At 55.1% G+C, this 114294-nt stretch carries 103 protein-coding genes and 11 pseudogenes (1 of these 114 only partly in view); 73 read left to right on the forward strand and 41 right to left on the reverse strand.

What is annotated here, in order from left to right:
- Positions 1-69 (forward strand): annotated as a pseudogene (locus ACT4ML_RS19405) (IS6 family transposase); the annotation flags it as partial.
- A gap of 273 nt (positions 70-342) precedes the next feature.
- Here the strand turns inward: ACT4ML_RS19405 and ACT4ML_RS19410 are convergent.
- From ACT4ML_RS19410 to ACT4ML_RS19425, 4 genes are all read right to left on the reverse strand, one after another.
- The gene (locus ACT4ML_RS19410; RefSeq protein ID WP_138246983.1) at positions 343-879 is read right to left on the reverse strand and encodes a hypothetical protein; all 537 of its coding nucleotides are present in this window, start codon (positions 877-879) and stop codon (positions 343-345) included.
- Between the two features lie 125 nt (positions 880-1004).
- Complete coding sequence (locus ACT4ML_RS19415) at positions 1005-1835, reverse strand: IS5 family transposase (protein WP_444722347.1); 831 nt, start codon at positions 1833-1835, stop codon at positions 1005-1007.
- Positions 1836-2223: 388 nt separating this feature from the next.
- Positions 2224-2583, reverse strand: a complete 360-nt coding sequence (locus ACT4ML_RS19420; RefSeq protein WP_444722348.1) for a Zn-ribbon domain-containing OB-fold protein — start codon at positions 2581-2583, stop codon at positions 2224-2226.
- Positions 2580-3734 carry a thiolase family protein gene (locus ACT4ML_RS19425; RefSeq protein ID WP_138246980.1) on the reverse strand — a complete coding sequence of 385 codons (1155 nt, stop codon included), beginning with the start codon at positions 3732-3734 and terminating at the stop codon, positions 2580-2582. Before ACT4ML_RS19425 ends, ACT4ML_RS19420 begins: the two co-directional genes overlap by 4 nt.
- 213 nt (positions 3735-3947) lie before the next feature.
- Here ACT4ML_RS19425 and ACT4ML_RS19430 point away from each other — a divergent pair, with 213 nt between their 5' ends.
- Entirely contained in the window at positions 3948-5090 is a 1143-nt protein-coding gene (locus tag ACT4ML_RS19430; RefSeq protein WP_138246979.1) for an XdhC family protein, read from the forward strand.
- Between the two features lie 25 nt (positions 5091-5115).
- On the opposite strand, the gene ACT4ML_RS19435 is transcribed toward ACT4ML_RS19430, so the two are convergent.
- The 8 genes from ACT4ML_RS19435 to ACT4ML_RS19470 form a co-directional block, all read right to left on the reverse strand.
- Entirely contained in the window at positions 5116-6705 is a 1590-nt protein-coding gene (locus tag ACT4ML_RS19435) for an AMP-binding protein (RefSeq protein WP_138246978.1), read from the reverse strand.
- Positions 6706-6830: 125 nt separating this feature from the next.
- Complete coding sequence (locus tag ACT4ML_RS19440; protein WP_444722349.1) at positions 6831-9281, reverse strand: xanthine dehydrogenase family protein molybdopterin-binding subunit; 2451 nt, start codon at positions 9279-9281, stop codon at positions 6831-6833.
- The gene (locus ACT4ML_RS19445) at positions 9278-9907 is read right to left on the reverse strand and encodes a (2Fe-2S)-binding protein (RefSeq protein ID WP_138246976.1); all 630 of its coding nucleotides are present in this window, start codon (positions 9905-9907) and stop codon (positions 9278-9280) included. The genes ACT4ML_RS19440 and ACT4ML_RS19445 overlap by 4 nt, the downstream gene beginning before the upstream one ends.
- Positions 9904-10788 carry an FAD binding domain-containing protein gene (locus ACT4ML_RS19450; RefSeq protein ID WP_138246975.1) on the reverse strand — a complete coding sequence of 295 codons (885 nt, stop codon included), beginning with the start codon at positions 10786-10788 and terminating at the stop codon, positions 9904-9906. Before ACT4ML_RS19450 ends, ACT4ML_RS19445 begins: the two co-directional genes overlap by 4 nt.
- 24 nt (positions 10789-10812) lie before the next feature.
- Entirely contained in the window at positions 10813-12393 is a 1581-nt protein-coding gene (locus ACT4ML_RS19455) for a class I adenylate-forming enzyme family protein (RefSeq protein ID WP_444722350.1), read from the reverse strand.
- A 64-nt stretch (positions 12394-12457) separates the two neighbouring features.
- Positions 12458-12847: a PaaI family thioesterase gene (locus tag ACT4ML_RS19460; protein ID WP_444722351.1), complete on the reverse strand. Its 390-nt coding sequence runs from the start codon at positions 12845-12847 to the stop codon at positions 12458-12460.
- Positions 12848-12941: 94 nt separating this feature from the next.
- On the reverse strand, positions 12942-13817 hold the full coding sequence (locus ACT4ML_RS19465) for a DUF6282 family protein (protein WP_175416498.1): 876 nt from the start codon (positions 13815-13817) through the stop codon (positions 12942-12944).
- A 47-nt stretch (positions 13818-13864) separates the two neighbouring features.
- Positions 13865-15154, reverse strand: a complete 1290-nt coding sequence (locus ACT4ML_RS19470) for a benzoate/H(+) symporter BenE family transporter (protein ID WP_138246971.1) — start codon at positions 15152-15154, stop codon at positions 13865-13867.
- Positions 15155-15446: 292 nt separating this feature from the next.
- Here ACT4ML_RS19470 and rdfA point away from each other — a divergent pair, with 292 nt between their 5' ends.
- From rdfA to ACT4ML_RS19485, 3 genes are all read left to right on the forward strand, one after another.
- Positions 15447-16061, forward strand: a complete 615-nt coding sequence (rdfA, locus tag ACT4ML_RS19475) for a rod-determining factor RdfA (protein ID WP_138246970.1) — start codon at positions 15447-15449, stop codon at positions 16059-16061.
- Positions 16062-16125: 64 nt separating this feature from the next.
- Complete coding sequence (locus tag ACT4ML_RS19480) at positions 16126-18072, forward strand: archaea-specific SMC-related protein (RefSeq protein ID WP_138247170.1); 1947 nt, start codon at positions 16126-16128, stop codon at positions 18070-18072.
- Between the two features lie 3 nt (positions 18073-18075).
- On the forward strand, positions 18076-18957 hold the full coding sequence (locus ACT4ML_RS19485; protein WP_444722352.1) for an amidohydrolase family protein: 882 nt from the start codon (positions 18076-18078) through the stop codon (positions 18955-18957).
- Between the two features lie 126 nt (positions 18958-19083).
- On the opposite strand, the gene ACT4ML_RS19490 is transcribed toward ACT4ML_RS19485, so the two are convergent.
- Complete coding sequence (locus tag ACT4ML_RS19490) at positions 19084-20985, reverse strand: TRAP transporter permease (RefSeq protein ID WP_138246968.1); 1902 nt, start codon at positions 20983-20985, stop codon at positions 19084-19086.
- 343 nt (positions 20986-21328) lie between these two features.
- Here ACT4ML_RS19490 and ACT4ML_RS19495 point away from each other — a divergent pair, with 343 nt between their 5' ends.
- From ACT4ML_RS19495 to ACT4ML_RS19505, 3 genes are all read left to right on the forward strand, one after another.
- Positions 21329-21886, forward strand: coding sequence for a UbiX family flavin prenyltransferase (locus ACT4ML_RS19495; protein WP_138246967.1), 558 nt, complete (start codon positions 21329-21331; stop codon positions 21884-21886).
- A 116-nt stretch (positions 21887-22002) separates the two neighbouring features.
- Positions 22003-23001, forward strand: coding sequence for a TAXI family TRAP transporter solute-binding subunit (locus ACT4ML_RS19500; protein ID WP_138246966.1), 999 nt, complete (start codon positions 22003-22005; stop codon positions 22999-23001).
- 167 nt (positions 23002-23168) lie between these two features.
- A complete protein-coding gene (locus ACT4ML_RS19505) occupies positions 23169-24590 on the forward strand; it encodes a UbiD family decarboxylase (RefSeq protein ID WP_175416497.1) in 1422 nt (473 codons plus the stop codon).
- A 111-nt stretch (positions 24591-24701) separates the two neighbouring features.
- Here ACT4ML_RS19505 and ACT4ML_RS19510 read toward each other — a convergent pair whose 3' ends face one another.
- Positions 24702-25160, reverse strand: coding sequence for a CoxG family protein (locus ACT4ML_RS19510; protein ID WP_138246964.1), 459 nt, complete (start codon positions 25158-25160; stop codon positions 24702-24704).
- Positions 25161-25527: 367 nt separating this feature from the next.
- Here ACT4ML_RS19510 and ACT4ML_RS19515 point away from each other — a divergent pair, with 367 nt between their 5' ends.
- The gene (locus tag ACT4ML_RS19515; RefSeq protein WP_138246963.1) at positions 25528-25761 is read left to right on the forward strand and encodes a DUF2061 domain-containing protein; all 234 of its coding nucleotides are present in this window, start codon (positions 25528-25530) and stop codon (positions 25759-25761) included.
- 69 nt (positions 25762-25830) lie between these two features.
- On the opposite strand, the gene ACT4ML_RS19520 is transcribed toward ACT4ML_RS19515, so the two are convergent.
- Positions 25831-26499, reverse strand: a complete 669-nt coding sequence (locus ACT4ML_RS19520; protein WP_229504802.1) for a nucleotidyltransferase family protein — start codon at positions 26497-26499, stop codon at positions 25831-25833.
- Between the two features lie 901 nt (positions 26500-27400).
- On the opposite strand from ACT4ML_RS19520, the pseudogene ACT4ML_RS19525 reads away from it, so the two are divergent.
- From ACT4ML_RS19525 to ACT4ML_RS19535, 3 genes and pseudogenes are all read left to right on the forward strand, one after another.
- Positions 27401-27734, forward strand: a pseudogene (locus ACT4ML_RS19525) (site-specific integrase); the annotation flags it as partial.
- A 192-nt stretch (positions 27735-27926) separates the two neighbouring features.
- Positions 27927-28214, forward strand: coding sequence for a hypothetical protein (locus ACT4ML_RS19530; protein ID WP_444722353.1), 288 nt, complete (start codon positions 27927-27929; stop codon positions 28212-28214).
- Between the two features lie 270 nt (positions 28215-28484).
- Positions 28485-30158 (forward strand): annotated as a pseudogene (locus ACT4ML_RS19535) (transposase).
- Between the two features lie 386 nt (positions 30159-30544).
- On the opposite strand, the gene ACT4ML_RS19540 reads toward ACT4ML_RS19535, so the two are convergent.
- From ACT4ML_RS19540 to ACT4ML_RS19550, 3 genes are read right to left on the reverse strand one after another with little or no spacing between them, the layout of a single operon-like run.
- Positions 30545-30790, reverse strand: coding sequence for a HalOD1 output domain-containing protein (locus ACT4ML_RS19540; protein WP_138246960.1), 246 nt, complete (start codon positions 30788-30790; stop codon positions 30545-30547).
- 3 nt (positions 30791-30793) lie between these two features.
- Positions 30794-31402 (reverse strand): DsrE/DsrF/DrsH-like family protein, encoded by a 609-nt coding sequence (locus tag ACT4ML_RS19545; protein WP_444722354.1) that lies wholly within the window; start codon positions 31400-31402, stop codon positions 30794-30796.
- Positions 31402-31647 carry a sulfurtransferase TusA family protein gene (locus tag ACT4ML_RS19550; protein WP_444722355.1) on the reverse strand — a complete coding sequence of 82 codons (246 nt, stop codon included), beginning with the start codon at positions 31645-31647 and terminating at the stop codon, positions 31402-31404. Before ACT4ML_RS19550 ends, ACT4ML_RS19545 begins: the two co-directional genes overlap by 1 nt.
- 243 nt (positions 31648-31890) lie before the next feature.
- On the opposite strand from ACT4ML_RS19550, the gene ACT4ML_RS19555 reads away from it, so the two are divergent.
- The 4 genes from ACT4ML_RS19555 to ACT4ML_RS19570 are packed head-to-tail and all read left to right on the forward strand — an operon-like array spanning position 31891 to position 35329.
- Positions 31891-33084, forward strand: a complete 1194-nt coding sequence (locus tag ACT4ML_RS19555; protein WP_444722356.1) for an MBL fold metallo-hydrolase — start codon at positions 31891-31893, stop codon at positions 33082-33084.
- Between the two features lie 6 nt (positions 33085-33090).
- Positions 33091-33648, forward strand: a complete 558-nt coding sequence (locus ACT4ML_RS19560; protein WP_444722357.1) for a YeeE/YedE family protein — start codon at positions 33091-33093, stop codon at positions 33646-33648.
- Positions 33645-34106, forward strand: coding sequence for a DUF6691 family protein (locus ACT4ML_RS19565; RefSeq protein WP_444722358.1), 462 nt, complete (start codon positions 33645-33647; stop codon positions 34104-34106). The genes ACT4ML_RS19560 and ACT4ML_RS19565 overlap by 4 nt, the downstream gene beginning before the upstream one ends.
- Positions 34107-34156: 50 nt before the next feature.
- On the forward strand, positions 34157-35329 hold the full coding sequence (locus ACT4ML_RS19570) for an anion permease (protein ID WP_444722359.1): 1173 nt from the start codon (positions 34157-34159) through the stop codon (positions 35327-35329).
- 52 nt (positions 35330-35381) lie between these two features.
- On the opposite strand, the gene ACT4ML_RS19575 is transcribed toward ACT4ML_RS19570, so the two are convergent.
- Complete coding sequence (locus ACT4ML_RS19575) at positions 35382-36227, reverse strand: universal stress protein (protein WP_444722360.1); 846 nt, start codon at positions 36225-36227, stop codon at positions 35382-35384.
- A gap of 364 nt (positions 36228-36591) precedes the next feature.
- Here ACT4ML_RS19575 and ACT4ML_RS19580 point away from each other — a divergent pair, with 364 nt between their 5' ends.
- The 3 genes from ACT4ML_RS19580 to ACT4ML_RS19590 all read left to right on the forward strand — a co-directional run bounded on the left by ACT4ML_RS19580 (position 36592) and on the right by ACT4ML_RS19590 (position 38285).
- Complete coding sequence (locus ACT4ML_RS19580; RefSeq protein ID WP_444722361.1) at positions 36592-36738, forward strand: DUF7512 family protein; 147 nt, start codon at positions 36592-36594, stop codon at positions 36736-36738.
- Positions 36739-37776 carry a sulfite exporter TauE/SafE family protein gene (locus ACT4ML_RS19585; protein WP_444722362.1) on the forward strand — a complete coding sequence of 346 codons (1038 nt, stop codon included), beginning with the start codon at positions 36739-36741 and terminating at the stop codon, positions 37774-37776. It begins immediately after the preceding gene.
- Between the two features lie 101 nt (positions 37777-37877).
- A complete protein-coding gene (locus ACT4ML_RS19590; RefSeq protein ID WP_444722363.1) occupies positions 37878-38285 on the forward strand; it encodes a helix-turn-helix domain-containing protein in 408 nt (135 codons plus the stop codon).
- Between the two features lie 87 nt (positions 38286-38372).
- Here ACT4ML_RS19590 and ACT4ML_RS19595 read toward each other — a convergent pair whose 3' ends face one another.
- A complete protein-coding gene (locus ACT4ML_RS19595; protein WP_444722364.1) occupies positions 38373-40208 on the reverse strand; it encodes a multicopper oxidase family protein in 1836 nt (611 codons plus the stop codon).
- A 473-nt stretch (positions 40209-40681) separates the two neighbouring features.
- On the opposite strand from ACT4ML_RS19595, the gene ACT4ML_RS19600 reads away from it, so the two are divergent.
- Complete coding sequence (locus ACT4ML_RS19600) at positions 40682-40858, forward strand: hypothetical protein (protein WP_444722365.1); 177 nt, start codon at positions 40682-40684, stop codon at positions 40856-40858.
- A gap of 136 nt (positions 40859-40994) precedes the next feature.
- Here ACT4ML_RS19600 and ACT4ML_RS19605 read toward each other — a convergent pair whose 3' ends face one another.
- Together ACT4ML_RS19605 and ACT4ML_RS19610 are read right to left on the reverse strand one after the other, a co-directional pair.
- Positions 40995-41534 carry a DUF2243 domain-containing protein gene (locus ACT4ML_RS19605; RefSeq protein WP_444722366.1) on the reverse strand — a complete coding sequence of 180 codons (540 nt, stop codon included), beginning with the start codon at positions 41532-41534 and terminating at the stop codon, positions 40995-40997.
- A gap of 111 nt (positions 41535-41645) precedes the next feature.
- A complete protein-coding gene (locus tag ACT4ML_RS19610; RefSeq protein ID WP_444722367.1) occupies positions 41646-42017 on the reverse strand; it encodes a thioredoxin family protein in 372 nt (123 codons plus the stop codon).
- 165 nt (positions 42018-42182) lie between these two features.
- Between ACT4ML_RS19610 and ACT4ML_RS19615 the strand changes: the two are divergent.
- Positions 42183-42296, forward strand: a pseudogene (locus tag ACT4ML_RS19615) (disulfide bond formation protein DsbA); the annotation flags it as partial.
- A gap of 71 nt (positions 42297-42367) precedes the next feature.
- Here the strand turns inward: ACT4ML_RS19615 and ACT4ML_RS19620 are convergent.
- Positions 42368-42928, reverse strand: coding sequence for a class I SAM-dependent methyltransferase (locus ACT4ML_RS19620; protein WP_444722368.1), 561 nt, complete (start codon positions 42926-42928; stop codon positions 42368-42370).
- Positions 42929-42930: 2 nt separating this feature from the next.
- The gene (locus ACT4ML_RS19625) at positions 42931-43371 is read right to left on the reverse strand and encodes a DUF302 domain-containing protein (RefSeq protein WP_444722369.1); all 441 of its coding nucleotides are present in this window, start codon (positions 43369-43371) and stop codon (positions 42931-42933) included.
- A 217-nt stretch (positions 43372-43588) separates the two neighbouring features.
- Here ACT4ML_RS19625 and ACT4ML_RS19630 point away from each other — a divergent pair, with 217 nt between their 5' ends.
- The 4 genes and pseudogenes from ACT4ML_RS19630 (at position 43589) to ACT4ML_RS19645 (ending at position 46211) form a co-directional block, all read left to right on the forward strand.
- Positions 43589-43822, forward strand: coding sequence for a hypothetical protein (locus tag ACT4ML_RS19630; RefSeq protein ID WP_444722370.1), 234 nt, complete (start codon positions 43589-43591; stop codon positions 43820-43822).
- Positions 43823-43876: 54 nt separating this feature from the next.
- Positions 43877-44008 (forward strand): hypothetical protein, encoded by a 132-nt coding sequence (locus ACT4ML_RS19635; RefSeq protein ID WP_444722371.1) that lies wholly within the window; start codon positions 43877-43879, stop codon positions 44006-44008.
- Between the two features lie 16 nt (positions 44009-44024).
- Positions 44025-44953 (forward strand): annotated as a pseudogene (locus tag ACT4ML_RS19640) (aminotransferase class V-fold PLP-dependent enzyme).
- Between the two features lie 109 nt (positions 44954-45062).
- The gene (locus ACT4ML_RS19645; protein ID WP_444722372.1) at positions 45063-46211 is read left to right on the forward strand and encodes an MBL fold metallo-hydrolase; all 1149 of its coding nucleotides are present in this window, start codon (positions 45063-45065) and stop codon (positions 46209-46211) included.
- Between the two features lie 37 nt (positions 46212-46248).
- Here ACT4ML_RS19645 and ACT4ML_RS19650 read toward each other — a convergent pair whose 3' ends face one another.
- Together ACT4ML_RS19650 and ACT4ML_RS19655 are read right to left on the reverse strand one after the other, a co-directional pair.
- On the reverse strand, positions 46249-46995 hold the full coding sequence (locus tag ACT4ML_RS19650; RefSeq protein ID WP_444722453.1) for a DUF2270 domain-containing protein: 747 nt from the start codon (positions 46993-46995) through the stop codon (positions 46249-46251).
- A gap of 30 nt (positions 46996-47025) precedes the next feature.
- Positions 47026-47376: pseudogene (locus tag ACT4ML_RS19655) on the reverse strand (DUF302 domain-containing protein); the annotation flags it as partial.
- A gap of 110 nt (positions 47377-47486) precedes the next feature.
- Here ACT4ML_RS19655 and ACT4ML_RS19660 point away from each other — a divergent pair.
- The 11 genes and pseudogenes from ACT4ML_RS19660 (at position 47487) to ACT4ML_RS19710 (ending at position 56699) form a co-directional block, all read left to right on the forward strand.
- Positions 47487-48149, forward strand: a complete 663-nt coding sequence (locus ACT4ML_RS19660; RefSeq protein WP_444722373.1) for a class I SAM-dependent methyltransferase — start codon at positions 47487-47489, stop codon at positions 48147-48149.
- Positions 48150-48371: 222 nt separating this feature from the next.
- Positions 48372-48728: a thioredoxin gene (gene trxA, locus ACT4ML_RS19665; protein ID WP_444722374.1), complete on the forward strand. Its 357-nt coding sequence runs from the start codon at positions 48372-48374 to the stop codon at positions 48726-48728.
- Complete coding sequence (locus tag ACT4ML_RS19670) at positions 48725-49768, forward strand: NAD(P)/FAD-dependent oxidoreductase (protein ID WP_444722375.1); 1044 nt, start codon at positions 48725-48727, stop codon at positions 49766-49768. Before trxA ends, ACT4ML_RS19670 begins: the two co-directional genes overlap by 4 nt.
- 160 nt (positions 49769-49928) lie before the next feature.
- Complete coding sequence (locus ACT4ML_RS19675) at positions 49929-50948, forward strand: NAD(P)/FAD-dependent oxidoreductase (RefSeq protein WP_444722376.1); 1020 nt, start codon at positions 49929-49931, stop codon at positions 50946-50948.
- A 71-nt stretch (positions 50949-51019) separates the two neighbouring features.
- A pseudogene (locus ACT4ML_RS19680) lies at positions 51020-51424 on the forward strand (transposase); the annotation flags it as partial.
- Positions 51425-51931: 507 nt separating this feature from the next.
- Positions 51932-53041, forward strand: a complete 1110-nt coding sequence (locus ACT4ML_RS19685; protein ID WP_444722377.1) for a tyrosine-type recombinase/integrase — start codon at positions 51932-51934, stop codon at positions 53039-53041.
- Positions 53038-53220 carry a hypothetical protein gene (locus ACT4ML_RS19690; RefSeq protein ID WP_444722378.1) on the forward strand — a complete coding sequence of 61 codons (183 nt, stop codon included), beginning with the start codon at positions 53038-53040 and terminating at the stop codon, positions 53218-53220. Before ACT4ML_RS19685 ends, ACT4ML_RS19690 begins: the two co-directional genes overlap by 4 nt.
- Before the next feature lie 46 nt (positions 53221-53266).
- Positions 53267-53600 (forward strand): annotated as a pseudogene (locus tag ACT4ML_RS19695) (phage integrase SAM-like domain-containing protein); the annotation flags it as partial.
- Positions 53592-54036 (forward strand): annotated as a pseudogene (locus ACT4ML_RS19700) (hypothetical protein); the annotation flags it as partial. The pseudogenes ACT4ML_RS19695 and ACT4ML_RS19700, both read left to right, overlap by 9 nt.
- Before the next feature lie 806 nt (positions 54037-54842).
- On the forward strand, positions 54843-56081 hold the full coding sequence (locus ACT4ML_RS19705; RefSeq protein ID WP_444722379.1) for an orc1/cdc6 family replication initiation protein: 1239 nt from the start codon (positions 54843-54845) through the stop codon (positions 56079-56081).
- A 225-nt stretch (positions 56082-56306) separates the two neighbouring features.
- Positions 56307-56699, forward strand: a complete 393-nt coding sequence (locus ACT4ML_RS19710) for an HVO_A0114 family putative DNA-binding protein (protein WP_444722380.1) — start codon at positions 56307-56309, stop codon at positions 56697-56699.
- A 685-nt stretch (positions 56700-57384) separates the two neighbouring features.
- On the opposite strand, the gene ACT4ML_RS19715 is transcribed toward ACT4ML_RS19710, so the two are convergent.
- Positions 57385-60588, reverse strand: a complete 3204-nt coding sequence (locus tag ACT4ML_RS19715) for a PAS domain-containing sensor histidine kinase (RefSeq protein WP_444722381.1) — start codon at positions 60586-60588, stop codon at positions 57385-57387.
- Positions 60589-61059: 471 nt separating this feature from the next.
- Positions 61060-61395 (reverse strand): annotated as a pseudogene (locus tag ACT4ML_RS19720) (transposase); the annotation flags it as partial.
- Positions 61396-62017: 622 nt separating this feature from the next.
- On the opposite strand from ACT4ML_RS19720, the gene ACT4ML_RS19725 reads away from it, so the two are divergent.
- The 15 genes from ACT4ML_RS19725 to ACT4ML_RS19795 all read left to right on the forward strand — a co-directional run bounded on the left by ACT4ML_RS19725 (position 62018) and on the right by ACT4ML_RS19795 (position 79628).
- Positions 62018-62485, forward strand: a complete 468-nt coding sequence (locus ACT4ML_RS19725; RefSeq protein ID WP_444722382.1) for a pilin — start codon at positions 62018-62020, stop codon at positions 62483-62485.
- 29 nt (positions 62486-62514) lie between these two features.
- On the forward strand, positions 62515-64263 hold the full coding sequence (locus tag ACT4ML_RS19730) for a hypothetical protein (protein WP_444722383.1): 1749 nt from the start codon (positions 62515-62517) through the stop codon (positions 64261-64263).
- Complete coding sequence (locus ACT4ML_RS19735) at positions 64253-65128, forward strand: hypothetical protein (protein WP_444722384.1); 876 nt, start codon at positions 64253-64255, stop codon at positions 65126-65128. Before ACT4ML_RS19730 ends, ACT4ML_RS19735 begins: the two co-directional genes overlap by 11 nt.
- Positions 65129-66340, forward strand: a complete 1212-nt coding sequence (locus ACT4ML_RS19740) for a hypothetical protein (protein WP_444722385.1) — start codon at positions 65129-65131, stop codon at positions 66338-66340. It begins immediately after the preceding gene.
- A gap of 5 nt (positions 66341-66345) precedes the next feature.
- On the forward strand, positions 66346-69648 hold the full coding sequence (locus ACT4ML_RS19745) for a VirB4 family type IV secretion system protein (protein WP_444722386.1): 3303 nt from the start codon (positions 66346-66348) through the stop codon (positions 69646-69648).
- A 4-nt stretch (positions 69649-69652) separates the two neighbouring features.
- A complete protein-coding gene (locus ACT4ML_RS19750) occupies positions 69653-70840 on the forward strand; it encodes a hypothetical protein (protein WP_444722387.1) in 1188 nt (395 codons plus the stop codon).
- Positions 70800-73877, forward strand: a complete 3078-nt coding sequence (locus ACT4ML_RS19755) for a TraM recognition domain-containing protein (protein ID WP_444722388.1) — start codon at positions 70800-70802, stop codon at positions 73875-73877. The genes ACT4ML_RS19750 and ACT4ML_RS19755 overlap by 41 nt, the downstream gene beginning before the upstream one ends.
- A 354-nt stretch (positions 73878-74231) precedes the next feature.
- On the forward strand, positions 74232-75488 hold the full coding sequence (locus ACT4ML_RS19760) for a phage NrS-1 polymerase family protein (RefSeq protein ID WP_444722389.1): 1257 nt from the start codon (positions 74232-74234) through the stop codon (positions 75486-75488).
- A 193-nt stretch (positions 75489-75681) separates the two neighbouring features.
- Positions 75682-75957, forward strand: coding sequence for a ribbon-helix-helix domain-containing protein (locus tag ACT4ML_RS19765; RefSeq protein WP_006182422.1), 276 nt, complete (start codon positions 75682-75684; stop codon positions 75955-75957).
- Positions 75938-76231: a type II toxin-antitoxin system RelE family toxin gene (locus ACT4ML_RS19770; protein WP_006182421.1), complete on the forward strand. Its 294-nt coding sequence runs from the start codon at positions 75938-75940 to the stop codon at positions 76229-76231. The genes ACT4ML_RS19765 and ACT4ML_RS19770 overlap by 20 nt, the downstream gene beginning before the upstream one ends.
- 242 nt (positions 76232-76473) lie before the next feature.
- On the forward strand, positions 76474-76704 hold the full coding sequence (locus tag ACT4ML_RS19775) for a UPF0175 family protein (protein ID WP_444722390.1): 231 nt from the start codon (positions 76474-76476) through the stop codon (positions 76702-76704).
- 125 nt (positions 76705-76829) lie between these two features.
- Positions 76830-77123: a PadR family transcriptional regulator gene (locus tag ACT4ML_RS19780; RefSeq protein ID WP_444722391.1), complete on the forward strand. Its 294-nt coding sequence runs from the start codon at positions 76830-76832 to the stop codon at positions 77121-77123.
- A 200-nt stretch (positions 77124-77323) separates the two neighbouring features.
- The gene (locus ACT4ML_RS19785) at positions 77324-77683 is read left to right on the forward strand and encodes a MarR family transcriptional regulator (protein WP_444722392.1); all 360 of its coding nucleotides are present in this window, start codon (positions 77324-77326) and stop codon (positions 77681-77683) included.
- Positions 77680-78021, forward strand: a complete 342-nt coding sequence (locus tag ACT4ML_RS19790) for a PemK-like protein (protein ID WP_444722393.1) — start codon at positions 77680-77682, stop codon at positions 78019-78021. Before ACT4ML_RS19785 ends, ACT4ML_RS19790 begins: the two co-directional genes overlap by 4 nt.
- Before the next feature lie 710 nt (positions 78022-78731).
- Positions 78732-79628 carry an SOSS complex subunit B family protein gene (locus tag ACT4ML_RS19795; protein WP_444722394.1) on the forward strand — a complete coding sequence of 299 codons (897 nt, stop codon included), beginning with the start codon at positions 78732-78734 and terminating at the stop codon, positions 79626-79628.
- 457 nt (positions 79629-80085) lie between these two features.
- On the opposite strand, the gene ACT4ML_RS19800 is transcribed toward ACT4ML_RS19795, so the two are convergent.
- The 3 genes from ACT4ML_RS19800 to ACT4ML_RS19810 are packed head-to-tail and all read right to left on the reverse strand — an operon-like array spanning position 80086 to position 82670.
- Positions 80086-80910 (reverse strand): nucleoside phosphorylase, encoded by an 825-nt coding sequence (locus ACT4ML_RS19800; RefSeq protein WP_444722395.1) that lies wholly within the window; start codon positions 80908-80910, stop codon positions 80086-80088.
- A gap of 39 nt (positions 80911-80949) precedes the next feature.
- Positions 80950-81555 carry a class I SAM-dependent methyltransferase gene (locus ACT4ML_RS19805; protein ID WP_444722396.1) on the reverse strand — a complete coding sequence of 202 codons (606 nt, stop codon included), beginning with the start codon at positions 81553-81555 and terminating at the stop codon, positions 80950-80952.
- Positions 81552-82670 (reverse strand): cysteine desulfurase family protein, encoded by a 1119-nt coding sequence (locus tag ACT4ML_RS19810; RefSeq protein WP_444722397.1) that lies wholly within the window; start codon positions 82668-82670, stop codon positions 81552-81554. Before ACT4ML_RS19810 ends, ACT4ML_RS19805 begins: the two co-directional genes overlap by 4 nt.
- Before the next feature lie 274 nt (positions 82671-82944).
- Between ACT4ML_RS19810 and ACT4ML_RS19815 the strand changes: the two genes are divergently transcribed.
- Positions 82945-83268, forward strand: coding sequence for a rhodanese-like domain-containing protein (locus ACT4ML_RS19815; protein WP_444722398.1), 324 nt, complete (start codon positions 82945-82947; stop codon positions 83266-83268).
- Positions 83269-83517: 249 nt separating this feature from the next.
- Here the strand turns inward: ACT4ML_RS19815 and ACT4ML_RS19820 are convergent, their stop codons facing one another.
- Positions 83518-84252, reverse strand: a complete 735-nt coding sequence (locus ACT4ML_RS19820) for a helix-turn-helix domain-containing protein (protein ID WP_444722399.1) — start codon at positions 84250-84252, stop codon at positions 83518-83520.
- A gap of 89 nt (positions 84253-84341) precedes the next feature.
- Between ACT4ML_RS19820 and ACT4ML_RS19825 the strand changes: the two genes are divergently transcribed.
- Entirely contained in the window at positions 84342-85454 is a 1113-nt protein-coding gene (locus tag ACT4ML_RS19825; protein WP_444722400.1) for an MBL fold metallo-hydrolase, read from the forward strand.
- Positions 85455-85458: 4 nt separating this feature from the next.
- Positions 85459-86748: an MFS transporter gene (locus ACT4ML_RS19830; protein WP_444722401.1), complete on the forward strand. Its 1290-nt coding sequence runs from the start codon at positions 85459-85461 to the stop codon at positions 86746-86748.
- A gap of 286 nt (positions 86749-87034) precedes the next feature.
- Here the strand turns inward: ACT4ML_RS19830 and ACT4ML_RS19835 are convergent, their stop codons facing one another.
- From ACT4ML_RS19835 to ACT4ML_RS19850, 4 genes and pseudogenes are all read right to left on the reverse strand, one after another.
- Positions 87035-87754 (reverse strand): tyrosine-type recombinase/integrase, encoded by a 720-nt coding sequence (locus ACT4ML_RS19835; RefSeq protein ID WP_444722402.1) that lies wholly within the window; start codon positions 87752-87754, stop codon positions 87035-87037.
- Between the two features lie 277 nt (positions 87755-88031).
- Positions 88032-88587 (reverse strand): annotated as a pseudogene (locus ACT4ML_RS19840) (tyrosine-type recombinase/integrase).
- A gap of 429 nt (positions 88588-89016) precedes the next feature.
- Positions 89017-89361, reverse strand: coding sequence for a hypothetical protein (locus ACT4ML_RS19845; protein ID WP_444722403.1), 345 nt, complete (start codon positions 89359-89361; stop codon positions 89017-89019).
- Positions 89362-89434: 73 nt separating this feature from the next.
- A complete protein-coding gene (locus tag ACT4ML_RS19850; protein ID WP_444722404.1) occupies positions 89435-89626 on the reverse strand; it encodes a hypothetical protein in 192 nt (63 codons plus the stop codon).
- A 229-nt stretch (positions 89627-89855) separates the two neighbouring features.
- Between ACT4ML_RS19850 and ACT4ML_RS19855 the strand changes: the two genes are divergently transcribed.
- The 7 genes from ACT4ML_RS19855 to ACT4ML_RS19885 all read left to right on the forward strand — a co-directional run bounded on the left by ACT4ML_RS19855 (position 89856) and on the right by ACT4ML_RS19885 (position 98300).
- Positions 89856-90221 (forward strand): GIY-YIG nuclease family protein, encoded by a 366-nt coding sequence (locus ACT4ML_RS19855; protein WP_444722405.1) that lies wholly within the window; start codon positions 89856-89858, stop codon positions 90219-90221.
- Positions 90222-90355: 134 nt separating this feature from the next.
- Entirely contained in the window at positions 90356-91081 is a 726-nt protein-coding gene (locus ACT4ML_RS19860; protein WP_444722406.1) for a hypothetical protein, read from the forward strand.
- Positions 91082-91187: 106 nt separating this feature from the next.
- The gene (locus tag ACT4ML_RS19865; protein ID WP_444722407.1) at positions 91188-91760 is read left to right on the forward strand and encodes a hypothetical protein; all 573 of its coding nucleotides are present in this window, start codon (positions 91188-91190) and stop codon (positions 91758-91760) included.
- 560 nt (positions 91761-92320) lie between these two features.
- Entirely contained in the window at positions 92321-94300 is a 1980-nt protein-coding gene (locus ACT4ML_RS19870; RefSeq protein ID WP_444722408.1) for a hypothetical protein, read from the forward strand.
- 376 nt (positions 94301-94676) lie between these two features.
- A complete protein-coding gene (locus tag ACT4ML_RS19875; protein WP_444722409.1) occupies positions 94677-95657 on the forward strand; it encodes a hypothetical protein in 981 nt (326 codons plus the stop codon).
- 125 nt (positions 95658-95782) lie between these two features.
- Positions 95783-96358 (forward strand): hypothetical protein, encoded by a 576-nt coding sequence (locus ACT4ML_RS19880; protein ID WP_444722410.1) that lies wholly within the window; start codon positions 95783-95785, stop codon positions 96356-96358.
- Positions 96359-97376: 1018 nt separating this feature from the next.
- Entirely contained in the window at positions 97377-98300 is a 924-nt protein-coding gene (locus ACT4ML_RS19885) for a transcription initiation factor IIB (RefSeq protein ID WP_444722454.1), read from the forward strand.
- A gap of 587 nt (positions 98301-98887) precedes the next feature.
- Here the strand turns inward: ACT4ML_RS19885 and ACT4ML_RS19890 are convergent.
- Complete coding sequence (locus ACT4ML_RS19890; RefSeq protein ID WP_444722411.1) at positions 98888-99643, reverse strand: IclR family transcriptional regulator; 756 nt, start codon at positions 99641-99643, stop codon at positions 98888-98890.
- 620 nt (positions 99644-100263) lie between these two features.
- On the opposite strand from ACT4ML_RS19890, the gene ACT4ML_RS19895 reads away from it, so the two are divergent.
- From ACT4ML_RS19895 to ACT4ML_RS19925, 7 genes are all read left to right on the forward strand, one after another.
- Positions 100264-101319: an ABC transporter substrate-binding protein gene (locus ACT4ML_RS19895; RefSeq protein WP_444722412.1), complete on the forward strand. Its 1056-nt coding sequence runs from the start codon at positions 100264-100266 to the stop codon at positions 101317-101319.
- A 6-nt stretch (positions 101320-101325) separates the two neighbouring features.
- Entirely contained in the window at positions 101326-102159 is an 834-nt protein-coding gene (locus ACT4ML_RS19900) for an ABC transporter permease (protein ID WP_444722413.1), read from the forward strand.
- Positions 102156-102950: an ABC transporter ATP-binding protein gene (locus ACT4ML_RS19905; protein ID WP_444722414.1), complete on the forward strand. Its 795-nt coding sequence runs from the start codon at positions 102156-102158 to the stop codon at positions 102948-102950. The genes ACT4ML_RS19900 and ACT4ML_RS19905 overlap by 4 nt, the downstream gene beginning before the upstream one ends.
- Positions 102947-103732: an ABC transporter permease gene (locus ACT4ML_RS19910; RefSeq protein ID WP_444722415.1), complete on the forward strand. Its 786-nt coding sequence runs from the start codon at positions 102947-102949 to the stop codon at positions 103730-103732. Before ACT4ML_RS19905 ends, ACT4ML_RS19910 begins: the two co-directional genes overlap by 4 nt.
- Positions 103733-103833: 101 nt before the next feature.
- On the forward strand, positions 103834-104799 hold the full coding sequence (locus tag ACT4ML_RS19915) for a dihydrodipicolinate synthase family protein (RefSeq protein ID WP_444722416.1): 966 nt from the start codon (positions 103834-103836) through the stop codon (positions 104797-104799).
- Positions 104796-105758: an LLM class flavin-dependent oxidoreductase gene (locus ACT4ML_RS19920; RefSeq protein WP_444722417.1), complete on the forward strand. Its 963-nt coding sequence runs from the start codon at positions 104796-104798 to the stop codon at positions 105756-105758. The genes ACT4ML_RS19915 and ACT4ML_RS19920 overlap by 4 nt, the downstream gene beginning before the upstream one ends.
- A gap of 3 nt (positions 105759-105761) precedes the next feature.
- Entirely contained in the window at positions 105762-106664 is a 903-nt protein-coding gene (locus ACT4ML_RS19925) for an EamA family transporter (RefSeq protein WP_444722418.1), read from the forward strand.
- A 167-nt stretch (positions 106665-106831) separates the two neighbouring features.
- On the opposite strand, the gene ACT4ML_RS19930 is transcribed toward ACT4ML_RS19925, so the two are convergent.
- On the reverse strand, positions 106832-107071 hold the full coding sequence (locus tag ACT4ML_RS19930; RefSeq protein ID WP_444722419.1) for a hypothetical protein: 240 nt from the start codon (positions 107069-107071) through the stop codon (positions 106832-106834).
- Between the two features lie 240 nt (positions 107072-107311).
- Between ACT4ML_RS19930 and ACT4ML_RS19935 the strand changes: the two genes are divergently transcribed.
- Positions 107312-108250, forward strand: coding sequence for a DUF955 domain-containing protein (locus ACT4ML_RS19935; RefSeq protein ID WP_444722420.1), 939 nt, complete (start codon positions 107312-107314; stop codon positions 108248-108250).
- Complete coding sequence (locus ACT4ML_RS19940) at positions 108243-108473, forward strand: HalOD1 output domain-containing protein (protein ID WP_444722421.1); 231 nt, start codon at positions 108243-108245, stop codon at positions 108471-108473. Before ACT4ML_RS19935 ends, ACT4ML_RS19940 begins: the two co-directional genes overlap by 8 nt.
- Positions 108474-109013: 540 nt before the next feature.
- On the opposite strand, the gene ACT4ML_RS19945 is transcribed toward ACT4ML_RS19940, so the two are convergent.
- A complete protein-coding gene (locus tag ACT4ML_RS19945; RefSeq protein WP_444722422.1) occupies positions 109014-109283 on the reverse strand; it encodes a hypothetical protein in 270 nt (89 codons plus the stop codon).
- A 195-nt stretch (positions 109284-109478) separates the two neighbouring features.
- Positions 109479-110237 carry a TrkA C-terminal domain-containing protein gene (locus ACT4ML_RS19950; RefSeq protein ID WP_444722423.1) on the reverse strand — a complete coding sequence of 253 codons (759 nt, stop codon included), beginning with the start codon at positions 110235-110237 and terminating at the stop codon, positions 109479-109481.
- Between the two features lie 232 nt (positions 110238-110469).
- Here ACT4ML_RS19950 and ACT4ML_RS19955 point away from each other — a divergent pair, with 232 nt between their 5' ends.
- On the forward strand, positions 110470-111030 hold the full coding sequence (locus tag ACT4ML_RS19955) for a hypothetical protein (RefSeq protein WP_006185500.1): 561 nt from the start codon (positions 110470-110472) through the stop codon (positions 111028-111030).
- 468 nt (positions 111031-111498) lie between these two features.
- Positions 111499-111678, forward strand: a complete 180-nt coding sequence (locus ACT4ML_RS19960) for a hypothetical protein (RefSeq protein ID WP_006185501.1) — start codon at positions 111499-111501, stop codon at positions 111676-111678.
- Between the two features lie 154 nt (positions 111679-111832).
- Here the strand turns inward: ACT4ML_RS19960 and ACT4ML_RS19965 are convergent, their stop codons facing one another.
- Positions 111833-113479 (reverse strand): MBL fold metallo-hydrolase, encoded by a 1647-nt coding sequence (locus ACT4ML_RS19965; protein WP_444722424.1) that lies wholly within the window; start codon positions 113477-113479, stop codon positions 111833-111835.
- A gap of 779 nt (positions 113480-114258) precedes the next feature.
- Here ACT4ML_RS19965 and ACT4ML_RS19970 point away from each other — a divergent pair.
- A protein-coding gene (locus ACT4ML_RS19970) for a hypothetical protein (protein ID WP_444722425.1) crosses the window boundary here: on the forward strand, positions 114259-114294 show its start. 1266 nt of this gene lie beyond the right edge of the window; only the first 36 of its 1302 coding nucleotides appear in the window; it begins with the start codon at positions 114259-114261; its stop codon lies off the right edge, out of view.

The raw sequence follows: 114294 nt of genomic DNA on the forward strand, positions 1-114294 counted from the left end.
CATGCTAAACCATCAACCGCAGAATCGTGGCTCCAAGCCTTCGCTGTCTGGCAGAATGCTACAAACTAAACACGACCCCAAGAAGTATGGAAGGAGATAACTATTCAGAGAGAAGGCGGACTGTTTTCGGAGTCAGAGACGGTTTACGAGACGCGAACGCGGACACCACCAACAGAGGGTTATCGTTCGACGCTCACTGATGTCGCTCCTCCGGGGACATACGAAGGGCTCTGTTGAAATCCTCTTCTCTAGAGACTTGTTCATGTGAATCCATTGTACACTACACGTGCTTATTGAATGTCTGCTAGAGATAACGATAGATACCGAATCCCTGGTCGGTACTTATTGCCCGTGCTCTGCGTTGCGCTCGCTCCACTCAAATTCGCTAATATCTGTGTTCCAGTCTTCGACGTCGCCGCTCTCAACGTCTTTAACGTCAATCAGATTATTGTCTATCTTGACGTCTGCCCGGTCACCGAACTGAACACTGTTGAAATCTTCTCTGGGTGTTGGTGCGTTTCGGCAACCGTATTCGCCGTCGCCGATATCGTCGCCACACACGCCAATTACATAACGAACGTCGTTAAACTCGCTTTCCAACATTTCTTGCATCTCCTTAGAAACGGTAACATCTGTAGGGGAAGAGACCATCTGATCGTATTCCGTTGCCACTTGTCCGGTTACCTCGCCTTCGTCGTCGGAGTGAAGTTGGAGTATTTGATCCGAATAGGTGCGGTTCTCGTGTTTCCATCTGACAGAGATTCCCTTGACTTGCAGGAGTTCGGCTAAGAGGGTGTCCGAATCCGAAAGACAGCCAGATAGCACGCTACCAAACAGCATACTCCCGGAGGCTCCGATTACCGTTCGTCTGGAGGCCATTATTCGATATGTCTAATAGGACTATTTACAACTTCGGGAAGATGAAAAGGATCTGGAACTGCTAGTAGGCAGTTGATCGGGTTGCTTTCTCTCCTGAAAGATAGATGCCTCTTCTGTACTGATCGTTAGAGCGCACGGTCGAGGTTGTGGACGATACACGCGAGGATCTGTTCACGAAACTGTTTCCACCAGCATCGTGACCGGACGAACGAATCGTATTTTCGCTTGAGCCGAGAATTCACCGTTTCGCTCTGGCTCCGCTGGCCGTAAAGTTCAGTATCCAGCCGAGCGTTCCACGCTTTCTGCAGTGACGAGAACTCACGATGTTTGATTAGCGGACGAATCCCGTTCTGGCGGGCCATCGCCCGAATCTGCTGATCGTCATATCCCTTATCGCCAAGAAGAACATCAATTTTAGCTGTGTTGCGGTTGATAAGTGACGGTGCGATCTGTGTATCGTGCTTACGGGTCGTTGTAATGTGGAGATCGACTATAGCATTCGTTCTCGTATCGACTAAGAGCGTGACTTTCAGCTGCTGAATCGTCAGCTTTGCCCGTTTCGTATAATGTTTTGAGGCATGAGTTCGGTCGAATCCCGACGCGTCGATCCCCGCAACACCATTTGTCGGGAGCAGTGAAACAGAGAGATTGAGCAGCACCCGCCAGACAGCCATATCGAGCCTATCGAACGCTTTGCACAGCGTTGACGGGGCAGGCAGTTCTGTGAGATTGATGGCACTCCGAATACGGGGCATCTCGATGAGTTCGTCAAGGAGTGTTCGATACGTTGTGTCCTTCCGAACTTTAAGACAGAGGAGAACGATGTACTGATGGAGCGTATAGCGTTTTTTCGAGAACTTCGAGGAGTATCGAGCCACGGCACGTTGCGCTAACTGAAATGCTTCCTCAACAAATCGGAGCAACCGAGACTTTGGGAGGGGTCTCCATCTACTCAAACTACCGGCTGAATCTGTAACTCACTAAGGATTTCAACAGAGCCATTGTAGTATATACCCAATACCACTCGACCTTGGTTTTGACAGTATTTTCTCAATAGCAGCCTGTAACGGCGTTGCCATCGGCTGGTCTAAGATACTATTGTCCTATAAAGTTGTTTCAGATTCCTTGATGAGACCGTTCAACATCTGCCACGTAGTACTCGTTGAGCAAATCTACGAACTGCATGCCAAACCAATTCTACGACCTACTCGCTTCCCAAACCGCACTAACTCGACAATGCCTTACAGTTGGAGTTATCAGATTAGTGGTAAAGTTCATCTAAAATGTACCAATAGTCTGAACTGGTTCAAGGTGATGATCAAATCAGGATCTCCTAGTCTGCTTCTAGACTGGACTGAATCGGTAGCCGTCCCAGTCCTGGCTCTCCTTCTCGCGGATACCGGCGCCTGGGTCGCGTAGCTCTTTGCAGAAAACAGGTGTTACCTGATCCCCGGTCTCGACGGGGTCAGTAGTCTGACCAAGTGCGCGCACGTTTGTCTCGCCGAGGTTGAATTCAACAATGGCGAGGTGATTAGGTTCGCGGACGCCAGGCGGTGTCGCCGTGCTCGTCGTCCATGTGACAACAGTGCCAACCTCGTCGGTCAGATCAACGATCTCAGTCTGTTCTTCGCCGCACTTTGGACAGACAGTGTGTCTGGGATACGTGACGTGTCCATTGGGACAAGAGTGTGCTTCGAAGCTCATGACGTGGCCTCCAAAATTGTGGTTGTGACGCAGTTATCAAATCCTCCGACATTACATGCAAGACCAGTATCAGCCTCGACTTGTCGCGAGTCTGCACTTTGGGTGAGTTGCTGGTGGAGTTCGTATACCTGCGCGACACCGCTCGCGCCCAGCGGGTGCCCCTTCGATTTAAGGCCCCCTGAGGTGTTTACGGGGAGGTCACCATCTCGTGCAGTCGTGCCCTCAACGGCTGCACGCCACCCCTCACCCTTCTCGAAGAACCCAAGATCCTCCAACTGAAGGACTTCGAGGATTGTAAACATATCATGGAGTTCGGCGATATCCACGTCTTCGGGGTCGATATCGGCCATTTCGTAGGCCTGGCGGGAAGAGTCGACAACGCCGCTCATGACGGTGGGGTCAACGCGTTCGTGGACGACATGAGTGTCCGTCGCACCGCCGATACCCGAAATCACTGTGTAGTCATCGGTATACTCGGCAGCCTTCTCTTCAGGACAGAAGAGGAGGGCCGCACTCCCGTCCGTGATTGGACAGAAGTCGTAGAGGCGTAGCGGGTCGGCAATGATTGGGGATTCGAGGATCGTCTCCTGGTCAACCTCTTTTTGGAATTGGGCGTGGGGATTATCTATGCCGTTCGCATGGTTTTTGGCAGCGACGGCGCCAAGTGCCTTTCGAGGCGCATCGTACGATTCAAGGTAAAGGCGGGAGACGAGCCCGGCGAAACTCGGGAGAGTGACGCCGTGCTTATACTCAACAGGGTGCGTCAGGGAAGCGATGATGTCCGTCGCCTCGGCTGTCGAGCGATGTGTCATCTTCTCGCCGCCGACGAGCATCGTTAACTCGCTTGCGCCGGACGCCACAGACTGCCACGCGGCGTAGATACCTGCACCGCCTGACGAGCTTGTCTGGTCGATACGTTGGGTATAGGCACCGAGCGCTCCTATATCATGGGCGAGGGCATTCGGAACGCCGGTCTGGCCCTCGAACTCGCCGCTTGCCATGTTCGAGACGTAGAGGTGATCTAACTCGCTCGCGTCGACGTCTACATTGGTGAGACAGGACTCGCCGGCCTCTGTGAGTAACTCGCAAATCCAGTCGTCACGCTGTCCGAACTGGGTCATCGATGCACTAATTATTGCTACTCGGCCCATATCTTCTCCTCACAGCGATAGAACTTCAGGGTTCGGTTTGAAGCTGTTTAATTCTACGCCCCTCTGTCCCGACTAGGGTTGAATCTGCGCGTGATCAAGCACCTGTAAATTCCCGTGTGACACCGTCGACGGAGTGCCACCTTGGAGACGAGTAACGCCTTTGGGCAGCGACCGACAGTGAGTTATTCCTCGAGCCGAAAGCGTATACGAAGCATGACTCGTCTACTCGAGAGTCCTTGGAGCACGACGAAACGCGACGTTCATTCGGCCATCGGTGACGCGCTCGTCGTGGAGGAGACCGCCGCGCTCGCGACGGTTGTCAACGTTGAGGGATCCGGATATCGCCGCCCTGGAGCGAAGATGGTTGTAGCGGACGATGGTGAACTGCAGGGGTCAGTAACTGCCGGCTGTCTCGAAGGATCGGTGACTGATCTGGCACAAGACGTCATCGCCGACGGGAAGACACGCACCGAAACATACGATCTGACAGACGACGATACGGACGCTTGGGGGCTCGGACTTGGTTGTAACGGTGTTATCGATGTCCTGATCGAACCGATCGACGAGAGCTTCAGCCCCGTCGTTGAGGGACTCAACAGCCGACGATCGCAGACGGTACTCACGGCCATCGAATCGTCGAACCCGGCTGTTCGTGTCGGCGATCGAACGGTTGTCGCCGATGAAACGTTCATGACGGCCGGCCGGTCAGGACTGCCTGATTCCGCTGTGACCAACGCTTTGGAACGGACCAAACCCCTTCCGGACGACGGCGCTGTTTGCGTGATTGTTGAGATGGACGACGGTGAGGTTCGGGTGTTCGTCGATCGAATCGATCCAAGTCCCGAACTGTTGCTGTTCGGGGATCAGGAAGACATCAACCCCGTCGCTTCCCTGGCCCGACAGGCCGGATTTCGAGTTCGTGTCGCAACGGCACGAGGCGCCCGTGCAGAGCCAGATCGTTTCCCCGCGGCCGACGAGGTCATCTCGACACACCCAACAGAACTCTCTGACCTAGTAACGGTTCCCGAGCAAACTTACGCAGTACTTATGTCTCATAATCTGATCGACGATCAGTTAGCGCTGGACGCACTTCTCGATACCGACATTCCGTACGTAGGTCTGATGGGACCGCGAAAGCGGTTTCAGGAGTTGCGCGAAGGAGTTGGCATCAAGGGTCGGGACGCGGATCGTATTGCGACCCCAGTCGGACTGGATCTTGGCGGCGATGAACCGACGGCAATCGGCTTTAGCATCGTCTCCGAACTGCTTGCAGTCCACAACAACCGCAGCGGTGGGCAACTGTCCGACCGCGAAGGACCGATTCACACGCGACTTGATTCTGAACAAGCGTCGTAGCGTCGTTTAACGACCAGATACCGATTCAGACATTAACGATTTCATATACCTCCACATCAAGGTCGTCAATCTCGAGTTCCCGGCGAAGTACTTTCCCGACATTGCTCTTAACGATCTCGTCGACAAATACGTACTTTCGTGGACGCTTGAAATCTGCGAGATCATCGCTCTCTCGGCAGAATGTGTCCAATCGATCGGCGAGACTCGAGAGATCGACGCTCTTAGGGCCGTCCGGAAGCGTGACGAACGCAGTAACGATCTGGTTCCAGCGCTCGTCGTCGATACCGACGACCGCGACTTCGTCGATTGCTTTGTGTCCGTCGAGAACGTTCTCAACCTCGACGGGGTAGATGTTCTCACCGCCGCTGATAATCATATCGTCAACTCGTCCCACGACGAAGATATCGCCGTCGTCGTCTCGGTAACCTAGGTCCCCGGTGAAATACCAGCCGTCTTCGAAGGACTGCTCGGTCGCTTCCGGTCGATTGAGGTAGCCGTCGAACGCCTCAGGCGATGTCGCGTCGACGACTATTTCACCGAGCTCGCCTTGCTCGACTGTATCGTTTGGCGGAACCGTTCCGTCGCGGCTGGAGTTGACGACCCGAATTCGCGTATTAATACCGGCACGGCCTGCAGAACCGGGCTTTGAATCAATCCACGAACAGATACTGTGTGTATATACCTCGGTACTGCCGTAGTGGTTGACGAAGATTTCGGGATCGAATGTTTCCCTGACCTCCTCCTGGATCGGGGCGGTCATTGACGTCCCCGCATAACCTAGGCACGTGACGCTCGAGACGTCAGCGCCGTCAATCGCCGATGACTTGACGAGGTCGTGATAGACGGTCGGTACAAGATAGAGACTAGTTATCTCCTCGGATTCAATGAGTTCGACAGTCTGGTCTGGCGAGAACGCCCTCTGTGCAACCCAAGTGCCGCTGACGATCGCCGCGGAGACGAGCGTCCGAATCCCCATTGTATGATAGATGGGCATCAACCCGAGCGTCGTCTCGTCGTCAACCCACTGCGACTGGATGACATGAGCCTTCGCAGCGGTGTATGTATTCGTATGACTCCGCGGAACACCCTTCGGACGACCGGTCGTGCCGCTCGTATGAAGAATGAGACTTGTATCGTCAGGGTCGACCGTTGCCGGTTCGACCGACTCCGCATCGGCTGGAAGGAAGTCCTCGAACGACTCAGCATATGACGGAACGTTGTCGTCAACGTAAACGAGTTCATCCGTTGATGAGAACGCTTCGTGTGCGCCGTCGACCGCCTCTCGAGCGATCGATGAGTAGACCAACAGGTCCGGTTCCGTGTTATTGACTAGGAACTGGAGTTCGTCGGCCGCGACTCGGATGTTGTACGGGACAAACGCGGCGCCACATTTCTGTACTGCCCAGTAGACAGTACCGACCTGCACACGGGGCTGCATCACGACGCCCACTCTATTGCCCGGTCCAATCCCCATCTTCTTGAGTGCCGATGCGAGCCTATCGACCCGGTTTTCCCACGCTTTGTAACTGTATTCGATGCCCTCGTCTTGATCGACGATGGCTGTCCGATTCGGATACCGATCAACAGTCCGTTGAAAGACTCTACCCATGTTCATGATTGACTCTCACACTACGCTATCGTTCGATTGTACAACAACCATTAAAAACATTGTGCTCCCGTGGAGGGGTTGTTACAGACGTACGCCAGTAACACAATGCCGATCAGAAATTGCGTGGCGGATCAATCAGCACTTCCACCAGTCGCAGACTCGTTGAGTAACGTCCAGATCCGTTCGGGTTTCAGCGGGAGCGATGTTATCTCGATGCCAGCCGGTTCGAGTGCATCGTCGACTGCGTTGGCGATGACTGCCGGTGCGCCTTCGGTCCCAGCCTCACCAGTGCCTTTCGATCCCAACGGCGTTTTTGGCGACGGAGTCTCGAGGTGATCCATCGTCACGTCGGGTGCTTCTTTCGCAGTCGGAACCGCATAATCCATGAATGTATCTGCCTGGAGCGTTCCACTTGAGTCGTACTCCAGTTCCTCGTAGAGCGCGCCCGCGAACCCATGGAAGATGCCGCCTTCAACTTGGCCGTCAACGATCTGTGGATTGACAATCGTCCCGCAGTCGTGGACGGCTACGTAATCGAGAACGTCGATTTCGCCGGTCGTTGCGTCAACCTCGACGGCAATCAACTGGACGCCGTAACCGTACGTTCCCGAGGAGTTGATCCGATCGTTCTTGTCGATTGGCGTCGAGTCCTCCATGCTAAACGTATACTGGGTCCGTAGCCCCGGCTGGATATCGTCGGGTAGCACAGCGGGGTTCCAGTGTGCGGTCCCGGCGATCTGCCGGATAGATATCGACTCCTCGTTAGGACCGTACGCGCGGCCGTCCGCGAGTTCAATCTCGTCAGCGGGAGCGTCAAGGATCTCCCCAGCGATCCGTTGCATCTGGCTGGAGATCTGCTCACCAGCCTTCTTGACGGCGCTGTGACCGACGCTCGCGAAACGCGAGGAGTAGCTCCCCGATGAGACACTCCAGGCCTTCTCGTTAGTGTCCATTCCCGAGATGACGTTGATCGCCTCGGGTTTGACACCCAGTTCGTCGGCGGCAATCTGGCTAGCTGTCGTTTCGTGGCCCTGTCCGCTCGGCGCGGAGTCGAGTTCGACGACAATACTAGCGTCCGGCTGGACCATCATCGTAACCGAACTGACCGCACCGGACTTGGGGTAGCCCTTTTCGCGTTCCTCTGGTGGTATCGCCACCGAGACGTATCCCATGTTCGAGGCCGAGGGATCGATGATGGCCGAACAGCCGATCCCCACGTACCTCCCCTCTTCGCGGGCCTGTTCGCGCCGCTCGAGGTACGATTCGTAGTCGAACAGTTCCTTGGCACGTTCGAGGGCGTCGGCGTACCGACCACTGTCGTATTCGCCGCCGGTCGGTGTCTCGTAGGGAAACTCGTCGGCATCGATGAAGTTGCGCTTCCGGAACTCGGTCGGATCCATATCGACGACATCGGCCATTTGGTCGACAAGCCGCTCCAGTCCGAAATAGTACTGGTGACAGCCGTACCCGCGGTTGAGACCGGCCGGACACTTGTTTGTCTCGACAGCGTAGAACTCCCCCCCGAACGCGTTGAAGTCGTAGGTGTTAACGTAGTTCGCGAGCGGTCGGAACGTATTCCCGGGCTCCGGCGCACGGACATACGCTCCGAAGTTGTCGTACAGTTCGACCCACACGCCCAGGATCTGACCGTCGTCGGAGACGGCGCCACGCATTCGCTGCGTGCGATCGGTGTGACAGGCGCTCGCCTGTAGATGTTCACGCCGGCTCTCGATCCACTTCACCGGGACGCCAGCCTCCTCCGATGCGACGACGATCGCCGCAATGTAGGGGTAGATGTGCGCCTTTACACCGAAACTCCCTCCGTTGTCCGAGGGAACCTTGAACTGAAGGTCATTCTGGGACATCCCGAGTGCACCCGCGACGACCGGGTGCATCGTGAATGGACCTTGGAAGTTCGACCAGACCGTCGCAGCGTCAGCGGAGTGATCGTAATCCGCGATGACGCCGTAGGTCTCCATCGGGGCACTGGTGTATCGTGGGAACTCGAACTCCGATTCAACGACGTGATCCGCCTTCTCGAATGCCTCGTCAATCGGGCCGTACTCGAGCGTTCGCTCGTTGGCAAGGTTCCCGCCTTCATGTAGCTGAGGCGCTTCATCCTTGAGGGCCTCAAGTTCGTCCGTGACGGGATCGAGGCGGTTGTACTTGACGTCGATACTTTCGAGTGCATCCTTCGCGGCGTACTTGCTCGTCGCCACGACGGCCGCGACGGGTTCACCGTCGTACCGGACCTTGTTAACTGCCAGCGGGTAGTACTCCGGCGGGTTCTGAACGCCGACGGCGAACGGATCCATCCGTTCGACCAGATCCGCACCCGTCAGAACGCATACGACATCGTCGCGTTGTTCGGTCGCCGAGGTGTCGATCGATTCGATCTCTCCGTGAGCCAGCGGTGATCGAAGGAATGCGAGGTGGTGAAGGTTGCTGACGGGATCGAAGTCATCCATATATTTTCCTTCGCCCCTGACAAGCCGGTCGTCTTCCCGGCGGCCGAAGGCGTCGCCAACCATTCCGGCGTTGTCGGTGTCAGACGCTTCTTCTTGATCGACCGTCTCGCTCATGGTTGATCACCTCTCACGGACTCGTCGTCAACACATGTACAGCCGCAGCCACAGCCCGTTTCGGGACCGCCGTCCGGCATCGCCGTAGGCTCTCCTTCTTGCAGCACCTTCGACGCCCATTCGACGCTGTCGACGATCGAATTATATCCCGTACAGCGACAGATGTTCCCAGAGATGGCCGACTTGATATCCTCTCTGGTCGGGTTCTCGTTCTCCTGGAGGAGCGCATACGAAGTCATTAGGAAGCCCGGCGTGCAGAAGCCACACTGGAGACCGTGGTTCTGCTTGAATCCCATCTGCAGCGGATGCAGCGTCGTTCCATCTCGCGTCTCGAGGTCGACGCCCTCAGACTCAGCCACGTCGGCAAGCCCTTCGACAGTCGTTATCTCGTCACCGTCGACCTGTGCGGCGTAGAGCATACAGGACTTCTTGGGGGTCCCCTCGTGGAGGACCGTACATGCGCCACACTTTCCGACGACACAGCCCTGATGCGTGCCGGTCAGGCCCAATTCTTCGCGAAGGAAGTGGACCAGTAGCGTCCGGTCTTCCGTTTCTTTCGTGTACTCTTCGCCGTTAACAGTCACGCTGACCGTCGTCGATTCGGTGTTAGTGTTAGTTTCTGTCATAGGTTCTCTGTTGCGCGTTCGTAGGCTGTCTGAAGCGCTCGTTCGGCGAACTCTCCGGCCATAGCTTCCTTGTACTCTCCCTCTGGCCCCTCCTCATCGGGGAGGACTGCCTCGCGGACGGCAGCCGCGGCCTCGTTGAGCGCGTTCTCGTCAAGTTCGGTCCCTTCGACGGCCGCTTCCGCCTCCGTTGCCCGGGTCAGCGGGCCGACCGCTCCGACGCTGAGTTTCGCGTCGGCCACCATCCCGTCGGCGTCAATGGCGACAATCGCGGCGATACCAACGAGTGCGTAGTCCCCGGACCGTTCTGCGTGCTTTTTGTAGGTGCTTCCGACTGCAGCAGCATCAGGTACGGCGGTTTCGATCTTTGGGATCCGTGCACCGATCACGAGTTCTGTCTCAGCCATGTCGACGGTGAACATTCCGATATAAAACTCGTCGAAGGGGACCATACGTTCCCCCTCTGGACCAGCGAGCTCGATGTCAGGGTTGAGAACCTGCATAACTGGCAAATAATCCCCGGAGGGGTCTGCTTCGGCTATCGTTCCGCCGAACGTTCCCTGATTACGGACTGGCCAGTCGGCAATCTGGCTGATGCACTCGCTGAACAAGTGCACGTGGTCCCTGATCGGCGGTGCCTGCTGGATCTCCGTGTGCGTTGCCAGTGCTCCAACACGAACTGCGTCGTCCTCCGCTTCGACGTACTGAAGTTCGTCGATATTCCCGATGTCGATCAGGTGGTCCGGAGATGCAAACCGGGTCTTTTGGAGGGGAACAAGGCTCTGTCCCCCAGCGATCAGTTCCGCGTCGTCGTACTCCTTGAGCGCTGTGATAGCGTCGTCGATACTCTGAACAGGTACGTGTTCGAACTTGCTTGGATACATATCTCTGTAACTCTCGTTTGCGGGCTACACGTCGATTTCGCCGTGTACATCGATGTTTAGATCTCGCTTCTGTAACTCCTTCCGTAATATCTTTCCGACGTTGCTCTTTGTAAATTCGTCGATGAAGCAGTATCGTCGTGGCCGCTTGAAGTCCGCTAGCTCCTCGCTCTCGCGACAGTGGTCGTCGAGAGTGGTTGCAGCGGTTTCGAAGTCGGTGCCAGACGGATCCGCCGCTAGCGTCACGAACGCAGCGACAGTCTGGTTCCATCGCTCACTCGGTCTCCCTACGACCGCCGCTTCGGTGACAAGGTCATGTCGCTCGAGGACTGACTCGACCTCAACGGGATAGATGTTCTCACCACCGCTGATAATCATGTCGTCGACGCGTCCAACGAAGTAGAGGTCGCCGTCTTCGTCCCGATAGCCGAGATCGCCCGTGAAAAACCAGCCATCGGTTAGTGACCGATCGTCGGTCGTCTCGGAAAGATACCCATCGAATGCCTCGGGCGACGACGTGTCGACGATTATTTCTCCCAGATCGTTCCGATCGACGGTATCATTCGGATCCAGTTGGCCAAAGTCGCTTGGTTCAACGACGCGCACGGCAGTGTTGATTCCGGCACGGCCGACGCAGTTGGGTTTTTCACTGACCCAACTGCAGACTGCGTGTGTGTACACTTCGGTGCTGCCGTAGTGATTAACGAACGTTTGGGGGTTGAACTGTGATTCAATCTCGCGAACGATGGACGGATTCATGTTCGACCCAGCATAGGCGACGTGCTGAACGGACGAGAGATCGGCCTGGTTAGCGGCATCCGAACGCAGGAGGTCGTGGTATACCGTCGGGACGAGATAGAGGCTCGTAATTTCCTCCGACTCAATGAGATCGACCGTGTCGGTGGCCGAGAACTCCCGCTGGGCAACCCACTTTCCGCCCAGAACAAGGATCGACGCGAGCGCGTGAATGCCCATAGTATGCGACAGTGACATAAGCCCGAGCGTCGACTCGCCCTGCGACCACGAGTTCTGGAGCGCGTGGGCTGTGGCCGCTGCATACGTGTTTCGGTGAGTTCGCGGAACTCCCTTTGGTTTGCCGCTCGTCCCGCCAGTATGGAGGATGACGCTCGTCTTGTCGGGGTCGACAAACGTCGGCTCGAATGAGTCCGGACCACTGGCCTCGAGAAATGCTTCGTACCGCTCCGAACTTTCTGAATCAGCATCGATCGACACAAGCGACGGATTAGTGTTCCATTCACCGTCGGCGACAGCGTCGGCCACTTCGCTCGAGAAAAAGAGAATGTCGGGCGTCGAATTCTCGACGAGGTGTGTCAACTCTTCCGCCGAAACCCGGAAGTTGTACGGAACAAAAACGGCACCGAGCAACTGCGTCGCACAGTACAGTGTTACTAACTCGACTCGGTTCCGCATGGCCGTGGCAACGCGGTCTCCTTCGCCGATTCCGCGGGATTTGAGAACCGCTGCGACCGCAACGCTCCGGTCGTATAGCGTTTGATACGTGTACTGAACGTCAGCGATCGGATCGACGATCCCGACGGTATCCGGCGTCCGATCCACCGCCCGATTGAGAACCAGTCCCATATTCATCGGCAGTCGTAAAATGGTGGAGTCGTAGTAAAAGTGTTTGGACTGATGTTACTGCAGTACCGTTCTACTCCCACTTCTGGAAGTATGTTGCCTTCCCCGAGACGACGAGATCGTCGTCATTGAATACCTCGGCTTCGCCGACAGCGATGGTACCGCCGCGCTGGATCAGGTTGGCGCGTGCGACAAGCTCACCGTCCGTAACTGGCGCATGATAATTGACGTCCATATCGATAGTGAGTGGTTCCATCTCTTCGAGGGTCGCCTCAGCGTCGCTATGGATAGCACCGGCGACAGCAGCGTCGACCAGCGTCGCCATCACACCGCCGTGAACGACGGTGTGATTCGTGATACTCTCGTCGTAGGGGACACGGAATTCAGCGGTACCGTTCTCAACGATGGCTTCCTCGATGCCGATCAGTTCGAGAAACGGCATTGTTTCGAAGTAGTCCTCCATCTCTTGGTCCACTTTCTCGGACATGTAGCAAGGAAAATCTCTTTTCCTAGTGCCAAATAGATATCGATCCGTCTGTCTTCGGCAGCTGAAGAGATCAGTCCAAGTCGAAGATACGTTTCGGGTTCTCCTTGATCATCGTCTCAATCTCCGATTCGGAAACCCCTGCTCTCAACATCGCTCGGATGAACCGTTTGAACTGCTCCATTGCTGGCGGGTTCGCCGTTGCGCCGCCGTCAGTTGCCATTACGGCGTTCTCCGGCCCAACGGCGTCGACCGCGGTGACATAATCGTCTACCGTCGCGGCGTTCCCCATCATCTCGCTGGTGCAAATGTAGTGGAACTCCAATGTCGCTCCGAGATCGGTTATCATTCGCATCTGATCGAGACTGTAGTCCAAGAAGTTCGCGTGGGGATGCTGCACTAGGAACTCGTCGACGCCGCGATCGGTCGCTTCGTCGACGAGTGCGATCGATTCCTCGGGACTGAGATGGGAGAGGCCGATGACGAACCCCTGTTCGGCGATCCGATCGAGAACGTTGAGGGTCGTGTCTGTTAACTCACCGTCGTCGAGGACTGTGATCCCGGCTTTTTCTTCCTCTTCAGCCTCGAACATCTGAACTGCGGCGTTTTCCAAGTGGTTCGCAGCGGTGATCGTTGGCATCCAGATGATGTCGGCATCGAAGTTCGCAACGCCATCGACGGCGTATGGGTTCAATCCACCGACCCACTCGTTGAGCGTGATCCCGCCCAATAAATCGAACCCGAGCTCGTCCCGAACGTTCTGTGCTCGAGAGGCGGTCTCAAAGTGGTGGTTCTTCGTGACGATGGCACGCATCCCGTGCTGTTGGGCCTTCCGGGCGGCCGAGAAATCGGTATCATGCCGGGGGAATGCTCCCGGCGCGGTGTGCATATGTGTGTCAACTGCACCCTCTACAAGGTGGTCGATGGACTCGAGGTCACTCGACGTCATAGACATGAGTGGTCCGTAGGCGCCCTTATACTTACTGGTTGTCCCCTTCAGTCGTCGATTGTCGGACTCGGATCAGCTGGTTCGGAATCGGTACCAAAGAGGAATTCCCAGTCGTCCGGCTCAAGGATGAGCGAAACACCGACGCCGCCGATGAGCGACCAGAATGGTGCGCCGATCTCCAGCAGTGAGATTCCCGACATCCCAATAATGAGCGCGAAGAATGTCCCGTACCGATACTTCTCTGATGTCGCCCAGGACTCCTCGAAAGCGCTTATGAGGACACCAATCATCGCGACACCCGCGAGCAGCGAAATCAATGTCCCCGGGATTGCGTTGACAATTGAGGTCGCCGCTGCAGCGATGAAGCCGAAGCCGCTGAAGAGGATGCCGCCGATGACCGACGCGACGTATCGCCCATCCTTCTGGTCGCCTGCCTCGTCGCTGCTTGTGATCGCGGTCATCGGTCCCGCGATGTTCGCGTTGTGTCCGCCCATAAGACTCGCGACTATCCCACCGAGACCGCTAAATATCAGCATCGAGTTGATCGGTGGATCGTAATCTTCAGCTTGGAGAACGCCGATTGCCTGCATGTTCTCGGCCCCGATGACCATCACCGTCAGCGGAATCGCGATAGTGATGATTGAATCGAAAGTGATGACGGGCGTGACGAGTACCGGCTGGGCCATGGATATGGACACCTGTGAGAGCGCAGTCGCACCCTCCCAGACGGCGGCACCAGCACCGAGTCCGATTGCGCCGACGATACCCGGAATCTGTGGAACGAATCGATAAAACAGCAAAAATCCAAGTAAGCCGGCTCCCGCAACGATCGGTGCCTCCGAGACGGCGGTTATAATGCCGATGGTGAACTCGATGAGGACACCAGCGATCATCCCCATGATGATCGGTTGGGGAAGGAACTCGACGACTTTTCGGAACGATCCCGATATCCCGATCAAGAATACGAGTACCCCGGATACGAAATAGGCACCGGCTGCCTCCGCGAGATTGAAATCGGCCAGTACGACACCGACCATCACCGCGCCGGGAATGGTATATGCTCCCATGATCGGCTGTTTGTAGTATAGCGCCATTCCGAGCGTCATTAACCCACCCAAGACATAAATGCTGAAGAGCCACGATACGGCCTGGGAATTCGACAGCCCGCCCTCGTTTGCAGCGTTGAGAATGATTAGCGCTGGACCGGTGCAACCGAAGATTGCCGCGGTTAATCCCGCTCCAGCCTTGCTCAAGTCGAGATATTTTCCGAAGTCAGCGATGCTCTCTCGGAATCCTGGACCACTTTCTATGGTGTCTGCTAACGATCGTCTCGACATAATCCGTGGTGTAGTTCTGAATCAATTGTGATAAACCTTTCTCTGATATGCACTTCAGTCTTGGCAGTGATCTCCCGTGACCGCTCATCGTCAGTTCCCCTCGAATTGGATAATGCCCATCTTAAATGATTTGCCAACATCTTTACAGGATGGAGCTATCAGAACAATAGTGCCTCGATTAGCGATAATCTGCTCTGATCCGAGCCGTACCGGTGATTAAATCCAAATCTTGTCCCCGAATAGCCGCAAAGAAAAAGCAAAAGTTACAAAAGCAGTCTGTAACACATAGGCAATGACCCAACACAATCAACCCGAATCGACGTGTACGTGCAAAATCGGCACTCTCGCCGACGCATACGAACTCGATAGTCTCTACGAGGAGTTAGTTGCACGCTGGACTGGCGCGCACAGTGAGGAAGAAAGTGTCCGGACGCTGGCCGACCGGTTCAATCAGCGTCTCCTCCGCGCCGAGATGCGCGACGCAAATATCGAATTGGTAGAGGGGCGTGTCGAGAACCTCTATGAGTTGCTCACTGATGAGGATAGGTTAGAGGCCGTTCGACTCGAAGCACAGTCGACCCTCGAAAGAAATGGTATCGATGTCGACCGCCTCCAGAACCAATTCGTTTCCCATCAGACGATGTACCGGCACTTCAGGAACTGTCTCGATGTCGAAAAGGAACGCAACGTACTCACCACTGAGAAGGAACGAGATCGAATTCACTCGATCCAGCACCGCGCCGAGTCTGTAGTCGACGATTCGGTGGCCCGCCTCCGCGACGGCGGCAAACTCGATATCGATGAGTTCGAAGTCCTGATCAACTTCCGTATCTCCTGTGAACACTGCGGAACGCTTCACGATGTTACCGATCTCCTCGAGGCTGGTGGATGCGACTGTCAGATGTAGTTTCTTCCCTAGGTCAGCTAATAATAGGGTTAGAGTTTTGGCTGTGTACTCGATAGGAGACACCATGAAACCAAAGACGTCGGCTGACGCCAGGGCCGCTCTCTCCGTAGAGCGGATCGGCGGTATCGAAGAAACGTCGGTTGAGTTCGTTCCCAGCGTGAACGTTCTACAAGGACGAAACGCAACGAACCGTACGTCGCTACTGCGCGCTATCATGGCTGCTCTTGGTAGCAATGATGTCGCGCTCAAAGGCGACGCCGACCAGGGTTCCGTTGAACTCACGATTCAAGGGGTAACGTATACCCGAACCCTCGAACGCAGCGGCAACACGACGACCATGAGCGACGATCCGTATCTCGAGGACTCGACGCTCGCTGACCTCTTTGCATTTCTCCTTGAATCGAACGAAGCGCGTCGAACCGTCACTCGGGGTGATGACCTTCATGATGTCATCATGCGCCCCGTTGATACCGATGAGATCGAACGGGAGATCTCCGAGGCCGAACGGCGGAAGGACGAACTCGACAATCAGCTCGCCGAACTTCGCACCAGCAAGGAGCGACTCCCGGAGCTGCAGTCCGAGCGGGTCTCTATTGCCGACGAACTGACGGACAAACGGGCGGATCTTGAAAATCTCCGCGAGGAACTCGAAGCTGCGGAGTCAGGAGTCGATGAGATGCAGGCCCAGCGCGAAGCATATCAGGAGACACTCACAGAGTTAAACGATACACAGGCAGAACTCGATGAGATCGACCGGAAACTCGACAACAAGAAGACCCAGCGTGAGGCACTCCAGAACGAACGATCTGATCTTCGAGAGGAACGCTCGGAACTCCCGACATCGGTTGAAGAGATCAACGAACTCGGACAGCGCATCGGCGAACTACAGGAGCGTCGACGGGCGCTCGGTTCCCTGCTCGATCGGCTTCAGAACATCATCCAGTTTAACGAAGAGATCATCGACAATGCGGACTCCGAGCTTCGCGAAGTAGTGGTACCGTCCGACGAGGACACTGACCTAACCGATCGGCTGATGACCGAGCAGGACCTTGTCTGTTGGACGTGTGGGTCGACCGTTGACCGGAGCGAAATCGAGGACACGCTTGAGGACCTGCAGGAGTTTCGCCAAGAGAAGATGTCCGAGCGAAAGGATATCTCAGACGAACTGAACGATCTCCGTGAGCGAAAGCGTGAAACGGAAAAAAAACAGCAGCGCCGTGAGCAAATCGACCAACAACTCCAGCAGATCGACGATCGGATTGAGCAACAGACCCAGCGAATTGAGGAGTTGCGCGACCGGCGCGAGACGTTGCGCGAACGGGTCGGCGAACTCGAACGTGAACTCGAGGAAGCCAAACCTGAACGGGATGACGACCGCGTCCTTGAGCTCAACAAACGCGAGAACGAATTAGCACTCACCATCGAGGAACTTGAATCTGATCTCGAGACGATAGGCGCGAAAATTGACGACATCGAAGCTGACGTCACTGAAATCCCGGAGATCGAAGAGGAGCGTAAGTCGGTTGCCGACCGACTTACGGACCTTCGCAACCGGATCAACGACATTGAGGCCGACGCGGTCGAGGCGTTCAATGACCATATGGAAAACCTCATTCAACGGCTCGATTATGATAACCTCGAACGGATCTGGATCGAACGCCAGGAAACGACTGTTCGCGACGGGCGACGGAGCATCCCAAAGACCGAGTTCGACCTCCATGTGGTCCGGACGACAGCGGACGGCACTGCCTACGAGGACACCGTCGATCATCTCAGCGAATCCGAGCGCGAGGTGACCGGTCTCGTCTTCGCTCTCGCGGGATATCTTGTGCACGAGGTGTATGATGAAGTGCCGTTCATGCTGCTCGATTCGCTGGAAGCCATCGATTCCAACCGTATCGCCGCACTTGTTGACTACTTCGAGGAGTATGCCGAGTTCCTCGTCGTCGCACTTCTCCCTGAGGATGCGCAGGCGGTTGACGAGCAGTATCACCGTGTGACCGAGATCTAACGGATGAGTGGTACTGACTCAGAGCCGTTCGATGCGATTCACCAGGTTGATCGGCCGATCATCGACGCACACGTGCACCTGTTACCCGACCGCGTTCTTAAGGCGATCCGGAAGTGGTTCCATCAGGAGGTTTCTTGGACGCTCCCTACCGTTACGAAAGCCGACGTGTTCGAGTACCTGACCACCCTCGATGGGGCAGTCTGTTTTCCGTACGCACACAAACCCGGCGTCGCTCGCTCGATGAATCGAACGGTCGCGGATGTCGTCGTCGGAATTGATCATGTCGTCGGACTGGCCACCGTCCACGCAAGGGACGACAATCCTGTGGATATCGTCCAAGAAGGACTTGATGCCGGCCTCGCAGGCGTCAAACTTCACTGTCCGGTTCAGGAGTTCCCGCCTTCGGACTCTCGACTCGATCCGGTGTACGAACTGGCTGTTGAACATGATCTCCCCGTCATCGTTCACGCATCCTCTCATCCCTTCTATCGGGACTCTGACCTCGTTGGCCCAGAAGCGACGAAGCGTGTCCTCGAGCGCTTTCCCGGGCTTCGACTATGCATTCCTCACCTCGGGCTGTTCGAAACAGACGCGTTCCTCGACCTCGCGGACCGGTACGACAGGGTTGCGTTCGATACTGCAGTCGCAGTCGGCGAGCAGGTACACGAATTAATCGGCACTCGTGACGAGGAATACCCGATCGAGCGGATTCGTCGGTACACGGACCGCGTCATGTTCGGTACCGACTATCCGACCTATCCGGACTCGGTAGTGTACGGTGATCTGATCGACGCGACGGCGGCGGCGTTCCCTCAAGCACGCGACCGCGTATTCTACCGAAATGCGATCGACTTCTACGGCGTTGATGTCGATTTTGGGGAGTGAACCGCCGCTACCGTAGGATGCGTCTCGAGGGGTGGAAGACAAGCCGGATAGCGAAATCAGTGTAAACCGGTTCTTCTCACGATCTGTTTCTGGATTCCGATTGAGCAGCCTGAATTCCGATGTCTGTTAGCTGGTTCGCCAACTCGCGACGATATCGGCGCCGATCTTCACCTGACTGAGTAGACCGAGGAAGATCAGAAGGAGCCCGATCCAGTAGAACGACGATGCGAAGACCGTGACGAGGGCGCCAACGAGGAGAACGACCCGTTCAATAAGCGTTAGTTTTGTGAACAGATATCCGACTCCCGCAGCGGAGATCACGACAACGACGACCGTTGCGATAGCGAACCACTGACCGATCTCGATCGACGTACCGATTCCTAATAATGACGGGTGAAGGAGAAACAGGAAAGGGACGATATAGATTGCTAGTCCCATCTTGAACGCTTGTATTCCCGTTTTCCATGAACTCCCGCCGGAAATACTCGACGCGGCAAAGGCCGCAATCGCGATCGGCGGTGTGACCATTGAGATGACTGAGAAATACAAGCCGAAGAGGTGTGCGGAAATCGTCGGCATGCCGAGTTCGATAAGCGTTGGAACGGCGAGGACCGCGACGGTCACGTACGCAGCAGTCGTCGGCATTCCCATACCCAGAACGAGACAGATAACCGCAACCAGAATGAGCGTAGGAACGAGCATTCCGGCCGTGAGAGAGAGAATAATGGACGTGATCCGCGCTGCGATGCCCGTATAATAGACGATGCCGATGATAATACCCGCTACTGCACACGGAATGGCCGCTGAAACGACCATCTCTGCCGCTCGTTTGAATGCCCCGAGGTAATCGACGAACGACATGCGAGTCGTTTCGTGGAACGCGACCGTAACGAACGTCAGTAGAACGGTAACCGATGCCGCGTATTCGACATTCATCGTCGTATACATTACGAACAATAGCCCGAGAATAGGGATTGAGAGATGAAGTGACCGACGGATGGACGTTGCTAGCGGTGGAATATCCTCGGTGTCAACCGTTCCGATATTCTGCCGAGTGGCCTCGAAGTGGACAGACGAATAAACGCCGACGTAAAACAGGATTGATGGAATGATTGCATAAATAACTATTTCGAAGTACGGTATTCCGGAGATGTCTGCCATAATGAAGGCCGCAGCACCCATTACGGGTGGCATCAGTTGCCCACCTGTTGAAGCGAGCGACTCTGTCGCACCAGCGCTCTCGGCATCGTATCCCGATCGATTCATCATCGGAATCGTAATCGACCCGGTCGAAACCGTATTAGCCACGGCGCTGCCGTTGATCGTCGCCATTAAGGCACTGGCGGCGACGGCGATCTTGGCTGCACCTCCTTTCAGGTCCCCGCCGATGGATTTCGCGAGGTCAAGGAAATTATCGTCAGCCCCGCTTTGAAGGAGGATCGATCCGAAGAGGACAAACAGGAACACGTATCGGGCCGACATTTTCGCTGGTGTTCCAAAAAATGACTGTTCAGTGAGAAAGAGAATGTCGATAATCCCCGTATAATCGAGTCCACTGTGTGCGAAAATCGGTGGCAGAAGCGGTCCCAGGAAACCGTACGCGATGAACGTTCCCGCTATCGCGGCGAGAGCAACGCCGATAATGCGTCTTGTCGCCTCGAGCAGGAGAATCACAGTGAGCGTTCCGAAAAACAGATCCAACGTAGTTACCTCGTGAGCTTGCGGAATACGGGTCATAACCCGCTCTTGGATCATGAGAAGATATCCCATGATGATTACTGGTGAGAGAACAAGAACGATATCGATAATCGAATTGATCCGCTCGCTAAGCCTTGGTATCGATGTCGGATTAAGTGCGAATGCGACGGATGTTGCCGCCATGACGTGGACGTACGTCAGCGTCAATATATTCACGTACCGCAACCCGGCATAGAGATGGAAAATCGCCCAGGGAACACCGATAAGCCAGATGTAGTAGTCTCGCCAGTCGCTCAAGTTCAGATCGATATCCCGTGTTTTTCCAATCATTATTTCAGATCGTGTTGGTCGTATTGTCGTTCTCTATTGGCTGTAACGCGATCAGTTGACCATTGAGCACTACCTGCTAGTGTGTGGTTCGGTGGCTTGTGCCCCATGGGAACACATCTACTATAATGGTATATAATTCTTGGCTCATCACTATGCTATATCTTTGCTGATTTGAAAATATAGTTAGTCGAGATAGAATCATTTCCGAAGCTATTGCTGACCGAGATGATTGTGGGAAACGATTATAAGTACAGAGTCAGTATCTATTGGTATACCGTCTAAAGGGAAGTGAATACGATTTGAAATACAGAAATCTTCCAGGAGTGGAAGACCTCCCGCTAATATGAAACTGATAATCGGTATCACCGGTGCGAGCGGTATTCAGTATGGGGCCGCTCTCGTTCGATTACTGGAACAGACAGACGTTGAGTCCCACCTGATAATTTCGAAAAACGCCCGGTACGTGATGAGCATTGAAACTGATCTCCAACCGTCGACGATCGAGGAACGCGCTGATGTTGTTCATAACCCGAACGATATTGGAGCCTGTATAGCGTCCGGTTCGTTCAATTTCGACGGAATGATCGTTTGTCCCTGTTCGATGAAAACGTTAGGATACATGGCCAACGGTATCGGTGAGGGACTTATTCCACGTGCTGCTGATGTTTGCCTCAAAGAGGGGCGAGATCTTCTCGTCGTGTTCCGTGAATCACCGCTATCACACACCCACGTGGAAAACATGGGAAAACTCAGTCAGGCAGGAGCGATTGTCGCTCCCGCGGCACCAGGATTTTACACTGATCCTGAATCGATTGACGAACTGATAGACGAGTTTGCAGCGAAGATGCTAGACCGGATCGGTGTTGAAGCCGATGAATTAACGCGCTGGGAAGGCCACTAATTCCTCGGTTTAGAGATCCAGTCTTACTGAGGCCATCTATAGAAGATAATATTCCACTTCTACCTTCCCGTATGTACGATAATTATATATGTGATGGTATGATATGACATAGTGGTATGCGCCGAAGAGAGTATCTTGGAGTCTGTACAGCATCAGTAACGGGCGTCGCAGGACTCGCCGGTTGCATGGGTGGAGACGTAGGAGAGTCGCTGAGTATGTCGACGTTCGTTGAGGGGACGGGATGGTATGTCCTCGGTTCGGCAATCGCGGATGTCGTTCCTGATTATCTCCCTGATGGGTCAACTGTTGATGTCGTTCCCGAAGGAGGCGGAGTTGGGAGCGTTGATCTCCATCGCGAAGGAGTCGCAGACTTCGGAATTACTGCACCGACAAGTGCGAGGTGGGCACAAAACGGAGAGTTCGTTTTCGAAGATGACGGCTCGTACGAAGAGATACGAGCACTCGTCGGCCATCTCGACACGTACTGGCTACCGATAGCTGTCACCGAAGATACCCCGATAGACACTTTCGCAGAACTCCGTGAGGAGGAGTATCCACTCGAACTCGCGATCGCGACTGCGGGGAGTTTGGGTGCAGTTGGTGTCGAACAGACGCTTAATGCCCATGACATCACGTTTGAGGATATCGAAAACTGGGGCGGTCGAATAGAGCGAATGGATTTCGGCGATATGGTCTCAGCCATCGAAGGTGGTGATCTAGAAGGAATGGGCCAGGTGGCCACACCAGGACATCCCACGTGGACGGAAATAACCAATAGCGTCGATATGAAGTTCCTGCCCCACGATGAGACAACTGCTGACTATCTCACCGAGCGGGGATGGTTAGATATGCCCGATCTCCCAGAAGGCGAATTCAACGCCTCCGACGATATCCGCCAGGTCGGGTATCGATCGATGCTCATGACTACCGAGAGCCTGGACAACGAGATTGCCAGTTCGATAACCGAGGCCGTCATCGAAGAACAGGATTCGATTGAGGCTGCTACCACTGCCTTCGAAGTCTTCGAACCGGAAAGCGGCGCGAGTGATGAATGGGTTCAGATTCCATTCCATGAAGGTGCGGAAGACTTCCTCACCGAGCAGGGTCACCGCTGAGTTCGAACGCCCGGTAGTAGCAATCCTTGATCGGGCTTCTAGGTTGCTGTATTGATACCGAATACCCGACAACCGTGAGTACGTAGTTCCTCAGGGGGAAAGTTGTGCCGCAACCCGTCTCTTTACGGATCATTATCGGATTACCTCTGATGAGGACTCGACGAATAATGACAGATAATTCAAACTTACGAACGTTCCTCTCGGAGATTGCTCAATCAGAGGGCCTAACCGAGATTACGAACCCGATTTCACCCGATCTTGCAGTGACGGAAGTACTCTGGTCATTCGAACAGGCTCACGAGAAACCGGCCGTCTGGTTCGACTCCGTTAACGCGATCGACGGAACCGAAGCGGAGTATCCAGTCGTCACGAACCTCTTCGCCGATCGAAAACGTTGTGCGCAAGCGCTTAATTCGACCGTCAGAGATGTTGGACTCGAATATTACGAACGGGAGCGCCAGCAGCGGCAAATCAAACCCCAACGAACGGAATCGGCGACTGCTCCTGTCAAGGATCACGTCGTAACAGGACAAAACTGTGATCTCTCGACGCTACCAATCATCACCCATCACGAGGGCGATGCCGGACCATATATCACGGCCGGTGTCTGTATCGTTCCGTCACCGCCGGACAAGGATTGGGGGTACAACGCCGCGACGATTCGACTTGAGTACCGCGGGCCTCGCGAGCTTGGATTATTTATGATCCCAGGTCGTCACACCGCGAGTTATTTCGAGGCATACGAGGAGAACGACGAAGACATGCCGATCGCGATCGTCTTGGGTCATCATCCGACATTCCATTTCGGTGCTCAGACGCTCCATTCGATCGACATCGATGAGTACAATGTGATCGGCGGGATGCGGAAGTCGGCATTACCTGTTGTGGAGTCGGCGACCCTAGGTGACGACCTTCTCATACCAGCGGACGCGGAGATCGTTCTCGAGGGGGAAGTACAAGCAGGCGATCGGATTGAAGAGGGACCATTCGGTGAATATGCTGGCTATTATGGGGACCAAGCGGCAGATAGACACAAAGTCCGGGTGTCAGGAATGAACTGCAGGTCAGATGCGATTTTTCACGATATCTTTGCCGGTCACCCAGATCACTTGAATCTCGGTGGCATTCCCATTGAAGGGCGTATTTATGATAGCGTCAAGGAAACTGTCTCGTCCGTCGAAAACGTATATCTACCACCGTCGGGTAACTGCCGCCAACACTGTTACGTGAAAATTGATAAGAAAAAACCCGGACAGGGACGGAACGCAATCCTCGCAGCACTCGCGCCGTACGATCTTGTCAAACACGTAATTATAGTTGACTCGGACGTGAATCTATTCGATGACAGAGATATTCTCTGGGCCATTGCGACACGATCTCAGTGGGATAAGGATCTGATTGCTGAAGGCGGTTTCAGTTCGATAACTCTTGATCCCTCCGCTGAAAATTACGAGATCACTGCCCGTGGCGGTATCGACGCGACGATGGAACTGGACGAGGAGTACCCCGATCGACTCGAGTCAGCCGGGATTGACGTTGAGGAGTTCCTGGATTCCGCGACGAAAACCTTGGACATGCCGGACCGGTAGACCGTGGTGCTCGAATCACTGAACACGCTTTGCATTCGTTTTGCGTACGTAGTTCCAGCAGTGTCCAATGTCACTACCAGCTACGAAATGGGTGCTATGGGACCCGTTTGACTATGCGTGGGCTTCCTGCGACTCGACGTACTCCTCGACGTTGGTAAAGAAGGTGTTGAGGTCCTTGTTGACTTTCCGTTTGATGATTCGTGATCCGAGCGAAGCGAGTTTCCCGGAGAAATCGAACTCCGTCTTGTAAACGAGATTCGTCTCACCGTCGTTGGTCGCCTCGAAGTCGACGTGTGCCGTCCCGTTGACGCGACTGTTAATCGTGTTGTCAATGGCCTCGATCTCGCATTCGAGCCAGTTCGGTTCCTCCTTGTCCACGATTTCGACATCCGCGGAGAGCGTCAACGAGATGCCTGCGAGTCCCCGCTCCAGGGTACCCTCGTAATGGTCACCGTTTCGCTCTAAGGTCTTTGCACCGGGGATTGTCTCCTCGAGCGTTTTGGCATCGAGAAGCGTTTCCCACAACTGTTCCGGTTCCTGTCCGATAGTCTGCTCACCGTTGATCTCCATTGTTGCGACGTTCTCCCATACCGGGAAGATACGTATAAATCTTCGGGAAAAATACGGAGGTTGTTACACAAGTATGCGTGTAACACGAGGGTATACGAGGTTCAGTACTGAGAGGTGAGGTCAGATGTCGCATCCCCGCAGATTGCCGTGGCGGAACGCATCCGATTCGATATTGTTATCAGAGCTCTCAGTTACAAACGATCGTTTGTAACGGACATGTGGAAATCGAAGTCGATAGTCCGCCACAGATTGCATCTATCGTTACGAGCACTGCGGGGACTCCGATGAAAGAAACCAAGTATGGTTATCAATCGGCAACTGTGTTGCCAATATCGGTTATTTATATGATCAACCACCAAGACATCGTATGGTGCGGAACGTGATCTCACAGTCAACGCTACAAGCCCAAAAACGTGCTATCGTCAAAACGCTGTGTTATCGACTGTTTATGCTAACGATTACCGTAACCATTGCGTGGATTATAACTGGTGATATAAGTAATGCAATTAATATAGGTATTATAACCAACTTATTAAAGACAGGAACGTACTATCTGTATGAACGTATATGGGATCGAATCACATGGGGAGTAATTACCTAATCCCGCTGTGGCATCCATACGAAACATGTGATAAACTACAATTCTCGGTAGTCGTCGAAGGTCGTAGAATTATTCGAGATTACGCAAGTCAGACGGGAGGTCAATATCCCGGAGAACCCCGGGATCGGCCGTCTCCACAGCAGCCCCGTCGTCAGCGGAGAGAAGAAGTTGTCGGCCACCGCTGTCTCCCGTAACGCTGAGGAGTGCACCGAAGAACTGAGCATCGAATAGGACTGGGTTTCCACGCTGTCCCCTGTAGGCAGCTGCAAGCGCTGGCCGTTTTTCAGTAACGTATGCGGCGATGAGTTGATTGACCGTCGATGATGCAACGCATGGCATATCACCAAGTGCGATTACCGCCGCGTCGGCCTCGTGCTTGCATACCGTTTCTATTCCCGTCTGCACGCTTGTGCTCTGTCCCTTTTCGTAGTCGTCATTGACGCGTATTTCCACATCGAGCCCGCTGACAGCAGTTCGAATGTCGTCCGCTTGGTATCCGGCAACCACCGTGACGCCATCCACGCTGGACGAAACGAGTGTCCGTGTCGCATGCCGGACGATCGGTTCACCGCTGATTGACTCAAGTAGCTTATTTTCCGTTCCGTATCGATTGCTGGTGCCGGCTGCGAGGAGAACGCCCCAGATGGTTAAGTCACGATCCCGTGCACTGTCTGAATCAACAACTGACATCACAGGAAGTGAGTCCGTATACTCGTTTCTATCCTGAACCGGACTCATTCGTTCACTAGTGAAAACCGCAATAGGCATACCCGTTTCGAATTTGGGACGAGACAGACCAGTTCTTGTCACCAATAGAAACATATTATACTGGACGCTAATTTAGTGAACTATATAGTTTAGTACCTCTGTTAGAACACATATATTTACTTATTTGTACGACTGTAATGCGTTATAGTTGTGCATAAAGTATTCAATATAGTCTCTAACGCTGCCTAGCTACCTACCCACGAGTCGTAAAACGACAATTCTCATCGTCAAGGTGCGAAATCGCTTTTCTATCAGTCTCCGATCGATATAGTTAAGATTACTGTTCAACCTTAATCAGAAGAAGAGCTTAGATAGTTGAGGCAATTGCCAAAAATCACAGTGTTGGAAATATCGTGTTTTAGACAATTTATGCAGGAGATCAGCGGTTGGTCGGTATCTCGTGGTCCGAGCACTGCGACATCAATAATAAGACCTGAATCTGGAATATTGTAGTATATGACCAAGATTAGACGAAGTTAATTTTTGACAGAAACCTCATCAATAGCGACTCGAGATAGTTCCACTGTCACAGGTCTGGGATGCTGTAAGACAGTTGATTGAAATACCAGATTGCTTGGTGAGAGCGTTCTACGCTAAGCAGCCGAAGATGTTGAGCTATCGACTTTTCTCCGATAACGGTAGTTCTTCTGTTCGTTCGTCGATCCAGGTGCAGCACCTGAGCTCATCAAGACCCTGATACAGTTCGCGAGTGAACCGACCGTGGTCGATTACGGCGGCGGTCGTCCAACTGAAGAACAGACGGAAGCAATGACTGACCTCGCAATCGCAGTCCATCCGTTTGCTGTGAGTCAGATCCGGGAAGGGCGTCTGTCTGTGTGACTGACTACGTCGGACACTTCAAAAGAACACTATGGACCGGAATATACCCACCGGACGAACACAATTGACCCCACTCACCGACTCGTTTGAGCGCTACCTCCAAGACAAGGGAAAGGGGCGTGGGGGCGACGGCGGGAGTTACCGACACAACGCAGCGCGCGAACTCGAGCGGTTCGCTGAGTGGGCCGCCGGTGATCGTGGCGACGACGACTGGACCGGGATTGTTCCCGACAATATCGACCGTGAATCCACCTTTGAGGACCTCGACAAACGCGTGTTCCGCGAGTATACCGGTACTCGCCGGTGACCGAGGGATCAAACAGAACACTGTACAAACCTATTACCGCTATATCTCTGCATGGTGCCAGTAGTTGAGACCAGTCATCTCAATGCATAGAGTTTCGCCATGTCTCGGAGGATAGTTTTGTTTGGTTCTTGATTACACTCTATTCTGCAACGGCTATTGGGTAGGTCTGCGCACTGAACAAGTACCAGAGAATAAAACGGCTGTTTAACCTATGAGAAGACTTATGACAGTGAATTATCATTACTTTACTATGAATCGCCGCCAGATTCTTGGGTCTACTGGTGTCGGCCTCTTGCCCTTTTTTGCAGGGTGTCTTACTGCCAACGATGAAACAGAGACGCCAACCAGAGAAGAAAATAACAATTCAACTGAAACAAATGGAACCGAAGAAACTCCTCAACTCTCCTGTTCACTTCATATCGAAATACTTGAAGAGCCACCAGAAGACGCTCAAATAGTCTCTGCCGAAGAGGAACACCTGCTGGCTATTGGTAGTATAAAGCGTATTTTTGAGAAGGCAACTAATTCGAATAAGTAATATACGACAACAACAAGGAAAAGCGGAGAATATGAGCAATTCAATATCTCTCCAAAATCAGACGATGAAATAGAAGAAGTTAGAGATGCGTTTGAATCACTTCCCTCTTATGATAATCCCGACTATCCTCCCGGAACCTACCTGACGACTGACTCCGCCGACGTAGTATTTGCGATTACGGAAGACTGTTACTAATACTGAGCGACGTGTTCTTCACCTGTACTGATCGGTTGGACGGATTCTTGAGTGTGTCGTGGCCAGTATCTCGTAGTGACTACGGTTCGTGAGTCTCGCCGAGCTGTCTTCCGACGAATCGCACGACGGTCGTACGCTGACTGGCCAGTATACGATTCAACACCACTGTACGACCGAACCTCGCTTGCCGGGTTGGAATCGGACGTTCGCATCGTCTCGGGAATCTGATTCAAACACGACACTCACGACTCAGTTGAGCAGTTCGTCTGCTCGCTCCCGTTAGCCTACTTCCGGTTCGAGGCCCACGACCGCTACGCGAATGCAAGACGCTACAAGATGGATGCGCTTTTTCGGGTGTTCGTTCTGAAGGAACTCTACGGATGGGATAACGAGACGGCACTCGTTGAGTACTTCAATTGTCGTCCAGAACTCTGTGAACAATTAGACCTGGAGGTAGTACCGGACCAATCGACGCTGTGGCGCAGCTGGCACAACCGATTCACTGCCGAGCTTCGCAATACAGTCGAGACAGCTGCGCGGACCATCCTCATCAAAGCCCAGAACGCGGGTGTCGCTGTTCCGCGCGAACCAGAACGGCACCTTCCATCTCACGACAAAGAGGACGAACCACACCCAGACGATCAAGCTGTCCTCGACGAAGCGGCACCGATTACGGACCACGTCAGCCGCGTCGTCTTCCCAGCGTTCTCGTTGGATCGTGGTGAGGGCTGTGAAATCCACCAGAACGCCTTCTGGGATTTACAGACGTATCTCGGACTTCGCGAGAGACTGGCTGCGAACGAAGGGGCTCGCAGTTTCGTCTATGAATCGACGCGTGACCGGACACCGCTGGGGCACGCCCATCGCGAGCACATCCGCGACCTCTCGATTCCACAGGTCCGAGAGATGTACCGGCAGGCCATCAATTGGCTCCTGAACGAAGTTGCGGAGACAGAGCAGTTCTTCCGAGCTGGGATCGTTGCCATCGACATTACCGAAGCTGACCCCTTCACCGGTGATCGAACGGGCCACGAGGATGAGATCATCGGCACGAAGGAGAACACCGACGAGTACGCCTACCAGTGGGCCACTGTCCAGTTGGTCGGCAATGCGGTTCCAATTGTGCTGGATGCTCGTCCAGTTCGGAGGGGTGAGTCACGCAAAGAGATCGTCGAAGACTTGTTGGACTCTACCGAGGAACTGGTCCACGTCGATAACGTCCTGATGGACCGGGAGTTCGATAGCCAGCACGTCCTGGAGATGATCAGCCAGCGCAGGCTGTCGTATGTCGTCCCGAAACGGATGCAGACCAGCGAGAAAGCTCAGGCAAAGCGGTTGCTCCAACACGGCCAAGATCGGTACGAGACCGACCGGAAGCTCCACCTCGGAAACAACGAGTGGCACTCAACGACGCTGATCTACCGGCGCAAAGAGAACGCTGAGCACGACGACCACCGGCAGTACTCGGTGTTTATGACCAATACCGTGAGCGGATTTCTCACTGAGTACGGGTGTCGGTGGGAAATCGAGAGCGGCTACAGGTCGATCAAGCGATTCATGGCCGCGACGACGTCGAAGAATTTCGGGCTGCGATTCTTCTACTTCGCGTTCGCCTGCCTGCTGTACTCGATCTGGAGAGCCGTCGATTTGCTCGTGCAGGTCGAGTTGACTGACGAGTACGAGCATTTGCCGATTGTGACAGCGGATAATAAACTTACACTCTTGAAGAAGGAGACGGGAATCGGATAGACAGCCGCTCAGGCCGGCCAAATACCTGTTCTTGAGTGGTAACACTGGGTATATTCTCGAAAAAATCGCTGAAACAGTTGAGAAGTGAACAAGAATGGTGTTCTCAGAGACTCCCTAAGTCTGATTCCGTGACGAAATTCGACTGAAACAACGCATCACGGGCCCGCTAACCCCTTGTAGTCTCAACTTTCACAACCTCGGAGGATAATTTTGATGCGTGGCTTTGTTTCTCCCTAGCTAGAAGAGAAACAGATAGCAAGTAGAGTACGACTTGCTCAGTAATTAATCGATTCCAGACCTCTGCGTCACATGATTCAACCGACGGGTGTAGTAGTGGATGAAAATGACAATAGCCGAGGGTCGTAGAATCGAATCCCAAACTCTTCTTACGACAGTTTGACGGCCCCATCCGAAGAGATTGTTACGTCATACCCCCGGTACCGGAACGAAACGTGTCCGCTTCGGACCGAGTCGTCAGCAGCGGTCGGTTCAAATAATCGGTCCAGCGCAGCAGGATCCACAACGTCGTTGAGCGGTGGCTTGAGGATAATCGGCGAGACATCTTCCGCGTCGGCAATCGCTTCAAGGACGCGCAGGCTCGGCTTTGAGCGCGTGGACTCGGTGTCGGTCATGGCTCAGACGAGGAGCTGGATGTCGGATTCAGCCATGTGCTGCAACGCGGTGGCCGCGCCGACGCCGGTGGTGACGCCGTCGTGGAAGTCGTCCTCGTCGTAGTCCATCAGCTCGATCGTCATCTGACAGGCCTGCAGATCGACGCCGCTCTCGAGCGAGAGGTCGATCAGTTCCTCGATGGTGGCGGTCCCGTTGTCGTCGATCTTCTTCTGCATCATCTTCGTGGCTATCGTATCCATGCCGGGGAGCGCGGCGACGGCGTTCGGGACAGGCATGTTGGGATTGCCGACGGCACTCAATTTGAGATCTTTCGACTTCTCCTCGTGGAGAATGTCGAGCCCCCAGAACGTGTGGAAGACGACGACCTCCCAGCCGAACGCGGCCGCGGTGCTCGCGAGGATCAGCGGCGGATACGCCATGTCAAAACTGCCCTGCGTCGCCACGATCGTCATCTTCTTTTGGTTGTCGCTCAGATCCGCCTCTGCGAGGGACTTCTCTAACTCCTCGACGCGCTCGCGTAGGGCCTGCAACTCGGCGGTATCGATCTCGGGGTTGGATTCGGCGTCCGCCTCGCCGTCTTCGAGCGGTGTCGTTTGATTGTCCGTGCTCATTATTCGGTTTTCTTCACGTAGTGGGTGTAGATGTCGTCCCCTTCGACCTGCTCGAGGAGTTCGACGCCGTCGGTGCCGTCGGCCCACCCCTGAATGTCGCTCATGCTGCCCGAGTCAGTCGCGACGACCTCGAGGACGTCGCCGGCCTCGAGCTCGTCGATCGCTTGCTTGGTCTTCACGATAGGCATCGGGCAGGACTGTCCTTTCACGTCTAGCGTCTCCGTGCTCTGGTATTCCGAACTCATGATTTCGTTTTGTGCTCCATATTGGAGCTATCACACAATATTGGTGGCATCCATATAAGGCCTCCGATTATTGTACAATACACGAACACCCTTGGACCAGAGCAGGGTATGAAATAGTTAGTATCCCCCTCATACGCGCATTTATCCTCAATAAGGAAGTGATTGGCTAGTCTGTATTGTGGGTAATAGGAATTACTATACAAACCCTTAAGTGCCAGTGGCCGATACTGGAAACCGTACAACATGGATGATATGGATCTTCCAATGCCGGACGTCGAGATCGAATCGGTCAGTCCAAACGGATTGAAGGACCGAATCGACGCGGGCGAGGACGTCACGCTCCTCGATACCCGTATGGAATCGGAGTACAACGAGTGGAAGATCGACGGAGAGACCGTCGAATCGATCAACATTCCGTACTTCGAGTTCCTGGACGACGAAATTGACGGCGACGTCCTTGCACGGATTCCCGATGACCGCGAAATTACGGTTCTCTGTGCGAAGGGGGGCTCGAGCGAGTACGTCGCCGCGACGCTGAAAGAGCGCGGGTACGACGTCGATCACCTTGAGGATGGGATGAACGGCTGGGCGCGTATCTACGAGCGCGTGGAAGTCGAACGCTACGACGGTGCTGGGACACTCTACCAGTACCAGCGTTCCTCGAGCGGCTGTCTCGGCTATCTCGTCGTCGACGGCAACGAGGCGGCCGTGATCGATCCGCTGCGCACGTTCGCGGATCGGTACCTCGAGGATGTCGTCGACCTCGGCGCCGACCTCCAGTACGCGATCGACACACACATCCACGCAGACCACATCTCGGGCGTCCGTAATCTCGACGCGGAAGGCGTCGAGGGAGTCATCCCCGAGGTGGCGGTCGACCGCGGCGTCACCTACGCCGACGAGATGACTCTCGCGGCAGACGGCGACGAGTTCGAAGTCGGCGACGCGACGATCGAGACCGTCTACACGCCCGGACACACCTCCGGGATGACCTCGTACCTGATCGACGATTCGCTGCTCGCGACCGGCGATGGGCTGTTCGTCGAGAGCGTCGCCCGCCCTGACTTAGAGGAGGGCGACGAGGGCGCGGAAGACGCCGCGCGACAGCTCTACGAGACGCTGCAAGAGCGCGTGCTGACCCTGCCTGACGACACGCTGATCGGCGGGGCGCACTTCAGCGACTCCGCCGAGCCCGCCGACGACGGCACCTACACGGCACCGATCGGCCAGCTCGAGGCGGAGATGGACGCGCTGACGATGGACGAAGACGAGTTCGTCGACCTGATCCTCTCGGATATGCCGCCCCGTCCGGCCAACTACGAGGACATCATCCCCACCAATCTCGGACAGCAGGAGGCTGACGACGAGGAGGCGTTCGAACTCGAGCTCGGTCCGAACAACTGCGCCGCGAGTCAGGAGTCCCTAGCCGGTGACTAATATCCAATGGTAACTGGCCCAGTCCCGCTCCAACTGGCCGCCGAGCTGTTCCCCAGTGGGATTAGTCGCTACGCAGTCGGCGGTTTGCTCGTCGGTCTCGGTGCGGTCGTGATCTACGTCGGGACCGGGATCCCGGCCGGGGCGAGCACGTTCCTCGAGTCGACGCTATCGTACGTCTCCGGACAGTCGCGGTTCCAGCAGTACGTTTCGTCCCGGGATTGGCGCGTCGTGTTCACGCTCGGCATCATCCTGGGCGGGCTGGCGTTCGCGGCGACGGTCCAGTCCGGGGTGATAACGACGTCGCTCTACGAGGCCGGAACGACCGGTGAACTGTACGAGATCGGCGGCGTGACGCTCTGGTCGACTACCGTCCAGCCGTGGCGGCTGTTCCTGGGCGGCATCCTGGTCGGGATCGGCACCCGGATCGGCAAGGGATGTACGTCCGGCCATGGGGTCTGCGGCGTCGGCTCGGCGTCGAAGACGTCGCTCGTCGGCGTGGTGACGTTTCTGACTGTCGCCATCGGGACCGCTCAAATCGTCGCCGCGATGGGGGTGTCACCATGAGCGAGGACCGCCACCCGCTGTTCATGCCGCTGATACTCGTCGGCGGCATGATCTTCGGGTTCGGGCTCGGGTTCAGCCAGATGGCGCGTCCGGAGGTCGTGCTGAACTTCCTGCAGTTCGAGGACTTCGGACTGCTGTTCGTCATGTTCGGCGCGGCGATCGTCTCCGGGGTCGCCTTCGCCGTGATGCCGCGGATCCGAGATAGCGCGCCGCTGACGGGCGATCGGTACGAACGCCGGCTGAAGCCGTTCGACCGGAACGTCCTGATCGGCGGCACGATCTTCGGCGTCGGCTGGGGGCTCTCGGGAATCTGTCCCGGCGCCGCCTACGCCAGCCTCGGCGTCGGCAATGTCACTATCCTGTGGGCAATCGCCGGCATGTTCGCCGGCGCCTACCTGCAGGGAGTCTGGCGAAGCAAGCGCACCGCGGCCGCCACGGCCCCGGCAGGTGCCGATTAGCGACGTTCGCATTTCGTGTCTCACAAGCTGAAACGGAGGCGGTTCGTCTAATGGATCCAGGAACGATACTACTGTTCGCAGCCGCCGTTCTCGCAAGCCTGTTCATGGCTTGGGTGATCGGCGCCGGTTCGAGCGGCGCGACCCCGTTCGCACCGGCGGTCGGCGCGAATGCGATCTCAACGATGAAGGCCGCGTTTCTCGTCGGTCTCCTCGGGTTCGCCGGCGCGGTGACGCAGGGTGCGAGCGTCTCGAAAGCCGTCGGGAGTGGCCTCGTCGAGGGCGTCACGCTCCCGATCACCGGCGTCATTGTCGTGTTGTTTCTCGGCGCCGGCCTGATGGCGATCGGGATCTCCACCGGGTACCCTATCGCGACCGCGTTCACCGTGACCGGATCGGTCATCGGGGTCGGCTTCGCGCTCGGCGGTGATCCTGCCTGGGGGAAGTACGCCGAAATTGGCGCGGTCTGGGTACTCACGCCGTTCGTGGGCGGCGGCATCGCCTACGGGCTCGCCAGTACCCTCCCGCGACCCGACGTCCCCGAGGACGTCAGCGTTCCGATCCTCGCCGGAATCGTCGGTGTCGTAGTCGCGAACCTCGAGTTCTCGTTCTGTTCGTCGCTCGGGGGCACGCTCGCCATCGCCGGGGTCGCGCTGGTTCCCGTCGACGGCGTCGCCGCCACGATTGCGGTCTCGCTCGGTTTCGGAGCCATCGCCGCGTCCGTCGTTCGATGGGACGTCGGTCGCGATCAGGTCGGCGGTCTGCGCCGGTTCCTGCTCTCGCTGGGTGCGCTCGTGGCGTTCTCGGCGGGCGCGAGTCAGGTCGGGCTGGCCGTCGGCCCGCTGTTCCCGCTGCTCGAGGACTTATCGATGGTGTCGCCACTCGTGTTGTTACTCGGCGGCGGTGTCGGGATCCTCGTCGGCTCCTGGACGAGCGCACCCCGGATGATCAAGTCGATCTCACAGGAGTACGCGTCGCTGGGGCCGCGCCGATCGATTTCGACGCTCGTCCCCTCGTTTCTCATCGCACAGACCGCGGTCTCGCTGGGTGTCCCGGTCTCGTTCAACGAGATCATCGTGAGCGCCATCGTCGGCAGCGGGCTCGCGGTCGCCGGTGGGGACGGTGTCAGCCCCCGAAAGCTGGGACTCACGGTCGCCGCCTGGGCGGGGTCGTTCGTCCTCGCGTTCGGACTCGGCTACGGCTCGATGCTTCTTCTGGAGCTCTGAGACTACCGGCGGACGCGTTCGGTTCCCTCGAGGCGACGTTTCGAGTCGCCGATCAGGCTGCTCTGTCCGGCGGGATCAGCATGACGTTCCCGTCCGCCCGTGCGACGACGTCTTCGGAGACGCTTCCGAGCAAGAGTCGGCGGAGCCGGCTGTGTCCGCGCGAGCCGACGAGGATCGTCGTCGGTTCATACTCGTCCTCGACGGCAAGGATCTCGTTCGCCGGATCGCCCTGTCGAATTGCTGTTCGCGTCTCGATCTCCCAGTTATCGAGCCTGGTCGCCAGCTCTGCTAATCGCACTTCGGGGTCAGCGCCCTCCGGAAGCGCCGGATCCTTCGGCGTTTCGACGTGGACCAGCGTCGCCTCCTGCGTCGCGTGACGGAGGTACGAGAACGCCTCGAACGCCCGCTCGGCGTTCTCCGAGAAGTCCGTCGCAAACAGCATTCGCCGAAACAAGTGTTCGCGGACGACAGCTGGCTCGTCCGCCCCGCGTTCGATCCGGTTTACCAGCAGTGGAACGACCGTCGTCCGCGCGAGGTTGCGTGCAGTCGATCCGATAACGCGGTTCTCGAGCGGACTCTTCCCACGCGAGCCGACGACCGTGAGGCTGGCGCCGACCGCCTCGGCGACGCCGTTGATTCGCCGATGGGGCGTGCCGCGGACGATGTGCGCCTCGACGTCGAGGCCCGCCTTTTGGATGACACGGCGGTAGCGATCGAGCGCCTGCTCGCGTCGTTCCTCGAAGTCTATTCCGGGCATGCCTGCGTGGACGTTCAACGGGATCACGGTTACGAGGTGGATCTCCTCGACGCCGATTCGGCCGAGGCACTCGAGACAGGTCTCGCTCTCGATCGTCGCCTCGCTGGCGGCGGAGAGATCGGTCGCACAGATTGCTTTCATACTACCCGTAGGTTCGTCGACATGATATTGTTTTCGGTAAACAATACCGAAAGCAGGAGGTCGATCGCGAACGATACGGACTGCGACCTGTCCATCGGCGACCGTACGCCAGTAAGACGTCACGAATGTAATCGGCAGAATCGCGTGAGACAGTTGCCTCGACCGCGCATGAACTGTATAGACGGCTTGCGGAACGAACCAGGTATCAGTATAACTTATCCGAATATCCTCGTAGGATAGTCGTGAGATTGGCTGCTATAATATTGTACGAGATTCCCAAAAGCGTTATAGCCACCCTCCTGGTAGACGATACTGAGCAGAAACCCATGAGATGCACACAACCGAACGGTGGTGGTCGATCGCGATGATCGACCTCGCTGCGTCTTCGTCAGCAGTACAGTCAGGCGCTCTCGTCGGCGCCGTCCTCCTCGAAGCGTTCGTCCTCTACGTCGGGTACGGCGCACTCGAGCGAGTCGCAACGCCGATCGTCGAGAAAATCACACGCGCATAGATGGAGCCATTCGGAATCGCCCTGACGACGCTCATACTGTTCGTGAGCTTCGGCTTCATGGTCGGCGTGCTGTTCGGCTTCTTCGGAATGGGCGGCTCGTTCCTCGTCACGCCCGCGTTACTCGTGATGGGGTATCCCGCCAGAGTCGCCGTTGGAAGCGGCATGGCCTTCGTGTTCGGGACGGCCACGATCGCAACGCTGAAACACCGCGATCTCGGCCAGGTCGACTACAAACTCGGCGGGTTGATGATCGTCGGGACGACGAGCGGCATCGAGGTGGGGAGTCGAGTGGTGTACTACCTCGAGGAGCTGGGGCTCGCCAGCGGTGCCATCGGCGTCACGTATGTCGTCCTGTTGGGTTCGGTCGGGCTGTTCGTCACCCGAAACGCGCTCGTGAACGACGGCGGAGACGATTCAGGTGGCAGCCACCACGAGTCCGACGAGGAGTTCGACCCGGACGCGATTCCACCCCTCGCGAAGCGGATTCAGTCCTACCGCATCCCGCCGATGATGACGGTCGCTGGCGGAATCCAGGTCTCGCTCTGGTTGATTTTGGCCGTCGCGTTCACCACGGGCCTGTTGTCGGGCTTTCTGGGTGTCGGTGGCGGTTTCGTCAAGATGCCCGCGATGGTCTACCTCATCGGCGTCCCGGTTCCCGTCGCGGTCGGGACCGACCTCTTCGAGATCGTCTTCTCGGGCGGGTTCGGCGCGTTCACCTACGGACTCAACGGCGGCGTCGACCTCTCGATCGTCGCGCCGCTACTTGCGGGGAGTGCGCTCGGTGCCCGGATCGGCTCGGCCGCGACCGGCATCGTTGACGAAGACGACATCAAGATCTATTTCGGACTAATGCTGGTCGGTGGTTCGATCGCTGTCGCGTTCCGGCAGGCCGGCGACTACTTCGGGATGGACGTGCTGAATACGCTCAGCTTTGCCTTGATCCTACTCTCGGCGTTCATGGTCAGCGGGGCCGTGATCTATAGCACGATCACGACGATGCGAAAGCGGTCGAATGCGGCTGCGACGTCTGCAGATTGACGTCATTATCCCTACTCGTCCGAGTCGATCGCGGCTCATCGAGATTGTACAATACCCACACAACCCTTATACCGGTGTGGTTCCTATCATGAGATAGTAAAATGGCTAACTCAATGGCAGAGCAACTACAGCAGGATATGGAGTGCGAAGGGTTGCTAGAGTGCATCCACGGTCTCAAACAACTCGATAAGGACTGTTTCCGGGTAATGGTCAAAAGCGAAGAAGCGCTGACGATCGACGAGGTCGCCGAGCGAGTCGACCGGGAGCGGTCGACCGCGTACCGATCGATCCAGCGGTTGCTCAAGAGCGGCTTCATCCAGAAAGAGCAGATCAACTACGAGCAGGGCGGCTACTACCACGTCTACTATCCGACGGACCCGACCCAGATCGCGAACGATATGCAGCGAAAGCTGAACGACTGGTACGCGAAGATGGGACAACTCATTCAGGAGTTCGAGGATAAGTACGAACACGCCGAGGTCGACACCGAAGTGCCCGCTCAGAGCTGATCGTCCACCGACCGCGACTCACCGTACTCTCACTTCTCTCGAATCGCTCTCGCGCCCGTTTCGCGACGGGAATCTCCCGCCACTGCTTCAGCGGCGGGTCGTCGAATTGTTGGCGCTATCGGCGTCCCCGTCGTTCGGTCGGACGGTGAACGGCCGCATCATGTCGTGGTCCTCGTGTTCGAGCATGTGACAGTGCCACATGTACGTGCCCGTCTGATCGTTGAACAGTCCGTCGTGCTCTCCGAAGTAGACGATTACGTGAACTACTTCGCCGGGATCAACGGTGACCACGTCGTTCCATCCTCGTTCGTACGGCTCAGGCGCCTCGAGTGCGTCGAGGTCGATCTCGTCCTCGGCCGGATCGTAGTCTCCGATCGGCTGTCGGCCTAACATCTGGAAGTGGACGAGGTGGAGGTGCATCGGATGTGACATCGCACTTCGGTTGGCGAAGCTCCAGATCTCGGTGTCACCGAGTGCGGGTTCTTCGGTCACGGGGACGGTGATTTTGAGACCGTCGCGCTCGGCTTCCGTTCCGAGCAAGAAGAGTTGTCGGCCATAGTCGTCGGCCGTGCCGCCGTTGAGCGTGAGATATCGCTCGTTATCGACCGAATCGACTGGGATGTCCGGAACGCGGGTCAGCTCCTCTGGGAGTTCGGAAGCGTCCTGTGAGTTCCCGTCGTCGCCCACGTCTACGAGCATGATCTCGGGGAGAGAAACGATGTCGTCGTCCGAGCCTGTCGCACCGCGATACTGGGCGGGCGCATTGTTGTGGAGCAGCAGCGTCTCGCCGGCGTATTCGGAGAAGTCGACGACGACGTCGGCGCGCTGGCCGGCACCGAGCTCGAGGCGGTCCTCGATCTCGACCGGAGACGAGAGGAGGCCGCCATCGTTCCCGATCTGGACGAACGACGGTCCAGCATCGCCGACCTCGCCCGACGACTCGTCGTACTGGCGGAGTTTGAGGGTATAATATCGGCTATTCGACCCGTTGAGGAGCCGGAGCCGATACGATCTGGGTTCGACAGAGAGTCGCGGCCAGACCTTCCCGTTGACGACGGATGTGTCCCCATAGAACTGCGGAACGATACTCGGGTCGGGATGTGACTCGTCGCTGCCGCCTTGCTCGTCCGAGACGGCCGTCGGATAGAACAGCGAACCGTTCTCCTCGAAACTCCGGTCCTGAAACACCAGCGGGATCTCGTACTCGCCCTTGGGCAGATCGAGGCTCCGTTCGTGATCGTTCCGCAGGAGATAGAACCCGGCGAGCCCGGCATACACGTTGAGTCGCGTGATACCGAGCGAGTGGTCGTGATACCACAGCGTCGCCGGGGGCTGGTCGTTCACGTAGTAGTAGTCTTTCTTCGCGAACTCCGGCCCCGTCTCTTGGAAGTCGCGAGTGTACCACGCCTGTGCGTGACCGTCGCTCTCGGACTCGACGTTTCCGCCGTGGAGATGCGTCACGGTCCGGACGCCCGGTGTATCGTACGGAATGATGTCACTGTGAATCGTGGTGTCCTCGGGCATGAGATGCTCGTCCGGAAGGTCGTTCGTCCAGCGGACGTAGATCGGCTCGCCCTGCTCGGCTTCGATCGTCGGGCCGGGGAACTGTCCGTCGTACCCCCAGACGGTCGTCTCTGGGAGATCTCGGTGGAGTTTCTGTTCGACCTCGCGCATCTCGATCTCGTAGCGAGGGTGCCCGTCCTTCGTTCCGGACGACTCAGCGACGCCCGGCCGAGGGACCTCTTCGACCCACTTCTCGAGGTCCGGCGAGGAGTGGTCCGTTATCGTCGCCGCGCTCTCGGCTCGAGACGGATTCGTCGATGTCGAACAGCCCGCGAGAGCCGAGATACCCGTGGCACCGGCCGCGATGCAGAGCTTGCGGCGTGATATCCCCGATCCGGACGACTCAGTGTGATCTCCCATGGTACAACGGTTCGTATGAACTCCCCGTATATGCGGGGACAGACGATTCCTACCACATCGGAATCGGAACAAGGTCATCGTCGAACGGACGATTACGTAGTTCGTTTCGAGTTTGAGACGGCCGTCTGTGATCCCACGATGTCAAGTACGAAGACGACGAGGTGGCAGACCGACGAAATGAAGGGGACATCACGTTCACCGTCAGACGTTGCCGACGCTACCGACGGCGCCGTTCAGATCGTCCGACTCAGGACGGGAACGGTCACCTCCCTCGTCCACGACGGCGATGAGGGGATCGTCATCAAACCGAATCAATACGTCGATTAGTACCCGAACGCGACTGACCAGCGCGACGGAGATCGTCGGCGTCGAAGACACTCACGTCCGCGCTGACCACGTCTCAGCTGGCCGCTGTCTCGCGGGCGAAGTCGACGTGCTGTGCACGAAGCGGTCACGGTAACCTCGAGATCATCATGCCGCTCGAGGACGGCACACTGATCCGGGTGGCGGACGTCAAATCGTCACCCGTTGTTCGAGGCCGAGAATCGCTCGATCTACGTGCCGGATTTTTAGATCCGTTGCAAAACTCGATCGATGAGGATGACGATACCACCGATAATGACCCAGAGAGCCGGGACGATGACAAGTAGCACTACCCAGTGTGGGACCGGTGTCGGTGGCGCTTGCGGAGGACCATGTAACGGACTCCTTTGGAGGAGGAGGCCGGCTTTCGATAGGAGTTGGAGAGTTACCGTTATCATAGGTGAGCAGCCGTAGATGGATCGTTTACGTCTGATCGTCTGAGTTGCCGCTACGGTTCTGTATCCCCGTTCTATAGACGTAATATCCCGCGGCGACGAAGAGGAGGCTGACGGCTATCCAGTGGGGATTGTATTGCCCTCCCGGAGACAGGGGTTGACCGCCAGGGCCCACGGGTCGATGAAGTCCCAAGAGGGCGTGATCAATGAGGGCGTCATATACGTCGAACACACCAAGACCGATCAGAGCAGCACCGGCCAGCGGTCGCACGGCTAACGGGACGGTAGTTCGTCGCTCCGACCGCCAGACGAGGCCCGCCCCGATTCCCATAATGATCAGCATTCCGAGCGAGAACAACCCGTCTGCGAGGATATTCATCTCGAGACCGTCCAACGTGTACATCGGATAAAGGCCAGAGACGAGATGATGCCACTGAAGGATCTGATGCAGAACGATAACGTCGATTAAACCGCTGAAGCCGAATCCGAACACTCCTGCCGAGACGAGAGCGCGTCGAGTCACCGCCTTCTGCGTCCGATCGGATGCGGTATCCGGTTGGCTGCTCATGAAGTGGTGTTCGCGTCCTTTACGGAAGGTTTCTGTTCAGCGATTGATGGAATATCACTACTGCTGAAACGCGTTCTACCGAATAATCGGATCTCTTTCCCTTGGACTGCGTTACTGCACTGCGTGTGTCTCGAGCGTATCGACGAGCGGTTCGGCCTGCTGGAAGCCGTCGTCGAGGCGGGCGACCTCCTCACCGTCACGCAGGACGACGAGAGTCGGGACGCTCTGGATGCCGAACTCGGCGGCGAGATCGGGAACGAGGCCGGCGTTGACCGTCGCTACGATTCCCGGTGCGCTGCGTGCGACCGCGCCGAGTACCGGCTCCATCGACGCGCAGATGCCACAGCCGGACGTGACGAACTCGAGCAAGACGAGGTCGTGTGTCGCGAGCAGTTCGTCGTAGTCGGCAACGTCGTTCAACTGGACGGGTTTTTCAGCCGGGCGGCCGTCGTCGGTCGGCTCCAAGGGCGTTGTCTCAGTCATCACTGGTAGTAGGGTGCGGACGTATTTCAGTGTTTTGTGGAAAATAGACAATACTACTTTCTAGCCGGTAGCGCGGGCCACAGGTGAGAGCCGTTCACCGGTTACTACCGCCGATCCACGAAAATAGCAGTGAAGTTGTCCGTCGGTGATGTCGACGTGGAGTTCCTCGGGTACACCCGTTTGGTCGACACCGTCGATGCGGACGCCCTCGAGTCATGTCTCGAAGACCGACGGCCGGAACTCGAGGACCAGATCGAGACCGATTCGAAACGGGCGACCAACGGATCGAAACCGCGTGACACCGGCAGTGCCGTTTCGACGGCGAACCCGAACTCATGTGAACGGCCGGTTCACTCAAGCGTCGCGATCACCAGAAATGTCTCCGGGCGGACGGCCGTGTGTTCGATTTCGAACCTAGCCTCGCGGAGGGCTGCTGTCGCCTCGTCGGCGCTATAGCGCTCGTCGACCGGCGGACCGTCCTCGCCGGAGCCGGTCGCCGCCCAGTCGACGATTACGAGGCGGCCGTCGGGGGCGAGAACTCGCCGAACCTCGGCCAGCGATTCGTCGCTCGCGAACTCGTGATAGGTCATCGTCGAAAACGCGGCGTCGACGTCGCCGTCGTCGAACGGCAACTTGATCACGTCGCTGGTCACGAGGTCGACGTTCGCCGGGACACCCTTCTCCCGGTAGTACTCGTGCATCGCCTCTTGGACGTCGACCGCGTAGACCTCGCCGGCGTGGGGCGCGACGTCGTCGGTGAAGAAACCGGTCCCGCTCCCGAGGTCAGCGACGGTCTCGTCCGACGAGAGCGAGAGCGCCCACAGCAGTTCCTCGGCCGAGACGAACCGATAGCGCCGTCCGGCCACCTCTAACTTGTCCGCTCGCTCGGCGTCGAACGTGTGGTATCCCATGGTTACAGATTCTCGAACGCGGTATCGACCAGTTCGCCCGTTTCCGCCACGATGTCAGCCATCTCGTCGTCGTCCGGAGCCATTCCGACGAGCCGCGCGATTCGCATGATCGAGACGTGGTAGACGCGCTGTTGACCGGGTTCTTCCTCCCAGACGACGACGTTACACGGGAAGAGTCCGCCCATCTTCCCGTCGGTCGCCTCGAGCGCGCGGTCGGCAACCGCCGGATTACACGCCCCGAGGATGTAGTAGGGATCGCGGTCGGCGTCGACCTTCTCGTTGAGCATGTCCGACGGGGAGAACTCGACCGGAACCCCAAACCCGGCGTCGGTGAACACCTCGCGGACGTGTTCGATCGCCGCCTCGTGGTCCATCTCGAGGGTCGTCTGTTTCGAACCGATGTCGTCCGGATCGATCTGACTCGGGTCGATGGGTAGTACCATTGTGTAGAATATTGGGTTTTCAATACAAGTGACTTTCGACCATCGTAGTCTCCCGGCGTCGCCGGGTGAACGACGAGTCACCGGAAACGCGATCGACGCTTCGGTGGGAGCTACCGGGACCGGCAGAATCACGATTCGTCCGTCCTGAAACGCTGGGCCGTCCGCTAGGTGGAAAACGTCACAATACATTTACCGGTATCTGATCGAAAATGGACTTATGGACTCCGACTCGGCCTCCCGTCGGTCGCTCCTGGGTCTCGCGGGATTCGCGAGCCTCTGTTGTCTCGGAACCGGCGGCCTCGTGGTCGGTGGCACCGCTGCCGTCGCCGGCGGTGCTGCGACTGGAAACGCGACCAGCGGGTACGTCCAGTTAGCGGTCACTCTCGTTACACTCGGTGTGATCGGCGCTCTCCTGCGGTTTCGGACACATTGTTCGGACTGCGAGGCGTGAAACAGAGAGCCACTGAAACGATTACGCACTGATCGCAACGCCGGCGTTCCGTCAGTGGAGTTCGCGCTCGAAACGGACACCGTTCAGGCGGTCGACGAGCACACGATCGTCGACGTGCTCGTCGGGAACGCGATGGTATACGCGCAGTCAGTATTTTATAGTATCCCCAATATTATTACCGGCTAATTCCGTAGGAACAGGTATGAAGCCGAGCACACCGATGACGCCGACCGAACTCAGGGCGGATATCCCCGCCTTACAGAAGGGGAACTATCTCAACTTCGGCGCTCACGGTCCTAGTCCGAAATATGTCGTCGACGCTGCCGACGAGTTCGTCCGCGAACACGAGTTCGAGTCGCCGGTCGAGGACCACCCCTACGACACGGCGTTTCGAGCGTTCGACCGCACTCGAGAGCGAGTCGCGTCGATCTCGAGCGATTCGCCGAGGCCGTCGACGACGCCAGAGTCGTCTGCTTCAGCGCGGTCACGTGGACCCATGGAACGCGGCTGCCAGTGACAGAATTGGTCGATATTGCCCACGACGCCGGCGCGCTCGCGCTCGTTGACGCCGTGCAGGTCCCCGGGCAGTTGCCGATGAACGTCGTGGAGTGGGGTGCCGATGCGATCGCCGCTGCCGGCCACAAGTGGCTACTCGGTCTATGGGGCGGCGGCTTCCTCTATGTCGACTACGACGTGGCCGAGGATCTCAAGCCACGGACGGTTGGCTATCGAAGCGTCGAGACGCCGTCCGCCGATCCCTACGAGTACGCGACCGGCGCACGTCGGTTCGAAGTCGGGTCAGCGAACCCGGCACCCCACGTCGCGCTTCGGGAAGCAATCGACGTGATTGACGACGTTGGGATCGACCGGATCGCGGACCGTGTCCACCGCCTCGCTGGGCGGCTGGCCGACGGGGTCCCCGACGACCGCCTGCTCAGTCCATCGCCACCGGAATCGGGACTCGTGACGATCGACGTCGACGATCCGGAGGCGACGGTCAAGCGACTGGCTACCGACGGGATCGTCGTCCGCGCACTCCCGTATCCAGACGGCGTTCGAGCGTCCGTTCACGCGGTCAACACCGCCGGCGACATTGACCGGCTACTCGACGAACTGGAACAGGAGTGGTAGGACACCGATTGCAGGCGATCTTTCGCTTTCGCAATTCCTCTCGCCGTGCCTTTGCAGGGATGAGAACTATCGGTAGTCTCGCACCAACTAGTATTGTAAGGTGATTCCAATGGTAAACCAAATCACCCCCGAACGGCTCGCAGAGTTGATCGATGCAGACGAGTCGTTCACGCTCATCGATACGCGTCCCGAGGATAGTTACAAGGGCTGGCGAATTCACGCCGCCGAGAATGTTCCGTTCGGCCCGAGTGACGAGTTCACCGACGAGACGCGCGAGCGCGTCGAAGAGATGAGAGACGGCGACCCGATTGTCGCGATCTGCGGAAAGGGACTAACCTCGACGCCGTTCAGCTTCGAACTCGAGCAACATGGGTACGACGACGTGTCCGTCGTAAAAGGCGGCATGGAGGATTGGAGCAAGGTCTACGAGGTCGTTCCCGTCGAGACCGAAAACGACGACCTCGTTATCGTCCAGTTGCAGCGGCGGGCGAAGGGCTGTCTCGGCTATATCGTCGGCTCGAGGGACGCCGAGTCGGCCGTCGTCGTCGATGCGACCCGTCAGACGGACCAGTTCAAGATCGTCGCCGAGGAGGCCGGGCTGACGATCGAGCGCGTCCTCGATACCCACGTCCACGCCGACCACATTTCGGGTGGACCGAAGCTCGCGGACGAACTCGACGTACCCTACCACCTCGGAGAACATGCGAGCGACCGGGGCGTCGAGTATGACTACGAACCGCTCACCGACGGCGAGACGATCGAACTCGGCGAGATCGAGATCGGAGCGCTCCACACGCCGGGACACACGTCCGAGATGGTCAACTACCTCATCGACGACGAGGCACTGCTGACGGGCGACACGCTGTTCGTCGAGTCCGTCGGCCGGACGGAGCTTCAATTCGGTAACGAGGACGCGGCAAGCGGCGCCGAACTGCTATACGAATCGATTCACGACACCATCCTCGAGCTGCCGGATGAGACGCGGATCCTTCCGGGCCATGTGTCGGTCACGGAGGACAACCGATACGAGGTGGGCTCGCCCGGCGAACTGATCGGCGCTCAGCTAGGTGACCTCCGCGACAACCTCGACCTGCTGGGACTGGACGAGGACGAGTTCGTGGACCGATTGGTCGAGAATGCGCCCGACAAGCCACCGAACTACGAGCGCGTGATCGAGATCAACACGGGTCCGGAGCCGCCCGAGGACGGGTCCGAGGCGACGGAACTCGAGTTAGGGCCGAACAACTGCGCGGCCTAGTTCGCGCAGCGGGCTCGAATCGGTTCCCTGCAGTCGATCATCGATTTCGAGGCTCGTCTTCCGTATCGGACTCTTTCCAGTCGCCTCCTGCCCCGTTCTCTTTGCGAAATTCTCCCTTCGCCTGGCGCTCTCGCGGCCACAGCGCGATCGCGAGCAGCGCGACGTAGAACACGACGACGACCGCGATCACGATCGGACCCTGGATTCGAGCGATCGCAGCGGTTTCGATCCAGTCTTCGCGTCCCGCAAACGCGGTCACTCTGAAGATCCACGCGACGAGGAGGACGCCGAGCAGTGCGAGATACACGCGCTGCAGGCGATTCGCGAGAGCTTCCCGCATCGGTACCTTCACGGTGGGCTCGCGGTAGTCCCGACTCAATTCCGCTCGCCAGTCGACGTGTTCGACCCCCTGGGACGGATCGAGAGCGGTCGCGAGCAGGTTCTCCTGAAGAATCCGAACGCGCGACCGGAAGACGTCGTAGTCGCGGTACCGTCGCGCCTCGATGCCGAGGAAGACCGTGACGATCACGATGCCGATAAGCAGGATGTAGTGGGGGTTATCCGGACTCGAGAACGCCCACGTTAGGATCGCCGCCATCACGGTCACCGCCCACGTCGTCGTCTGGTCGAGGCGCTGTCGCCACGTGTCTACCCGTCCGAGCTCGCCCCGGTACGCGTGGGCCATCACCGACCCGAGGCCCGTACTCTCGTCGACCATTTCGCGGCCGATCTCCCGCTGTTCGGGCGCCGTCGGATCGAACTCGTCGTCGTTCGAATCTACCATGTACGACGGACACCGCCCTGTCCCATAAGCGAACGCGGCGTCGCCGATCGGGTCGAGGTCGTCGTTCTCGGCGACACCGATCAGACGCTGCGGATCGACCGCGCTAACGACGACACCGTCGTCATCGTCGTACACGACGACGTTACACGGGAGCAACGTCCCGAGTTCGAGATCGTGCTCGAGTCCTTGATGGGCCAACTGCGGATTACACGCACCCAGGATTCTATACTACCGGAAGTCCTCGTCGAGTTTCTTCTTGAGCGTTTCCCGGACGTCGATATCGCAGAGCACGCCGAACCCCTCGTCCTCAAGGGCGTCGATCGTTTTCTCGACGATGTCGTCAAACTCGCCGTCGACTTGTGTATGAAGCGTATAGGACATACTGTACGACTGATTTCGAGAATGATCGTAGTTGAGGTAGCAATAGCAAGCCTACGGTACGTGCGTCAGTTCGGGGAAGACTGTAGTCCGTCCGTGGTGAAGAGACTACCATGGTTTCTCGTCGTACCGTACGAGCGATCGCCGCCCTACTCGGGCTTACGCTGCTCGCCGGACTCGGATACGCCCTCCGGTGGCGATCGAACCCGTCACCGTGTCCGTATGCCCAGCGCCACGCGATCGGCCTCCCGCGTCCGGTCATCACTCGCTCGAGGCTGCGCGACGTGCTGAAGCCCCGGCCCGGTGAACGTTTTCTTGAGGTCGGCCCGGGAACGGGCTACTACACGGGGACGGTTGCGCGAGCGATCGAACCGTCGGGGACACTGCACGCTGTGGACGTCCAATCGGAGATGGTCGAACACCTCCGAACGCGAATGCGACAGAAAGGTGAGTCGAACGTCGAACCGATCCGCGGCGACGCGCGCTCGCTTCCGTATCCGGACGACACATTCGACGCCGCGTATCTGGTCCTCGTTCTCGGCGAGATTGCTGACCAGGAGCGAGCCCTCGACGAACTCGAGCGAGTCCTGAAACCCGACGGCCGACTCGTCGTCGGCGAGTCGCTCCCCGATCCGCACTTCGTCGGATTCGAAGGGCTACGACGCCGTGTCGAACGGCGGGGACTGGCGTTCGACGTGCGCGTCGGAACGCGAGCCGGGTATTTCGTGCGCTTTGACGTGAGTCCCTCAGGGGAGCCGACCGACTCTGTCGAATAACTGGTTGTTAGTTAGATGTGCAAAACTGACCGATACGATTCGATCGTCAAAAACGTCTCCATGTCTCTCCGAAATCTCCTGAATGCTGCCTATCCGGCGTTTTACGCTTATTTTTCCGTTCATCACCATGTGCGCTGTACGAGGATACTCCAAGCCCCTCTGTTTCTATATTGTACAAATCTCACAAAACCTTTAAATGCTATCAGTCCATACGTAGTGGTGATGGCAACTGATGCACGCGATGCCTCCGGAGAATCGCTCGACGAACCGATCTACATCGACGGCAGAAGCCACCTCGAGAACGTCACGACGGCGCACGATGTCGTCCTCGTGGACTTCTACGCCGACTGGTGTGGCCCCTGTCAGATGCTCAATCCCGTCCTTGAGCAGCTCGCGGACACGACCGAGGCCGTGATCGCGAAGGTCGACGTCGACGAACACCAGCAACTCGCGGGCTCGTTCGGCGTTCGCGGCGTGCCGACGCTGGCCCTCTTCGCGGACGGCGAACAGGTCGAACAGCAGTCCGGCGCGCTGCCGGAAGACCGACTCCGTAGCCTGATCGAGAGATACACCGAATGAACAAGGAAACAGACACGACCACGGATGTTCGCAACGTAGTGATCGTCGGTTCTGGCGTCGCTGGCCCCTCCGCGGCCGTCTATGCCGCGCGGGCCGACCTCGAGCCGCTGGTGATCGAGGGACCCGAACCGGGCGGCCAACTGACGCTGACGACCGATGTCGAGAACTACCTCGGCTTCCCTGAGGGCGTCGGCGGGATGGAGCTGATCCAAAACGGCAAGGACCAGGCCGAGCGCTTCGGCGCCGAATTCACACACGGCACTGTCGAAAACGCGATGCTCGCAGAGCGGCCGTTCGAACTCGAACTCTCGAACGGCGACACGTTGCAAACGCATGCGCTGATCGTCGCGAGCGGCGCGAGCGCTCGCTGGGTCGGCGCCGAGAACGAAGACGAACTGATGGGCTACGGGCTCTCCACGTGTGCGACCTGCGACGGCGCATTCCACCGCGGTGACGACGTCCTCGTGATCGGCGGCGGCGATTCGGCGATGGAAGAGGCGCTCTTCCTCGCGAAGTTCGCCAATAATGTGACAATCGTTCACCGTCGCGAGGAACTGCGCGCCTCCGAGATCATGGCCGACCGCGCCCGCGACAACGAAACCATCGAGTTCCGCTGGAACACGGAACTCGAGGCGATACACGGCTCGCAGGAGGAGGGCGTCACCAGCGCGACGCTCGTCTCGCATCCCGACGGCTATCCCGCGAAGAAGGCCGCGACCGGCGTCGACGTCGACCGAGAGTCCGTCGATGTCGGCGGCGTGTTCTACGCCATCGGCCACACACCGAACACCGAATTCCTCGAGGGGACCGCCGTCGACCGCGACGAGAGCGGCTATCTCCGCACCCGTACTGACGACGCCGGCCGCGCGACGACCGAGACGGCGGTCGAGGGCGTCTTCGCCGCCGGCGACGTCGCTGATCCGCACTATCAACAGGCGGTCACCGCTGCCGGAACCGGCAGCATGGCAGCACTCGATGCCGAAGCGCACCTCGAGACGCTCGAGCGAACAGAAGAGGCCGCACTTGAGATGCCTCTGTAGCTGAAATATAAGTGCTATGAATTATTAGATTAGGAACGGCTGCTCAGTAAGTCTATAGAATTCAAGAACTAGAACTCACTCGCTGTCTTTGTCACTGTATCCACAATATCACGCCGATTTCGAACCATCATTTTATGTGTCGATATCGGACGAAGAGACGATGGCTACTGATTCAACTGTTCACGATTACGAAGCTCTCATCGTCGGAGGCGGTCCGGCTGGAATGACCGCAGCGCTGTATACGACGCGACTCGGTCATCGAACGGCCGTCGTTGACCGAGGCGGTGGACGTGCAGCGATGATGCAAGACGTCCACAATCTACTGGGTATCACGGAGGAGACATCTGGGAACGAATTTCTCTCGGTCAGTAGAGACCAACTTCGAGAGTACGGATGCGATATCCACAATGATCTACTCGTCTCCTGTGATACCAATGAGGATGGGTCAATCCATCTCTGCGGGAATAATGCTGACTACCGCGCAGAATACGTCGTCCTTGCGACGGGATTCAACGATGTCCGTCCAGAGCCGCCACTACCGCGAACCGGTCGTGGACTCCACTACTGCTTGCACTGTGATGCCTACATGTTCGTCGACGAACCCGTCTACGTCATGGGTTATGGGGAGAGCGCTGCACACGTAGCCGGGATCATGCTTAACTTCACCGACGATGTCGATCTGCTCACACGCAATGATAGCCCTGAATGGAGCGACGAGACAGCAACGATGCTCTCGAACCATCCGATCGATATCATTAACGAGGACATCACTGGCGTTCAAAACGACAAAGACGGTTGGTTAGCAGCCCTCGAGTTCGAAGACGGCATGGTTCGCGAGTACAAGGGTGGCTTCGCCATGTACGGTGCCGAGTACAACAACGGTCTAGCCCGCAACCTCGGCTGTGATATCAATGATGATGGGACGGTCGTCGTCGATGATCACGGGCAGACAACAGTCGATCGCGTCTATGCAGTGGGAGACCTGACACCTGGGCACAATCAACTCCCGATTGCATTGGGCGAAGGAGCGAAGGCTGGTATTTCGTTGCATTTCGCGCTACGTGAATTTCCCCGCAGTCTCGACGTCATCGAGGAACAGGGTCCAGTCCGTTCCGATGAAGTTCCCGGGATTCCCGACGAACTTCTCGAGCAAGAAGTCGACTTCCACACATATGACTGAATGACTGTAGAATTGTTCTATAAGCACTATTGTCGGATTGGAAGACGTTAGATACATTTACATATTTGGTGGCTGGGCACGACGCCATATTTTTCCACCGTGAGAACGCAGCAAGCACTATACCGCCGGACAAACTATCGCGTTCAAACACTGAAAGCGACCGCTCTCGTTGACACGGCGATGCAAGCTGTCCTCGACGTTCACTGTACGACCGGGAAACCGCATGATACACAGTTCGGCTGGCGGGTCACCTGCCGCAATACAGGTGATCTGCACAGCCTCGCCAAAGGCTACGACTGGATGCAATTACGCGAAAACTCAGAAACGAGGGTATAAGACCACTGATCAAGCATTGAATCTTCCGGCCCATCGACCCGCGCGTTGTGCGCATGGTCAATGGGCCTCGTTACCGCCAGCGATCGATGTGAGGCCCCTTCTCGGCGATCAAGCGCACGGACGGCGTCGGTGTGCGTGCATAAATCTGGTATCAAGAATTTCGAGAACTCGTCACTGGTGTTGACGGTGAAATGGACTATACGCCCGTGTTGACCGCGGACGAATGTGTCGAGATCGTCGTCTCAGCGTTGCTTCCACCTGATTGATCGGCCGAGCACTCGCTGAGTCCGCTGTTTGGAAGTGACAACCCTATTCAGCAGCGCCAAAATACATGCATTTGTTCATGCTTATCTGACTCTTATGTTAAAGAGCATCCGAAATAGGCTATTAATTGGTGGCTAGGAGTACTAAACGCCGAGGATCTAACCCAAAAATAGTCCATACTCAGAAACTGTGGGCAACTTCCAAAGAGAAATTCTGTATATCGATATTTGGTTTACCACACCTCATAATACCCCGATTCTCTTGATATCTGTACACTCACAGCCTGAAACTACAACTGAGGCAACACCAACACCGTACAGCACATTAGACCAATAATGTACGGTGGATTTACTAGGGGCCGCGCCCTCTGGTAAGCCGAGCCGATGTCAGATCACAACTCTGGGGGCTCAGGCGGGGAAATTGCCCTCGAAGACGCGAAAGACGAGTTCCTGCGAGAACAGAAGGGGAATTACAGTAGCAACCTCAAGTACAACCTCGAGAAGTGGCTCGACGAGTGGATTGACGGCCGCGACGAGGAGACGCTGGCCGACGTGACGCCGTTGACCATGCGTCACTATGCGAACTACCTCGAGCGGCGGTCACGGGGTGACACAGGGATCGCAGAGTCGTCGGCCCGTACCTACTACAACTACGTCTCGGCGTTCCTCTCGTGGGCTGTGAAAGTCGAGTACCTGCCGGAGAACCCAGCAGAGAAAGAACGGGCAAAAGACCCGCTCCCGAACGGCGACACGAGTAGCAGCGAGCAACAGTTCTGGCAACCCGAACAGCGAGCGGCGCTCACCGACTACGTCAACGAGCGTGCTCGTGAGGCGATCGCCGCTGGCGGGACCGACGCCTTCGAGGAGGTACGGGACCGCGCGCTGATCTACGTGCTGGCCTATACCGGCGTTCGAGGGTCGGAGGTCCTGGCCGACGTGAGACACGACGATCGAAACGGCCTCCGGTGGGACGACGTCTACCTCGAGAACGGTATGATCGAAGTCTTCGGCAAGAGCCAGGATCCAAACGAGGAGGTCGGGCTCACCGGTCAGACAATCGAACCCCTGCGACGGCTTCGAACCGTCGTTGATCCGCCTGTCGAGTCATGGCCAGTCTTTCCGTCCCGACACCCACCGTCGCTGTACGACCAGATCGACGAGTCGGAGTACGATCGTCCGGATGGTAACCCGTGGGAGTTCTGCCTTGAGAACAGTATCGAACCACCGTCGATGAGTACCTCTGGTGCTCGGACGCTGCTGAAACGTCTCTCGAAAGAGGCCGAAGTGCCGGGACTGGATCTCGAGGACGGCGAGTATCTAACGCTGCATGGTGCCCGGCGAGGCGTCGGAGAGACGCTGTATAAGGAACACGGCGCGCAACGTGCCCAACGGACGCTTCGCCACGCCGACCCGAAGACGACCTCCGAGATGTATTCGCACATAGAAGCGAGCGAGCTGGGCGAGGACAATACGGCGGTGTTCGAAAACGAATGAGTTCTCCGACAAAAGAGGCCGAGAAAATTGCGGTGGCTGCGATGAAGATTGTGGGGACTTTAGCCGCAATTGCAATTCCAATCCGGCTTCTCGGCGGTAGAATAGGGGATTTTGTGGCTGTGTTAGCTACGGTTCTTGTCCTAGTGGGGGGACTCAAGACTATTCAGCACCTTGCTTGATCTAGTTGTGCTCGCAGAGTCATAGAGGGCCGCCGATGCCTGATCAGCACTCTCGACGCCACTTGACGACAGATTCGAGCGGTACCTTCAGGATAAGGAAAAAGGCCGCGGTGGCGACGGCGAGAACTACCGACGCAACGCAGGACGCGAACTCAGGCGGTTCGCCGAGTAGGCCACCGGCAACCGCAGTGACAACGACTGGACCGGGATCGTTCCTGGCGATATCGGCCGTGAATCCACCTTTGAGAACCTCGACGAACGCGTGTTCCGCGAGTATCCGGTACCTCGCCGGTGACCGAGGGATCAAACAGAACACTGTACAAACCTATTACGGCTATATCTTCGCGTGGAGTGGCTGGTGCGTCAACGAGGGCTACCTCGGGGACGACGTCGTGAACGAGCTTATCCGGGAGACGACCCGCGAACTTTTCGTCCAGGAGAAGGACCTCAAGACGTCGTTCCTGCTGGTTGTCGAGGAGATTCACGAGTACGTCTCCGAGGGTGGCGGCCTTGACGACGTCAGCCAGATGCTGATCAAGATCTCGAAGCGCGGGCGTAAGCACGGCCTCGGTATCGCCGGGATCAGCCAGCGCCCCGCCGATGTCAAGAAAGACTTCATCACGCGGGCGAACTGACTACTCAGGAACCGGTTGACTTGGGATAACGACACGAACGTAGTCCGACGCGTCGTCTTGAGCGACGCTGCCGACGCGGACGGCGACCTCGTGGACGGGGAGGCCTACTTACAGGCCGACTGGCACGGGGCGGATCTCGAACGCGTCCAGGCCCGGAGCAAATAGACACTTCGATGCCGGCGAGCGCGATGCCCGAAAAGCGATCGTCACCCTTCGGAACGCACTGGATTTGGTGATCGATGAAGGCGGAGACGGGGTCACTGACCCGATTATCGAGCAGGCAGCCCAAAATGCCAGTAGAGGATATCGCCCGTGCGCGAATCACCTCGCTGACCGGCGATTGCATACAGCAAGTCACGCTGGAAGCCAGTTAAATCGTACATATCTAATCCGTGTTCTATCAGGTTATAAGGGTGGTGAGAACAGGATGAGAGGCACCATATCAGGTGGTTAGTGCCGTTGGAGATGTATCGATTGGATATCATAGAAGTCGCAAAATGGATGGAATTGTGCAGACACCCCACCGGTTCAATCGTTCCTTCCGGACAACTCCAGACACACCACCACTTCAGACGTTCTCTCACGAACAGGGGAGAGACACACCACTGATTCAATCGTTCCAGCCTGAAAGATCGACAACACAGGGATGGATTTAGAAACCAGATTTAGACGAGATAAGGATAGTAGCGGTCGTAATCGAGAGGTTCAATCAAACAGAGACTGCTCGAGAACAACCGATAGCTCAACCACCCACCCATTCAATCGTTCTGCAACGTCCTGCACTGCGGGTTTGATTGTGACGGAGATCGTATAAACCTAGGCCTATCCAAAAACTGATTCGTGAGTTATAGTGAGACTCACCCCACTCTTCTGGGGAGAAACGATTGCAACGGTGGTGTGGGTGTGTTCAGAGAACGATCGTAACGGTTGAATCGATTGTAACGATTGCTGCCGTGGTTTTATGTGGATGAACTACAATTCGCTGATATGGCACTCTTCGAGCGGAGTGAGGAAATCTTTGAGGACGAGAATGTCCTCCATGATGACTATCAGCCTCAGTCCCTCGATGAGCGGGGCAACGAACTCCAGCAGTATACGGACTATCTCCAGCCGGTCATCAACGGCGCACAGCCCCGAAATATCTTTCTCTACGGTAAGACCGGTGTCGGGAAAACAGCCGCGACAAAGTATCTCCTCCACCATCTCGAGGAAGACGCGAAACAATACGACGATGTCGAGATCACGACCGTCTATCTCAACTGTGAGGATTTGACCAGTAGCTATCGTGTCGCCGTTTCCCTCGTGAACACGCTTCGCGATCCGGCTGAGCAAATCAGTCGCACCGGGTATCCGCTGAATGCGGTCTACGAAATGCTCTGGGAGAAACTTGACTCGATCGGTGGCACGGTCTTAATCGTTCTCGACGAGGTCGACTACATCGGTGACGACGACTCGATTCTCTACCAGCTCCCACGCGCTCGGAGTAACGACAAGATCGAGAACTCCCGCGTCGGAATCGTTGGGATCAGCAACGACTTCAAATTCCGGGAGAAGTTAGACCCGCGAGTTGAAGACACACTGTGTGAGCGTGAACTCCATTTTCCGCCCTACGACGCCAACGATCTCCAGAACATCCTCGAAAAACGAGCTGGTCGCGCATTCGAAGAGGGCGTCCTCAGTGGGGATGTCGTCCCACTGTGTGCGGCCTTTGCCGCACAGGACAAGGGCAGTGCACGACAGGCGCTTGATCTCTTGCTCGAGGCCGGCGATCTCGCACGTCGGGAGAACGACGCCACCGTGACCGAAGAACACGTCCGCGAGGCGAAGCAACTCCTCGAGAAACAGCGCATCGAGGAGTCAATGAAGGATCTAACCTCTCACGGGCATCTGACACTGTTAGCGGTCGTCGCGTCGACGGTCGCCGAACCCGATGATGCCCCACTGCAAAAACAGACGCTGTACGATCAGTACCAGGATCTTGCCGAAGCGACAGACCGCGATCCACTCGGGGGCCGGGCGTTCCATAACCATCTCGCCGAACTCTCGATGCTCGGGATTCTCGATCGGACAAAGCAAAATGAGGGGCGTGCCGGCGGGATCTACTACGAGTACGAGGTTGACGTTCCACTGGATGCCGCGCTATCGACACTTGAGAACCTGCATATGAGTGATGAATTGGACCTAGACTCGCTGCAGGAGAACGCTCGTGAAAACGGCTTGATCTGACGGGTTATCAGCCAAGATCTCCTGGAGAAGCCTTCAGCCTAATCCTGTTGTTGGCGAATCTGTGGTGAGACTGAATATTGAATTGTGGATCTGCCCAAACACTGTTGACAAACTCTCCACAAATATTTCCGACTACCCGGGACTACAGACGCTGTATCGCGACTGGCGTGCAGCACTTCCGTTCGACAAGCGAACCGACTGGTGGCCGACCTAAACCCCAAACCTATGACCCGAACACTCCACGTCCGAATCAATTCGTCGTCCGACCGCAGCGACCTCGAGGACACGCTTGCAGCTCTCGATGCCGATGAGAGTGTCGACCCGAAGCCGTCGACGCTCTCCGTTGCAGACCTCGAGACGTTCGGCCGGATCTTCCGGCCGACGAACCTTGAACTGCTCGAGGCGATCGTGGACCATGAACCTGAGAGCATTCGTGAACTCGCCCGGATCGTTGACCGTCACCCGCCGGAGGTGACTGACAACGTCACTGAACTCGCCGATTACGGCCTTGTCGACCTCGAGGAGAACGGCCGAGCAAAGCGCCCGGTTGTCTGGTACAACGAGATCGACGTCGACATTCCGATCGGCCAGCACTCATCTGATGTCGCGCCGGCGTGACTAACTAAAAGTGAGGTCACGGCATCATAGCGGGCTTAAAACCGGATTGAGGATTACTCGACATGCAAAGCTTGATGTCTACTGACCGAAGAGTCGCGGATAAGCGCCAATCATAGCTAAGGCAACCATCAAATCTGTACTCGTCAAGACCGCTCCCTCCGAAATCGAAGACGACGAAAACCTGGGGTACGAGCTGCAGAAAACCAAGGACGACTACGAACATGCCACCATCATCCAGGAAACCGAAATACCGAACGCACGAGGTAGACCATACACATTGGTCAGCAGTGCAGAATCTTCCCAGAAGACGTTCAGGCAACGATGAAACCGCATTTCGACAGGGCAGACTTCTCTCACCACCTTAATCTAGAAACTACCGACACTGTTGAAGAACAGGAGGTCCGTGTCATGGTCGAAACAGCGGACGGAGAAGACTATCATATCCAAAAGTTCGGCGAAGAACGGTACTACGTATCCCACGACAACAAACCAGTCAAACCTCCATACGCCGTCAACCAGAAAGCAGAGCAAGTGTTCCCCGACTACGAACCTTTGCTATAACCCGTGTCAGCAGTGGATTTCACACTTCTACTCTCTTCTCTTTCTTGCCATCCCTGTGACGAATTTAGTATAGCTGATAGTGAGTACTGTAGACCCTGAACATCGACTAAAGAAGAACCGGTTATTATCGATTGGTGCCGGATTCATCTGCTGCAGGCAACGTGAACGAGAAAGTCGCTCCCTCACCGGATTCGGACTCAACCCAGATCTCACCACCATGACGCTCGACAATCCGCCGACAGAGAGCGAGACCAATACCAGTCCCCTCATGTTCGTCGTGTCCGTGAAGTCGCTGGAACACTTTGAAAATACGATCGGTATCACTGGAATCGATACCGATCCCCTCATCACGGATTGAGATACGCACGTCTCCTCCGTTCCGTTCAGCAGAGATATCTACTTGTGGTGGTTCGTCGCCGCTATACTCAATTGCGTTGTCCAACAAGTTCTGGAAGACTTGACGCAATTGACTGGGATCACCCTCCACACACGGTAATGATTCAGCCGTGATCTCGGCCTTACTCTCCTCGATCTGCAGCTGAAGATCATCACGTACATCGGAAAGAATCGCGTCCAGATCGATCGTCTCGAACGGGTCGCCCTGCGTTTCAACCCGTGAGTACTGCAACAGTCCCTCAATCATCTCACGCATCCGGTCAGCACCATCGACGGCAAACTCAATGAACTCCTCCGCATCCTCATCAAGTTCATCACTATACCGGTTTTCAAGAAGCTGCAGATAACTCGTAACCATCCGCAAGGGCTCCTGGAGGTCGTGAGACGCAGCGTATGCAAACTGTTCGAGACGTTCATTGGACTCCTCGAGCTTGCGCTCGTACTGCCGACGGTCAGTAATATCACGGCCAATCCCTGTCAGAACGACATTCCCATCAGGATCTTTAACCGTTGACGCAACGAACTCATAGGGAATAGACTCCCCATCCTTGGTGAGAACTTCGGCTTCTACCTGTGCGTCCCCGGTTTCGAACCCTTCAGCGATAGCGGCCGAAATTTCCTCTCTCCCGTCTTCGTCGAAGAACTCCAGAGCATGCATTGATCCGACCTCCGAATCTGAGAACCCCGTTACATCACTGAGGCTCTCATTCCACCGCTGAAGGTTACCGTCCTTGTCGAGCAGATAAAATATGTCTCCAACAGCATCCAGAATATCGTCGGTGAACTCCTTGTACCGTTGGAGATGGCGCTCACGCTCACGGAGTGCCTGCTCTCGCTCCTTCCGTTCGGTGATATCTCGTACAATGCCGACTTCCTCCTGTTCGGCGTCAGTCTGTAACGTTGCGAAGGTTCCCTCTGCAGGGACACGATCACCCCCTGCCGTCTGAATCTCCGCTTCTAAGACCGGATTCTCAGCCCGATCATCGGCTGTAGCCATTATCTCTCTCGATTGTTCGACTGCGGACTCGTCGACGACCAAGGAGGCATGCTCTCCAACCAGTTCTTCACGGTTATAGCCGGTTAGCTCTGCATAGGCCTCATTGACCATCGTGAAGCACCCTTCCTCGTCCTTGACGTAGATCCCGTCATCAACAGTCTCAACGATCGTTTCATACTTCGTCAGCTCTCGCTCATGCTCCACTCGTTCCGTCACATCTCTAAAGTAGACCGAAAGCCCGCTATCCGAGGGGTAAAGACTGTATTCCAACCAAGCATCGAAGTTTTCCTCGTACACCTCGAAGCTGATTGGTTCCTGTTTCTCCATCGCTGCTTGATACTTCTCTCGATAAAGACCCTCTGACTCCTCAGGCATGACATCCCAAACCTTCTGACCAAGCAGTTCTTCTTTCGTTTGTTCCAGAGGCTGGGCAGCCTGGTCGTTGAGATGGGTGAACCGCCACTCGTCGTCAAGCGCATAGAACGCGTCAGAAATCCGACCGAGAATCTCGCTCAACTCTGTCTCAAGTTCGGTCTTGCGCTGTTCAAGCTGTCGTTCACGTCGCTTGAGTTCCGTGATCTCTTCACCGGTCGTTATCACACGTTCGATGGTCCCGTCGGAGCTAAATATCGGAGTCGCATTCAATCGGAAATGCATCTGTTCGCCGGTCGGTAGCTCGAAGATAAATTTCTCGTCAGATACTGGCTTTCCAGTCGCTAAAACGCGAGCGGATGGTGTTTCCTCAGGAGGAACCAAGTTACCATCTACATCGTACAGTTCCCACTCGTCAGGGTTTTCAGGCTCCTCAATGATCTCTTGTTCAGATAACCCAAGAGCTTCTTGGGCTCGTTGATTTGCCATCACCGTCTCACCCTCGGCATCCTGAACGGCAATCGCAATCGGTGCCGTCCGCAACAGCTTCTCAGTCTGTTTGGACTCTCGACGGAGTTGCTGCTCACGTTCCTTCTGTTCCGTGATATCGTCTACAGAAAATACGATTCGATCGTCTTCGTGCTCTTCACTTTGAATCGGAGCGGCATTAATCGAAAGCCACCGACGACGACCGTCCGGAACATCAGTTTGACACTCGTAATCGTAGATGGTTTCACCGGTTTCGACGACCTGCGTCCACGGATACTCGTCGAAAGGAATCGGCTCTCCCGTACTATCGTAGATCTCCCACGATTCGACAGTGTAATCCATGAGTTCAGATTCTTCGCTATCAATACGCTCAAGAGCTCGCTGGTTTGCTCGGATGAACTCGCCTTCAGAATCGATCGTATAGATACTGACCGGGACGGTCTCGAAGATCTGTTCAGTGAGATCGCGTTCCTGTTGCAGCTGTTGTTCGTACTCCCGTTGTTCGGTCATGTCCCGGGTGACCTTCGTGAATCCTTGGAGCGTCCCATCACTATCACGAATGGCGGTGATAGTGACTTTCGCCCAGAACTCGCTTCCGTTCTTACGGACCCTCCAGCCTTCATCTTCTACACGGCCCTCTTCTGCCGCAAGTTCGAGGTTCTCTCTAGGGACTCCAGAGTCGATATCCTCCTCGGTATAGAACGTAGAGAAATCCTCACCAATGATTTCGCATTCCCCGTAGCCTTTGATTCGTTCCGCCCCAGTATTCCAACTGGCAACATTACCATCTGGATCGAGCTTGAAGATGGCATAGTCTTCGACTGCATCAACAAAGGCAGCAAACTCCTCCTGTTCAGCCTGCCACCAGACCCGAGTCGCACCGCCAATCTGCTTCGTCTGTAGCACACCGTGTTCAACGAGTTCCTTGAGACTTTGACGAGCGGCTTGACGAGTACACTCCAGTTTCTCGGCGACCTCCACAGCAGCAATCGGTGCAGATGGCTCCTCTAACCGTGTAAAAAGACTTCGAACGTCCTCCGTAGATACGTCTTGAGCCGAACCCGAGGATCCCATGGGTTCACGTAGAGCTAAGAATCCATAACGCTTGGCGTTCGCAAACACGCTACTGGAAAACTATACCTGCCAGTTATTTCTCCATCAATTCAGTTCCCTGTCACTACTCTGTGGTGTCCTCCGCTAATCCTCCTACTTTCTGCGTGACTGTCTGCTTTACCTGTTCGCTGCTTCTCTGCTGGTCTTCGGGAAAACTGGTTCGTCCATCAGGGTTTCTGCCGTCCTGGAGCTACCCTGTTCCCGGTAGAAATTGGCAGCGTTCTCAGCAAAATCTTTGAGCCCATGATACATCCGACCGGACTTCGGAGAAGACTTGAATCGGTCACTCAATTCGTCAGGATCGGTCGGCGGATAGTAGCAGTTGTCGACTTAGATCTCTTCCATCACCGTCTTGATCGTCGACGATTCAAACCGATTCTCGTAGTTACTCCAATCATTCGGCTCTGTAGTTTTGGTATACAGCGGTTGATTTCACGGATATCGGATGCTCTGGCGAAGGTTGTAGACGGTAGCTTTGAGGATCATTTCACGGAACTTCAGCCATCAGCTCCGCGTACGCACGGCTGCGCCGAGCGTACGCTTGATGCTTGAGAAGACGGTTTCGTCCATTGAGCGACGATTGTACCGATCACGGTCCATGCGGGTGTTGTGAGCGTGATCGTGTGGGTTTATGATACGGTGCTTGATCAGCGGTCTGATGCCATTTTCGCGGAGTTCGTCGCGGAATGCTTTCGCGTCGTAGCCTCGGTCGGCGGCGAGGCTCCACAGGTTGCCCGCCGAAACGCGGGCGACCTGCGGGTCGATCTGGCCAATAGCAATTGCATCACTGATCCAGCCTATCGCGAAGAGCGCTGCTCACCGACGAAATTCGTGATCGGCCTCATCGAATGCATCGCAGCGGGAGCACTCTTGTCCGGGCCCCATAAACAGGTATCAACTCAATTGTATTCGGTCTTTCAGTAGAAAGGCCGTTTCAGCGGGTTTATAGTGGTACCTCGAGCATTTCGAGTTAGTATTCTAGTTCTTTGATATTTTTCAATAGTCAATATCGGTAGATAACACTTATGTGGATTATAAATCACCGACTGCTGAATCTAATAGTAACTATTATGTGATGGCAATAATGAGTATTCAGTGCTGACATTAGAAAATGAAATAATGTTGTGCAAGACTGCTCACACACGAATTCCAGTCATATCTGCCACCGCAGTGTTTCTCAGGTGGAGTAGCAGTACCAGTGTCTCCAGATTCGCTCGAGACGTACTGACTACACGATTGATCGGTTGCAAGAGCACCCCTCCCTGGGACGTACTGGTTACCGATGTGAGTCGTGATACAACGTACGACTTCAAGGGCCTGGTTGCATCGCTGTCCAACGACGAGGCCTACCAGCCACAGCCTGACACACTACACCCAGATATTCTTCCATATGAGTAATGGTCCCGCTCACGATTCCGTCGAACAGTCTGCTAAATGCCCTGTTGAGAAATCCACGCTCTCAGGTCAGTTCCGAGCCCTGTTCGCTCGAGTGTCACCAAAGATACTCCCAGTCGCCATGTGGATGGCATTCCTCGTCATTATGACTGGCTCAGTGACTGCCCAGTCGGATGTCGGTGATGTCTACTGTGGAACTGGCGTCGAAACGGGGATCACCATCGTCTTTGGGGCAATTGCTGGGCTTGGACTCCCTGCAACGGGCTTCTACGTCTGTCGAGCGGGGCTCTCGTACATGCGCGCGGGTGGCAATCCCGAGAAAAAGAACACCGCCAAAGAGCGACTGGTGATGTCGGGTGTTGGATTCGGGATTATCGTCCTTGCGCTCATCTCGCCCGAGCTCATCGATAATGTTGGAAGTCAGATGGGATTCGAGTTCTCGAGTTGCGTGCAGCCATTCTGACCCCTTCACAGATGGCCACACCTCGTTCGATGCTCGTCGTGCTCGCCCTCCTCGGCACGAGTAGCCTCTTGGGTGGCCTTGCGAGTACCACTGCAGCTCTCGCAGCAGAGCCACACTCGAGTCCAGCGATCCCCCCAGGCGGGTCTGATCACGGCGTCAACGAGTCGCGGTTTCAGTTGCTGTGGTCAGAAGACATAGAGCAGGAAAACCTCTCGAGCGACGATTTCGTTGCGAACGCATCGTCGTCTGCGGAATTCACACAGCGCCTCTCGAGGTCGACGGACTACCTGTTCGACGATCCAATCGAGGATATCGAGAAGTGGAATAGCGGCGATTTCGGTGAGTATGCCGCTGGTGATGCAGCAACGTCAGTTCATCCGGAGTCGGCTAACCTCGAGGATGGCCAGTACATCAAAGACGCACACGCCAGCATCTTCGCTGTTCAGCCATCGACGGTCCTCCAGTCGGGTACCGAGTCGACCACATATATCGCACCGAAAGGCGAGGTACTTGCGACAGCTGATTATCGAGTCGCGGTTCCAGACGATCGTGAGAGCGGTCCAGTACGTGAGGAGTGGTCCCTCGAGGAAGCGGAACTCGATGGAGTTGAGCTCCAGGCCGATGGTCAGCAACTCGACTCCAACACAAGCCACCAGGCAACCCTCGAGTATAGCGGTCTCTCAGACGACCCAACGCTGACAGTTGCAGTGGATATCTCTGCTCAACTCCGCCACGAACGGCGGACGTGTGACGAGTATAATCGAAGTACGGACTCCTGTGATGGCTCGTGGGAGACAGAGCTCTCCCATCCATCCGAACAACTCACAGTGACCGACTCACGCAACACTACTGTCAACCGGCTCGATACGGCCACTGGAACCCAGACGACATTCGAAACCGATGGCGAGCAGACGGGCGCTGTCGTTCACCCGGGTGCCGTCTGGTCGGCAATTGAGATCGACGATAACACACGAGTTTACGGGAACTGGCGCTTCTATGCCGCCGGCGACACTGGCTGGCACACGATGGTTTCACGGACAGAGACTGGGACGACTCGAACAAATTCCACAGTGCGTCCGGCACAGCTCTACGCGGTTCCCATGCAGGCGGAACCGGACGTCTCGAGCGGCGCGACGGAGACGGTCGAACCACCGCTCGAGATCGAAGACGCCTGGGGGAGTGAACATGCTGGGCCGTCCCTTGCTGAGGCAATCGACGTTACTCCTGTCGATCAGTACGTAAACTCATCGTCCGTGGCGCTGCAGTCGGAATCGATTACAGCCGATTCGTTTGACACGGTCACCGTTCACGGCATTGTTCGCGGCCAGTCACAAACAGTCTCGCTCGCGGACGACGGCATCGTTCGCGAAACCAATCTCAATCTGACCGTACTCGAGGCCGATTCCTCGGGAGCGGTCGTCGAAGCAACAGTGACGGAAAACGCAACTGGAGAGCCAGTGACGACTGGGCGCGTGGAAGTCGGCAACCAGTCGGCTCCCGTCAACACTAGTGGCATGGCCCGGCTCCAACTCGAGGAGCGGCCATCGCTCGTAGTCGACGGAACGTACGTTGCCGAGGATTGGTGGCGTGCAGAGACGATGTATGCCACCGCAGAGGATCGGGCGAAGATTCCGCCGAAGTATCCGAAGTTCGCTCAACTCGTCCAGTTAGCGCTCGTAACGCTGCTCTGGTTCCTCCCAGTTGCCCTGGCTGTCTACGGGTTTGACTACCTGACTGGCGGCACGTTCCTTGGACTCACAGATACCGATGACAGATAACAATCCAACTCACGAGAGGTGTATCGCCCGCCGATCAGTGCTTGCCAGTATCGGACTGAGTACCGCCGCACTTGCTGGCTGTACGTCGGACTCCTCCACGAATCCGTCGAACAACAGTACAGCGGATGGAACCGGACTCAGCACTGAAGATAGCGATGTCTTCGCGACCGTCGAGATGAACGAGCAGAATCTCGAGGTCGAAGTGACTGGAGAGAGTGCAACCGAATTCATCAATCTCGTCGATCCGGATGGCGAGTTATTCGACCAAGCACGTCTCGAGGAAGGTGTCACCAAAGTTGTCTTCGAGATTCTCGGCAGGTATGAAGACGATCTCCTGACTGGCGAGTACGAACTCGTTGCCCTCGAGAGTCTCAAAAGCGATGATCCGATCGACTCGACAACGATTTCGCTCGATGCGGAGTGCAAAATCACCGACGTACTCTGGGCAGCAGAGAATCCGGATATGGACTGGGACAAGAATTCACCAGTCTGGGATGAATATGCAGCAGTTGTTATCGAGAACGAAGGAACGATCCCCTCCTTACTCACAGAACTTCAGTGGGAAGGCGCACCAGCCGCCAAGTTAGGTCGAGACGACACAGTCTCGTATCATCATGAGATACACTTGCCGCCCGGAGAGACGACTGCCTATTCGTTTGGGCAAATCTACCAGACGAGTGGTGCAGGAGGTTCGTTGGACTGTAGCGAATTAGGAACTGAACCGATGACAGTGACAGCTGTCGTCCAGGTGGGAGCAGATCCATCGTACACACAGCAAATCGAGTACGGTGATGACCAGTCTTGTGACCTTACGATTGTCAAGGGCAGTCCAACTGACTCGGATTCTACTGGTGGTGAGAGCTAAATGCCATGGCTGCAGGACCAAGTCGAAGATGGGATTGAAAACGTTATTGAGAGGTTCACCGACGCAATTCTCGGGCTGGTAAACGATATCTATGGAGCGCTCTTGGAGCCCATTGTCGGTGTTCCGGCACCGGAATCTGACACTCAATATATTGTTGTTGGAAGCCCAAGTGGAGAGCCATGGGCAAGTTTGTACCAGGATGTCTATCTGGCGTATATTATGCCCTTGGCGATTATGATGGTGATTATCTCGTTCTCGTTCATCGGTCTCCGCGCAGGGTCGATAAGTGAGTATCGTCGGAAGCGACTCATGAGACGGCTCGGAATCGTGTTTATGGGGACGTTCGTCTGGTTCCCGTTAGTCTCGATCCCGTTGCAATTTGTCGATGCAATTGGGACAACGATCGCTCCAATAGAAGATATGTCTGCAGGCCTTGGTGGACTTATTCAAGCGACTCTTGGAGGGACGTTTGTGATCCTCGCGATGGTCGTTATCTCGAATTTCTTCCTAGTTGTTGCTGGATTCGTCGTTGCCCTTCGATGGATCGGAATATTTGTGCTAACAGTCACTATGCCGCTTCTAGGGGTTATCTGGGCGCTTGAAGTCTGGCCATTTACTCCAGCAGCGAATATGGCTCGTCAAGTAGCAGGGATTTACCCAGGGCTCATACTCGCAGGGGTTCCAGCGGCGCTTCTCTTCCGAATTGGGTGGGAGGTCGGTGGTATTGAGACACTTGGCCAAAATGAGCTTTTCGCGCTATTCATTGGGTTGACGCTGATACCCGCAGCGGTTATTGCCATGATCATGACCGTTTACTGGAGCAGCCCTGCCGTTCGGACGATCGCACAGAAGAGTGTCACTGCCACGAATCCGGCATCGGCTGCTACTGGGGCCCGCAAAGCAAAAGCTGCGTCTGGGAGTGCTGTGCGTGGTGCCCGAAACGTCCACCGGGGCTACGCAAACGGAAAGTACGGTCCGGTGACCAAAACCGGGCAGACGAAACTCGAGAACAGCAACTCGAAAGCGTACAAGCTGGGTCAATCAGCGAACTCGACGAAAGCCCATGCACGCCAGTATAACACCCTCCGGAAATCGGATTCGGGCCGGATGCGCGATAAAGCCAAAGACGACGCCAAACAGGTCACACGAAAAACGTCGAGCAAAGCCAAGCAAGGACTCAGAAACACCAAAGAAAAGGTCTCGAGGTGGTGATTCAGATGAGCTCGAATACAGCAGACAGCGAGTACAACGCGCGGAAAATTCATCAATCACTGGGTGGCACGACAGCGTTCTTCCAAGGCTACACGATTGGCGAGCTCATGTTGTTTCTCACGGTGGCATTCGTCACCGTCATCGCAGCAACGTTCGTCCCCGCTGCACTGACGATCCCGGTTCTCGGCTTCGGGATTATGCTCACAATCCTTCTCTTCCTCCTCCACAAAGTCAAACCCGACTACCTCTGGCTCACCGAATGGCTCGTCGCTCGATTTGGCTGGGCGATCAAGAACAAGGAGTACACGCACGGTGGTGAGGACAATAGCGAAGTTCGCTATCTGACCCGTCTCAACCGGGTGTATCCACACGCCATCGAACGAACCGATGGCGCACTCGTCGGAGCGATGAAAGTCGAGCCAGCGAATATGGCCCTCGAGGACGACGAGGCTTGGGTGAAGGCCGTGCAGTCACTTTCAGAGTTCGTCAATTCGACTGTTGACTTCCCCGTGAAGATCTACATCACCAGCCGCGAAATCGACGAGGACGACGTCGTTCGCGAACACCAAAATCGACTTAGCGATGCTGACGTTCGCTCGCGGCCAGTCCTGAAACGCCTCCTCGAGGAGTACGTCGCAGCTAATACCAACGAAAACGGGGATATTGACTCTGAAACGACGACAATCCGAGAGTACTATCTCATCACTGCGGTGACCGACAGCGACATCGAGCAGTTCGATAAAACCGGTGACAGCGTTCTAGCGTATCTCGCAGACGTACCAGCTCTCGGGCGACTCTTTGGTCGCTTTCAGTCTGAGGAATTGAGTGAGTCCAAGCGCGACCAACTCAAAGAAGAAAACCTCGAATCGCGACTCGCGCAACTCCGCCGCGGTGGGTCGTCGCTCTATCGGTGCTCGATCAGCCCCGTCGACGCGTATGACCTCGCTCGAGTCACGAAGGAGTACTGGACGTGCCAATCGCAAGACTATGCTGATATGACGAGCGCGATTGGGACGTTCCCAGTCGTCTCTCACGGCATCAGCGATGGTGTGCCAGCAACGCCAGATCCAGAGGATGTCCTTGATGCGATGGACGACAGCAGTGACGAAACTGCGGACTGGGAGTACTCCCTCGAGGATCTCAATGAAGAAGACACTGCTGACGAACCGTCGGTTCCCAACGCCGATCGTCTGCCGGACACGTCGACGATGCACCAGTCAGTGGTTGCCCCGTCGTCGATCGATTGGGAGACGACCTACGCTGTGATCAACGACGAGACGTACGTTCGCACCTTCTGGATCGAACAGTTCCCTGAGGAACCATCTGATGGGCTTCTCGAGCGACTCTTACTCGAGACAGATCTGCAGACGGATCTCAGCATCCATCTCGATCCGTTCGATAGTCAGTCGGCCCAGGACATGATGGCAGATTGGATTTCGGACTTGAAGATCAACCAGCACGATTCGAACAGTCTCAAAGCCGAAGATCTGCAAGACGATATCGATCAGGCGAAGTACATGCGGTCGCTCGTCCGAGCGAACAAAGCGTCGTTCTATCGGGGTGGTGTGTTCATTCGCCTCGCTGCCGAGAGTCAGCAAGAACTCGAGAATCAGACGACTCGACTGCGCTCGATTGTCAAAGACGCACCAGCAAACTGTACGCTGAAAGTCGCGAGTCGATGGCAGGAGCGAGGACTCACAACGGTCTCACCGCTCGGTCGGAACGAACTCGGTCGCGATCGAATGTCGACGCTGACCAATCAGGCGATCGGGGCGATGTTTCCGTTCTCATCGAACTACCAGATGATGGACGACGGGATCGAGTACGGCTATCACGGCCACAACGGCTCTCCGATTCGAATCAACCCATGGAACCTCGAGACGGGCCACAGCGAACTCGTCGTCGGGATGCCCGGCGCTGGAAAGACGTTTGGTGGGATTATGCGCCACTTGCGGATGATGAAGCGCCGGAACGATACGATGCTCGTCCTCGTCGATCCAGTCGGCGGCTTCCGCGGTATTGCAGACGCCCTGAACGCGAAGACGATCACCGTCGGTGGCGATACGAAATTGAATCCCCTCGAGATCCGTCAGACGCCCCAGCATGTGATCGAGTCCAGCGATGGGGTCTCTCCCCTTTCAGCGAAGAAAGACGAGGTCTACGCCGTCCTTGAGAACTTCCTCGACGCTCGTGATATCGAACTCGGGGCTGAGACAGGTGTCCTCTCGTATGTGATCGACGAAGCCTATCGACAGGCAGGGGTCGTTGAGGACGACGTCTCGACGCACACGTCAGAGAACTCGCCGACGATGCAGGACGTCCACCGAATCCTCTGTGATATCGCTGAGAACCCGGACGAGCACAACATCGCTGCATCCGAATCCGCTCGCGAACGTGCTGCACAGTACGCAGACGAACTCGCGATTGCGTTCCAGCCGTTCCGTGAGGGTGGCTCCTACGCAAACCTCTCTCACCGCTCGGAAATCGATATTCTCGAGGGCGACAACAAGGTCGTCTACATCGACCTGGGCCAGATTGAGGGGAGTGCCTCGGGGATCGATCGGCAGACGTTCCTGATGCAATTGCTGCTGTCGACGATCTACCAGCAGGCGAAGAACACCCAACGGAACGTCGAACTCGCGATCGACGAGGCACACTACCTCTTTGAGGATCAGGCAAATCTCGACTTCCTCGAGACGGCGTTCCGCCACCAGCGCCACGCCGGCCTTCGAATGGTGTTGCTCTCCCAGACCGCTCAGGAGTTCTACGAGACTGAGCAGGCAGAGAAGATCATCGGGATGTGTCCGATCAAAGTCTTCCACAAACTCCCCGAATTGGACGACCGGACGGCGGACAAAATCGGGTTGACGAAAGAACAGCGCCAGTACGTCAGAGGTGCCGACGCCGGGAAAGCGGACCTCGGTTACAGTCAGGCACTCGTTCGCGTTGAGGAACACGGCACCTATCCCTTGCACGTGGTCGCAGACGAGTTCGAAAAGCGGGTTATCGACTACGATCCAGCAGATCAGGCCTTCATCCAACAGGCGATGAACGACGAGTCAGCGGAACTACTCGCGTTCGAGGAATTCGTCGAAACCGAAGCACAGCAAAACGCGCTTGCGACCCGACTCGACATCACTGCTGAGACGGCGAGTAAGCTTCTCGAGGAAGATCTGAGCAAGACGGAAGTCCTCGATGCAGTCGTCGAGCAGGCTCTTGAGACGGGCAGCGAAGAGGCATCGATCCAGACCGATGGCGGAGCGTCAGCTCCCGAACAGCATCCGATCAACTCCGAATGTGACAACTAAGACCATGACTCCGCTCAACCGCTTCACGAAACTGCTCGGTTCATCGCCCCAGTACGAGGCGACGCAACTCGAGTTTGGAGACCAGGAATCGTTTGTTCAGCAGCAAGCAGACACGCCAGGACTACTCCTTCGAATCCGCCCCTACAAGGAGAACAACGGCGTCGTGGATGGGGCCGGCGTCCTACAGTCAGTTCACGACGTGACAACGAACTTCCGCGGGAAGAATACGAGTGATCACCATTCGTTCGAGGTCTGGTTCGATGAGGGCAAAATTTCGTTCTATATGCACGCTGCTACCGAGGCAGCCGCAGACAAGTTCCGACGGCGTGTCGGGAACAACTACGCGAACAGTGAGATTTTCCCTGTCGAAGAGGGCCGTGCGTTCCCGGTCATCGATTCTGACCAGTACGTCGCCGGCGCCTGGCTCGAGATGGAGAAAATTCCGTACTACCCAATCCGCCATCACAACAGCGAAGGCTTCGAGACGGATCCCTACGGCGAGATAACAAGCGAGATGCTGTCGCTCGACGAGAGTACAGTCGTTACACAGGTTATTTTCCGGCCTGCAAAGCAGTCGTGGACTGACGGCGATCGCTTCAAGCACAATAGCGTCGACGAACTCGCTCACGCACTTCGCCAAGGGACATCCGTGGGGTGGCTCAACCCTCGAACACGACCAGCGAGCGCCAAGGACAAGCAGGCCGCAAAGACGATCGAACAGCAACGCGGGCAACAGGCGTTCCATGTGAATATTCGCGTATTGGCGGCCTCGAGTGAACAGGCCGAGGCTGAGGCTCGAGCCCGCGGTGTCGCAGGGATGTTTAGGAAGTACTACAACGCGATCACGGAGCAGGGACTCGACGATAATCCAGTTTGGCATCGCAACGAGCGGAAACGAGCCAAACGACTTCGACAATTCCTCTCTCGAATGCGCGACCGCGAGTGGATCGATCGCCGTATGATCATGACCGTCGATGAACTCGCCGGCGTCGCACATATCCCCAATGCGGAAATTGAGACGCCGAAGATCGACTGGCGGTACACGCAGCGTGGTGACCGGCTTCCATCGGATGGGTCTCGATACAATGCTGAGGAGTCACCGGTTGGTGGTCAGACATCCGGTGTGCCCGACGAGGCAGCAGTTCCCGGTGATGGCCCTACTCACGATCAGGAGGGGTACGATGGTATTTGATCGGTTCTTCGGACACGGTGGAGATAATTCGAGTGGCAACCAACGTAGTGAGCACACATCAGGAGACGAGGCATCCGGTGACGACCAGACAGATGCCACGACTAGCACGCCATTGTCGTCTGACCAGCAATCAGCCGCTGGTGAACAATACCAGATTGTCGACCAAGACACGACCCGTGTCGGTGGCAAGTCGATCCTCACGGAAACGGCCGACGAAGGGACGGTTGCAGGTCCATTCGTCCGAGAAATGTTTGAAGCTGGGATGTACGACGCACCGTCCCCTCTCTGGGTCGGCTATACGGAGGATCCCCAGACTGGCTTCCGTGAGGCACCGCTCCGATTTGACTCGCTCTTCCGGCACAACTGGATCGCTGGGACGACCGGCTACGGCAAGACGACTCAGCTCCTGAATATGATGGTGCAGTGGGCGTATTCGGGCTACGGCTTCACGTACTTTGATCCGAAGGGACGCGATTCTCGAGAACTGCTCCGGATGCTTCCCAAACACCGTCTCGAGGACGTGGTCTGGATCGAGCCCGGATCGACCACCCACGAAAACACGGTTGGGATGAATTTCCTCGAGGTGCCCGACTGCGAGACGACCGAGGAACTCGAGAATGAGATCGAAAACCGGGTCGAGAACCTGAAAGCGGTCTTCGACACCTCCGACTACTGGGGCATCAACATGGAGGCAATCACCGAGTCGATGGCCCGGGCGATGATGAAATCCGAGCAGCCGTTTTCGGTCATCGATATGTACTTCATTCTGTTGAACGCCGATCGTCGCGAGGACTTCGCGCTCGACGTCGAGGATCCCTATATCCGAGAATTCTGTCTCGAGATTGCGAATATGGAAGAAGAGACAGTTCGGCCGCTGCTGAAACGGATTAAGTCGTGGGTTGAGAACTCGGTGATTCGGCGGATTATCGCCCATCGCGAGAGTACGATCAACTTCCGAGATATCATCGACAACGATCGGATCGTTATCGTTCGAACGCCGGTCGAGAATACGGACATCAAGAAGATGGTTACCCTCGGCGTCATGCGGAATTTGTGGAGTGCTATTCAGCGGCGATCGTACGAACTCGACACCCAGCCAGAACCCTACTTCGTTCTCTGTGACGAGTTTGACGATATCGCGAGCGACAACCTCGACATCGAGTCGATGCTAGCCCGTGCTCGATCGATGCGTCTCTCTGTGACCTTGGCCTCGCAGTATCCCTCCCAGTTTGACGAGAACACGCTGAAAGCAATGCAGAACAACTGTGATAATCTTCTCACGTTCTCGGTCAACGACAGCGACGATGCTGAGTTGTTGATGAAACGCTTCCGTGACTACACGGCCGAGGACCTCATCACGACCGACCAGTTCAAAGTGTGGACACGGATCCCGCTCTCGGGCGGGCGTTACTCTGAACCCGTCTTAATCCGGACGTTTCCGCCGTATCCGCCCCTTCGGGAACCAGATGCTGTTGATCGAATCATCGAACAGAGTCTCGAGCGGTATGGGACTGATCCGCTGACGGATGCTGAGATCCTGCAGGATCTCATCTATAGTGATTCGAACGAAGCAGCGAACCCCAAGCAGATTCTCGAAGAGACGATGGCAGAAGCCGTTCGTGCAGTTCAGATTCGAGAAAGCGTACGGGCGGAAAACGGATGGGTCGATGTCACTGTCGTCGACGAGGAACTCGCGGCCCGTCTCGAGAATACTGAGACTGAGATCGACGTTGCGCCCGAAGAGTTGCCTGATGTTCGTGAGGAATCTCGGTTACTCGAGGTTACGCTACAGAACGACAATATCGTAGCTCGGCTCACTGACGACGGAGAAACAGTGGTCGAACCGGAGACAGGCACTGTCAGATCTGCCGGTGGCTCTACACACGATGCAGTCCTCCTCGAGACGGAAACAGTGCTTACAGAGCGTGGATTCAGTGTCGAAATCCTCGAGCAGGACGGAAGCGAGCAACCGGACGCCATCGCGACGCATCCAGATCACGACGTCGTGTTCAATATCGAGGCTGAGACAACGACGCCAGAGCGACCCGTGAAGGTCTTGCAGAACCTCAAGCGAGCCCACGAGGCGGATCGAATTCCGATCTTCGTCGTTCGACCTGGCGACTCCGAGACAGAGTGGGCGACTCGAGTTGAGAATATCCTCTCGCCACCGCTGCAAGAGCGGGCTGATGGCACTGAACAGTTCTATAACTGCGACGAGGTCGTGACCTTCGGCGGGGGTGCGACCGCTCACGGTGGCGTTACTGCCGTTCGTCCCAAGACGTCTGAGACGAATCGGACGGTTTGGACACGAGAGAATGGTGAGATAATCCTTTCAGATGGTGAAACAGCGTTTGCTCGCGTCCCAGATGAAGGTCCACTCTCGAAAGACAGTGTGCCAGCCTACTATAGCCATGATCGTGAAGCCGGGCAGTATACTGTCTACGAGGCTGGAGAAACCCATGTCTATGACTCGAGAGACGACTTTGAGGATGAATGGACGCTGATCAAACGGCCGTTTGTCCCTGATATCGAGCTACTGGAGACAGACATTTCACGTGATAGCTATATTGTATTGATTCTCTCAGAAGACGGCAGTCCAATACTCTTCCACCGTGGAGAGACGCGTTCACTGTCGAAGGACTCTGGTGATATGGAGTTATGGCCCAGTACCTCGACCGATGCTTCGACTCACTCTGAGAGGTCGACTTCGAATCAAGGAGCGGAGACCCAACTGGATGGGTTAGAATCAGATGTATCGATGGATATCGATCCGAATAGCGATGGTGTGGAAGCGTTCGCAGCAATGTATGTGAGGGAAATTGATGGAGCGCAAGTGCCGAAGAACGAACTCTTTCAAGCGTACTCCAACTGGACTGATCTCCATGACCTATATAGAACGAATACGGTCTGGTTCGGACGGAAACTTGCGAACGCTGTTGACTGTGACAGTGATCGCGTCAGAGATGGCGGCGATAAAGTGAATGTCTACACCGGAATCGACCTGACAGCCGAGGGGAACCACCTACTCGACCAATGATGAATGACATATTGGTTATGGAAATTGGTTGCGGTGCTACGTGGCTCGTTTCCACTTGTGGATTATTCAGTAATTTGGCCGTATATAGTCTTCTCTACTGTCTATTCCCCTCTTTTGTATCTCTTGTCCGGGGTAATTGTTTGTCCGGGGTAAACCGATCCACGGGTGTCCGGGGTAAAAACCACCAGACTGGGGTACTGTCCAGGGTAAAATTCAGGCAAAAACCAACTAGTATACAACGGGTTGCACCCGTTGGACAGGGTCACGGACAGTCTACCAGCCAATGGCATGTTTATCAGCATACTGATGGGTGGTATGCGACCAGATGGACGCGAAGTACGAGGCGGATCGGCGATGTCTGAACAGACAGTTTCGGTACTTCCCGAGCAGTTACGTGAGCGCGACCAGTGGGTGTGTTGGCGAGAAGAGTCTCGAGACGGGAAGCCGACCAAGATCCCGGTGACACCTATGAGTGGTGAGTTCGCCTCCTCGACGGATCCCGAAACATGGGCGTCGGTCGAAACTGCGCTCGAGTACGCCGATTCGGGGGATGCAAATGGCATCGGGTTCGTGTTTACCGACGATGATCCTATCGTTGGTGTGGATCTCGATGACTGCCGAGATCCGGAGACTGAGACCGTCGAGGACGCAGCACAGGACATTATCGAGCGGCTTGATTCCTATACGGAGATTTCTCCCTCGGGAACTGGCTTCCATGTGCTCATTGAGGGAGAACTCCCGGACGGACGGAATCGACGTGGAAACATTGAACTGTACGACATAGCCCGGTTTTTCACCGTGACTGGTGACACCCTCGAGGAGTCTCCTAGTCGCGTTGCTCGTCGACAGGATGCACTCGAGGCGATTCATCGTGAATACGTCCAAGACAGTGAGAGCGATGGAGCGTCCGAGTCAGGGTACCGTGGTGTGACTGACGAGCAGGCTTCGACCGGCACAGCAGTCGATACCAACGTTGACCTCGAGGACGAGGAACTGCTCGAAAAGGCCCGAAACGCGTCGAACGGGTCAAAGTTCGAGCGATTGTGGAACGGGAACACGGCTGGGTACGAAAGCCAGTCAGAGGCTGATATGGCGCTATGCTGTCTGCTGGCGTTTTGGACTGGCGGCAACCACACTCGAGTGGATACCCTCTTCCGCCAATCAGGGCTTCTCCGCGAAAAATGGGACGACGTCCACTACGCCGATGGATCGACGTACGGCGAAAAGACCATCGAACGAGCGATTACAAGCACGTCTGAGTTCTACGATCCGGACGCTCGAGACAACTCGAGTGACGCGAATTCCAGACAGAGCGAGTCGTCGACCGCCGGCAGTCGTGACGAACCAGCGGAAAATCATGCATATCTGGTCGAGAAGAATCGACTGTTGACTGACCGCGTCGACGACCTCGAGACAACGCTCGAGGAGAAAGACGAACGTATTGCCGACCTCGAGGCGACCAACGAAGCGCTTCGAGAACAACTCAGAGACTGTCAGGAGACACTCGAGCGTCGTGATCAGGCTTCGAACCCCGAGATGGATGAGGCCAGTGCTAATAAAGGCGACTCGATCTGGGGCCGTGCAAAGCAATTCGTTGGGGACGGCGACTGAAACCCGATTCATCGCTCCCCGCCGGGTTTATCGACTCCCGGAGGGGTGAGGAGTTCAACGATGACTGTAATCAACCAGGGAGACGAACAACGCATTGCGTGGTTGTACGGACCGGTTGTGAGGTGTGGCCATAATCTGATTTCAGCAATCTCGACGGTACTGTTTTGTGTATGTACTACGAACGTACAAGCGTATGTCCGAAGCTGAAACCAACAATGGTGATCCTGAGATTGAACGAATCAACCTTCGGATTTCCCAGTCTTTCCGCGAGGTCGTTGATGAGACGTGGCGCGAGCGGGGATTCAATAGCCGAAGTGAGTTTATTCGCTACGCACTGCGAGAGTCAGTGAATCATCCGGAGGGTGCTGGGTTCTGGAAGGACCTTGCAATTAGTGAAGCACAGTTTGATGACGGTGAGAGCCGCTCGAGCGAGGAAATCAAAGCAGCATATGGGTCCGACGACGAATGACGACGATTGGGAGTGGGCATTTTCGTCTCGAGCAGAAAACCAACTTGCGCAGTTACCTACAGAAACACAGGACCGAATCATCACGAAACTCGATGATGTCGTGTCCTCAGAGTGGCGCGAGCCAGCTGACTTCCTTGAGCCATTGACTAATTCGCCGTACAAGAAGTTACGAGTTGGGACCTATCGACTGGGGTGTCGGCTTCGATCGGAAGAACGCATCTTACGCGTGGAGAGCGTTCGGAAGCGAGACGGAGCATATTCAGCGGATGATTGATAAGTTGTTGAGACTCATAGTGTGGAGAGTTCAACGATAATACCTGAATGAAACGTTCTAATGGCTACTATAGTCCTCGCTTCTTGGATCGATAGCTGAGTTGGGCACTCGTAGTATGGAGTGGCAGCCTCTCGAAACACACTCGTTACTGGCATATTCAGGAATTGCCAGTCAACTCAAATCGACGACGTCAGACGAGGACACACTAATGACGCTGCCGCTCGAGTACACACCTATAACCCATGACAACTGATCGTTGCAGCCCCCATATCGACCATACTGTGGAGTTCGCCACTACTATCGGGCTCTACGTGCTCGGTGAAATCTCCCTAGGGAAGGCTGCAGAGCGAGCTGGTATCACCCGCTGGGAGATGACAGAGATTCTCACTGCAGCCGGTGTTGAGATTCGACTTGGCCCACAGACCATGGACGATCTCAAGGACGAGCTCGAGACAGCGCTCGACATCGAATGAGCGAGTCGTCCGCTGTGGTTTTGTCAAGATCTGAGACTTGCTTCTCACGTACATGCTATCCCTGAAACACATTTTCTTTCACTAGTTCTCGGAACGCTTATATCTCCATATCCAATAATTTCGATATGTACGATCTGACTGGCTTTCAGCGTGATGTCTTGTATGTGATCGCCGGCCAAGACGAGCCCCATGGACTTGCGATCAAAGACGAACTCGAGGAGTACTACGAGAAGGAGATCCATCACGGCCGGCTGTATCCCAACCTCGACGAGGTCGTCGACAAGGGCCTCGTCGAAAAAGGCAGACTCGACAAGCGAACGAACTACTACACGATCACTGCCCGCGGCCAGCGCGAGCTCGAGGCCCGGCGCGAGTGGGAAGACCAGTACGTCGATGAATTCGACTCGAGCGACGAGTAACTAGTTCGACCGGGTATCGGAGGACGGACCCTCCCTCGTACGAATACGCCGTTTCCTCGGGTGCCGCGCTTGGTCGAATCGAACAGATTCTCCCGTCTCGAGTCTCGTTGTGACGTGTAGTTGATATGGAGTGTTTCTCCTCGCTATCGCTGTAACAAACATCCCAAACAGATATGGATCAACGGCACCAACATCAATCTATGTCGAGCGGCACCATCGATATCGACGAGTTCGAGAACGCCGACGACGACGAATTCGAGGGCCGAAATGACACCGAGCAAATCGTGCTGTTCCTGGATGAGAACGACGACCGAGCGTGGAAGGCGGCGACGATCGCTGAACAACTTGAGCTGGATACAGATGCTGTCAGTGCGATTCTCTCGCGACTGAAGGAACGAGGTCTTGTGCGGCACAAGCGCCCGTACTGGGCGATCACAGACAACGAGGAACGGCTCCGAACCGCCTACCGACTTCACCAGCACCACCAGACTGCAGACGAACAGTACGGCGAAGAGCATCTCGAGGAGTTGAAAACTGACGAGATGGAGGAAGTACGGTGACGGCGTTCGATGAACTGAAACGTGGTGACATTATCTGGGGGACCGATCCGCTCTCGGACAAAGGACGTCCAATGCTCGTTCTGGGAACACCTCAGTTCCCAAACCACGGTGTACAGCTCATCACCGTCCTAATCTCCACAAAGGCGTATCATGAAGAATCACTCACGCTCCGCGACAACGACTACGAGGGCGATCCACTCGGAGAACAGAGTCACGTACTTCCGTGGTCGCTTGCGACCCTCAACAGTGCCGCAGAGGTCGAACTTCATATGACGTCTCTTATCGAGGAACGCACTGAAGACATTGCGACACAATCGATCGGCTACATCTCCTCCTAAGGGAACTTGCTGCCATCAACGATCGTACCGGAACCACATGAACTGCTCTACCAAGGGCTGGGAAACGCCCCGCAGCAAGTACAAGCGGTTTATCAAGACCCGTGCGTCGCTACTAGACTCTCGATATTAACGGATTTCCGGCTGACGAGTTCCCGTGGGAGCAGAGCTTTCCCGGTGATCAAGATGGCCTCGCCCTCTCTGAGTCCGCTAGGCATCGGTTGTGTGACCGAGCGTCGAATCCGGATAGACGGTGTTTCCCAACGGCCCGCCCCGCTCGCCTCTGCCGCCTTCCGGTGAGCAAAGCTCACCGATGTCTCGTTCGCTTCGCTCACGAGACCTCCGCGTCGCTCGCGACCGACCATTCCGGGCTGCCTGCCTGCAGTCGCGGGCGGGCTGCCGGGCTAAAATGCATGTGCCCTCGGCGCCAGCACCAAGCGCGCTTTCGGTTGCGTCTCTCTCGCTCCTGACGTCGCTCGCTCGCCGGACGCGAAACCGGCTTGTGTGCTGGCCGCTCGCTCCGGGCGGACGGCGCGCGGTACTGGTTGGAACACCTCATTCAGGCGCGCTCTCGCTCGCGCCCAGTAGGGCGCTCGCGAAGGCGCGAGCGAGAGCGCGCAGATGGATCTAGTCGGTCAGTGTCGTCGGAAAACCGCGATGTAAGGGCATCGCGGTGGCAGGCGCGTGAGCGCCTTCGGAACTAGTGAGTTCCAATGTCTAGTAACAACTCGAGTAGCAAGGTCGTTACGGTCGATGAACAGGCACTCAAACAGGCGGACGAGAAAGATGTCGATGACGACAGCTTCCCGGTCGTCGACGAGACGCCAGAATTCGAGGCAACGGTCAAGCAAGAGGTCCAAGCAAAGGTGGATGCGAACCACCCGGACGGGATCGTCGACACAAACGACGACCGGATTCACGGTGCGACCCTCGAGCAAGAAGAGCGGATTCGGGCTCGAGAAGCGGAACTCGAGCGGATCAGTGCACAAGCCGAGTTCGGACAACAGCAGGGACGAGCGAAGCGGGCGCGAGACATCGCTGCACGACGAAGTGCAGAGCGGCGTAAACGGTTCCAGAAGCGGGCAGCGAGTGTGGAGCCGATGGCGGATCCAGAGCGACCGGATCCCCAGACGGACCTCACACGATCGCAACTGGCGGCCGTGAACGAGCAGTCGATACGGTTAGCCGAAAAGCTCGATGGCTGGTCTCGAGCGGCAATCAGTCGGCGGCTGGCCGAGGTGGTCGCCGACGGACAGGATCTCACGAGTGCGGTCGTCAGTGTGTTCGAGGAGTTGCAGACAGCACCAGGACAGATCGTGCCAATCGGGACACTCGAGGATGTGAGTCGACAGAAAGTGAGCATCGAGGGGCGTGTCGAGACACTCTGGGATCCATCGCATCCAAGCATTGCACAGGTCGGACTCATTGCGGATGACAGTGGCCAGACGCGTGTGACCATCTGGGAGAAATCAGAAGCGCCGTGGATCGAGGAAGGCGAACGAGTGCGCATTCATGGGGCGGCGCGGAACTGGTACGAGGGACGTGTCTCACTGGCCGTCACCGGCTGGTCAACCCTTCAGTTCCCTGAACGCGGTCGGTGGTGGGAGTAGCTGGTTAACGCGGCCTTCTTTTTTGCTACGTGCCAGACCGACCCAGACCCCTCCTTCCCACCCTCCGCTCCGTGCTCGCTCGGAAGACTCACTACGTTCGTCTTCCCAGCTCTCGTTCGCTCCGCTCACGAGACCGTCGCTGCGCGCGCAGCCACAACCTTAAGACAGTTAATTAAGGACCATCTCTGACCATTACTATTGAGATTCTATACAGTTCTACCTCATTGGGTCTAAACGAGGCCATTTTTGGATTGAATTCTGCAGCGCCCATACATTTGGAACGGAGTAATCGCAAGATAGCGTGGCAATTGTCAGTCGAACGGGTCTGATTTTGCTTTCGTTCGATGGGCGATAGGGCAAGTGGATGTCACCGGGATTCGCGTACAGCCAAACTCGTCGGAAATCAGAAAATCAATCACTGAATGATGCTGTGCCCACCATTACATCGTTCCTGAACTTATCGCTGGATACGTCGATTCAAAGATCTCCAAGCCGTAGCAGACGCGTCGATTACCTCTAGTGCATCCTGACTCCCATCTGCTTCCCCTTTCTCGAAATCCTCCTCTGTCTGCCCCATTTGGTTGGTCACGTGGGCGAAGCAAACGACTGGCTGCTCTCGAACGTTGGCGAACGTGTAGAGTGCTGCTGCCTCCATTTCGACAGCAAGAATCTCGTCTGATCGGGCACGGTCGATTGCAGTCTCCGTTTCCCGAAACGGTGCGTCCGTTGTCCACGTTGCTCCTGTGTATACAGGTCGAGACACGGTTCTGCACCTCTCCTCGACCGAAGCACGAAGCTCTTCATCGAGAGTTGCATAGCGACCCGTCGAATGGTAATGGTGACTCGTTCCTTCGTCGCGGAGCGCACGCTCGATGAGAACGAAGTAGGGCGGATCGTCCTTGGGTACGATCTGTCCTGAGGAGGTGACGCTTATGAGAAACTGGCAGCCTGCGGCGAACAATTGCTCTGCAAGCAGCACAGCGAACGGTGCCCCGACAGCACACCCGACAATTCCGAACTCCTCGCCGTTTCGTTCGAACCGATAGAGGTCAGTGTGATAACCGGGCCACGCTTCATCTTTGTGTGCTTCGCCGGTGGCCGACAACCGGCGCACAATATCTCCATCTGGACCGAGGATACAGATATCCGGAACTGAGTGTTCTGGGAGGTCTTTCTGCCGTCGAGCGTTCTCCAGCAGTGCTTCCGGCGAGAATACAGATGATTCGTCGAATTCTTTCGCCTCGAAAAGCGGAGACGAGTCCGGATCGGACGAGTCAGTCATGTAGTTCGTGTTCACGGAACCCGGACAAGGATATTGTGGTCACTCGGGCAGCGTCCCGACTACCGCTGAGATCGCGGCTTTCGATGGATCTGTGCTCTCGAAGACTTGCTCGTCGGAGATACCCAAGAAGAACTCCTGGTCGCCCTCAATGTATTCAAGTATCGTGTCCGCCAACGCCTCAGAGTCCCGGTGAACCATCCGCTGGAAGTAGGAACCTTCTCGCTGGAGATTCGATTGAACGTACTCGGAACGTGTGTTCAACATGAGTGCAACGAGAGTCCCTCCAGGAGCGAGTACGCGAGTCGCTTCCGCAAGGACTGCACCGATATCGGGAATGAATTCGAGTGTCGAGACGGAGACGACAGCATCAACGGACGCAGCTGCGATAGGGAGCGCGGTCGCATCACCGAGAACGAACGGTGCAGTAACTCGATCCTGTGCTGCCTGGATTATCGCCTCCGAGCGATCCACTCCGATCATTTCGTGATCGGGAAACCGTTCTTCGAGCGAGCCGATGCCGCATCCAACGTCCAAAATCCGGTCGTCCGTATCGACGTGCTGTTTCACGTATGCGGCCTCGCGATCCATGACCGCCGTCCCAAACTCGCTCTCACAGAATCGAATGAAGCTCTCGACGTCGCTCATCTCCTCGCCTCTTCGAGAACGCGTCCGAGTTGATCTTTGACGTACTGGACGTCTTCGCTCATCGTATCACGGCCCAGTGAGAACCGAACCGCGCCGAATGCCAGGTTCGTATCGATGTCCATCTCCATCAGAACCCGCGAGGGGGATCGATCACCGGAGTGGCACGCAGACCCGCTCGACACAGCGATGTCGTGGTCAGCGAATGCCTGAACGAGATCAGCCCCCGACAACTCAGGGAATCCCATCATCGCGTAGCCCGGAAGTCGCCGGTCGGGGTGACCGACGAGGGTTGCATCGGTTTCGGTCTGGAGTGTGGCGACCAGTTCATCACGGAGTTCACCCAGTCGTTCTCTCCGTTCCGCCATGTCATCCACAGCGAGTTCAGCAGCTTTCCCCATCCCGACGATCCCTGGGACGTTCTCGGTTCCGCTACGGAGGCCCCGTTCTTGACCGCCGCCGTGAATTATCGGCTCCAGTTCGACGCCGTCACGGACATACAACGCACCCACGCCCTTTGGTCCGTAGAACTTGTGCGCACTGAGGCTCGCCAAGTCGAGTCCGAGCTCATCGACGTCGATTGGAATCTTCCCGGCTGACTGGACCGTGTCCGAATGGAACAGGACATCGTGCTCGTCGGTGATTTCGCCGATAGTTTCCAGCGGCTGGATGACCCCGGTTTCGTTGTTGGCGTGCATAACGGAGACGATGGCTGTGTCCGGTTGAATCGCATCTGCGACGTCCGCTGAATCGACACGGCCGTCTCGCCCGGGAGTCACCCGTGTTACGTCGATACCGTGGTCTTCCAGCCAGTTGGCCGTCTCAATCACCGCTGAGTGTTCGATAGTCGTGGTGACGACGTGTTGCCCGTCAGCCGCATCGACGGCACCTTTGAGCGCGAGGTTGTCTGCTTCGCTCCCTCCGCCCGTGAACACGATGTTCCGAGCACTCGTACCGAGGAGATCGGCGACTGCTGTTCGTGCGTTGCGGACCGCGTCAGCCTCGGCGGTCGCATAGACCGCCGATGGGTTGCGGTAGTGGTCTTCGAGATACGGCTGCATCGATCTGGTAACCTCCTCGTGGGGTTTCGTTGTCGCGGCATGGTCCAAGTATATCATGTGTAGTAGGCCTCGGGACGCAACATCAGTTCATGACCTCTTCAATTTAGAACTGAAACGGCCCTCCACCATAATTAGTGGTCGCAGTTCCTCCTATTGGAGAATCCCCACCGGGACACAAGTCATCAACTCTCGAAGCTTCTGTCTGCACTTCAGAATCATTTTAGAGACTAACGGCTCTGTGAAACCTCTCTCTGAATACAGAGGACACAACATCATTCCCTCGTTGCCGAAATCACCGTCCTCTTGGTTCTCGATAAGAGAAGTGATGTAGATGACTACTATTGACCCCGAAACGCTTCGAACGAAGTTGGAGAATGGTGAGGACATCTGTGTAGTCGATATTCGGTCAGAAGAGGACTACGAGGAAAACCATATCGAGAATAGCGAGAACCACCCTATTCGAGAAGCGCTCCTTTCAGGGAATGTTGAGGAGGCGTTGGCAGAGTTGGACGACCTCCCGGCCGACAAGAAACTCGTTATGGTATGTGATGCGGGGGTCGCCTCAACCGAAACTGCCCGGAAGCTCCAAGACCAAGGAATGAACGCGAGTGCCCTTGATGGCGGTTTGAATGCGTGGGAGCAGAGTCAAAAGTAATCGAGAGATTCGTGCCCTGTGTTCAGCACCAGCGTTGGAACCTATCGCAGGCTGTGGATTTCAACAAAGCCAGGCCAACAAGCCCGGGCGGGGTGAACTCTCTGCATATGGAACGTGTCTCGGTTCCTGCAATCTCGAAGTGGACGGGATCAGACCTCGGGCGACTATGGAAGATTGCTTGCGAGTCGTCAAAGACGCTGAGAGGATGCTGATGATTGGGTAACCCTCCCCTGCTGAATCGCTGACAGTCTAGTCAGCAGCCTGTTCCGCCTGTCGTGTCTTTTCAACCTGCAGCGGGTCAGCCGTCGATGTCGCGGTGACCAGGCGCAAGAACTGTCCCGCGTTCGTGAGGAGTTTGTTCTCGGCCTTTCGGAGGTGTTCTTCGTACGTCGAACGAGCGACGGCCGTCTGATCGGCCAGGTCTCGAAGCGAGGTCTTCCGTGGTTGCTCGTAGTACCCACTTTCCAGTGCTAATTGGAGCGCTGCTAACTGCCGATCAGTGATGTCTTCGAACAGTTGATTCGCCGGAGCCAGCATACTGTGGGGAATCTGTTTCTCCGAAATCGAGGTTTTCGAGAGCAGTTCGATCTCTCTGTCGGATCGCAGATCACCGAGCAGTTCTCGAATGTCCTCATCGTCGAACGCGACCACCGTGTAGTGCTCCCAGCCCTGGCGGTAGATCGTCGGCGACTGATACAGACAATTGTGTTCCTCGAAGCGGTCGATAATCGACTGTTCAAGCGAACAAAGGCAGGACTGCGTGACGACGTGATACCCGTCGTCGTCCTTCGATTCGTGCAGAATGGTCCCGAGTTGGTTAATGTCGTCAAGCAACTCGTCCGTCGGTGTCGCCTCTGATGTGATTTCCAGCACTTGGCAGTCGCTCAGCGGCCACTCACGGATGGTCAAGTCCGGGTGACGTTCCGAAATCTCCCGGTATGGACACTCGTGTTTGACGCGGATCGAGGCCTCGTACAGACTCATACGGATAACTTTGAACTGGTCAAAATTAACAGTACCGGTCATGTCCGGCAGCGCCTATATGCGAATATACCTGCTATTCAGGAATACCGATGCAAGAGATACCGCCGGAGCAACTCAGCGAACAGTTGCAAAGTGGCGACGAGGACACGCTCGTCCTCGATATTCGCCACGAAGAGGATTTCGAAGAGTGGCACATCCCGGGTAGTATCAACGTCGATGTCTACGACGACTTGACCGAAGACCCTGAACAAGCCAAGGAAGCCCTCTCAGATCTCCCCCGTAACGAACAGATCGTCACTGTCTGTGCTGCCGGTGTCGTCTCGGAGACCGCGACGGAAGTGCTCCAAGAGCTGGACTACGACGCGGTGACGCTCACGGACGGAATGAACGGTTGGAGCCGTGTCCACCGACACGCAGAAGTACCAGCTGACCTCGATGGCACGCTCATTCAGGTTGCACGGCCGGGGAAGGGTTGCCTCTCACACGTCCTCATCTCGGGTGGTGAAGCCGCGGTCTTCGATCCATCACATTACCTCGCTGAGTACGAGGCGATTCTCGATGAATACGACGCCGAACTCGTCGGCGTCTTCGACACGCACTCCCACGCTGACCACGTCTCGGGTGCTGCAGAACTCGCCGACCGACACGGCGTTCCCTACTACCTCCACCCGAAAGACGCGCTCGCCATCGACGCAACGCCGGTTGAGGATGGACAGAGCGTGACGGTCGGAAGTCTCGATATCGAGGTCATCCACACACCGGGACACAGCGAAGGGAGTGTCTCGTTCGATATCGACGGCGCTGCGCTGATCACGGGCGATACGCTCTTCCATGAGAGCGTGGGACGTGTCGAACTCGGTGTTGAAGCTGGAATCGAAGACTCTGACGTCGAAGGGAACGCTGCGACGCTCTACGAAAGCCTCCAGCGGCTGATGGACAGATCGGACGATGCAGTTGTCTTGCCAGCACACGATCCTGGGTCGCCTGAACCGCCTGTGACCGCGACCCTTGCGGAAGTCAAAGACCGGAACGACGACCTTGGCCGCGACCGAGAGGAGTTCGTCCGCGAACTCGCAGCTGACATCCCGGATCACCCGCCGAACTTCGAGCGCGTCAAGCGGACGAACGTCGGACAGGAATCGGTCCCTGCCGAGGAACTGGCCGAGCTGGAACTGGGTCCCAACAACTGCGCTGCTGAATGAATCCATGAGTACGGGAACTGAAATCAAACAAGGAATCCGCGAGCACCTCGGACAGTTCTCATTACACGTTCTGCTGGTGTTCGCCACCGGCCTGACCATCGGATCCGAACGGACCGTCGTCCCCGTTCTGGGAGAGGAGGTCCTCGGCGTCAAGTCGTTCTTGGTTATCGGTTCGTTCGTCGTCTCGTTCGGGATCGTGAAGTCGATCCTCAATCTCTACGCTGGCAAATGGGGTGAGGAGTACGGCCGCAAGCCAGTACTCGTCGCTGGGTGGGCAACGGCACTACCCCTACCGATCATCTTGATCTTTGCTCCGAGCTGGGGCTGGATCACCGTCGGGAACATCCTGTTGGGTATCAACCAAGCGTTGACGTGGAGTATGGCGATCAACGCGAAGATCGACCTCGCAGGACCCGACCAGCGTGGCCTTGCGGTCGGCATCGACGAGTCGTTCGGCTACACTGGCGTTGCCGTCGGGGCATGGATTACAGGTGTTATTGCCGGTCAGTGGAGCCTCCGGCCGGAGCCGTTCTACTTCCTCGCCATCGTCGTCGTGCTGGCGTTCCTCATCTCCATCTTCCTGATCAAGGAAACCGTCCAGTACGCCCAAGCTGAGGGAGACGACGACCACCACGACGCGAATCTGCCGTTCAACGAGGTAGTGAAGCGAGCGACCTACGGTGACAGGACGCTGTTCGCAGCCGCGCAGGCCGGCCACATCGAGAACTTCGTGGATACGCTGTTCTGGATTGCCGTCCCGCTGTATCTGGTAAGCCAGGGTCTTGGTATTGCGGCTGTCGGTGTCGTCGTCGGTGTCCACAGCGCGATGTACTTCCTCCAGATTGCGACCGGTGGACTTGCTGACCGTATTGGTCGCCGGCCGCCTGTCATCTGGGGGATGTTCCTCGCAGGTGCCGGCGTCCTTGGAATGGTACTCGTCGAGGGGTACCTCGCGTGGGCAGTCCTGGCCGGTATCTCTGGTCTTGGCATGGCGTTACTGTATCCGAACCTGATGACTGTGCCAAGCGACGCCGCCCACCCGACGTGGCGGTCTGCAGGGATGGGAGTCTACCGAATGTGGCGTGACTCCGGCTATGCCGTCGGAGCCATCCTGATCGGGCTCTCGATGGAGTTCGTCAACGCAGAGGCCGCATTCTACATGACTGCACTCCTGATGTTCGTCTCCGGAGCAGTCGTGTATGTCTGGATGGAGGAGACACACCCAGACTTCGGCACACATGAGCCTCCCGCACCTGCTACAGAGCAACCGGCTCAGACAGTTCCGCAAGATTAGACCAGCAGGACGTTCTTTTCAAAAGCACCGACTGTATCATACGTTCTCTTTCTCTCAGCTTGGCCAGGATCGGTGATGGCCATCTGCTGGAGAACCATTCCGTATCTCTTGCTAAAATCCAAACTGGTTGTCAGTATCGCCGGTTTTGAAACTGCCGAATTCGACCGCCTCACGCCTGAAAGGTCGATTCGTTCGATAGTCGAACCGGAGCCTGCAGAGTGGTTGCCGATTTCAGTACAAAAGAGGAAACTCAAAACGGCCAATTCGTCCGGGCAACTGATCGAGACTATTTCAATGGATTCGCACTGTCACTCGGTCCATCTTGCCATGGTAACTTTGACTGGAATCTCGCCATCCTATCTGCTTCATCATATGGACTCTCTGGAACTGCTGGGGCTTCGACTTCAGGTTCGGTTCCATCGGATAGCCAATCGACCTTTTTCACTTCTCGGCGTTGGATCGAGGGACTGTATCGACCGAGGTAATGCTCTCGAAACGACGACCAGCTTTCCCAGCCTCCCCATTCCATCACCATTCCCATTTCGACGCCCGATTCAAGGAGAAGCATAGCCCACGTTCGGCGAAAATCGTGCGGTGTGACATACTTCCAGCCACAATCTCCAGTTTGTTCGTAACAACGTTCTGCCGCTCGAGTGACCCAACGCCGGATGGAACGAGTTCGAACATCGACCAGTGGAGTGTCCTTTGATGGGGTTCGCCACTCTGTGTAGTCTATTATTTCATCGTAGAGTTCAGGCGATGTCGGTGGCTCACGATATTTGGCATCCTTTCCCTCCCAAACACGGACTTTGTAACCCGAAAGCGAGTGGACCACGTGAGGTGGTTCAACCTCAATAATTTCTTGTGTTCGGAGTCCACTCCGGAGACCCAGCCCCATCGCTATTCGTTTGTTCTTTCCGCCGGCGTTTTCGAGTAAGAGATCGATCTCAGGTTTAGTTAGCCAGACCTTCTTTCCAGAACGTGTTTTGTAATCCTCGAGCTGCATGAATGGCTCAAGGTCTACACGAGACGCTTTAGCTTAAACTAGCCGTAGAAGATTCACGCAGCCTGATGCATCTTCTTCCGAGATTCCTCACTCGTCATCGTCGTCATCCTCCAGAACCTCGTCGACGCGAGCGTTGTGTCCGGCTTCGGTATCAGGCCAGTCGTCGGGACGATACTCGCCGGAATGATCCTCATTGACGTGCGAGTTCGCCGACGGACAGCTCAGTATTACAGTCAGGAGATGGGCACTCTCGAGTGCGTTTCGTCTTCGTTGTTGTTCATAGCCAGCTCACCTTCCCTCGTTCCCGCTGTTGAGCCTCCGGGCTAAATATCTCCCGCGATAGGGCTCAAGGAAGGTCTCGAGATCGTCCCATACACCCCAGTCACAGACGAGGATTGGGTTGATGTCCTCCGAGGCGAGCGAAGTCGCCCAGGTCCGACAGAGCCGTGGAAGCCGAGATGGTCCCAGCTCTCGTCGCCGGTCTCCTCTTGGTGCTCATGGGCGGCCGATCGAACCCAGCGCCGCAGCGAGCGTGTCGACGTGATCTCGACGAGCGACGCACTTGAGGATGCATCGCGAACGTCGTTGACGGTCTGGATAGTCGTCGCGAGATTTCACGGGACGGGTGTCTCGCGGAACTGGTCCCCTTTCCCGTACCAGACACGGAGCATCGTTCCAGCGTTGGTGTCGACGACATCCTCAGGGGAGACATCGAGGACCTCATGCGATCGGAGCCCGCAGCGGGCGCCGAGTGCGGACGCGATTCGTTGCTGAGTATCGTTGGCGGCCTCGAAGAGTTGCTCGACCTCATCCTGGCTGAGCCAGACCTTCATGTCCTCGCGGTTCTTGTGTTATTGCAGATTCATCGTGTCCGGAATGCTCGTATCTCGGTTGATTCTCGACAGAGTACTAGTCTTTTCGGTGGGGTTAAGGCCTTGATCAAGGCGGATTCCGTCCAACTTTGGGGAAGATTCCCGGACACCGCCATCATGCGTGTGAAAAAAGTCAACGCTCGCTTCCACAACCAGATCAGGCGCTAATTCTCAATGACTGAGTCAACCTCTTCTCGAGGGTGGTAGGTGAGCGAATCACCATCGATGACCCGGACCCAGTTTGGGTAAATTCGAACAGCAGCGTTCTCAATACTCCCACCTTCTTTGAAGACTACCGTTGCATCACGGAATCCAGTTATATGGTCCTCTGGCATAATTGGAAATGGCACTCAGATATTATAATAATGATGAATTTGATCTCTGTATCTATCAGAGAAGATCCGAGTCAGACTCCGGGAGTTCTGGTTCCCAGTTCTCCGCTGCGCGAGTGATCGCAAACTTCCGTTCCGTGATCTCCATGATTCGGCCCTCGAGACCCTCTATGTACTCGTCAACCTGATCTTGCGACTCTGCTACGTAATAACCCTGCGTGGTTCCGATAACTGGTATTTGATCCTCGAAAAGCAGTTCTCGAATTGCCGCTCGAGTGTTTGGAAACGAGCCTACTGAGTCCAGACCAACTTCTTCATCAATTTCTCGTGCAGTGATCTTGTTGTCTTCGCCCTCATGATCCAGTAGAATCGATTTGACCTGCTCTTTTTCTTCTTCGGACACCATAGAAAGCAGATACGACTGCGGAAAGAAAGTTCTGCCGATCAACAAGACATATCAGTGACAGGTATCGAAGTCACTTCTTATTCGAATAGTAGTGTGATCCCAGTTCGTTCTCGAGAACAGTCGCCAGGTAATCATTGTCCGCATTCTCTGCCTTCTCAATTGCGTTGACTAAGGCATCATCTAGTTCTGCATCCGATTGATCCTCGTACTCGCGAACGCTCGGGACCTTCTCGAATAGCCGGTGTTTTTGCGTAGTTGCCATATCTCTGTCTTCCAGTTCATCCTATCTAGTCCTTTCGATCGTTTCAACAATTGATAACTGGACTATGGGGTGTCAGTTAGTAGTATTCCTAGCGGTTATTTCATAGAGTCACTCGATTCTCAAATCACTCGTAGCAGACAGAAGAGTCCGACACTCCCCCAAGAATCGGACAACCACTACCGCTCAATACAGAGCATACATTTAACACATATTCTGATTTTCTCTAATTATGGGTTTAGAGGATGTAGTTCCTGGTGTGCGAGAGGCCTTGGACGCGTATGATCAAGAGGAGAAACAGTCTACTAAAATCCCAGCCGTCTACGCACTATTTAACGTCGAGACTAGTGAAACCCTTTACGTTGGGGAAACAGCGAACCTCTTTCAGCGGATTACTGACCATCACCTCGGACCTAATGAGGGAGATCTGCGTCGGCGAATTGAGAACGATTCTGAGCTAGATATGGAAGTACAAGATGGAGAGATGTGGGGGAATACAGAATTGAAATGGATGAAAGTCGAGGGAGGGAGAGCAAAACGGAGACGGATTGAGAGAGCAATCGAAAATAGGCTTGAACCACGTTACCCGTCGGACTAACCCTACATTCTGGTTTACTCTACCCGGATTGAACGCTACTCTACAACCGCTGTCCGACACTCCCGTGATCTACGTCACAATCGATGATCAAACCTTAGGCCAGATATTTCAAGCAAGAACAATGACTATAGAACATGTCGACTGATAATAGGACTGATGGACTACAATTTGTTGATCCTTCTGTAGATCCATCTGTTATTTGGGACCTCATGGACTCACTTTTCGAAATAGGATTAGGAAGTCTGCTAACAGAATTGCGAAAGGTCCTTTGGAGGTTTCTTACTGTCGAATACGCAGTGGGGTTTGATGGAGTTGATGACTGGATTTGTATTGATGAGTTAGATATGTCCAAGAAGGGCGTGATGATTGAATCCGACATTTGGATTCAACAAAATAACGAAATATACGATCTTCTTGATATTGTAGATAGTGACGGAGATAGCATATTGAGGTTGACCAGCACCTCAGACGAGAATTCAGAAATTCAAGCTGTCTACAGGCATAGCGATGGTATGCAAAACGTGGTTTTGCCCAGAGTTGAATCGGGATCCTGGCAAAATTTACGCATTCAGTCTAACAGGAACAACTTCTCGATAGAAGTCGACGAAACCTCCAGTGTGATTCGTTATATTGCCTTTGAGAATGGCCCCATCAAATTTTATTTTGGGAGAGGGCATGGCACCTTGAGATATTTCAGAGGGATGATCAAGCAGCTTCATGTTGCGTCAGGAGGGGTCAAGCTATTCAATCTTCAAAGTGGAGAAAGGTTCAAGATCGAGGAGGGGACTGACTCATCAGATATTACTGGGATACACGATATGAAGAAAGATAGACTCCAAAAATCCTTCAGTTCTCCATGAGACAGGACCCACCGAACAGTAGTCGGTCAATCTACCGAATGTATTCATATTGCAATTGCCAATAATCACAGAAGGTTAATATGAAATAGATACGTCGGCTTCGATAATGGGTTGGATTCGTGATCTACTTCCCACGCACGAAAGCAGTATTGAAGATGTACAGCCACAGCGCGAAGAACGGTTTCCACGCCATACGTACGGACCGGGATACCCAATTGTCGTTCACCACGAAGAGCTCACTGACCTCGATCGTCTCCTGAAGAAGGAAAGTGAAGCACCAGACAGCTGGGATAACGCTCCTCTTCTAAACCGAGAAGACATCGAAGACATTCTCGAAGACACGCTCGGAGACATCGGCGACGGGCTTCCATCTCCTGAGGAACGACGCGGCGAAATCCACAAAATCCTCGAATTGTGGCAAGAACAGCTTACCGGCTCAGAAGACGTTGTCTGGACAACTGTCGGCACCGACTACCGATTCGATTTCTATATCAGTCACTGCGAGGCACGAGCAGATTCTGAGGACGACGATTTCGAAGAACCAGATGAACTTGACACAGCACGCAGGATCCTCAATCGAATACAAGTAGCCCATGACACTGATTCGAAACTTGCAGTCGTCCATAAGCGCGATCTCCCTCTTGAGGAACCTGAAGAAGACTCGTCGGAAGAGAGTTAGTGTACTTCTCGCGGACACTGTGTCCGATTCTTAGGGGAGAGTCCGACATTGGAGGAATTGTCGGACACGATACTGACGTACTTGCCCGTGAGACTTTTATAGCATAACTATAAGATGGAATCAGAGCATGCCTGATCACAAAAACTGGATTTGTTGGCTGCGTATGAAGCTGGGCTTCTGGGAACCAATTGGACTCTCGAGGGCTCAAAAAAGATGGCAATTTGATCATGTCCCCAACTGGGTCAAGAAAGCTACGGGCGAGAAACTTGAGAACGAGCGACCAGCAGAAGCTACGTATCACTTCACCGGCCGAAGTTTTCGATACCGAGTTGAAGTACTTCGAAGAGGCCGGAAAATGGCTGATATCAGGTACTATCGCAAATTGAAGAAGCCCTTGTTTCGACGATTCTCGTCTGCGGTGTTTGGATAGTGCTTAACCTATCACAGAAGACAGGAGAGTCCGACATTGGGGAAGTTCTCGGACACAGCACTCGTGGTAAGTATATGTGCCTATTGACTCCTCAGATAATTACTATCGTCAGCGAACAATTTGAAGTAGTATGAACAATGAATTCCGGTGGTCTGAGTTTGGGGGAAAACAGGGAGAATTAGACGCCGATAGATACTTCGAGGATCTCCATTCGCCCGAGTTAGGATACGCCCATATCCAGAAGTCCATTGCTAGCCTCGAAACGGGACTTAACGCTATTGACGATGAACTCATGCGGAAACAAGCGGGTGTCTACGCCTATGTATCCGTTTTCCGAGACACGATGCAATACGCTGAGGAGTTCGGTATCTACCTCTACAGCAAGCTTGACGACGAAACAGACTTTGTAGATGCTCTCACACGAACCGACACCCACCAAACGAAATCCCTGTTCAAGATGTTGAGTAGGGAGAACTACGACGAGATCGTTGCTCAACACTCCAGCAAAGATATTTCGTTCAACACGTGGATTGCCAAACAATTCGGATACGATAAAACCCTGACAAAGATGAAGGATGTACCACTCAGCGAACTGTACGATGGAGACGAGAAGCTCCTTACGAAACGTACCGATAAAGCGGTGGAACACTCTATTCAACGGGTCAAACAGAAAATGACTCGGATCGCGGAATTCTTTCTCCGATTTGACGAACCGTATAATGCTGTTAAGCATGGTAACCGGGTTATGCCCACTTTGTCTTTGGATGCCTCATTTGAGGGATTCGGTGAAAGGGTTAACGTGGATAGCGATGAGCCGTTTGTTACGTTCCTGTGCAAAACGTCAGGTGAAATTCGGCAGGGAAAACGCTACACGTTCACCGTTCCTGCTCGCATTCTCCAGGAAGCATCAGCACACCGCGCAAACGAGATACATTCCCTGTATACTCAACTCTACGATGTCGCGCAGACCAAACGAGAAGCCGAAGATCTGACCGCCCAAGAGCGACGAGAACAGACCGTAGACATCAATTTCTACGGGATCCACGAGACCGATAACGACGGGGGAGCTTTTCAATTTCAATCTGTAGAGAACCCTGACGGGGCGATATGGGTGCCGCAGAAGATGATCGATGAGCCACTACCGGTATTATCAGAACTTTCACAAAATGAATTCACCGCCGCTCTGGAGAAGGAAGGAGACTCGCTAGTAATCGAGACGAATGGCGATTCCGACCTATCGTACGAAAACCCCATCCAAATTGAAGCCGAATTCAGCAACGACCCCGACCGATTAATTGGATCTCGTGCAAATTTCAATTTTAACTGGCATTTATTGAGCCTACCTCTGTGGCAGTACCGTGAAATGGTGAAATTGCAAGATGAGTCTCCGTACACATCAGTCACGCTCCGACATACCGGAGTTGACGAGGAGCGCACCCAGAAATTGGATGTGCCTATTGAATCACCGCCGGTACCAGAACCTGATGATAGAGGGTTGATGAAATTTATCTGGCGGCTAGGATTAGCAGCCGATACAGAGATCTACACACCGGCATACATTCCAGATTCCGCATATGATGTCTTGGAGTCGTATCGTGGACAGGAGATAACATCTGAGATGGCCGAAGAGTGCCTCGATAAACTGTTCAAGTCAACTGAGGACGAAATAGCCAACCGTGTGACTGTGAGTATCCTTAATTCGGACACTCCATCCGGTGATAATCTCTCAGTCATTAAATCAGCACAAATCGATTTTGTTGAAGGTGCGATTGTCTGTGAACTGGATGAAAATGATAGGGTCATCGGGTTTGACCTTGTTGACGCCACTGACGAACGAGTTAAAAAAGGAGAGCCCAACGAACAAGAGGCTCTCGTTATGGGACCAATTGATAATGATATTGAGACCACATTTGAATCATTCAAGGAGAACCAACTGGGTGCAATTGAAGACATAGAATTCAGTGATTCCTTAGAAGAATCTAATAGTATTCTTGAGATGAAGCGGGAATACGGCCCCCGCTTCACTATGTACAAAATTGATACCTTCAAGATAGGGATCTATCCTGAGGCACCCCTTCACGCCGAGGAGTTCCTCACGGAAAATTTCTGAGATCCATCTCGAATTACGGAGTCCTAGAGCGACGAAATATACAAAATCTACTATAGAGGTATAGATGGTGTCCATAGGAGAGACACTGGAATGTCGGACAAGCAAAGTCGTCATACGGAATATACCTTCTATACTTAGCACGCAGTTCCTGCTATCTCCCAGATAAATTGGTCGTCGATCCATTATCGGCTTGCTCTACACCGACTACAATCTCACGATCGCCTGTCTGACTTTGGATGAAGAATCGGACATAGTATTGGCGTCAGCACTTAAACTACTTCAGTTGGGTTTGTCCGGTCATTGGTGGCCCTCTTGTACGATCGCCAACTTCACACTGTCCAAATATATATGTGATTTCGGTGGTAATATGCACACAATGTCCGGAAAAGAGACGGGTAATACAGACGACTCTTTTCGGAGAAATATCGCAGGGGCTATACAGGCATACAAGAATATAAAAAGAATTCCTATTTTCGTAGCAGTAGGCTTTATTGTGGCTGTTTTCATATCTATCCCTGCAGCTCTGCTAGTTGCTGAAGTCGCACAAACTCACATGCAGGTTTTTGCCATCGGTGCATGCCTTGCGGTTATCGGTATGGGAAGTGTCCTATCGCAAGTTCTGCTGAATATAGAAGAGGGTCATCATTCAATTCGTCCAGTTCCAGAGTGGATAGTAAACACTCGTCTTAAGTTCATTCTATTATCAGCATCTTTCGCTGGGCTTCTCACAGCAGGGTTTTTACCAGTTGAACGGCCGGAGGCTGTCTGGGGAAATCCAGTAGCCGGTATATTTAACACAACCACAGTAGTGCTGGCTGGAGCCTTAGCACCATACATGATTAAAATGATAACTGACTTTACGTATGTTGATCCAGGTTCCATTGATAAGCGACTTAAGCAGCTAATGTTGGTACTTCCAATATTCTTCTTTTCGTTAGTTATGGTGATACACCGGATAGTTCTCCCGAACGAACCCACTCTATCGGTAGTTCAATATGGAGTAACCTCCGGGGTTGTGCTACTGGGGCTTCTATACACCTATTTAGAGGAAAAACCAAATGATGGGTGGAGTGTGGATGTCGATTCGGAAGTCAGTGATTATCGGATTGTCACGGAACTACGGAAGGTCGGCTGGCGTACCCTTTTCCTCGCCATTCTGGGATGGATCGGCTTCATACTGGCTGCTGGAACTCGGAGCGGGGCAGAGATGTCTTTTAGTTCTGAGATACACATATTCCCCTTTCTCATCGCCTTCCGGGGAGTAATTGGAGTAATAGGTGCAGTTCTGGGGGTTATCATCACTGCTGTCCTTGTTCGTGTCATAGTATCTGTTTATGTTACTGCCGACATGCGATAGTGATATCGGATTCCTGAATCTGTCGGAGACGACAGGAGAGTCCGACACTGTAGAAGGTTGTTGCCAGACCTGTAGATGAAATAGCAATAAATTAATCTATCTCATTCAATACTGTTTAGAATGTTATGACCAATGGCGATCAGAACAAAGATCTGACTGCGAATCGGTTTCAAATGGGTCCAAAAAGTTCTAAAGAAGATGATAATGAGGGTGGAAAGTATGTGATTATAGACCCAAAGCAGTGGAAGGTTGAAAATGAATATGTTGGAGAAGAGACCCATGCAGTTCTTGATTGTGCTGTATGTAATGATGAAGTAGCAAATCCAAATAGAGTTGACCGATACGACGATTCCACATTCTGGGTTTCAAAGGTCCGGCAATACAGATGTGTCTGTGAACAACATATCGGAAAAGGCGATGCCCTTGTGACTAATTGTGACTATCACTTCGAAGGAGATCCTCTTTGGAAGGAGGAAGAGTGGTTTGAGGTTAAGGAGGTACTCCCACACAAGAATACGAAATCCTCTGTTTCAGATGTGCCGGAAAACGCATCTGTCAAAACTAACATAGTAACTTGCAGTGAATGTGGATTTCGAGAACCCCCATCAACTAATCCACAGATCGGAGAACGAATCTACCATCAGTGTTCAAAATGCGGCAATCAGGAAGAATTAGCAGCGAGGCATATTAGTGGGAATTAGAGGAGCTGCGAGAATAATAGTGGCTACCTAAATAGTCACCCACCGTTATGCAGAAAACAACCTAATAGGTCACAGATAGGAAATTGAGTATGTCGTGCTGAGTCTACATCGCGTGCGAGATCTGTGGCGACGAGGTCCCTGTCGCCCTCGAGCATGAAGATGCGACCGAAGCCCTTGCCACCCACAAGCGTGCGCTCCATCCTGGACAGGAGGCCCGCTAAAATTTTCGCGCGCACCGCAAGGGAACGTTTCATCTGGATCAACTGGAACTGCCAGCCGAACAACCGCCGCGGTTTTTTTGAACTTGTACCGTTAGGTACACTCCCTAAGGGGATTGCCCAATAGGCAGAAGATGGTACCTGGATAATATACTGATGGTGGCCTCGAGCAGCGCTGGGGGATCGCTAAGACGCTGTCAACACAAGCGGTGACATTCGAGATCAGTACCGAATCAGTCGCCGAGATGGAGTGAAAGTTTCCTCTCAGTACTAGCTGCTGGATCTGAGTAAGTGTTGCACGAAGAGATCCGGTGTCTCGAAAAACGCCAGCCAGAGACCGGCGTTAGAGCCCCATCCCTCAAGTGGTGTGTCAATTGGGTGAGTTTGAGATCGAATGATTGACAATATGGCTGTTGGCATCACGGTGGGACAATCTCAGTGCGGCGAGGGTCCGGATGTCTCGGGCCGAACAGATTCTGTCGGACAACGACCGAATCCATTCCTCGCCACCTAAGACTCGAGGTTGTGATAAAATAACCCTACTGGCCAATTGATATCATGCAAAACAACTAATAGCAATATCGGAAAGCAACCATGTGCCTCCGTACCCTCCCCCACTTCCGGAGGCCACTCCCTACTCCCCCTTTCGTTTTAGCCCGGTTCGAGTTTCAGCAGGATTGTTGGAGTTGAAGCCACCTGTCGATACCGCGGACCCTTCCTGGACTCTGGAATTAACTAGTGGTATTTATCGCCCCAGAAGCGGTGAAGGGGCTGATCAGATGTCCCCTTCGGAGTTATCGATGGCAACGAGAGACATCTATACGACTGCATTCAAGGAAGACGTCCAGACGACTGCAACTGACTGCCCGGACTGTGGCGGCAGCGTTCGAACAACTAATTGCGAGACGATCTGTGAGGACTGTGGACGTATCCTTGAGGAGACCCAACTCGACCGAGGACCAGACTGGGGTCGATATGACGAGCAGGGATCCAAGAGACGGACTGGCGCCCCGCTGACACCGACACGTCACGATCGAGGCCTCTCCACTGAGATTGGATACAAGCGAGACGGAAATGGAAACACCCTCTCGAGTAGGAAGCGCCGACAACTGAACCGACTACGTCGCGAACAGTCCCGTGCTCGGTGGCAGTCGAAAGCCGAACGGAACCTCGCCTACGGTCTCAGTGAAATTCGGCGGATCGTCGCGAGTCTCGGCCTCGCACAGAGTATCCGGAATCAGGCGTGTTCGCTGTTCCGAACGGCACAGTCCGAACAGCTCTGTCGCGGACGATCGCTCGAGGCGGTAGCCGCAGCCAGTGTCTACGCCACGTCTCGGTGTAACGGACTCGGACGATCACGGGCCGAAGTCACAGCCTGTGCACGCTGTGATCAGCAGAGACTCACCACCGCCTACAACGCAATGAACGTCGAACTCGAGTTACCGACACAGCCGATTGCAGCAACGGATCGGATTCCGAGGCTTGCGACAGAACTCGAGGTTCCAGACCACGTGCGTCGACGAGCACTCGAGCTCGCACAGCAGGCACGCGAACGGGGACTGACGATCGGCTGCCGGCCGAGTGGCGTCGCAGCGGGCTGTCTCTATCTCGCGGCCCAGCGAGTCGGCTTGTGTCTCTCGCAACAGCGAATCGCCGATATCGCAGGCACATCACCGAACACGCTTCGCAGTCGTCGAGACGAGTTACTCGAGATTGATACCTGAGCCAGATACAGCAACCAGAGGGACGCTTGCAACCAGTAGTTGGTAGCGCGGTTTCTTTATTCAGATATCTGAGTGAGTATGAATTGGGTGATTCGGTAACTACAGATGCTTGTTGATCGGTAGACTTGTTGTAGACCGAGGCGAAAAATATGCCAGATGGTATTCTGTAGGCAGTAGCTTCAGCCGTCAGAGTCGGGCTACTTGGATAATTCAGCGTATCCGTCGTAGATTACTCCACTTGTGCTAGAGCTAAACTCCTCAATCTTCGCCCTTCCGCAATCCATGCATTGGAATCCAACAACAGTTGTATTACCGCCACCACCATGTCCGACACCTTTCATTTCCTATCGATACTCGTCCTGTTCATCGCCAGCCATTTGTGTTTGCCGACTATTCCTACAAAGAAAATATTGGAGGGAAGGCATCCACATTCCATGGTCAAATTCTCCGCAGTTAGTAAGGATTTCTGAGACACTGGCAGTTCGTGTGCAAATAGTGTAGCTCCGAGGGCGAGTCCGGGTGCGAGAATCGAACTACGCATCTCAGCCTGCACCGGCTGAAGGTTTGTCGGTTGAGAATAGACGCACTTACAGCGTCAATTCCACTTCGTACTCGTTAACGATGCTCTTCAGTGTTTTCGGCAATTCCCTACGGAATTGCTCGTCGGGCATACTGTTCTTCGGCCCAGAGATACTGAACGAGCCGATGATCTCACCGCTAGGAGCTCTCGCCGGAACACCGATTGCTCGGATACCCTCAATGTTCTCGCAGTCATTAAATGCGACTCCTGATTGACGAACCTCCTCTAATTCCTCAAGGAATGCGTTCGTGGAAGTAATTGTGTTTTCGGTTTTCCGTGGCATTCCCTGTTCATGAAGGATATCAAGCACCGTTGATTCCGGGTAGAACGCGAGAATCGCTTTTCCTGCAGCTAATGGATGTAAGGGCGCTCGCTGGCCCGCATCTGTATGCATCCAAGGTGGGTGATCACCCGAGTACATATGAATGAACACACCTTGACCATGTTCTTCCACAAAGAAGATAGCTCGATATCCAGTTTCTTCAACGAGTTTCTCTGTATATTCGTCAGCAAGAACGTATCCTTCTCGTCGCCGTTGGGCGTATTTACCTAGTTGGAGGAAGCGCATACCAAGGTGATACATGTCTCCCTCTGTGATGACGAGTTCGTTGGCCTCTAGTGTTGTGAGGTGAGAGTGAACTGTGCTCGCCGACATTTCTAAGTGGTCAGCAAGTTCCGAAACCCGGGCTCCATCAAGTTCCCTGAGAGCATAGATAATCTCCACTGTCTTGTCAATGGTTGATAAGGTTCGCGTTGGGCTCATGGTCGGTCTACAACATCCGAATACATAAGATCCCGTAATATAGGATCAATTCTTATTATTTGACTATAATCCGTGTGGAATAGCAACCGGACCCACTTGGCTCCCCCACCTCATAGTATAAAGTCCAATATTGTCGTACGAATGAACGACTTCAAGAATTGGCCACGCAACATGGTGAACCTGCCATATTAGAGCATTTTGCCTAAACTTGCACCTAGGCCAGAAACTCATAGTACCCCCCTCAGATACTCGTACAATAAAACCGTGGCTCGCCTTTCTCGAATTTATTGATATTACCGCGTTTTTGAGTCCGAGCCAGATCCATCTACTTATAATGTCCACATTTATCGGATTTGTAAATATAGAAACTAGAAAATGCTCTATCGAATAATTCTCCCTAACAGTATGCCGGGTCCCCAGATTTTGCTCTTCTTCACCTATCTATGCCCCTACTTAAGATATATAAAGTCCAATATTATGGTATCTACCCACGTATCTTACCCCCTCGAATCCAAGAGATACAGGGGGAATCCCTCCCAATCCTTAATATTGGTTCGTGAAAGCTGCGTAATATTCGATAACGTTTATGTACTATCATGGGGGATGGGCGACTGCGAAGGATGAAACAAGATAACACGGCTGACGGTATGATTAACCACAGCCGACGTAACATGCTGCGAACGACTGCAGCAGTCGGTGCAGCAGGGTCGCTTGGCATACTAGGCGGCTGCTCATCGCTCGTTGGATCTGGAAATGGTGGACAGGGGCTTCAGATCTATGGGAGCGAAGGTGCATTGTACATCCCAGTCTACGACTATGGGATTGATAATGGCGTCTGGGAAGAACATGATGTCAATATTTCTCAGAACACTGTCGGATTCGGTCAGTTTACCCGCTCATTCACGGCAAACCAGACATCGTCCACAAGCTTCCCGACGCTCAGTACCGTCCAGAACATAAATGATGGTGAGGACTTGGTGTTCATTGGTCCTCATATGAATATAATATCACAGACATTCGTTCGACAGGACTCCGACATCGAGTCCGTTAGCGATATTGAAGGACGGACACTCGGCATTCCACCATGGGGTTCAACGAACACCCTCACCAACCAAGCAATGTGGGGCAGTGTCCTCGACTTTGACATGGAGAATGACCCAGCAGAGGTTGTCTCAACAGATCCGCCAGCATTGTGGAATTTACTTGTTGAAGACGAGGAGATCGATGCTATGGTCAATTTCACCGGTTTCGGGATTCGCGGACTGGCCAGTCCAGATGTTCGCCCCATCTTTGACCCAGTAGAGGTCTGGGAGAACGAAACAGGCTACGCCCCGCCAGTAACGAGCATGGTTTGTGAGCGCGAGTGGGCGGAGTCGAACCCTGACAAGGCTCGTGGCCTTGTAGCTGGCTGGAAAGATGCTGTTGATCTCTTCCGAGATAACGTTGAGGAAGCGATCAACGAGTATGGCGAATTAGCTGGCCTCCAAGACGAGGATGAAATTGAGGTCGTCATTGACCAAGTCAACCAAAAACGGGTCTTTGAGCAGGAGTGGAGTACGGATTACATCGACAGCAAGTGGCAGCTCATCGAGTACGTCAACGAATACGGCGGCGTTGACTCTGTTCCAAACGTCGATGAGCATGCCTACACCACTGAGGACCTCGAATCCCTGTAATCCACAATGGCAAATTGGACAAACGATCATGAGGTGATCGCTCCACGGATCAACAACAGAACCGTCTTCGTCCGACTTGGAGGTTTGGGGCTGGTTTTAGTCGGCTGGCAACTGCTCTCGCTGGCATTTAACCCAAACCAATTCCCAGGACTCGGGCTACTAGCGGCTGATGTGTACGAGGTCCTGTCTGGAAGCGGTCGATATGATCCAATTCCGAACTACGGGATTACCATCGTGCGGATTCTGCTCGGATTCGGTGCCGCGATGATTGTCGGGACTACTGTCGGTATCCTAATGGGTACGAATGAATTCCTCGACAAATACCTCACGACGCCAGTCATGATCATCATGTCGTTCCCAGCGCTAATCTGGGCGTTCCTGGGTGTGCTCTGGTTTGGCTTGACGACGTACCTGGTCCCCGCGTTCACGATCTTCATGATCGTTACCCCCTACGTGATTGTCAACGTCTGGGAGGGGGCGAAAGACGTCGACAGCGAACTTGTAGAGATGGCAACTACATTCGATGCATCAACGGCACAATTGTGGCAAGAGGTTTATCTCCCCCATCTACGGCCGTACCTCCTGTCAACAATCCGTATCGCGTTCTCCCTCTCTTGGAAGATTTCACTCGTCGCAGAAATCTTCGGGACCACTTCCGGCGTTGGTCTTATCGTCGACTACCACTACCAGACCTTTCAGGCCAACATGATCATCGCATGGGCACTCCCAATGATGGTACTGATATTCGGTGCTGAGCGCCTGCTCCGAATGTACGAACAGCGCCTCTTCGAGTGGCGTCCTGCAACTGAGTCCGAAACACTGGAGGAATCAGCCATATGACGATTAAGATCCAGAATCTCTCGAAGCAATTCGAACAACCCGATGGCGGGCAGCTTCAGGTCCTGCAAGACGTTGATTTAGTCGTTGAGGAAGAATCGTTCACGACCATCATGGGACCATCTGGCTGTGGCAAGTCGACGTTGTTGAACATCCTTGCAGGTCTTGTTCCACGCGACAGTGGAACGATAACCCGCAACGGGGAGTCGGTTGATCCAACCTCATTATCGTATGCGTATATCTTCCAAGATCCACGGCTGCTCAACTGGCGGACAGTACGGCAAAACATCGCATTTGCACTGACTGCCAAGGGTGTCCCTGAAGCCGAACACGAGACCAGAATCGACGAGAGTCTGGAGATGGTTGGCTTGCTTGAGAACAAGGACAGCTATCCTCTCCAACTTTCAGGTGGCCAGCAACAGCGTGTCGGTATCGCTCGTGCGCTCGCAGTTGAACCCGATGTTCTGCTGATGGACGAACCATTCAGCGCGCTCGACGAACTTACAGCGCGCCAACTCCGCAGGGACGTTCTTGATCTCTGGGAAGAGACCGGAAAGACGGTTCTGTTCGTGACCCACAACATCACCGAAGCAGTCTATCTGTCGGATGAAATATTGTTCATCGACAATAATGGACAGATATTCAATCGGGCAACCGTCGACGTTGAGCGCCCGCGCGAATTCGAGACGCAAGAACTGGTCGACATAGAGACAGAACTAATGAACCAGTTCTTCGGCCATCTCGAAGGAGGCGCAGACAGAAAATCGGAGGAGTTGATGGAGGAGATGGAATGATGCGAAAGGCCACGGGGTGGATTGCCCAGATAGCGATCCCTATCGGCGTCTTCGTCGCTCTGTGGCAACTCGCTGCAATGGCGATAGCCAACCCAGCGACTCTACCAGCGCCGGGCCATGTGATTTCGCTGGCAGTTGAATTCTCACTCGAGCCTGGCCCACGCGGCTACACGGCCATCTATCATCTGGAGCGGACGTTCCTCCGGGTGTTAATTGCGACAACCCTTGCGCTGTCGATCAGTGTTATCTTTGGCATCCTCATGTGGCGTTCGGAGACGGTCGAGACAGTTCTCTCGGACTGGCTCCCGTTCTGGATGACAACCCCGACAGTCATTCTAATCCTGGTTTGTATGATCCTCTTCCAGTTTAGCACGATGTCGGTTATCGTCGCTGTACTGGTAGCAGCGACCCCATTCGGGATCGTCAATCTCTGGGAGGGGATGAAAAGCGTTGACGCTGGCCTACTTGAGATGACAGAGGCATTCGACGCCTCATCGTTCCAAGTTTGGAAGGATGTCTACATTCCCCACCTCTCACCGTATATCTTCGGCACATTCCGATACATCCTCGGAATGGTCTGGAAGATCGTCGCATTGGCAGAGGTGTTCGGCATCCAGACGGGGATTGGATCAATGTTCCGCTACTGGTACTCCCAGGGCAGAGTCGACGCGCTACTCGCGTACTTACTGGTGTTCGTCTTAGTGATGTTAACTATCGAGTATGGCGTATTGAAGCCGGTCGAATGGCGGACGTTCGAATGGAGGGATTCTAATGTAAGCTGACAGCCTCGCCGGTCACTCGGTGGAGATCGGTCCTGACACTCATGCGTCGACGAGTACAGTTCACGTAGAAACTCCCGCGAAACACGCAATCCAACGATACAATGACAGCAAACACGGCAGATTCGAACGGCATCGAGAATGAAGTCGAACTCAACGGCGTCTTCGTCCCTCACGTGACGCCGCTCACATCAGAGGGCGACATTGACGAGCAGAGCCTCCGACAACTGATCAGGTACTTCAACGATGTTGAAGGTCTTGGTGGTCTCATCTCGTGTACACGCGTTGGCGAAGGGCCAGTGCTAACATTCGAGGAGAAGCGTCGCGTCTTCGAAATCGTCACGGAGGAGATCGACGACGACATACCGTATGTCGGTACAATCGCTCCACGGTCGACCGACGAAGCAGTCGAAAAGGCCATCGGTGCCAAGGAGGCAGGTGTCGACGCGGTAATGGTGATTCCACCTCTACTCTTCGCTTGGGGGAACACCTCGCCGGAGATGCGCTATCGCTTCTTCGAGGAGCTCGATGAACGTGCCGGTGTACCTATCGTTCTCTTCCAAGTGCCCATCGAGTCATACTGGTACGAGCCGGAGACACTCGGGCGGATCTCCCAACTCGAATCCGTCATCGGGATCAAAGAGGCTAGCTTCAATGTTAGTCTCTTCACCGACGTGGTTCACACGCTCAAGAACGACGGCGGCGAGATAGACATCCTCTCTGGAAATGACCGATTCCTTGCTCAGTCGTTCATGCTCGGCATTGACGGTGCACTAGTCGGTGTCGCCAACGTACTTCCTGAAAGATGGGTCGAAATGTACGACCTCGCCCAGCAGCATCGCTACGACGAGGCGCTTGCGATCCAAGAAGAGTTACTCGAAGTCAAAGAACTGTTATTCAGACAGCCTATCGTCACAGCGACCTCGCGGATCAAATACTGCCTGAAGCTTCAAGGGATCATCGAGGACGATTACGTCCGTGGTCCGCAACCAGTCGTTGCCGACGACGAACGGACTGATCTGCGCGAACAACTGATTGTTCACGGTGCACTCGAGGCTCAGAAACAATGAAGTTCGGCCTACGTCCAATGGAGGGAGGCAGCGATTTCACGCCGACGCTCGAGCAGATCGAGGCTGCTGAGGAACTCGGTTTCGACTCAGTCTGGTTTGCTGAACATTATACACCGGACGAACAATGGTGGCCAACATCGTTGCTCAACCTTGCAGCGGTCGCCAGCCGTACGACCGAGATTGAACTCGGTTCTAACATTATCGTGGCACCGTTTTACAATCCGGTCTGGCTAGCCAACGCGGTCGCAATGCTCGATGTCATTAGCGAGGGACGGTTCACCTGTGGACTCGGCGTTGGCTACGACCCAACTGAGTTCGATGCTTTCGGTGTCTCGCTTGATGATCGAGTCGGTCGAACGATTGAGACGACAATCCTTCTGAAGAAGCTCTGGACACAGGACCGAATCTCATTCGATGGAAAGCACTTTTCCGTCGACGATTACGGGATCGCTCCCCAGCCCCAGCAGGACCCACGACCAGAGATCTGGTACGGCGTTTGGGGGGACTATTTGCTCGAGCAGGCGGCCAAACGCGCCGACGCTTGGATACCAGGCGCTGTCGCCAGCCGCGAAGTTCTTGAAGAGAAACAAGCGCTCTATGACGATCATCTAGAAGGTTCACCGGAGTCACGTCCGCTGCTCCGAGATATCGTCATTGGTGAAACACGCACGAAAGCGATGGAGCACGCAAAAGATCATCTCGACGAGAAGTACCAGATATATGCCGGACGAGGACACCAGTTCTTTGAGGACTACGAGGCTGATAAGTTCGAGGAGTTTGCCCGTGAGCGTATAATCGTCGGGACCCCAGAAGAGTGCATTGAAGAGATCAAAACCTATCGGGATACCCTTGATCTTGACCACATGATCTTCCGGTTTACGTATCCAGACATGGATACTGAGGAGACAATGGAAACAATGGAAACAATCGCAACAGAGGTACTACCTGCGTTCGACTGATAAATGGTAGCCGCATTCGTCGGGATTGGGCTTGCTATGGCGGGAGCGGTATTTCTTGCCATGCAAGCCCTGTTCATCCGTATCGGTACCGATGAAGGCGGCGTCGTTAATGCACTGCTTGTGGTACTAGCAAGCAATATCCTGTTTGTGGTTGTCCCAGCCGCGATCTACTACTATCCCACCTATCAGGTGACAGCCTTCTCATTATTCGTCTTCGTCGCAGCAGGCATCACCGGAACAGTTCTTGCGCGGTCGTTATATTATCTAAGCATTGAGCGAATTGGCGCTAGTCGGACCGAGCCAATTAAATCGTCTCAACCACTGCACGCGACGATCATAGCGATCTTCGTACTCTCGGAGACAGTAACATTTGAACATTTGATCGGCATAGTGTTGATAACTACTGGAATAATACTCATTTCGTTCGAGATAACTAGTGGTGAGCGTGAAATTAGCGAATCATCATCTATAACAGTTCTCCTATTACCGTTAACATCTGCGTTTTTCTTTGGTATTGAGCCTACCTTTGTCAAACTCGGATTCCAAGAGGGAACTCCCGTCTACGTTGGGTTGGCAATTAAGGTTGCCACAGCGAGTATTGGTTTCCTTGGGTACCTCTGGTTTGTCGACCGACTACCAACACCCAGATCAGTGCTACGTACCTCTGGTCGCTGGTATATCGCAGCGGGTCTTGTGAATACAGGTTTTCTTTATGCTTATTATATGGCGCTGGAGCGCACGGCTGTCTCAATTGTTGTTCCAATCGTCCAAACGAGTCCACTGCTCGTCGCGTTCATCGCCTATCTTATGCTCTCACACCGAGAGCGAGTAACGATGAAGACAATGGCCGCTGCAGTTGTTGTTGTAGTTGGTGCCATTATTATCACACTCTACAGTTCTATATGATCGGCGTTGTGGAAACAGGCCAATCGGTCGGGCCACCACTGTTCTCCTATTATTTAGAGGAGGATGTCGTAGAACTCTTCCCACGGTGTTGATTACGTCTACTTCGATGGTAATTGGAAGATAAGTAGGGATGGAGATTGGTCGCTACTCCAAAGGTATGGTAAGAGTCAGACGGTGTTATGCCAGTAATCGGTGGCGCGGTACAGGAGATACAGGACAGCGTTAAGCACACCAGTTACAGCAAAAACCTGCCCGAGTTGCTCGAAGGGCAGTCCAAGATCACTTACTCCGTATGTGAACACCGCAGAGATAACTCCCCAAATGATGAGGATGGCCGCAATACGTGCGCCGTCTTCGATATATGACGATACCGCTTGTGGCTGAGGAATGGAGGGCTTATCAGACATATCGGCATTTTTATAACTTCACTGACAAATACCTAACGAACTTGATAGACTAGTGTGGTGCCTGTTCCCGTCGATAAGTGCTTCACCTGTACATAACGTGATTTTCGTGCGACCTTCTGAATAAAGAAACCGTGCTACTAGCTACTGTAATGGGGCCGCTCAAGCGCACCCTCGAGTGTGTTTTTCTTCCCCTGAAGGGGTGAGGGGCGTTCCAGAATGGAGCGTCCGTCGTCACAAACGATGACTCCGAGTGACTATTCGCAGGTGTCCTTCGACGATTCGGACACCAGACGTGAGGAGATGCAGAGCACGATGGAAGCGTGGGTCGAAGACCTCGTCGACGAGGTCGACGACGCAGTCTCGAGCGACGAATTTCAGCGGTGGCTCGAGGTGCAGAGCCGCTTTCACGACTATTCACATCGAAATACGCTGCTGATCACTCGCCAGTATCCAAATGCGACCCGGGTCGCCGGCTATCGGACGTGGCAAAACGAATTCGACCGTCATGTGAAAGAAGGCGAAAGTGCAATCTGGATCTGGGCACCGATCATCGCGAAGCAGTGCCCCGAGTGTGAGAACTCACCGTCGTACCACGATCAAAGCGATTGCGAATACGATGAGACACCGCCCGAGGAGTGGTCGAAAGGGCTTGTCGGCTTTCGACCAGCACCAGTCTTCGATATTTCCCAAACTGAGGGGGAGTCACTACCCAACCTCGAGACCGAAGCGACTGGAACCGCCGATGAGCTACTGCCAGCGCTGCTCGAGGCAGCCTCGTCGCTCACTGTGGATGTGGCGGTCGTCTCCCGAGACGACTGGCCTCACGGTAATGCCAAGGGCGTCTGTCAGTATCGATCGCCTGCAGAACGGCCTCTCGTCGAAGCACGTGACCGTGAGAACAGCGCCGATCTCGCTGTGACGCTTGTCCACGAGTACGCTCACGCGCTGTTACACAGTGGCGTCGACGACGAGACTGAACGGTCGAAACGTGAACTCGAGGCGGAGGCAGTCGGCTACATCGTTGGACGATACTTCGGACTCGATACGAGCGGTTCGGCGTTCTACCTCGCTGCGTGGCAGGGCGAAAAGTCCGAAGTGATCTTCGACCGTCTCGAGCGGATCAGTTCGACCGCTGCAGAGATCATCGATGTCGTCGACGAGGCGATCCCAAATGAGTGACCAGGAACTCCTCTTCGAAATCGTCGACACGCTCGCAACGGCAGGTCTTGATCGTGATGAGTACCAACTCCACCGGGTAATCGATGTCGAAGCACTCGAGCAACTCGTGAACTCGGCCGACTCACACGCTGGGCTCGAGATCAGATTCACAGTTGGTGAGTTTCAGCTCTGCGTGACGCAGTCCGATGTGCGGATTCTTACTTCAACAGAAGAAGACAGTTGAGTGGCTTTTCCTCTTCAGCAGTGGAACGGATCGGTAGCGATCAGTGGCAGGTACTCTGCAGTCGCTATAATGCTTATCGATCAGCGTCAGAGAACGGAATAGACACCACTTCTATATGTTCACTTAGCCTCGTTCACTCTATCGACGATGAATGATCAGGGAAGTACAGAGGAAGTATCTATCCACTGTACCGAATGCGGAGCAGTCTATCCCGCGTTTCGGCTTCCTGATGGGACAGTGACGCGGGCCAGCAACAGGCCATCTTGCCGGTGTGGAAGCGATTCATTTGTTGAATTGAAGAGTGAGGACTGAGCAGTCTGCTACCTGTCTCTATCACTACAGCCGAATGCTATATTCCCGGATTCCCGTACCCAATTATGAGCCCTCGGCTTCAGTTCTCAGTTGGACTCTTGACTAGGGCAGGTTGTTTTTGCTGTCAGAACCGACACCAGTCTGGGTACTATTGAATTTGAACGACCGAGTGGAATATCTGGCACCAGCTATCCTCTGGAGTGTACAGTCACACCCAAAATTGTGTATTTACACGTGAGTTTCTGACGAAGTCACACGGAGTTCCCCATCAACCGAATAGACGTATCCCCGCTCAAGCAGTCGGGTGAGTGCGTGGTCTGCGTCCTCAGGCTCGAGAGATAGATCGCTATTATTGAGAAGAACCGTGAGGGCTTCCTCTCGAGGGACCGACTGGACATCTTCCTCATCGACTGGGTTGAAACAAGAATCACAGAGGACATCGTACACGTCCACGATCCACTCCGGCAGCGGCGGCCGCGGATCAGTAAGATTGTTCATTGCACATTCGGTATCATGGTCATCGGTAGTGAACGGCTTAAAAATACCCCCACAGCAACTGGGAGCCTACCGCTGTAAGACGCCTCGTGAATTCAAGACAGAGTCGATAAGACCGTACATGGAGGTGCCACAGAACAATTCGCATGGGGTTCCGTTCGATCTATTTGGACTGAACTGGCTGTTCACTACAGGTGCTTACTGATCGATGATTTGTTCTTGTTCAGAGAGGATGTTTTCGTGTTCGTCACGCGCCTCCTCGTGTGCCTCAACGTCCCCTTCGTCTCGGTCTGAGAGTTCCTGTAATCGATCTTCTTTTCCATAGAGGACAACGGTATCTCCCGGTTGAATCTCTGTATCAGGACCGGGGGCACCAATATAGTCACCATTTCGCTCAATCCCGAGCAGGATTACTCCTTCGTCAGAGAGATTCAAGCCTCTGGCTGTATCATTTGCCAACCATTCGTCTTCGTTGATCTCAACTTCGGCGACGCGATATTCACTCTGCAGACCGAGTACCTTCGTGTAATCTTGGATGGCAAGATCCGTCGTCTGGTCAAGTGCCCATTCGATAATTGGCGTCACTGCTCGATTCAATAGTCGGCTTCGAGCGAGAAGAATAATCCAGACAACGCCACCAATAACGTAGATGAAGGTAAGAAAGTCCTCGCCCTCGGCGTTGATGAACGATAGAAGGACCGACGCAAGCGCACTCACAACCCCGATGCTTCCGATTCGGATGAGCCAGATGACAATCGTTCGTCTGCTCGACTCCGAGACTGTAAACTCTGCTTCTTCGGTTGTGTACCCCGCTCCCGAAAATGCTGATGCTGCCTGAAATGTGGCCACGTCCGATGAGAGACCAGTCATTCGAAGTGCAATCGCTCCGATTCGAACCACTAGTAGTGCGAGGCCAAAGATGATGAAAACGGACAGGATTTGATTGGTCGCCACCATGAGATTGAGTCCCACAGAGAACTGCAAAAAAGACGGGGTCTTCATTACGGGATCGCTATATGAGCAGACTGTACTGACCGCTTGTCGGGTAGTCACAGAATAGATCTGCGAGCCGTTCTCTGACTTCCTCTCAGACGTTCGAATCAGACTGGCTCCTCCACTACGTGCCGGTCTACAGGTATTTTTTCGCGCCTGACGGGTGAGGCGCTCTCACCTTTGCCTCAAGGTTGCTATGAGTACAGATCAGCCGATCCACCGAGAACAGCACCACGAGCGACACGAGTACAGCGATACCAGTGATCGGGAACAACACTATTCTGGAGACACTGCTCAACAAAACGGACATGAGCTCATCGCGATCGACGAGTGGCTCCCAGGCAGGGAGCCAACACCCTATGACTTGGAACTCACTGACGGTTACGAGTACCGAACGCGCTACTGGCGCTGTCGGAACTGTGGTCAGGAACGAAACCATCGCGACGAGTTTCGAAATCAGTGCGAGACGCCAGTACCACTGACCCCACTCGAGGCGGAAGGGTACTCGATCGAGGATCCGCGAACCCGGCGTGCATTAACTGAGGAGATGGACGTCCGGTTTGCCAAGGTGGGCTCAACCTACGAGGTCGTCAGTGAGAACGGGAACACATACGAGCTCGACATCGAGGCAGAGACCTGTAGCTGCCCAGACTTCAAACAACGCCAGCCAAAGAGTGGCTGTAAGCATCTTCGACGTGTCGATCTCGAGATTCGAACTGGACTCGTTCCTGCTCTAGATGGAACATTCATTCGATAAGAGAGAGGACTCGCTTATTCGAGGTTATTTATCTCCCTTAGAGTGGTGCAGGGGACGCGAACAAAGTCCACTGTACGATGTATGGAATCCAGATTCACAGCAATAGCGTCCGGCAGAGCTGAGACGATTCAATTCATGAAACAAGGTATCGCCAGATGACCGACCGCGACGAGTGCCGAGTACCGACCTGTACGAGACTCGCCCGTGAACAGGCAGGGTACGGCCGGTTCTGTTCAAAGCGGTGTGAGCCCGCTATGAGCACCTCCAAACGGACGCTCGAGAGACTGCTCAGGAGGATGGAATCAGAGGATAGGCCAGAACAGAGAGTCACCGATGACAAGCAGGTTCCTCTCGACGATATTCACGAGGCGATCCTGTCAGTATACCCCATCCCTCTCTTCTACAAATGCTCCAGTCAAGCACCGATAGTCCTGAGGTTTATCAGAGAAGCCGCACCCAACATCGGCGATGCCTCTCACCGATCGACAGGAGGATCTCCTCGTCGCAGTTGCACTGACCGAGTTCAGTGTTCACTATGAGAACGCTGATCCCGAACTCGCTGAACAGGCGTGGCAGCTTGCAGCGAACCGTCTCGTCGAGTACGACATCGGGCCTGCCGAGGCCGTCGATACACTCGAGATAGGGTAGACGCGATCTGATTCTCTTCTCGAGAAATCTGTAAAAGTGCCCGGCAAGGTGGGTATCAATCGTCGCCAGCGAAATTTGGATACTGCCAGGGAGGAGAGTGGGTGGAGTGGCCATGTCGCGCGGTGGAAGCCGACAGTGACTATGTGATACCGTACTAGTCGTCGCTCGGTTCTGTTTTGATCGTTACGTCGACTACGTCACCAGCTTCGACATCGGCGGTCTCGAGGAGTTCCAAGACCTGTGTGTCCGCACCATCGCTCAACACACGGGCAGAAACCGTTTCCTCGGATCGTTCGAGTGTCGTTTCGATCGTCTCAAGACGGGCGAGGACGTCTTCCTCGAATGATCGATCGTGCTGTCGGTCGTCCTCGTCACTTTCAGCTGGTTTCGAACCGTCATTCTCAGGATCGGTACCGGAATATGGGTCCTCGATAGTTCCTGAAAACGTCTCCTCGAGGGCATCGAGATCGACACCTTCTGCCTCGAGATTGATCGATCCATGTCGACAGCGAGAGAGTGGGGCGTCGATCTCGAGTGACTGTTCTTGGATCGCTTCCCACTGTCGGCTTTGAATTCGACTTGCAGTCGAGTCGGTGATCCAATCGGGGACCTGCCAGTTGCCGTTCTCGTAGAGACAGTGGATCCCTGTATCGTTCGTTCCCCACGTAAAACAGCGATCGAAGCGCTGCTGAAATTTCTTGAGCCTACGGCCGCTCGCGTGCTTGATGACGACCTCTTTCGGAGCGATGTCGTGGACAATGTCGGTGATCGTCTCGCTACTGGGATGGTTCGACAGTGAAAACGCCTGTGTGGTACAGCGGGTGTCTGCTGGGTCGACCTCGTCTCCCGTCGTCAATTGAACGAACGCAGCAGCAGGATCGTCCCCGATCGCTTGCCGGAGTCGCTGTGTACTGCCGGTCGTCGGCATCTCGGGTCCGGCAATCGTGATCCCGCCATCTGCCAGTACCTCGTTCGTCTGATCGAAGACCGCTATCGGTTCGACCCCAGACACATCGTACTCGAGGCTGTCATAGAGTTTCGCAGCCTGACCAACGAGCGTGATCGGAACCTCGCGCTCAAGGATTTCCGTACAGTGACCCAGCAGTGTTGCGTAGTGAACGCCCGTCAACGAACTCGCTGCGACGACCACTCGTGAGCCAGCATACGCGTGCTCGAGGGTCGACTGAATTGACTCATTCAGTGACGTCGTGTAGGAATCGTTGCTCGCGACGTTTAGCAACAGACAGTCGATATCGAACGGGTACGACGTTGCCAGCCCCGGAAATCCTGCACACGATCGCGTCGTGAAGTCGCCCGAAATAAGAATGTGCTGCTCGCCGTGTAGGGGGTCGTCAGTCGCAGTCTCATCGTGAAACCGGACCAAGAACCCTGCCCCACCAGGTGTGTGGCCAGCGGCAATCGGCCGGACCTCGAGTCCATTGAGAATCGATGTCCAGTCGGCGATCGGTTCGAGCGCGTCGAGAGCGGCAGAGACATCCCCGAGATCGTTGTCCTGTGTGGCCTCCGGCAGGGCCTGCTCGAGGATCGCGGCAGTCGTGTCTGCAGTATAGATCGGGGCACTGTGTCGAACGTTCGTTGCGAGCGTGCGATAGTGATCGATATGCGGGTGTGTGAGTAAGATCGCGTTCAGATACTCATCGTCTGCGAGTAGTGTGTCGAGATTGACGCCATCTCCTGCGTCGACGAGAATACAGGTACGCGTGTCATCCGCGGCTGTAAACCGCAGCAGCGTCGATTCGTTGCCGCTGTTAATATTCGCATGTTGATAGGAGATACGCATGCTTTTTATATACATTAATCACAGACCTGCATAAAGGCAGAGGATCTTCTTCCGAAAGTGTCACCCGGATCACGCGGTCACCGTCAGTAGCATTGAACCGACTGGTGAGAGGAGGACGGTTGAATCAGACATTTTCACAGCTGAATTGACACACGAACTCCAGTGGGCTTCGTCGCATTCTTAACCAACACAATGGTCGTAAGCGCAAGATTGTTGGTTAACACTCGAGGGGGAGCGATAAACGGGAATGGATTACCTACGAACAATCCACGAGTGAGATTGTCTATCTGTCCGCCGATAGGACAGGCTGGGAGACTGAGTCGTTCGCAACAGAAACGTTGCATACACCGACCTATGATGAGAGTGAGGCTCGAGTGATTACGACGGTCGAACCGCCCTACAAATGAACCTCCCTAGGGATCACTAAGCCTCGGCACTCGCCCTCCTTTTCAGTAGTATTTTGAAGCCTCTATAGGGAGTCCTGTATAGCGGTGTCACGTTTCCGCTGTTTGGGGAGCACCGGGTAACTCTGACACCGCCATTTCTCATATGGTCGAATTCGAGGAGCAGTTCTGACTGAGAACTTTGTTTACAGAAAGGAGACTTTCTGCTATTCCCAGTGAGATTTATCAGCGCCGCGAAGGACTGAGGTGGGCTCGAGAGCGTGCTTAGCCACCTTTCTTTTCGCTTACACTGGGCGCAAAACCGTCAGCAAAACACGACACGCTATCGTATGGCCGACATGCTTATATGTTGATTGTTAAAATGAAACAGGTTGTATGGACGTCCCGACCGTCTCAGACGTGGAAGACATC

The organism is Natrinema sp. LN54, assembly GCF_052439245.1.
Classification (GTDB): domain Archaea; phylum Halobacteriota; class Halobacteria; order Halobacteriales; family Natrialbaceae; genus Natrinema; species Natrinema versiforme_A.

What these genes read in the sequence shown, in the direction of transcription:
- ACT4ML_RS19410 (WP_138246983.1), bottom strand. Translation starts at nt 879, where the DNA reads ATGGCCTCCAGACGAACGGTAATCGGAGCCTCCGGGAGTATGCTGTTT.
- ACT4ML_RS19420 (WP_444722348.1), bottom strand. Translation starts at nt 2,583, where the DNA reads ATGAGCTTCGAAGCACACTCTTGTCCCAATGGACACGTCACGTATCCC.
- ACT4ML_RS19425 (WP_138246980.1), bottom strand. Translation starts at nt 3,734, where the DNA reads ATGGGCCGAGTAGCAATAATTAGTGCATCGATGACCCAGTTCGGACAG.
- ACT4ML_RS19430 (WP_138246979.1), top strand. Translation starts at nt 3,948, where the DNA reads ATGACTCGTCTACTCGAGAGTCCTTGGAGCACGACGAAACGCGACGTT.
- ACT4ML_RS19435 (WP_138246978.1), bottom strand. Translation starts at nt 6,705, where the DNA reads ATGAACATGGGTAGAGTCTTTCAACGGACTGTTGATCGGTATCCGAAT.
- ACT4ML_RS19440 (WP_444722349.1), bottom strand. Translation starts at nt 9,281, where the DNA reads ATGAGCGAGACGGTCGATCAAGAAGAAGCGTCTGACACCGACAACGCC.
- ACT4ML_RS19445 (WP_138246976.1), bottom strand. Translation starts at nt 9,907, where the DNA reads ATGACAGAAACTAACACTAACACCGAATCGACGACGGTCAGCGTGACT.
- ACT4ML_RS19450 (WP_138246975.1), bottom strand. Translation starts at nt 10,788, where the DNA reads ATGTATCCAAGCAAGTTCGAACACGTACCTGTTCAGAGTATCGACGAC.
- ACT4ML_RS19455 (WP_444722350.1), bottom strand. Translation starts at nt 12,393, where the DNA reads ATGAATATGGGACTGGTTCTCAATCGGGCGGTGGATCGGACGCCGGAT.
- ACT4ML_RS19460 (WP_444722351.1), bottom strand. Translation starts at nt 12,847, where the DNA reads ATGGAGGACTACTTCGAAACAATGCCGTTTCTCGAACTGATCGGCATC.
- ACT4ML_RS19465 (WP_175416498.1), bottom strand. Translation starts at nt 13,817, where the DNA reads ATGACGTCGAGTGACCTCGAGTCCATCGACCACCTTGTAGAGGGTGCA.
- ACT4ML_RS19470 (WP_138246971.1), bottom strand. Translation starts at nt 15,154, where the DNA reads ATGTCGAGACGATCGTTAGCAGACACCATAGAAAGTGGTCCAGGATTC.
- rdfA (WP_138246970.1), top strand. Translation starts at nt 15,447, where the DNA reads ATGACCCAACACAATCAACCCGAATCGACGTGTACGTGCAAAATCGGC.
- ACT4ML_RS19480 (WP_138247170.1), top strand. Translation starts at nt 16,126, where the DNA reads ATGAAACCAAAGACGTCGGCTGACGCCAGGGCCGCTCTCTCCGTAGAG.
- ACT4ML_RS19485 (WP_444722352.1), top strand. Translation starts at nt 18,076, where the DNA reads ATGAGTGGTACTGACTCAGAGCCGTTCGATGCGATTCACCAGGTTGAT.
- ACT4ML_RS19490 (WP_138246968.1), bottom strand. Translation starts at nt 20,985, where the DNA reads ATGATTGGAAAAACACGGGATATCGATCTGAACTTGAGCGACTGGCGA.
- ACT4ML_RS19495 (WP_138246967.1), top strand. Translation starts at nt 21,329, where the DNA reads ATGAAACTGATAATCGGTATCACCGGTGCGAGCGGTATTCAGTATGGG.
- ACT4ML_RS19500 (WP_138246966.1), top strand. Translation starts at nt 22,003, where the DNA reads ATGCGCCGAAGAGAGTATCTTGGAGTCTGTACAGCATCAGTAACGGGC.
- ACT4ML_RS19505 (WP_175416497.1), top strand. Translation starts at nt 23,169, where the DNA reads ATGACAGATAATTCAAACTTACGAACGTTCCTCTCGGAGATTGCTCAA.
- ACT4ML_RS19510 (WP_138246964.1), bottom strand. Translation starts at nt 25,160, where the DNA reads ATGGAGATCAACGGTGAGCAGACTATCGGACAGGAACCGGAACAGTTG.
- ACT4ML_RS19515 (WP_138246963.1), top strand. Translation starts at nt 25,528, where the DNA reads ATGGTGCGGAACGTGATCTCACAGTCAACGCTACAAGCCCAAAAACGT.
- ACT4ML_RS19520 (WP_229504802.1), bottom strand. Translation starts at nt 26,499, where the DNA reads ATGAGTCCGGTTCAGGATAGAAACGAGTATACGGACTCACTTCCTGTG.
- ACT4ML_RS19530 (WP_444722353.1), top strand. Translation starts at nt 27,927, where the DNA reads ATGAATCGCCGCCAGATTCTTGGGTCTACTGGTGTCGGCCTCTTGCCC.
- ACT4ML_RS19540 (WP_138246960.1), bottom strand. Translation starts at nt 30,790, where the DNA reads ATGACCGACACCGAGTCCACGCGCTCAAAGCCGAGCCTGCGCGTCCTT.
- ACT4ML_RS19545 (WP_444722354.1), bottom strand. Translation starts at nt 31,402, where the DNA reads ATGAGCACGGACAATCAAACGACACCGCTCGAAGACGGCGAGGCGGAC.
- ACT4ML_RS19550 (WP_444722355.1), bottom strand. Translation starts at nt 31,647, where the DNA reads ATGAGTTCGGAATACCAGAGCACGGAGACGCTAGACGTGAAAGGACAG.
- ACT4ML_RS19555 (WP_444722356.1), top strand. Translation starts at nt 31,891, where the DNA reads ATGGATGATATGGATCTTCCAATGCCGGACGTCGAGATCGAATCGGTC.
- ACT4ML_RS19560 (WP_444722357.1), top strand. Translation starts at nt 33,091, where the DNA reads ATGGTAACTGGCCCAGTCCCGCTCCAACTGGCCGCCGAGCTGTTCCCC.
- ACT4ML_RS19565 (WP_444722358.1), top strand. Translation starts at nt 33,645, where the DNA reads ATGAGCGAGGACCGCCACCCGCTGTTCATGCCGCTGATACTCGTCGGC.
- ACT4ML_RS19570 (WP_444722359.1), top strand. Translation starts at nt 34,157, where the DNA reads ATGGATCCAGGAACGATACTACTGTTCGCAGCCGCCGTTCTCGCAAGC.
- ACT4ML_RS19575 (WP_444722360.1), bottom strand. Translation starts at nt 36,227, where the DNA reads ATGAAAGCAATCTGTGCGACCGATCTCTCCGCCGCCAGCGAGGCGACG.
- ACT4ML_RS19580 (WP_444722361.1), top strand. Translation starts at nt 36,592, where the DNA reads ATGATCGACCTCGCTGCGTCTTCGTCAGCAGTACAGTCAGGCGCTCTC.
- ACT4ML_RS19585 (WP_444722362.1), top strand. Translation starts at nt 36,739, where the DNA reads ATGGAGCCATTCGGAATCGCCCTGACGACGCTCATACTGTTCGTGAGC.
- ACT4ML_RS19590 (WP_444722363.1), top strand. Translation starts at nt 37,878, where the DNA reads ATGGCTAACTCAATGGCAGAGCAACTACAGCAGGATATGGAGTGCGAA.
- ACT4ML_RS19595 (WP_444722364.1), bottom strand. Translation starts at nt 40,208, where the DNA reads ATGGGAGATCACACTGAGTCGTCCGGATCGGGGATATCACGCCGCAAG.
- ACT4ML_RS19600 (WP_444722365.1), top strand. Translation starts at nt 40,682, where the DNA reads ATGCCGCTCGAGGACGGCACACTGATCCGGGTGGCGGACGTCAAATCG.
- ACT4ML_RS19605 (WP_444722366.1), bottom strand. Translation starts at nt 41,534, where the DNA reads ATGAGCAGCCAACCGGATACCGCATCCGATCGGACGCAGAAGGCGGTG.
- ACT4ML_RS19610 (WP_444722367.1), bottom strand. Translation starts at nt 42,017, where the DNA reads ATGACTGAGACAACGCCCTTGGAGCCGACCGACGACGGCCGCCCGGCT.
- ACT4ML_RS19620 (WP_444722368.1), bottom strand. Translation starts at nt 42,928, where the DNA reads ATGGGATACCACACGTTCGACGCCGAGCGAGCGGACAAGTTAGAGGTG.
- ACT4ML_RS19625 (WP_444722369.1), bottom strand. Translation starts at nt 43,371, where the DNA reads ATGGTACTACCCATCGACCCGAGTCAGATCGATCCGGACGACATCGGT.
- ACT4ML_RS19630 (WP_444722370.1), top strand. Translation starts at nt 43,589, where the DNA reads ATGGACTCCGACTCGGCCTCCCGTCGGTCGCTCCTGGGTCTCGCGGGA.
- ACT4ML_RS19645 (WP_444722372.1), top strand. Translation starts at nt 45,063, where the DNA reads ATGGTAAACCAAATCACCCCCGAACGGCTCGCAGAGTTGATCGATGCA.
- ACT4ML_RS19650 (WP_444722453.1), bottom strand. Translation starts at nt 46,995, where the DNA reads ATGGTAGATTCGAACGACGACGAGTTCGATCCGACGGCGCCCGAACAG.
- ACT4ML_RS19660 (WP_444722373.1), top strand. Translation starts at nt 47,487, where the DNA reads ATGGTTTCTCGTCGTACCGTACGAGCGATCGCCGCCCTACTCGGGCTT.
- trxA (WP_444722374.1), top strand. Translation starts at nt 48,372, where the DNA reads ATGGCAACTGATGCACGCGATGCCTCCGGAGAATCGCTCGACGAACCG.
- ACT4ML_RS19670 (WP_444722375.1), top strand. Translation starts at nt 48,725, where the DNA reads ATGAACAAGGAAACAGACACGACCACGGATGTTCGCAACGTAGTGATC.
- ACT4ML_RS19675 (WP_444722376.1), top strand. Translation starts at nt 49,929, where the DNA reads ATGGCTACTGATTCAACTGTTCACGATTACGAAGCTCTCATCGTCGGA.
- ACT4ML_RS19685 (WP_444722377.1), top strand. Translation starts at nt 51,932, where the DNA reads ATGTCAGATCACAACTCTGGGGGCTCAGGCGGGGAAATTGCCCTCGAA.
- ACT4ML_RS19690 (WP_444722378.1), top strand. Translation starts at nt 53,038, where the DNA reads ATGAGTTCTCCGACAAAAGAGGCCGAGAAAATTGCGGTGGCTGCGATG.
- ACT4ML_RS19705 (WP_444722379.1), top strand. Translation starts at nt 54,843, where the DNA reads ATGGCACTCTTCGAGCGGAGTGAGGAAATCTTTGAGGACGAGAATGTC.
- ACT4ML_RS19710 (WP_444722380.1), top strand. Translation starts at nt 56,307, where the DNA reads ATGACCCGAACACTCCACGTCCGAATCAATTCGTCGTCCGACCGCAGC.
- ACT4ML_RS19715 (WP_444722381.1), bottom strand. Translation starts at nt 60,588, where the DNA reads ATGGGATCCTCGGGTTCGGCTCAAGACGTATCTACGGAGGACGTTCGA.
- ACT4ML_RS19725 (WP_444722382.1), top strand. Translation starts at nt 62,018, where the DNA reads ATGAGTAATGGTCCCGCTCACGATTCCGTCGAACAGTCTGCTAAATGC.
- ACT4ML_RS19730 (WP_444722383.1), top strand. Translation starts at nt 62,515, where the DNA reads ATGCTCGTCGTGCTCGCCCTCCTCGGCACGAGTAGCCTCTTGGGTGGC.
- ACT4ML_RS19735 (WP_444722384.1), top strand. Translation starts at nt 64,253, where the DNA reads ATGACAGATAACAATCCAACTCACGAGAGGTGTATCGCCCGCCGATCA.
- ACT4ML_RS19740 (WP_444722385.1), top strand. Translation starts at nt 65,129, where the DNA reads ATGCCATGGCTGCAGGACCAAGTCGAAGATGGGATTGAAAACGTTATT.
- ACT4ML_RS19745 (WP_444722386.1), top strand. Translation starts at nt 66,346, where the DNA reads ATGAGCTCGAATACAGCAGACAGCGAGTACAACGCGCGGAAAATTCAT.
- ACT4ML_RS19750 (WP_444722387.1), top strand. Translation starts at nt 69,653, where the DNA reads ATGACTCCGCTCAACCGCTTCACGAAACTGCTCGGTTCATCGCCCCAG.
- ACT4ML_RS19755 (WP_444722388.1), top strand. Translation starts at nt 70,800, where the DNA reads ATGGCCCTACTCACGATCAGGAGGGGTACGATGGTATTTGATCGGTTC.
- ACT4ML_RS19760 (WP_444722389.1), top strand. Translation starts at nt 74,232, where the DNA reads ATGTCTGAACAGACAGTTTCGGTACTTCCCGAGCAGTTACGTGAGCGC.
- ACT4ML_RS19765 (WP_006182422.1), top strand. Translation starts at nt 75,682, where the DNA reads ATGTCCGAAGCTGAAACCAACAATGGTGATCCTGAGATTGAACGAATC.
- ACT4ML_RS19770 (WP_006182421.1), top strand. Translation starts at nt 75,938, where the DNA reads ATGGGTCCGACGACGAATGACGACGATTGGGAGTGGGCATTTTCGTCT.
- ACT4ML_RS19775 (WP_444722390.1), top strand. Translation starts at nt 76,474, where the DNA reads ATGACAACTGATCGTTGCAGCCCCCATATCGACCATACTGTGGAGTTC.
- ACT4ML_RS19780 (WP_444722391.1), top strand. Translation starts at nt 76,830, where the DNA reads ATGTACGATCTGACTGGCTTTCAGCGTGATGTCTTGTATGTGATCGCC.
- ACT4ML_RS19785 (WP_444722392.1), top strand. Translation starts at nt 77,324, where the DNA reads ATGTCGAGCGGCACCATCGATATCGACGAGTTCGAGAACGCCGACGAC.
- ACT4ML_RS19795 (WP_444722394.1), top strand. Translation starts at nt 78,732, where the DNA reads ATGTCTAGTAACAACTCGAGTAGCAAGGTCGTTACGGTCGATGAACAG.
- ACT4ML_RS19800 (WP_444722395.1), bottom strand. Translation starts at nt 80,910, where the DNA reads ATGACTGACTCGTCCGATCCGGACTCGTCTCCGCTTTTCGAGGCGAAA.
- ACT4ML_RS19805 (WP_444722396.1), bottom strand. Translation starts at nt 81,555, where the DNA reads ATGAGCGACGTCGAGAGCTTCATTCGATTCTGTGAGAGCGAGTTTGGG.
- ACT4ML_RS19810 (WP_444722397.1), bottom strand. Translation starts at nt 82,670, where the DNA reads ATGATATACTTGGACCATGCCGCGACAACGAAACCCCACGAGGAGGTT.
- ACT4ML_RS19815 (WP_444722398.1), top strand. Translation starts at nt 82,945, where the DNA reads ATGACTACTATTGACCCCGAAACGCTTCGAACGAAGTTGGAGAATGGT.
- ACT4ML_RS19820 (WP_444722399.1), bottom strand. Translation starts at nt 84,252, where the DNA reads ATGAGTCTGTACGAGGCCTCGATCCGCGTCAAACACGAGTGTCCATAC.
- ACT4ML_RS19825 (WP_444722400.1), top strand. Translation starts at nt 84,342, where the DNA reads ATGCAAGAGATACCGCCGGAGCAACTCAGCGAACAGTTGCAAAGTGGC.
- ACT4ML_RS19830 (WP_444722401.1), top strand. Translation starts at nt 85,459, where the DNA reads ATGAGTACGGGAACTGAAATCAAACAAGGAATCCGCGAGCACCTCGGA.
- ACT4ML_RS19835 (WP_444722402.1), bottom strand. Translation starts at nt 87,754, where the DNA reads ATGCAGCTCGAGGATTACAAAACACGTTCTGGAAAGAAGGTCTGGCTA.
- ACT4ML_RS19850 (WP_444722404.1), bottom strand. Translation starts at nt 89,626, where the DNA reads ATGGCAACTACGCAAAAACACCGGCTATTCGAGAAGGTCCCGAGCGTT.
- ACT4ML_RS19855 (WP_444722405.1), top strand. Translation starts at nt 89,856, where the DNA reads ATGGGTTTAGAGGATGTAGTTCCTGGTGTGCGAGAGGCCTTGGACGCG.
- ACT4ML_RS19860 (WP_444722406.1), top strand. Translation starts at nt 90,356, where the DNA reads ATGTCGACTGATAATAGGACTGATGGACTACAATTTGTTGATCCTTCT.
- ACT4ML_RS19865 (WP_444722407.1), top strand. Translation starts at nt 91,188, where the DNA reads ATGGGTTGGATTCGTGATCTACTTCCCACGCACGAAAGCAGTATTGAA.
- ACT4ML_RS19870 (WP_444722408.1), top strand. Translation starts at nt 92,321, where the DNA reads ATGAACAATGAATTCCGGTGGTCTGAGTTTGGGGGAAAACAGGGAGAA.
- ACT4ML_RS19875 (WP_444722409.1), top strand. Translation starts at nt 94,677, where the DNA reads ATGTCCGGAAAAGAGACGGGTAATACAGACGACTCTTTTCGGAGAAAT.
- ACT4ML_RS19880 (WP_444722410.1), top strand. Translation starts at nt 95,783, where the DNA reads ATGACCAATGGCGATCAGAACAAAGATCTGACTGCGAATCGGTTTCAA.
- ACT4ML_RS19885 (WP_444722454.1), top strand. Translation starts at nt 97,377, where the DNA reads ATGGCAACGAGAGACATCTATACGACTGCATTCAAGGAAGACGTCCAG.
- ACT4ML_RS19890 (WP_444722411.1), bottom strand. Translation starts at nt 99,643, where the DNA reads ATGAGCCCAACGCGAACCTTATCAACCATTGACAAGACAGTGGAGATT.
- ACT4ML_RS19895 (WP_444722412.1), top strand. Translation starts at nt 100,264, where the DNA reads ATGAAACAAGATAACACGGCTGACGGTATGATTAACCACAGCCGACGT.
- ACT4ML_RS19900 (WP_444722413.1), top strand. Translation starts at nt 101,326, where the DNA reads ATGGCAAATTGGACAAACGATCATGAGGTGATCGCTCCACGGATCAAC.
- ACT4ML_RS19905 (WP_444722414.1), top strand. Translation starts at nt 102,156, where the DNA reads ATGACGATTAAGATCCAGAATCTCTCGAAGCAATTCGAACAACCCGAT.
- ACT4ML_RS19910 (WP_444722415.1), top strand. Translation starts at nt 102,947, where the DNA reads ATGATGCGAAAGGCCACGGGGTGGATTGCCCAGATAGCGATCCCTATC.
- ACT4ML_RS19915 (WP_444722416.1), top strand. Translation starts at nt 103,834, where the DNA reads ATGACAGCAAACACGGCAGATTCGAACGGCATCGAGAATGAAGTCGAA.
- ACT4ML_RS19920 (WP_444722417.1), top strand. Translation starts at nt 104,796, where the DNA reads ATGAAGTTCGGCCTACGTCCAATGGAGGGAGGCAGCGATTTCACGCCG.
- ACT4ML_RS19925 (WP_444722418.1), top strand. Translation starts at nt 105,762, where the DNA reads ATGGTAGCCGCATTCGTCGGGATTGGGCTTGCTATGGCGGGAGCGGTA.
- ACT4ML_RS19930 (WP_444722419.1), bottom strand. Translation starts at nt 107,071, where the DNA reads ATGTCTGATAAGCCCTCCATTCCTCAGCCACAAGCGGTATCGTCATAT.
- ACT4ML_RS19935 (WP_444722420.1), top strand. Translation starts at nt 107,312, where the DNA reads ATGACTCCGAGTGACTATTCGCAGGTGTCCTTCGACGATTCGGACACC.
- ACT4ML_RS19940 (WP_444722421.1), top strand. Translation starts at nt 108,243, where the DNA reads ATGAGTGACCAGGAACTCCTCTTCGAAATCGTCGACACGCTCGCAACG.
- ACT4ML_RS19945 (WP_444722422.1), bottom strand. Translation starts at nt 109,283, where the DNA reads ATGAACAATCTTACTGATCCGCGGCCGCCGCTGCCGGAGTGGATCGTG.
- ACT4ML_RS19950 (WP_444722423.1), bottom strand. Translation starts at nt 110,237, where the DNA reads ATGGTGGCGACCAATCAAATCCTGTCCGTTTTCATCATCTTTGGCCTC.
- ACT4ML_RS19955 (WP_006185500.1), top strand. Translation starts at nt 110,470, where the DNA reads ATGAGTACAGATCAGCCGATCCACCGAGAACAGCACCACGAGCGACAC.
- ACT4ML_RS19960 (WP_006185501.1), top strand. Translation starts at nt 111,499, where the DNA reads ATGCCTCTCACCGATCGACAGGAGGATCTCCTCGTCGCAGTTGCACTG.
- ACT4ML_RS19965 (WP_444722424.1), bottom strand. Translation starts at nt 113,479, where the DNA reads ATGCGTATCTCCTATCAACATGCGAATATTAACAGCGGCAACGAATCG.